Source organism: Pseudoxanthomonas sacheonensis (assembly GCF_031455975.1).
GTDB classification, from domain to species: Bacteria; Pseudomonadota; Gammaproteobacteria; order Xanthomonadales; family Xanthomonadaceae; genus Pseudoxanthomonas_A; species Pseudoxanthomonas_A sacheonensis_A.
Window position 1 is genome coordinate 169453 of record NZ_JAVDTT010000005.1, and the last position, 115343, is coordinate 284795.

At 64.4% G+C, this 115343-nt stretch carries 96 protein-coding genes, 1 other RNA gene, 2 pseudogenes and 1 riboswitch (2 of these 100 only partly in view); of the genes and pseudogenes, 25 read left to right on the top strand and 74 right to left on the bottom strand.

Annotated features, from left to right (window positions below; all coding sequences use genetic code 11):
• The 10 genes from tolQ to aspS form a co-directional block, all read right to left on the bottom strand.
• Nucleotides 1-486, bottom strand: partial view of a protein TolQ gene (tolQ, locus tag J2W94_RS16905; protein ID WP_310095921.1) — the 5' portion only. It extends 291 nt beyond the left edge of the window; 486 of the gene's 777 nt are visible here — the first part of the coding sequence; its start codon is at nucleotides 484-486; its stop codon lies off the left edge, out of view.
• Between the two features lie 75 nt (nucleotides 487-561).
• Nucleotides 562-1002: a tol-pal system-associated acyl-CoA thioesterase gene (gene ybgC / locus J2W94_RS16910; protein WP_310095923.1), complete on the bottom strand. Its 441-nt coding sequence runs from the start codon at nucleotides 1000-1002 to the stop codon at nucleotides 562-564.
• A complete protein-coding gene (ruvB, locus tag J2W94_RS16915; protein ID WP_310095925.1) occupies nucleotides 992-2032 on the bottom strand; it encodes a Holliday junction branch migration DNA helicase RuvB in 1041 nt (346 codons plus the stop codon). Before ruvB ends, ybgC begins: the two co-directional genes overlap by 11 nt.
• 161 nt (nucleotides 2033-2193) lie before the next feature.
• Nucleotides 2194-4116 (bottom strand): potassium transporter Kup, encoded by a 1923-nt coding sequence (locus tag J2W94_RS16920; RefSeq protein ID WP_310095927.1) that lies wholly within the window; start codon nucleotides 4114-4116, stop codon nucleotides 2194-2196.
• A 59-nt stretch (nucleotides 4117-4175) separates the two neighbouring features.
• Nucleotides 4176-4760 (bottom strand): Holliday junction branch migration protein RuvA, encoded by a 585-nt coding sequence (gene ruvA, locus J2W94_RS16925; RefSeq protein WP_093287062.1) that lies wholly within the window; start codon nucleotides 4758-4760, stop codon nucleotides 4176-4178.
• Entirely contained in the window at nucleotides 4760-5281 is a 522-nt protein-coding gene (gene ruvC / locus J2W94_RS16930) for a crossover junction endodeoxyribonuclease RuvC (RefSeq protein WP_310095930.1), read from the bottom strand. The genes ruvA and ruvC overlap by 1 nt, the downstream gene beginning before the upstream one ends.
• A gap of 98 nt (nucleotides 5282-5379) precedes the next feature.
• Nucleotides 5380-6111 carry a YebC/PmpR family DNA-binding transcriptional regulator gene (locus J2W94_RS16935; protein ID WP_310095932.1) on the bottom strand — a complete coding sequence of 244 codons (732 nt, stop codon included), beginning with the start codon at nucleotides 6109-6111 and terminating at the stop codon, nucleotides 5380-5382.
• A gap of 55 nt (nucleotides 6112-6166) precedes the next feature.
• On the bottom strand, nucleotides 6167-6787 hold the full coding sequence (locus tag J2W94_RS16940; protein WP_310095934.1) for an esterase/lipase family protein: 621 nt from the start codon (nucleotides 6785-6787) through the stop codon (nucleotides 6167-6169).
• A gap of 15 nt (nucleotides 6788-6802) precedes the next feature.
• On the bottom strand, nucleotides 6803-7330 hold the full coding sequence (locus J2W94_RS16945) for a GNAT family N-acetyltransferase (RefSeq protein ID WP_310095936.1): 528 nt from the start codon (nucleotides 7328-7330) through the stop codon (nucleotides 6803-6805).
• Nucleotides 7327-9078 carry an aspartate--tRNA ligase gene (gene aspS, locus J2W94_RS16950; RefSeq protein ID WP_310095938.1) on the bottom strand — a complete coding sequence of 584 codons (1752 nt, stop codon included), beginning with the start codon at nucleotides 9076-9078 and terminating at the stop codon, nucleotides 7327-7329. The genes J2W94_RS16945 and aspS overlap by 4 nt, the downstream gene beginning before the upstream one ends.
• Before the next feature lie 152 nt (nucleotides 9079-9230).
• Between aspS and J2W94_RS16955 the strand changes: the two genes are divergently transcribed.
• Nucleotides 9231-10142: a DUF3011 domain-containing protein gene (locus J2W94_RS16955; protein ID WP_310095940.1), complete on the top strand. Its 912-nt coding sequence runs from the start codon at nucleotides 9231-9233 to the stop codon at nucleotides 10140-10142.
• A 323-nt stretch (nucleotides 10143-10465) separates the two neighbouring features.
• Here J2W94_RS16955 and J2W94_RS16960 read toward each other — a convergent pair whose 3' ends face one another.
• Together J2W94_RS16960 and J2W94_RS16965 are read right to left on the bottom strand one after the other, a co-directional pair.
• Nucleotides 10466-10828, bottom strand: coding sequence for an FmdB family zinc ribbon protein (locus J2W94_RS16960; protein WP_310095942.1), 363 nt, complete (start codon nucleotides 10826-10828; stop codon nucleotides 10466-10468).
• A 77-nt stretch (nucleotides 10829-10905) separates the two neighbouring features.
• Nucleotides 10906-12762, bottom strand: a complete 1857-nt coding sequence (locus J2W94_RS16965; RefSeq protein WP_310095945.1) for an ABC-F family ATP-binding cassette domain-containing protein — start codon at nucleotides 12760-12762, stop codon at nucleotides 10906-10908.
• Nucleotides 12763-12970: 208 nt separating this feature from the next.
• Between J2W94_RS16965 and J2W94_RS16970 the strand changes: the two genes are divergently transcribed.
• Together J2W94_RS16970 and ybaL are read left to right on the top strand one after the other, a co-directional pair.
• A complete protein-coding gene (locus J2W94_RS16970; protein ID WP_310095947.1) occupies nucleotides 12971-15403 on the top strand; it encodes a TonB-dependent receptor plug domain-containing protein in 2433 nt (810 codons plus the stop codon).
• A 162-nt stretch (nucleotides 15404-15565) separates the two neighbouring features.
• Nucleotides 15566-17254, top strand: a complete 1689-nt coding sequence (ybaL, locus tag J2W94_RS16975; RefSeq protein WP_310095949.1) for a YbaL family putative K(+) efflux transporter — start codon at nucleotides 15566-15568, stop codon at nucleotides 17252-17254.
• A gap of 282 nt (nucleotides 17255-17536) precedes the next feature.
• On the opposite strand, the gene J2W94_RS16980 is transcribed toward ybaL, so the two are convergent.
• The 4 genes from J2W94_RS16980 to J2W94_RS16995 form a co-directional block, all read right to left on the bottom strand.
• Nucleotides 17537-17971, bottom strand: coding sequence for a hypothetical protein (locus J2W94_RS16980; RefSeq protein WP_310095951.1), 435 nt, complete (start codon nucleotides 17969-17971; stop codon nucleotides 17537-17539).
• Between the two features lie 114 nt (nucleotides 17972-18085).
• A complete protein-coding gene (gene clpB, locus J2W94_RS16985) occupies nucleotides 18086-20671 on the bottom strand; it encodes an ATP-dependent chaperone ClpB (RefSeq protein ID WP_310095953.1) in 2586 nt (861 codons plus the stop codon).
• Nucleotides 20672-20940: 269 nt separating this feature from the next.
• Nucleotides 20941-22539: a hypothetical protein gene (locus tag J2W94_RS16990; protein WP_310095954.1), complete on the bottom strand. Its 1599-nt coding sequence runs from the start codon at nucleotides 22537-22539 to the stop codon at nucleotides 20941-20943.
• 397 nt (nucleotides 22540-22936) lie between these two features.
• Nucleotides 22937-23413 carry a DUF3574 domain-containing protein gene (locus J2W94_RS16995; RefSeq protein ID WP_310096165.1) on the bottom strand — a complete coding sequence of 159 codons (477 nt, stop codon included), beginning with the start codon at nucleotides 23411-23413 and terminating at the stop codon, nucleotides 22937-22939.
• Nucleotides 23414-23708: 295 nt separating this feature from the next.
• On the opposite strand from J2W94_RS16995, the gene J2W94_RS17000 reads away from it, so the two are divergent.
• The gene (locus J2W94_RS17000) at nucleotides 23709-26150 is read left to right on the top strand and encodes a TonB-dependent receptor plug domain-containing protein (RefSeq protein WP_310095956.1); all 2442 of its coding nucleotides are present in this window, start codon (nucleotides 23709-23711) and stop codon (nucleotides 26148-26150) included.
• Between the two features lie 141 nt (nucleotides 26151-26291).
• On the opposite strand, the gene J2W94_RS17005 is transcribed toward J2W94_RS17000, so the two are convergent.
• Genes J2W94_RS17005 through rluD form a run of 3 tightly spaced genes read right to left on the bottom strand, consistent with a single transcriptional unit; the run spans nucleotide 26292 to nucleotide 28674 of the window.
• On the bottom strand, nucleotides 26292-26831 hold the full coding sequence (locus J2W94_RS17005; RefSeq protein WP_310095958.1) for a DUF4166 domain-containing protein: 540 nt from the start codon (nucleotides 26829-26831) through the stop codon (nucleotides 26292-26294).
• The gene (gene pgeF / locus J2W94_RS17010) at nucleotides 26828-27673 is read right to left on the bottom strand and encodes a peptidoglycan editing factor PgeF (RefSeq protein ID WP_310095960.1); all 846 of its coding nucleotides are present in this window, start codon (nucleotides 27671-27673) and stop codon (nucleotides 26828-26830) included. The genes J2W94_RS17005 and pgeF overlap by 4 nt, the downstream gene beginning before the upstream one ends.
• On the bottom strand, nucleotides 27670-28674 hold the full coding sequence (rluD, locus tag J2W94_RS17015; protein WP_310095961.1) for a 23S rRNA pseudouridine(1911/1915/1917) synthase RluD: 1005 nt from the start codon (nucleotides 28672-28674) through the stop codon (nucleotides 27670-27672). The genes pgeF and rluD overlap by 4 nt, the downstream gene beginning before the upstream one ends.
• 98 nt (nucleotides 28675-28772) lie before the next feature.
• On the opposite strand from rluD, the gene J2W94_RS17020 reads away from it, so the two are divergent.
• On the top strand, nucleotides 28773-29660 hold the full coding sequence (locus tag J2W94_RS17020; RefSeq protein ID WP_310095963.1) for an outer membrane protein assembly factor BamD: 888 nt from the start codon (nucleotides 28773-28775) through the stop codon (nucleotides 29658-29660).
• A 178-nt stretch (nucleotides 29661-29838) separates the two neighbouring features.
• On the opposite strand, the gene J2W94_RS17025 is transcribed toward J2W94_RS17020, so the two are convergent.
• The 3 genes from J2W94_RS17025 to sucC form a co-directional block, all read right to left on the bottom strand.
• Nucleotides 29839-31476, bottom strand: coding sequence for an NAD+ synthase (locus J2W94_RS17025; protein WP_310095965.1), 1638 nt, complete (start codon nucleotides 31474-31476; stop codon nucleotides 29839-29841).
• 65 nt (nucleotides 31477-31541) lie between these two features.
• Entirely contained in the window at nucleotides 31542-32417 is an 876-nt protein-coding gene (gene sucD, locus J2W94_RS17030; protein ID WP_093286949.1) for a succinate--CoA ligase subunit alpha, read from the bottom strand.
• A gap of 22 nt (nucleotides 32418-32439) precedes the next feature.
• Entirely contained in the window at nucleotides 32440-33603 is a 1164-nt protein-coding gene (gene sucC / locus J2W94_RS17035; protein ID WP_310095968.1) for an ADP-forming succinate--CoA ligase subunit beta, read from the bottom strand.
• A gap of 189 nt (nucleotides 33604-33792) precedes the next feature.
• Between sucC and J2W94_RS17040 the strand changes: the two genes are divergently transcribed.
• From J2W94_RS17040 to J2W94_RS17085, 10 genes and pseudogenes are all read left to right on the top strand, one after another.
• A complete protein-coding gene (locus J2W94_RS17040; RefSeq protein WP_310095970.1) occupies nucleotides 33793-35409 on the top strand; it encodes a sensor histidine kinase in 1617 nt (538 codons plus the stop codon).
• Between the two features lie 136 nt (nucleotides 35410-35545).
• Nucleotides 35546-36943 carry a sigma-54-dependent transcriptional regulator gene (locus J2W94_RS17045; RefSeq protein WP_310095972.1) on the top strand — a complete coding sequence of 466 codons (1398 nt, stop codon included), beginning with the start codon at nucleotides 35546-35548 and terminating at the stop codon, nucleotides 36941-36943.
• Between the two features lie 316 nt (nucleotides 36944-37259).
• Nucleotides 37260-37658 carry a prepilin-type N-terminal cleavage/methylation domain-containing protein gene (locus J2W94_RS17050; RefSeq protein ID WP_310095974.1) on the top strand — a complete coding sequence of 133 codons (399 nt, stop codon included), beginning with the start codon at nucleotides 37260-37262 and terminating at the stop codon, nucleotides 37656-37658.
• A 70-nt stretch (nucleotides 37659-37728) separates the two neighbouring features.
• Nucleotides 37729-39669: a hypothetical protein gene (locus J2W94_RS17055; RefSeq protein ID WP_310095976.1), complete on the top strand. Its 1941-nt coding sequence runs from the start codon at nucleotides 37729-37731 to the stop codon at nucleotides 39667-39669.
• Nucleotides 39670-39728: 59 nt separating this feature from the next.
• The gene (locus tag J2W94_RS17060; RefSeq protein ID WP_310095978.1) at nucleotides 39729-40916 is read left to right on the top strand and encodes a glycosyltransferase family 4 protein; all 1188 of its coding nucleotides are present in this window, start codon (nucleotides 39729-39731) and stop codon (nucleotides 40914-40916) included.
• Nucleotides 40913-41833: an NAD-dependent epimerase/dehydratase family protein gene (locus tag J2W94_RS17065; RefSeq protein WP_310095980.1), complete on the top strand. Its 921-nt coding sequence runs from the start codon at nucleotides 40913-40915 to the stop codon at nucleotides 41831-41833. The genes J2W94_RS17060 and J2W94_RS17065 overlap by 4 nt, the downstream gene beginning before the upstream one ends.
• Complete coding sequence (locus J2W94_RS17070; protein WP_310095983.1) at nucleotides 41830-42846, top strand: glycosyltransferase family 2 protein; 1017 nt, start codon at nucleotides 41830-41832, stop codon at nucleotides 42844-42846. Before J2W94_RS17065 ends, J2W94_RS17070 begins: the two co-directional genes overlap by 4 nt.
• An 11-nt stretch (nucleotides 42847-42857) precedes the next feature.
• On the top strand, nucleotides 42858-43769 hold the full coding sequence (locus J2W94_RS17075; protein ID WP_310095985.1) for a hypothetical protein: 912 nt from the start codon (nucleotides 42858-42860) through the stop codon (nucleotides 43767-43769).
• 7 nt (nucleotides 43770-43776) lie between these two features.
• Nucleotides 43777-44517 carry a class I SAM-dependent methyltransferase gene (locus J2W94_RS17080; protein WP_310095987.1) on the top strand — a complete coding sequence of 247 codons (741 nt, stop codon included), beginning with the start codon at nucleotides 43777-43779 and terminating at the stop codon, nucleotides 44515-44517.
• Between the two features lie 178 nt (nucleotides 44518-44695).
• A pseudogene (locus tag J2W94_RS17085) lies at nucleotides 44696-44963 on the top strand (transposase); the annotation flags it as partial.
• 22 nt (nucleotides 44964-44985) lie between these two features.
• Here J2W94_RS17085 and J2W94_RS17090 read toward each other — a convergent pair.
• Complete coding sequence (locus J2W94_RS17090) at nucleotides 44986-45840, bottom strand: glycosyltransferase family 2 protein (RefSeq protein WP_310095988.1); 855 nt, start codon at nucleotides 45838-45840, stop codon at nucleotides 44986-44988.
• A 327-nt stretch (nucleotides 45841-46167) separates the two neighbouring features.
• On the opposite strand from J2W94_RS17090, the gene pilB reads away from it, so the two are divergent.
• The 4 genes from pilB to coaE all read left to right on the top strand — a co-directional run bounded on the left by pilB (nucleotide 46168) and on the right by coaE (nucleotide 50927).
• Nucleotides 46168-47901 carry a type IV-A pilus assembly ATPase PilB gene (gene pilB, locus J2W94_RS17095; protein WP_310095990.1) on the top strand — a complete coding sequence of 578 codons (1734 nt, stop codon included), beginning with the start codon at nucleotides 46168-46170 and terminating at the stop codon, nucleotides 47899-47901.
• 238 nt (nucleotides 47902-48139) lie between these two features.
• Nucleotides 48140-49402, top strand: a complete 1263-nt coding sequence (locus J2W94_RS17100; RefSeq protein WP_310095992.1) for a type II secretion system F family protein — start codon at nucleotides 48140-48142, stop codon at nucleotides 49400-49402.
• Between the two features lie 4 nt (nucleotides 49403-49406).
• Complete coding sequence (locus tag J2W94_RS17105) at nucleotides 49407-50270, top strand: prepilin peptidase (RefSeq protein WP_310095994.1); 864 nt, start codon at nucleotides 49407-49409, stop codon at nucleotides 50268-50270.
• 42 nt (nucleotides 50271-50312) lie between these two features.
• Nucleotides 50313-50927 (top strand): dephospho-CoA kinase, encoded by a 615-nt coding sequence (gene coaE, locus J2W94_RS17110; RefSeq protein ID WP_310095997.1) that lies wholly within the window; start codon nucleotides 50313-50315, stop codon nucleotides 50925-50927.
• Between the two features lie 44 nt (nucleotides 50928-50971).
• Here coaE and J2W94_RS17115 read toward each other — a convergent pair whose 3' ends face one another.
• From J2W94_RS17115 to J2W94_RS17125, 3 genes are all read right to left on the bottom strand, one after another.
• Complete coding sequence (locus J2W94_RS17115) at nucleotides 50972-51934, bottom strand: Nudix family hydrolase (RefSeq protein WP_310096000.1); 963 nt, start codon at nucleotides 51932-51934, stop codon at nucleotides 50972-50974.
• 75 nt (nucleotides 51935-52009) lie between these two features.
• Nucleotides 52010-54742, bottom strand: a complete 2733-nt coding sequence (secA, locus tag J2W94_RS17120) for a preprotein translocase subunit SecA (RefSeq protein WP_310096002.1) — start codon at nucleotides 54740-54742, stop codon at nucleotides 52010-52012.
• 149 nt (nucleotides 54743-54891) lie between these two features.
• Nucleotides 54892-55842: a peptidoglycan DD-metalloendopeptidase family protein gene (locus tag J2W94_RS17125; RefSeq protein WP_430540645.1), complete on the bottom strand. Its 951-nt coding sequence runs from the start codon at nucleotides 55840-55842 to the stop codon at nucleotides 54892-54894.
• 8 nt (nucleotides 55843-55850) lie between these two features.
• Between J2W94_RS17125 and J2W94_RS17130 the strand changes: the two genes are divergently transcribed.
• Nucleotides 55851-56336 carry a DUF721 domain-containing protein gene (locus J2W94_RS17130; RefSeq protein ID WP_310096006.1) on the top strand — a complete coding sequence of 162 codons (486 nt, stop codon included), beginning with the start codon at nucleotides 55851-55853 and terminating at the stop codon, nucleotides 56334-56336.
• Between the two features lie 145 nt (nucleotides 56337-56481).
• Here the strand turns inward: J2W94_RS17130 and lpxC are convergent, their stop codons facing one another.
• The 15 genes from lpxC to mraZ form a co-directional block, all read right to left on the bottom strand.
• On the bottom strand, nucleotides 56482-57396 hold the full coding sequence (lpxC, locus tag J2W94_RS17135) for a UDP-3-O-acyl-N-acetylglucosamine deacetylase (protein WP_310096008.1): 915 nt from the start codon (nucleotides 57394-57396) through the stop codon (nucleotides 56482-56484).
• 245 nt (nucleotides 57397-57641) lie between these two features.
• The gene (gene ftsZ, locus J2W94_RS17140; protein WP_310096010.1) at nucleotides 57642-58874 is read right to left on the bottom strand and encodes a cell division protein FtsZ; all 1233 of its coding nucleotides are present in this window, start codon (nucleotides 58872-58874) and stop codon (nucleotides 57642-57644) included.
• 122 nt (nucleotides 58875-58996) lie between these two features.
• Entirely contained in the window at nucleotides 58997-60232 is a 1236-nt protein-coding gene (ftsA, locus tag J2W94_RS17145; RefSeq protein ID WP_310096012.1) for a cell division protein FtsA, read from the bottom strand.
• Complete coding sequence (locus J2W94_RS17150; RefSeq protein ID WP_310096014.1) at nucleotides 60229-61005, bottom strand: cell division protein FtsQ/DivIB; 777 nt, start codon at nucleotides 61003-61005, stop codon at nucleotides 60229-60231. The genes ftsA and J2W94_RS17150 overlap by 4 nt, the downstream gene beginning before the upstream one ends.
• Nucleotides 61002-61964, bottom strand: a complete 963-nt coding sequence (locus tag J2W94_RS17155; RefSeq protein WP_310096016.1) for a D-alanine--D-alanine ligase — start codon at nucleotides 61962-61964, stop codon at nucleotides 61002-61004. Before J2W94_RS17155 ends, J2W94_RS17150 begins: the two co-directional genes overlap by 4 nt.
• Complete coding sequence (murC, locus tag J2W94_RS17160; protein WP_310096166.1) at nucleotides 61961-63412, bottom strand: UDP-N-acetylmuramate--L-alanine ligase; 1452 nt, start codon at nucleotides 63410-63412, stop codon at nucleotides 61961-61963. The genes J2W94_RS17155 and murC overlap by 4 nt, the downstream gene beginning before the upstream one ends.
• Nucleotides 63412-64479 carry an undecaprenyldiphospho-muramoylpentapeptide beta-N-acetylglucosaminyltransferase gene (gene murG / locus J2W94_RS17165; RefSeq protein ID WP_310096168.1) on the bottom strand — a complete coding sequence of 356 codons (1068 nt, stop codon included), beginning with the start codon at nucleotides 64477-64479 and terminating at the stop codon, nucleotides 63412-63414. Before murG ends, murC begins: the two co-directional genes overlap by 1 nt.
• A 56-nt stretch (nucleotides 64480-64535) precedes the next feature.
• Nucleotides 64536-65813 carry a putative lipid II flippase FtsW gene (gene ftsW, locus J2W94_RS17170; RefSeq protein WP_310096018.1) on the bottom strand — a complete coding sequence of 426 codons (1278 nt, stop codon included), beginning with the start codon at nucleotides 65811-65813 and terminating at the stop codon, nucleotides 64536-64538.
• Nucleotides 65813-66904 carry a phospho-N-acetylmuramoyl-pentapeptide-transferase gene (gene mraY / locus J2W94_RS17175; protein ID WP_310096020.1) on the bottom strand — a complete coding sequence of 364 codons (1092 nt, stop codon included), beginning with the start codon at nucleotides 66902-66904 and terminating at the stop codon, nucleotides 65813-65815. Before mraY ends, ftsW begins: the two co-directional genes overlap by 1 nt.
• On the bottom strand, nucleotides 66894-68276 hold the full coding sequence (locus J2W94_RS17180) for a UDP-N-acetylmuramoyl-tripeptide--D-alanyl-D-alanine ligase (RefSeq protein ID WP_310096022.1): 1383 nt from the start codon (nucleotides 68274-68276) through the stop codon (nucleotides 66894-66896). The genes mraY and J2W94_RS17180 overlap by 11 nt, the downstream gene beginning before the upstream one ends.
• Entirely contained in the window at nucleotides 68273-69742 is a 1470-nt protein-coding gene (locus J2W94_RS17185) for a UDP-N-acetylmuramoyl-L-alanyl-D-glutamate--2,6-diaminopimelate ligase (RefSeq protein WP_310096024.1), read from the bottom strand. The genes J2W94_RS17180 and J2W94_RS17185 overlap by 4 nt, the downstream gene beginning before the upstream one ends.
• Nucleotides 69739-71556, bottom strand: a complete 1818-nt coding sequence (locus J2W94_RS17190; RefSeq protein WP_310096025.1) for a peptidoglycan D,D-transpeptidase FtsI family protein — start codon at nucleotides 71554-71556, stop codon at nucleotides 69739-69741. The genes J2W94_RS17185 and J2W94_RS17190 overlap by 4 nt, the downstream gene beginning before the upstream one ends.
• Complete coding sequence (ftsL, locus tag J2W94_RS17195; protein WP_310096028.1) at nucleotides 71553-71816, bottom strand: cell division protein FtsL; 264 nt, start codon at nucleotides 71814-71816, stop codon at nucleotides 71553-71555. Before ftsL ends, J2W94_RS17190 begins: the two co-directional genes overlap by 4 nt.
• Nucleotides 71813-72781 carry a 16S rRNA (cytosine(1402)-N(4))-methyltransferase RsmH gene (gene rsmH, locus J2W94_RS17200; protein WP_310096030.1) on the bottom strand — a complete coding sequence of 323 codons (969 nt, stop codon included), beginning with the start codon at nucleotides 72779-72781 and terminating at the stop codon, nucleotides 71813-71815. Before rsmH ends, ftsL begins: the two co-directional genes overlap by 4 nt.
• Before the next feature lie 14 nt (nucleotides 72782-72795).
• On the bottom strand, nucleotides 72796-73242 hold the full coding sequence (gene mraZ / locus J2W94_RS17205) for a division/cell wall cluster transcriptional repressor MraZ (protein WP_310096032.1): 447 nt from the start codon (nucleotides 73240-73242) through the stop codon (nucleotides 72796-72798).
• Between the two features lie 327 nt (nucleotides 73243-73569).
• Between mraZ and J2W94_RS17210 the strand changes: the two genes are divergently transcribed.
• On the top strand, nucleotides 73570-74334 hold the full coding sequence (locus J2W94_RS17210) for an NRDE family protein (protein ID WP_310096034.1): 765 nt from the start codon (nucleotides 73570-73572) through the stop codon (nucleotides 74332-74334).
• 170 nt (nucleotides 74335-74504) lie between these two features.
• Here J2W94_RS17210 and rnpB read toward each other — a convergent pair.
• Together rnpB and rsmI are read right to left on the bottom strand one after the other, a co-directional pair.
• An RNA gene (gene rnpB / locus J2W94_RS17215) (RNase P RNA component class A) lies at nucleotides 74505-74855 on the bottom strand.
• A 30-nt stretch (nucleotides 74856-74885) separates the two neighbouring features.
• A complete protein-coding gene (rsmI, locus tag J2W94_RS17220; RefSeq protein WP_310096037.1) occupies nucleotides 74886-75728 on the bottom strand; it encodes a 16S rRNA (cytidine(1402)-2'-O)-methyltransferase in 843 nt (280 codons plus the stop codon).
• Between the two features lie 54 nt (nucleotides 75729-75782).
• Here rsmI and J2W94_RS17225 point away from each other — a divergent pair.
• From J2W94_RS17225 to J2W94_RS17235, 3 genes and pseudogenes are all read left to right on the top strand, one after another.
• Nucleotides 75783-77213 (top strand): annotated as a pseudogene (locus J2W94_RS17225) (penicillin-binding protein activator); the annotation flags it as partial.
• Nucleotides 77206-77604 carry a YraN family protein gene (locus J2W94_RS17230; RefSeq protein ID WP_430540646.1) on the top strand — a complete coding sequence of 133 codons (399 nt, stop codon included), beginning with the start codon at nucleotides 77206-77208 and terminating at the stop codon, nucleotides 77602-77604. The pseudogene J2W94_RS17225 and the gene J2W94_RS17230, both read left to right, overlap by 8 nt.
• 11 nt (nucleotides 77605-77615) lie before the next feature.
• Complete coding sequence (locus J2W94_RS17235; protein ID WP_310096040.1) at nucleotides 77616-78161, top strand: metal-dependent hydrolase; 546 nt, start codon at nucleotides 77616-77618, stop codon at nucleotides 78159-78161.
• Here the strand turns inward: J2W94_RS17235 and thiL are convergent.
• The 10 genes from thiL to J2W94_RS17285 all read right to left on the bottom strand — a co-directional run bounded on the left by thiL (nucleotide 78158) and on the right by J2W94_RS17285 (nucleotide 86868).
• The gene (gene thiL / locus J2W94_RS17240) at nucleotides 78158-79108 is read right to left on the bottom strand and encodes a thiamine-phosphate kinase (protein WP_310096042.1); all 951 of its coding nucleotides are present in this window, start codon (nucleotides 79106-79108) and stop codon (nucleotides 78158-78160) included. The two genes, J2W94_RS17235 and thiL, sit on opposite strands and share 4 nt — an antisense overlap.
• A 58-nt stretch (nucleotides 79109-79166) precedes the next feature.
• Nucleotides 79167-79637, bottom strand: a complete 471-nt coding sequence (nusB, locus tag J2W94_RS17245; RefSeq protein WP_310096044.1) for a transcription antitermination factor NusB — start codon at nucleotides 79635-79637, stop codon at nucleotides 79167-79169.
• The gene (ribH, locus tag J2W94_RS17250) at nucleotides 79634-80101 is read right to left on the bottom strand and encodes a 6,7-dimethyl-8-ribityllumazine synthase (protein WP_310096046.1); all 468 of its coding nucleotides are present in this window, start codon (nucleotides 80099-80101) and stop codon (nucleotides 79634-79636) included. The genes nusB and ribH overlap by 4 nt, the downstream gene beginning before the upstream one ends.
• Before the next feature lie 95 nt (nucleotides 80102-80196).
• Complete coding sequence (gene ribB, locus J2W94_RS17255; protein ID WP_310096048.1) at nucleotides 80197-81315, bottom strand: 3,4-dihydroxy-2-butanone-4-phosphate synthase; 1119 nt, start codon at nucleotides 81313-81315, stop codon at nucleotides 80197-80199.
• Nucleotides 81312-81923 (bottom strand): riboflavin synthase, encoded by a 612-nt coding sequence (locus tag J2W94_RS17260; RefSeq protein WP_310096050.1) that lies wholly within the window; start codon nucleotides 81921-81923, stop codon nucleotides 81312-81314. Before J2W94_RS17260 ends, ribB begins: the two co-directional genes overlap by 4 nt.
• Before the next feature lie 144 nt (nucleotides 81924-82067).
• Nucleotides 82068-82242: riboswitch (FMN riboswitch) on the bottom strand.
• Between the two features lie 99 nt (nucleotides 82243-82341).
• On the bottom strand, nucleotides 82342-83103 hold the full coding sequence (locus tag J2W94_RS17265) for a class I SAM-dependent methyltransferase (protein WP_310096052.1): 762 nt from the start codon (nucleotides 83101-83103) through the stop codon (nucleotides 82342-82344).
• A gap of 101 nt (nucleotides 83104-83204) precedes the next feature.
• Nucleotides 83205-84311 carry a bifunctional diaminohydroxyphosphoribosylaminopyrimidine deaminase/5-amino-6-(5-phosphoribosylamino)uracil reductase RibD gene (gene ribD / locus J2W94_RS17270; RefSeq protein WP_310096054.1) on the bottom strand — a complete coding sequence of 369 codons (1107 nt, stop codon included), beginning with the start codon at nucleotides 84309-84311 and terminating at the stop codon, nucleotides 83205-83207.
• Nucleotides 84312-84469: 158 nt separating this feature from the next.
• Entirely contained in the window at nucleotides 84470-84994 is a 525-nt protein-coding gene (nrdR, locus tag J2W94_RS17275) for a transcriptional regulator NrdR (protein WP_310096056.1), read from the bottom strand.
• A 12-nt stretch (nucleotides 84995-85006) separates the two neighbouring features.
• On the bottom strand, nucleotides 85007-86260 hold the full coding sequence (gene glyA / locus J2W94_RS17280; protein ID WP_310096058.1) for a serine hydroxymethyltransferase: 1254 nt from the start codon (nucleotides 86258-86260) through the stop codon (nucleotides 85007-85009).
• 119 nt (nucleotides 86261-86379) lie between these two features.
• A complete protein-coding gene (locus J2W94_RS17285) occupies nucleotides 86380-86868 on the bottom strand; it encodes an RcnB family protein (protein ID WP_310096060.1) in 489 nt (162 codons plus the stop codon).
• 184 nt (nucleotides 86869-87052) lie between these two features.
• Between J2W94_RS17285 and ettA the strand changes: the two genes are divergently transcribed.
• Complete coding sequence (gene ettA, locus J2W94_RS17290; RefSeq protein ID WP_310096063.1) at nucleotides 87053-88717, top strand: energy-dependent translational throttle protein EttA; 1665 nt, start codon at nucleotides 87053-87055, stop codon at nucleotides 88715-88717.
• A 98-nt stretch (nucleotides 88718-88815) separates the two neighbouring features.
• Here the strand turns inward: ettA and J2W94_RS17295 are convergent, their stop codons facing one another.
• The 21 genes from J2W94_RS17295 to J2W94_RS17395 all read right to left on the bottom strand — a co-directional run.
• Nucleotides 88816-89514, bottom strand: coding sequence for a DUF6445 family protein (locus tag J2W94_RS17295; RefSeq protein ID WP_310096065.1), 699 nt, complete (start codon nucleotides 89512-89514; stop codon nucleotides 88816-88818).
• An 8-nt stretch (nucleotides 89515-89522) separates the two neighbouring features.
• Entirely contained in the window at nucleotides 89523-91043 is a 1521-nt protein-coding gene (locus tag J2W94_RS17300) for a tryptophan halogenase family protein (protein WP_310096170.1), read from the bottom strand.
• Nucleotides 91044-91102: 59 nt separating this feature from the next.
• Nucleotides 91103-92116 (bottom strand): cupin-like domain-containing protein, encoded by a 1014-nt coding sequence (locus J2W94_RS17305; RefSeq protein WP_310096067.1) that lies wholly within the window; start codon nucleotides 92114-92116, stop codon nucleotides 91103-91105.
• A gap of 14 nt (nucleotides 92117-92130) precedes the next feature.
• Nucleotides 92131-92889, bottom strand: a complete 759-nt coding sequence (locus tag J2W94_RS17310; RefSeq protein WP_310096070.1) for a SapC family protein — start codon at nucleotides 92887-92889, stop codon at nucleotides 92131-92133.
• A 167-nt stretch (nucleotides 92890-93056) separates the two neighbouring features.
• Nucleotides 93057-96179, bottom strand: a complete 3123-nt coding sequence (locus J2W94_RS17315; protein WP_310096172.1) for a TonB-dependent receptor — start codon at nucleotides 96177-96179, stop codon at nucleotides 93057-93059.
• A gap of 623 nt (nucleotides 96180-96802) precedes the next feature.
• The gene (locus tag J2W94_RS17320) at nucleotides 96803-97660 is read right to left on the bottom strand and encodes a glycosyltransferase family 2 protein (RefSeq protein WP_310096072.1); all 858 of its coding nucleotides are present in this window, start codon (nucleotides 97658-97660) and stop codon (nucleotides 96803-96805) included.
• Entirely contained in the window at nucleotides 97644-98492 is an 849-nt protein-coding gene (locus J2W94_RS17325) for a glycosyltransferase family 2 protein (protein ID WP_310096074.1), read from the bottom strand. Before J2W94_RS17325 ends, J2W94_RS17320 begins: the two co-directional genes overlap by 17 nt.
• Nucleotides 98489-100687, bottom strand: coding sequence for a type II secretion system secretin GspD (gene gspD / locus J2W94_RS17330; protein WP_310096076.1), 2199 nt, complete (start codon nucleotides 100685-100687; stop codon nucleotides 98489-98491). Before gspD ends, J2W94_RS17325 begins: the two co-directional genes overlap by 4 nt.
• Nucleotides 100688-100696: 9 nt before the next feature.
• Entirely contained in the window at nucleotides 100697-101506 is an 810-nt protein-coding gene (locus J2W94_RS17335; protein WP_310096078.1) for a hypothetical protein, read from the bottom strand.
• On the bottom strand, nucleotides 101496-102185 hold the full coding sequence (gene gspM / locus J2W94_RS17340) for a type II secretion system protein GspM (protein ID WP_310096080.1): 690 nt from the start codon (nucleotides 102183-102185) through the stop codon (nucleotides 101496-101498). The genes J2W94_RS17335 and gspM overlap by 11 nt, the downstream gene beginning before the upstream one ends.
• Nucleotides 102166-103308: a PilN domain-containing protein gene (locus J2W94_RS17345; protein WP_310096082.1), complete on the bottom strand. Its 1143-nt coding sequence runs from the start codon at nucleotides 103306-103308 to the stop codon at nucleotides 102166-102168. The genes gspM and J2W94_RS17345 overlap by 20 nt, the downstream gene beginning before the upstream one ends.
• On the bottom strand, nucleotides 103305-104159 hold the full coding sequence (locus J2W94_RS17350; RefSeq protein ID WP_310096084.1) for a general secretion pathway protein GspK: 855 nt from the start codon (nucleotides 104157-104159) through the stop codon (nucleotides 103305-103307). Before J2W94_RS17350 ends, J2W94_RS17345 begins: the two co-directional genes overlap by 4 nt.
• The gene (locus tag J2W94_RS17355; protein ID WP_310096086.1) at nucleotides 104156-104806 is read right to left on the bottom strand and encodes a prepilin-type N-terminal cleavage/methylation domain-containing protein; all 651 of its coding nucleotides are present in this window, start codon (nucleotides 104804-104806) and stop codon (nucleotides 104156-104158) included. Before J2W94_RS17355 ends, J2W94_RS17350 begins: the two co-directional genes overlap by 4 nt.
• On the bottom strand, nucleotides 104803-105240 hold the full coding sequence (xpsI, locus tag J2W94_RS17360) for a type II secretion system protein XpsI (protein ID WP_310096088.1): 438 nt from the start codon (nucleotides 105238-105240) through the stop codon (nucleotides 104803-104805). The genes J2W94_RS17355 and xpsI overlap by 4 nt, the downstream gene beginning before the upstream one ends.
• A gap of 10 nt (nucleotides 105241-105250) precedes the next feature.
• Complete coding sequence (gene xpsH / locus J2W94_RS17365) at nucleotides 105251-105766, bottom strand: type II secretion system protein XpsH (RefSeq protein ID WP_430540647.1); 516 nt, start codon at nucleotides 105764-105766, stop codon at nucleotides 105251-105253.
• Nucleotides 105767-105775: 9 nt separating this feature from the next.
• Nucleotides 105776-106210, bottom strand: a complete 435-nt coding sequence (gspG, locus tag J2W94_RS17370; protein WP_310096090.1) for a type II secretion system major pseudopilin GspG — start codon at nucleotides 106208-106210, stop codon at nucleotides 105776-105778.
• Between the two features lie 94 nt (nucleotides 106211-106304).
• Nucleotides 106305-107519: a type II secretion system protein XpsF gene (gene xpsF, locus J2W94_RS17375; protein ID WP_310096092.1), complete on the bottom strand. Its 1215-nt coding sequence runs from the start codon at nucleotides 107517-107519 to the stop codon at nucleotides 106305-106307.
• Nucleotides 107520-107617: 98 nt separating this feature from the next.
• On the bottom strand, nucleotides 107618-107911 hold the full coding sequence (locus J2W94_RS17380) for a GIY-YIG nuclease family protein (protein WP_310096094.1): 294 nt from the start codon (nucleotides 107909-107911) through the stop codon (nucleotides 107618-107620).
• Between the two features lie 74 nt (nucleotides 107912-107985).
• On the bottom strand, nucleotides 107986-109707 hold the full coding sequence (gene gspE / locus J2W94_RS17385) for a type II secretion system ATPase GspE (protein WP_310096176.1): 1722 nt from the start codon (nucleotides 109705-109707) through the stop codon (nucleotides 107986-107988).
• A 158-nt stretch (nucleotides 109708-109865) separates the two neighbouring features.
• Nucleotides 109866-111809 carry a S8 family peptidase gene (locus J2W94_RS17390; protein WP_310096097.1) on the bottom strand — a complete coding sequence of 648 codons (1944 nt, stop codon included), beginning with the start codon at nucleotides 111807-111809 and terminating at the stop codon, nucleotides 109866-109868.
• A gap of 170 nt (nucleotides 111810-111979) precedes the next feature.
• Nucleotides 111980-115343, bottom strand: partial view of an ESPR-type extended signal peptide-containing protein gene (locus J2W94_RS17395; protein ID WP_310096099.1) — the 3' portion only. The gene runs 2750 nt beyond the window's last position; the window shows 3364 of its 6114 coding nt (coding positions 2751-6114); its start codon lies beyond the right edge, outside the window — the gene reads right to left on this strand; the stop codon is at nucleotides 111980-111982.

The window sequence follows — 115343 nt, forward strand, 5'->3', positions numbered from 1 at the left end:
AAGCAGCTCCAGATTGCGTTCCAGCTTGTCGATTTCGCGGGTATAGGCCACACGCATGGCGCCCTGCGCGCCTTCGAGCTGCGCGCGGCTGTCGAGCTTGCGTTTGTCGCGCAAACGGGCGAATTCGCGGAATCCGGCCTCGAACACCGCTTCCAGCCCAGTCACCACGCGGTTGCGGTCGACCGCGGCCGAGTACAGCTTGTTGAGATCGGCGCCGGACCAGAACCGGCCTTCGAATTCGTCCGCATCGCGGTTGGCGCGACTGAAGATGCGCGCCTTGCGGAAGATGATGACCCAGCTGATCAGCGATCCGACCAGCAGCAGCAGCACGATCAGTTTCACCGGCAGGCTGGCTTTGATCATCAGGTCGAGGTAGTTGATGCTGCTGTGGGTGGCCTCGGCGGTCGCCTGCGCAGCGGCGCTGGCGACGTCTTCGGGCAGGGCTTCAACCACGGTTTCCTGCAGGGCCAGGAGCAGTGCAATCATCCGGTATTTCCTCAAATTTCCGATTCGGGGGTGGGTCTAGCTGGGCAACACGTTCGGCAAGTCAGGGGCGGCACATCAGGTGTTGGGCACTTCCAGCGCCTTGAATTCTTCGTACAACGCATCGGGTGCGGCTTTGGGTCTGAAACCGCTCGCGGTCAGCACCGCAACCCGCACTTCGGCGGTTAGCAGCACCTCATCGCCACGCAGGATGGATTGCGTGAACACAACGCTGGCCCGCTTGCAGGCGCGGATTTCTACGGTAACGGTCAGCAGATCGTCCAGCCGCGCCGGGCGCAGGAAGTCCAATTGCATCGCGCGGACCGCGAAGACCAGGTCGTGATCGTGGCGCAATTGTTCCTGACCGTGACCGCGGAAACGCAGCCATTCGGTGCGTGCGCGTTCCAGGAAAGCAACGTACTGCGCGTGGTAGACCACGCCACCTGCGTCGGTATCTTCCCAATACACGCGTGTCGGCCAACTGAACCGCAGGTCGCCGGCCTGCGAATCAGCCCGCATCGTCGTTCTCCACGAACAGATCCGGACCCGGCTTGAGGGGCTTCAAACCCAGATGCCGGTAGGCTTTGGGCGTAGCCATACGGCCACGTGCGGTGCGTACCAGGAAACCCTGCTGGATGAGGTAGGGCTCGATCACGTCTTCCAGCGTGCCCCGCTCTTCCGACAAGGCGGCCGCCACCGATTCCACCCCGACCGGGCCGCCGTCGAAGTTCTCGATGATCAACCGCAGCAGGCGGCGATCGAGTTCGTCGAAGCCTTCCGGATCGACGTTCAACATGACCATCGCCGCCTTGGCCACCTCGTGGTCGATATGGCCCTGCGCCCTGACCTGGGCGAAATCGCGCACACGGCGGAGCAGGCGGTTGGCGATGCGCGGAGTGCCCCGCGAACGGTTGGCGATCTCCGCCGCCCCTTCGGCCACGCAATCGATGTTGAGGATCTTCGCCGAGCGCCGCACGATCTGGGTCAGTTCCTGCACGTTGTAGAACTCCAGCCTCTGCACGATGCCGAAACGGTCGCGCAAGGGCGCGGTGAGCAGCCCCGCGCGGGTGGTGGCGCCGATCAGGGTGAACGGCGGCAGGTCCAGCTTGATCGAACGCGCAGCCGGACCGTCGCCGATCATGATGTCGATCTGGAAATCCTCCATCGCCGGATACAGCACTTCTTCCACCACCGGCGAGAGACGGTGGATCTCGTCGATGAAGAGCACGTCGTGCGGTTGCAGATTGGTCAGCAGCGCGGCCAGATCGCCGGCCTTCTCGATCACCGGGCCGGAAGTGACGCGCAGATTGACGCCCAATTCGTTGGCGATGACGTGGCTGAGCGTGGTCTTGCCCAGGCCCGGCGGCCCGAAGATCAGCACATGGTCCATGGCTTCGCCACGGCCCCGAGCGGCCTCGATGTAGATCGAAAGCTGGTCGCGGACTGGCTTCTGTCCCAGGTATTCGTCCAGCTTCCGGGGCCTGATGCTGGCTTCCAGTACGTCGTCTTCGCGGGTGGCCGCGGCGGTGAGGATGCGGTCTTCGGTCATGCGGGCATTATGCGGGAAGCGGGAAAGCTCAAGGCCTTTCGATCGTCATCCCAGCGAAAGCTGGGATCCATCTTGATTGTGCGGTTGCTTTTCGGCCCCTATCAAAGGCAGGGGCAAAATGGATCCCAGCTTTCGCTGGGATGACGGGCGGGGGTCTGTCCTCAAATCTCTACCTGCGCACCTAATTCCACCAGCCTGTTGCCGGGAATACGGAAGAACCCGGTCGCCGGCGCCGCATTCCGGTGCATGACCGCGAACAGCTTGTCGCGCCAGACCGGCATCCCGCGGTGGGCGCTGGCGACGATGGTTTCGCGGCTGGCGAAATAAGTGGTCTCCATCGGGTCGAAGTAGATGCCGCCCTTGTCGCAGGACCCCATCAGCGATTGCGGCACGTCCGGCGTCTCGGTGAAGCCATAGCTGATCACCACGCGATAGAAATCGTCGCCGATGGCGTACATCTTCAGGCGTTTTTCCTTGGGCGCATGCGGCACGTTGAGCGTTTCCACGGTCAGGAAAACATTGCGTTCGTGCAGCACCTTGTTGTGCTTGAGATTGTGCAGCAAGGCGTGCGGCACCACGCCCTGGTCGGCGGTCATGAAGATCGCGGTGCCGGGCACCCGGGTCGGCGGAGCCAGCATCAGACCGGGCAGGAAGCTGTCCAGCTTGATGCCCTCCTTCTGCACCTCGGCATGCAGCAGTTCGCGGCCGCGGCGCCAGGTGCGCATCAACAGGAACGCCACGATGCCGATGAACAGCGGCACCCAGGCGCCGATGCCCGAGAACAGCTTGGCCCCGTTGGCGATCAGGAACGCCAGGTCGATCAGCAGGAACAACGCGCACAGCGGCAAGACCCACTTGCGCGAATCCGGCCAGCGCGTATACGCCACCATGGCCAGTAGCAGGGTATCGATCAACATGGTGCCGGTGACCGACAGCCCGTAGGCCGTCGCCAACGCGGTGGAACTGCGGAACACCAGCACCAGCACGATCACCGCCAGCAGCAGCATCAGGTTGATCGAGGGCACATAGATCTGGCCGATGGTGTCCTTGGAGGTGTACTTGATCGACAGCCGCGGCAGGTAACCGAGCTGGATGGCCTGGCGGGTGACCGAGAACGCGCCGGTGATCACGGCTTGTGAGGCGATCGCCGCCGCGACGGTGGCCAGCACCGTCATCGGGATCCGCCCCCACTCGGGTATCGACATGAAGAACGGGTTTTCAACCGCTTCGGGATGTTCCAGCAGCACCGCCCCCTGCCCGAAATAGTTCAGCACCAATGCCGGCAGCACGAAGCCGAACCAGGCCCAGCGGATAGGCTTCTTGCCGAAATGGCCCATGTCGGCGTACAACGCCTCGCCGCCGGTCACGGTCAGCACCACCGCGCCCAGAATGAAAAGCGCGTGCCAGTCGTGGGTCATGAAGAATTCCCAGGCCCAGTACGGATTCAGCGCGCGCAGCACGCTGGGAAAACCGCTGATGTTGTGCGCGCCGATCACCGCCAGCACCACGAACCAGGTGATCATCACCGGGCCGAAGATCTTGCCCACCCTGGCCGTACCGAAACGCTGGAAGGCGAACAGGCCCACCAGGATCACCAAACTTATCGGAACCACCCACCGCGTCAGTCCGGCGGAAATCACGCTCAGGCCTTCCACCGCGCCGAGCACGGTGATGGGCGGAGTGATCATGCCGTCGCCGAAGAACAGCGAGGCGCCGAAAATGCCCAGGATGCCGACCGCATAACTCATGCGCGAGCCTTTTTTCAGGCTGCGCTGAGCCAGCGCGGTCAGGGCCATGATGCCGCCCTCGCCTTCGTTGTCGGCACGCATGATCACGATCACATACTTCAACGTCACGATCAGGATCAACGACCAGAAACCCAGCGAAAGCAGTCCCAGCACCGTGCTCGCGTCCGGCTTCAGGCCGAAATGCGGATGGAACATTTCCTTGATGGTGTAGAGCGGGCTGGTGCCGATGTCGCCGAACACCACGCCCACGGCCCCGGCCACCAACGCAACGAGGCCTGCCTTGCCATGACCGTGTTCCCCGGAATGACCGGCCTGTGGAGAAGAAGTAGCTGACATGGCTGCCTAAGCGTAGCGCGAGGAATGTGAGGAGAAGCTCTAGGAAACCGGACCGGCGTTCAGCGCAGTGCCGATTGCAAAGCCTTGCGGATGATCATGGCGGCATCGTCGCCGGGCGCTACGGCCTCGCGCGCCATGCGCACCGCCTCGGCCGGCTTGTAGCCCAGCTGCTGCAGGGCGATGGTGGCTTCGGACTGTGGATCGTTGGGCAGACTGGGCGAACCCAGTGGGTTGCTGCCCAAATCGACCACGCGGTCGCGCAATTCCACCACCATGCGCTCGGCGGTCTTCTTGCCGATGCCAGGGATACGCGTCAGCGCGGCGACGTCGCCGGTCTGCACCTGCCGCGCGAACTCGTCCACCGACACCCCCGAAAGCACCGCTAGCGCGATCTTGGCGCCGATGCCGCTGACTTTCTGCACGTCGCGGAACAGCCTGCGTTCGCTCTCGCGCAAGAAACCGTACAGCGACACGCTGTCTTCGCGCTGCGCATGGTGGGTGAACAGGATCACTTCACGGCCGACGTCGGGCAGATCGTAGAAGGTGCTCATGGGCGCTTCCAGCTCATAGCCCACCCCGCCCACATCGATCACCAGCCACGGCGGTTGCTTGTAGGCGAGGATGCCGCGCAGACGTCCGATCATTATTTCCTTCCCCAGGCTTCGCGAACATTGACGCCAAGTCTATTCGCCGTCGCGCGCACGTGCGCGTGGGTGATCGCCACGGCCAGGGCGTCGGCCGCGTCGGCCTGCAATTTGCCCTTGAGGTTGAGCATGATGCCGACCATGTGCTGGATCTGCACCTTGTCCGCGCTGCCCTTGCCCACCACCGCCAATTTCACTTCCTTGGCCGCGTACTCGTGCACGGGCAGGTCGCGCAAAACCACCGCGCAGATCGCCGCACCGCGCGCGTGGCCCAGCTTCAACGCCGAATCGGGATTGCGGGCCATGAACACCTGCTCGATGGCGACCTCGTCGGGACGATAGGTTTCCATCACTTCCGCCAATCCCATCAGCAGGCGCTTGAGGCGCTGGGCGAAATCGCCTTCGCCCAGCAGCAGCAGCGGCGCGTGGTAGACATGGGTGGTCTTGCCCGCCGCATCGACATCGATGATGCCGACGCCGGTGCGCTGGGAGCCGGGATCTATCCCCAATATGCGGGTCATGAAGCAATCCCGGAGGAAGGGCTTTCCGAACGCCCTGAGCGCAGGACGCGAAGCGGCCGAAGCCGAAGGGTGCCGAGGATGCGGGTCACTGCCGGAGTCTACGCGTAAGCGTCCTGGCCCAGGTCGGCGTTGGAATAGACGCTCTGCACGTCGTCCAGGTCTTCCAGCATGTCCAACAGCTTGACCACCTGCAGGGCGGTGTCGCCTTCCACGGCGATGTCGTTGTCGGCGCGCATCGTGATCTCCGCGTGGTCGGCGGCGATGCCCGCGGCCTCCATCGCTTCCTTCACCGCAAGGAATGCGTCCGGCGAAGTCAGCACGTCGATGGCGCCGTCCTCCGGATACACCACCACATCGTCGGCGCCGGCTTCGATGGCCGCTTCGGTGATCGCATCTTCATCGGCGCCGGCGGCGAAACTCAGCACGCCCAGCTTGCGGAACATGAAGGCGACCGAACCTTCGGCGCCCATGTTGCCGCCGCATTTGCCGAAAGCATGGCGCACCTCGGCCACGGTGCGCACGCGGTTGTCGGTCAGGCAGTCGACGATCACGGCGACGCCGCCGGGCGCATAGCCTTCATAGCGGATTTCCTCGAACTCCACGCCTTCCAGCTCGCCGGTGGCTTTTTTGATGGCGCGTTCGATCACGTCCTTGGACATGTTCGCCGACAGGCCTTTATCCACCGCCGTACGCAGGCGCGGATTGTTGGCCATGTCGCCGCCGCCGGCGCGCGCGGCCACGCCGATCTCGCGGATGATCTTGGTGAAGATCTTGCCGCGCTTGGCGTCGGTGGCGTTCTTGCGGCCTTCGATGGATGGTCCACGACCCATAGGTATTCCGGACTATTGCTTGGCTAAGCCGCGAATTATACCGGCGCGGCAACCCTCACGTCGGATGCTGGAATCGCCCTTCGCGCAGGAAATGCGCGGCCTGCAAGGCCGCGGCGGCGGAGAAGACCAGCCCGCTATGGCTGGAAGCCACCACACAGTGGTCGGTCAGCCCCGGAAGGCGGGTCTCCTCGAGGGCAACCGTTCCGTCGGACTGGTCCTCGAAACGGGCGAAATAGCGCCCCAAGCCATGCGGCACATTGCCCGCGACCATGCCCACTTGCTGCTTGCCTTCCCATCGCTCGAATCCGCGCTGCAGCAGGCCGGCGCTACGGCCCAGCGCCGGCGAAGTCCAGACCCGCCCCGCCAGTCCGCGCGCCGCATGGCTGCCGCGCAAAGGAGAACCCAGGCAGACCACCCGCGTCACCGGCAGGTTCGGCTCGCGATTGAGGGCTTCCAGTGCGATCAGCCCACCCAGGCTGTGGCCCAGCAACGCCACCGGCTCGCTGTCCCGCAATCGGGCGATCAAATGCGGAATCGCCACTTCCGGCCCACCGAACACGCTGGGATACCCGAATATCTCGACACCGAAGCCGACCGCGCGCAACCGCGCCGCCAATGGACCGAGCCAGGCCTTGGCGTTCCAGATGCCATGCAGGAGCAGGACGCGTTGGGTCATGGCGGTTCGCCCGGATCAGGCGATGGGCGTGCGCCGCAGGATGAATTCATCGTCCAGCGTATTACCTACCGGGAATTTGTATTCGCCGACACGATGGAAACCGTAGCGTCCGTAGAACCGTTGCGCACCCAGATTCTCCGACCACACGCCGATCCACAGCGTGCGCGGACCGTCCCGTTCCAGCCACTCCAGCGCGGTTTCGAACAGCTTCGATCCCCAGCCTCCGTTGTGGGCTTCGCGCAGCACATAGAGCCGCTTGAGCTCGCCATCTTCCGGCCGGACATCGGGATGCGGCAACCCGCAGCTGCCCGCGCAGGCATGCCCTACCGGCACGCCGTCACGCTCGAGCAACCACATCGCCACCGACTCCTTCTCCAGCATCTCCCGCTGCGCCGCCGGCGAGTAGGAGTTCAGCAGGAAATACGCAAGATCTTCGGGTGGATACAGCGCGCCGAAGGTCTCGACGAAGGTATCCGTGGCGATCCGCGACATCGCCTCCGCATCGTCCGGCGTAGCCCGGCGTATGGCGAAATCGTCGCTCACGGTTGCTTCGGACGCACGGAGATGTGCACTTCCGCCAGTTGCGCGTCCGGGATCGGCGACGGCGCGCCGGTCATCAGGCATTGCGCGGTCGTGGTCTTGGGGAAGGCGATGACGTCGCGGATCGATTCGGTGCCGGCCATCAAGGCGGCGATGCGATCGATACCGAAGGCGATGCCGCCGTGCGGCGGCGCGCCGTACTTCAGCGCGTCCAGCAGGAAGCCGAACTTGGCCTCGGCTTCTTCCGCGCCGATGCCCAGCAGTTCGAACACCGCGCTCTGCATGTCCGGGCGATGGATGCGGATCGAACCGCCGCCGATCTCGTTGCCGTTGAGCACCATGTCGTAGCCGCGCGACACGGCGGTCTTGGCATTGGCGCGCAAGTCAGTGATGTCATCCACCGCGGGCGCGGTAAAGGGATGGTGCAGGGCCACGTAACGCTGCGCTTCCTCGTCCCACTCGAACATCGGGAAGTCGGTGACCCACAATGGCGCCCAGCGGTCTTCCACCAGACCCAAATCTTTGCCGACCTTCAGGCGCAGCGCGCCCATGAAATCGCTGACCGTGTTGTATTTGCCGGCGCCGAAGAACACCAGGTCGCCATTCTTCAGACCCGTGGCCTCGATCAGCTCAGCAAACGGGCCTTGCGCGAAGAACTTGGCGATGGGCGAAGAGACTTCGCCGTTCTCGCCCAGCTTGATGTAGGCCAGCCCCTTGGCGCCGTACTTGGCCGCGTGCGCGCCCAGATCGTCGATCTGCTTGCGCGAAAGCACCGCGCCGCCCGGAATACGCAGCGCCGCGACGCGGCCTTCCGGGTTCGAGGCCCAGTCGGTGAAGACTTTGAACTCGCAGTCCTTCACCAACGACGCGACGTCGACCAATTCCAGCGGATTGCGCAGGTCGGGCTTGTCCGAACCGTAGCGGCGCATCGCTTCGGCATAAGTCATGCGCGGGAATTCGGCGGCCAGTTCGACCTGCATCACTTCGCGGAATACCGTGCGGATCATCTCTTCGGTGGTGTCCTGCACATCGCGTTCCTTGACGAAGGCGAACTCCATGTCCAGCTGGGTGAATTCCAACTGACGATCGGCGCGCAGCGCTTCGTCGCGGAAGCAGCGCGCGATCTGGTAGTAGCGGTCGAAGCCGGCCACCATCAGGATCTGCTTGAACAACTGCGGCGATTGCGGCAGCGCGTAGAACTCGCCCGGATGCATGCGTGCGGGCACCAGGAAGTCGCGCGCGCCCTCGGGAGTGGCCTTGGTCAGGATGGGAGTTTCGATGTCCTGGAAATCGCGCGCGTCCAGCCACTGCCGCAACGCCGCGACCAGCTTGGTGCGGGTGCGCATCATGCGCTGCATCTCGGGGCGGCGCAGGTCCAGATAGCGGTACTTCAGGCGGGTTTCCTCGCCGGCGTTCTCATGGGCGTGGAACGGCAGCGGCTGCGCCTTGTTGAGGACGGTGATGCGGGTGGCGACCACTTCCACTTGCCCGCTTTTGAGCTTGTCGTTGACGCTTTGGCGCGCGCGCACCACGCCTTCGACCTGCAGCACGTCCTCGTAGCCCAGGCTGGCGGCGACCTTGAACACTTCGACCTGCTCCGGCTCCACCAGCACCTGCACGATACCGTGGTGGTCGCGCAGGTCGATGAAGCAGACCCCGCCTAGGTTGCGGGCGACGTCGGTCCAGCCGCACAGAGTGACGGACTGGCCGGTCAGGGCCTCATCGATGAGGCCGCAGAAATGGGTACGCATGGAGGCTCCGGAAGACGGTTCCGGCAATCAGGGCCGGAAAGCCCGCTATTTTGAGGCCGTGGCCCGGCCCGGGCAAATCCGCGCCGTCATCGGGCCTGAATAAGCCAGGTGTATATTCCCGCGCACCATCCCTGCCGCCCTTGGAGACTGCCATGTTGCGCACGTTGTCAGCCATGCTCGTAGTGCTCGGTTTGCTCATCGCAGTCCCCTCCCCGGCCCAGGCGCAGATCCAGACCAAGGCCTACGCGCCGGAAAACCTGCGCAGCCTGTCGCGTCCGGACCAGGAAAGGGTCATCAGCATTGAATATTCGGAACAGTCGCGCGGCCGCCGCATCCCCGACGACCAGCTGCGTTTCTACCTGGACCAAGTCAACCGCTCCAACTGGACCTTCAGCCGGATCAAGCAGGACATCGCCACCTCGCTGGGCGGCGGCGGCTGGAACCCCGGACCGTCGCCAGGCGGCTCGGTTTTGTGCGAAAGCAAGGACAACCGCCGCAGCACTTGCAACACCGGTTTCCGCGGTCGCGCCGCGCTCAGCCAGAATCTCTCTAAGACTCGTTGCATCGAAGGCCAGAACTGGGGTAGCGGCAACGGCGTGGTCTGGGTCGACCGTGGCTGCCGTGGGCGCTTCGTCCAGGGCTCGATCGGCGGCGGCGTCGGAGGGACGGTGCGATGCGAGAGCGCCAACAACCGCTACCGCGAATGCCCGACCGGCTTCCGCGGCAATGCAGTGCTGACCCGCAAACTGTCGGACGCGCGGTGCACCGAGGGCGACACCTGGGGCCAGCGCAACGGCACGGTGTGGGTCGACCGCGGTTGCCGTGCCGAGTTCAGCGCCGGTGGCGGCAACTGGAATCCGGGAGGCGGCAACAGCGGCTACAACGTCACCTGCAGCAGCGAAGACAACCGTCGCAGGACCTGCGCGTGGAACAGCCGTTATGGCCGTCCGGTATTGATACAACAGCTGTCCTCCAACAGTTGTCGCGAAGGTTCTACCTGGGGCTATCAGGGCGACCAGATCTGGGTGGACCGCGGCTGCCGCGCGCGCTTCGGCGCTCGCTGATCCGCGCAAGCCGTTCTGAAAAACGCCGTCCATGGGGCGGCGTTTTTTCATCGGGGCGATGCGCCCCATGCCGGTGGTGGCGTCGGTTAGGCAAACCTTCCCTCAAGCCAAAAAAATTAATCGTCATTCCCGCGAAGGCGGGAACCCAGCGACTTTGCTCTTTTTCCACAGAGCTTGAAGTGGTCTGGTTTGAGCAAATGCGATTCTTTAATTACGTGCTGATAAGACTGCGATAGCGAGCTGGTCGCACAAGCGAAAGTCGCTGGGTTCCCGCCTTCGCGGGAATGACGATCTTTATTTCCCGTGCGCCGGAGAAATCTGCTCTACGTCGAAGAGGAAGTCGAAGGCGCAGCGGCTGGCGCAGCGGGCTTGGCTTCGGTCTTGCTCTCGATCTTCGGTACGCTCGCCGTTTCGGCGGCCGACGGCTTGGCGTCGCCGCCTGTTTTGGTCTCGGTCTTGCCGGCGCCTTCGCTGCCATCGACGAGGTTGCGCTTCTTGTCGCCGTCTTTCTTGAAATCGGTCTCGTACCAGCCGCTGCCGGACAGACGGAACGAAGGGGCGGTCAGCTGGCGCTTGACCTGGTGCGCACCGCAGGACGGGCAGGTTTCCGGGTCCGGATCGGACATTTTCTGCAGGCGGTCGAAACTGTGGCCGCATTCGGCGCACTGGAAAGCATAGATAGGCATGGACGACGTCGGTTGAGTGCGGTGGCTTGTTTCTGGGGGCAGGCGGCCGGCGAAGCAAGGGCGCCGGTCGGTTGAGTCTAGTCGTAAAGCGCCGACCACTCGGCCTCGGCGGTGGCGAGCGCGTCGCGCAGCTGGGTTTGCTGGCGGCCGATCTCGGCGATCCGGGCGCCACCCTGCGTATAAACCTTGGGATCGGCCAACTCGGTTTCCAACGCAGCCAGCTTGCCCTCCAGCTCGGCCACACGTGCCTCTACCTGGGCCAGCTTGTGCGGATTGACCTTTTTCGCCCCAGCCGCCGGTTTGGCCGCGGGTACCGAAGGCAGCGGAGTTTCGGGGATCTTGGGCGGCTTGTTGCCCTGCGCGGTGGCGCGGCTGCGCAACCAGGCGGCGTATTCGTCCAGATCGCCGGCGAAAGGCTCCACTACCCCGTCGGCGACGCGCCAATAGGTTTCGCAGACCAGACCGATCAAATGCCGATCGTGGGACACCATGACGATGGCGCCCTCGAACAGGCTCAGCGCTTCGGCCAAGGCCTCGCGCATCTCCAGGTCTAGATGGTTGGTGGGTTCGTCAAGCAACAGTACGTTCGGCTGGCGCCAGGCGATCAGCGCCAAGGCCAGGCGCGCGCGTTCGCCGCCGGAGAAACCATCGACGCTTTCGAAAGCGCGGTCGCCGGGGAAATTCCACTTACCAAGGAAATCGCGGAACGACTGGGTCGGCGCGTCCGGCGACAGGTCGCGCAGATGATCGATGGGCGATTGCGCGGGCTTCAGCGATTCCACCGTGTGCTGGGCGAAGTAGCCGATGCGCACATCGGGATGGCAGCTGCGGTCGCCATGGATCGGTTCCAGGTCGCCGACCAGCGTCTTAACCAGCGTCGACTTACCCGCGCCGTTGACGCCCAGCAGGCCGATGCGGTCGCCGGCTTCGAGACCGAAGGCGACGTCTTTCAGGATCACCGTGTCGCCATAACCGGCATCGACATGGTTGAGTCGGATCAACGAAAACGGCAGGCGCGCGGGCTGGGCGAATTCGATCACCAGTTCGCGCTCGGCACGCACGGCTTCGGTACCGGCCATCTTGGCTAGGCGCTTGACCCGCGATTGCGCCTGCTTGGCCTTGGCGGCGCTGGCGCTGAATCGGTCGATGAAGCTCTGCAGATGGGCGCGCTCGGCCATGCTCTTTTCATGGGTGATCTGCTGCAGGCGCAGTTGCTCGGAACGCTGGCGCTCGAACGCGGTGTAGTCGCCGGTGTAGAGCTTGGCCTTGCCGCCGTGCAGATGCAGGGTATGGGTGGTGACGTTGTCCAGGAACTCGCGGTCGTGCGAGATCAGCAGCAGGGTGCCGGGATATTTCAGCAGCCATTGCTCCAGCCACAGCACCGCATCCAGATCCAAGTGGTTGGTGGGTTCATCCAGCAGCAGCAGGTCGCTGGGAGTCATCAGCGCGCGGGCCAGGTTCAGGCGTACGCGCCAGCCGCCGGAGAACGACGACACCGCACGCTGGTGGGTATCGCCAGGAAACCCCAATCCATGCAGCAGCTTGCCGGCACGCGCCGAGGCGTCGTAGCCGTTGACCTCTTCCAGCCGATGGTGAGCCATTGCCACCGCTTCCCAGTCCTCGTCGGCCAGGGCCTTGGCTTCGGCACGCAGGGCGGCGGCCACTTCCACATCGCCGGACAGCACGAATTCGATGGCCGGGTCCGGCAGCGACGGGGTTTCCTGGGCGACGCTGGCGATGCGGACCTTGCCGGGCAGGTCGATATCGCCCTTGTCCGCTTCGATTTCGTTGCGGATCGCGGCGAACAGGCTGGACTTGCCGGTGCCGTTGCGGCCGACCACGCCCACCCGGTAACCGGCGTGCATGGTCAGGTCGACATCGGACAGGAGCAGGCGTTCGCCCCTGCGCAGGGCGAAATTACGTAAGGAAATCACGGGATGAGCCAGGGTTATTAACGGAATCGCGTCGCATAGTTTAACTATTACCGTCGGTCTCACGTTTGTTAAAAAATCATTGACATGGATGTCATATGCCTGTAATCCGGACTTTGATGCGTCGCAGCAGCTCCTGCGCGGCGGATCCAGCGACAAGAACGAGCCGCCCTAGAAGTCTCTTGAACCCTGAAAATCATTTGGAGTAGCCATGACCCACCGCAAGCCCTCTCCGCTCGCCGCCGCAATCTTTCTGGCGCTGGTCGCCTCTCCCGTCCTGGCCCAGGAGACTCCTGAAGAAGCCAAGACCCTGGACACTCTGATCGTCACCGGTACCCGCGTCGCGGACCGGACCGTGGCCGAATCGCAGGCGCCCATCGACATCATTACCTCCGAAGCGCTGCAAGCCACCGGCACCACTGAGTTGGCCACCGCTCTGTCGCGTGCCGTGCCTTCGCTCAACTTCCCACGCCCGGCCATCAGCGACGGTTCCGACGCGGTGCGTCCGGCGCAGCTGCGCGGCCTGTCCCCCGACCAGGTACTGGTGCTGGTCAATGGCAAGCGCTATCACAGCACCGCCCTGATCAACCTCAACGGCACCCAGGGTCGCGGCTCCTCGCCGGCGGATTTGAACTCGATCCCGGTTTCGGCCATCGAGCGGGTGGAAGTGCTGCGCGACGGCGCCTCGGCGCAATACGGTTCCGACGCCATCGCCGGCGTGATCAACATCGTCCTCAAAGGTAGCGGTGAAGGCGGCAGTATCGACGCCACCTTCGGTAAGTACAGCGCCGGCGACGGCGAGCAGTGGAACTTGGGCGGCGATGTCGGTTTCAAGCTGGGCGAGAACGGCGCCATCCATTTCGCCGTGCAAGGCGGCCATCAGGACCAGACCGACCGCGCGCGTCCTTACACGCTTTCGCCTGGCGTCACCGTCTGGCCGGTCACCGCACCGCCCATGGGCAAGGTCGTGCAGCGTCAGGGCGATCCCGAAGTGGATTCGGGTGCGTTCTCCTACAACGGCGAATACAGCCCTACCGATTATCTGACCTTCTATTCCCATGGCATCGTCAGCAAGCGCGAAGCCCTGTCCAACGGCTTCTTCCGTACCGCCGCCGACGCGCGCAACATCCCATCGGTATACCCGGATGGCTTCCTACCGGGCATATTCAACGTCAGCAAAGACGTGACTTGGGTGGGCGGCTTCAAGACCTCCACTGCCGGCGGCACCAATATCGACATCAGCTATAACTACGGCCAGAACCATCTGACCTTCGATGTGCGCAACAGCCTCAACCGCAGTCTTGGCACCACGATCACGCCGGTGCAGACCGAGTTCTATGCCGGTGCGCTGGAAGTCACCCAGAACGTGCTGAACCTGGATTTCAACAAGCAGTTGGATTGGGGCCTGGCCTATCCGGTCACCGCGTCCTGGGGCGCGGAATGGCGCGGCGAGAAGTTCAACGAATCGCCGGGCGAAGTGGCTTCATACATCAACGGTGGCGTAGTGGCGCCTGGCGCAGCGGCGCCGGTACCCGGCTCGCAGGTCTTCGCCGGCTTCAAGCCAAGCAATGCGGGCCAGTTCGATCGCCACAGCTATTCTTTCTACGCCGGCCTGGAAGCGGACATCACCGACAAGTTCTCCGCCGGCATCGCGGGTCGCCACGAAGATTACAGCGACTTCGGCACCACCACTTCCGGCAAGCTGTCGGCCCGTTACGCTTTTACCGACAAGGTGGCCCTGCGCGGCACAGTCTCGACCGGATTCCGCGCGCCTTCGCTGCAGCAACAGTATTTCCAGTCCACGGCCACCAATTTCATTGGCGGAAACCCCTTCGAGATTTTCACCTTCCGCGTCAATGATCCGGCCGCTATCGCACTGGGCGCCGAGCCGCTGAAAGCGGAGGAATCCACCAACTACAGCCTTGGCCTGGTGTTGCAGCCCGTGGACGGCCTGTACATCACCGTCGACGCCTACCGCATCGAGATCGACGACCGTGTCGTACTGTCGGAAAACCTGACTTCCGCTGCGGTGCGCAACTACCTGAACTCTCCGGCAGTAGGACTCACCGGCGTCGGTGGCGGCCGCTATTTCACCAACGCCATCGACACCACCACCGACGGCATCGATGTGGTGGGTACCTACAACTGGAAGCTCGACAACAGCAGTCTCGATCTGCTCCTGGGCTACAACTACAACAAGACCAAGGTTACCCGCATCGCGGAAAACCCGGCCAGCCTGACCCTTATCGACCCCACCGCATTGCGCTTCGGCCGCGTGGAACTGAACCGCTTCACCGATGGTTCGCCGCGCGACAAGATCCTGCTCGGCGGCACCTGGAACGTGAGCAACTGGGCCTTCAATGCCTTCGCGACCCGCTACGGCGAGTTCAGCGTGCTGTTCGGCAACGACCCGGCCGTCACCGCCCGCGATGAGTACTACGACGCGCAGTGGGTGCTCGATCTCTCGGCCACCTACAAACTCGCCAACTGGAACTTCACCCTGGGTGGCGACAACGTGCTGGACTCGTATCCGGACGAAGTGCTATTCGCCAATTCCACCAACGGCCAGATCGTCTACAGCGCCAGCTCGCCGAACGGGTTCAACGGCGCCTATATGTACGCCAAGATCGGCTACAAATGGTAGTCCGCTGACGCGCCTAACGGCATGCAACGCCCCGATGCCCCGGCCCTCGCCGGGGCATTTTTTTGTCTTGCGCTGTCGCGATGAACACCGCGGTCAGCTCCGGTTTGCCCCGAAACACCGCATCGGCGACACTGGTCCACTCAGACCGATGCTGGAATTTGGATGCCCCATGACACCGACCTGATCGACATCATTGCGGTGGGTCTGGCCGTCGCCTTCGTGCTCGGCGCCATCGCCAATAAGCTGCGCCTGTCGCCCTTGGTCGGCTATCTCATCGCGGGCATCTGCATCGGGCCTTTCAGCCCCGGTTTCGTAGCGGACCAGGCGCTCGCCACTCAGCTGTCCGAGATAGGCGTGATGCTGTTGATGTTCGGCGTGGGTCTGCATTTCTCGCTGGAAGACCTGCTGGAAGTGAAGGCCATCGCCATCCCCGGCGCACTGGCCCAGATCGTGTTCGTCACCTTGCTCGGCACCGCACTGGGCTACTACCTGCAATGGCCGTTGCTCAACAGCATGGTGTTCGGCCTGGCGCTCTCGGTGGCCAGCACGGTGGTGGTGCTGCGCGCGCTGGAAGAGCGGCGCCTGTTGGATACCCAACGCGGCAAGATCGCCATCGGTTGGCTGATCGTCGAGGATCTGGCCATGGTGTTGGCGTTGGTGCTGTTGCCGGCAATGGCCGCCGCACTGGCAGGCGAGCGCGAAGCCGGAGAGAGCGGCATAGGCACGCTGCTGGCGGCGCTGGGTTTGACCCTGCTGAAGGTCGGCGCGTTCGTGGCGGTGATGCTGGTGGTGGGACGCAGAGTGATCCCATGGACGCTGGAGCACATTGCGCGCACCGGGTCGCGCGAGCTGTTCACGCTGTCGGTGCTCGCAATCGCGCTGGGCGTCGCGTTCGGCGCGGCGTCGCTATTCGGCGTGTCATTCGCGCTGGGCGCGTTCTTCGCCGGCATGCTGTTGAACGAATCGGAGTTGAGCCACAAAGCGGCCGCCGACTCGTTGCCGTTGCGCGACGCCTTCGCGGTGCTGTTCTTCGTTTCGGTGGGCATGCTGTTCGATCCCACCATCCTGATCGATCGGCCCTGGCAGGTGCTGGCTACCTTCCTGATCATCATCGTGGGCAACGCGGCGGTGGCCTTCGCCATCGTGCGTCTTTACAAATATCCGATGCGCACCGCGCTGACCATCGCGATCAGCTTGGCGCAGATCGGCGAGTTCTCCTTCATCCTGGCGGGCCTGGGATTGCAGCTCAAGATCCTGCCCCAGGACGGGCACGACCTGATCCTGGCCGGCGCGTTGCTGTCGATCATCGCCAATCCTTTCATGTTCTCGTGGTTCGACAGATGGCAAGCCAAGACGGATGCCGTCGCGTCGGTGCCGCTGGAGCCGGAGCTGCCGCCCGGTCCCGCGCTGGACCCGACCGACCACGCCATCGTGATCGGCTATGGCCGCGTCGGCAGCATCCTGGCGCAGGTGCTGCGCGAACGCGGCGTGCCGCTGGTGGTCATCGACGACAACGGCCACAACATCGAACGCGCGCACGCCAACGGCATCCCGGGCATACGCGGCAGCGCCGCTTCCGACCGCGTGCTGGCCGAAGCGCAGCCCGACAAAGCCAAGATCGCGGTGCTGGCCATCCCGCAGCCGCTGGAAGCGGGCGAAGCCATCGCCAAGCTGCGCGCGATCAATCCGTCGTTGACCGTGCTGGCGCGCGCGCACAGCGATGCGGAGGTGAAACACCTGCTGGAACACGGCGCCGATGGCGCGATCATGGCCGAGCGCGAACTGGCCTATTCGCTGGCGGAGATGATCATGGCCACCCCGCCCTATCGCGCGCTGCGCAAGACCAGCTGACCAGCGCTGGATCGATCCATCTTCATCGGTCCTGGGAAATCTCAATTGCTTAGTCCCGTTCGTGGTGAGCCCGTCGAACCACGCCCTTGGCGAGACGCTTCAGTAAATAGCAAGCCCCCCGAAAAGCGTGGTTCGACAGGCTCACCACGAGCGGGATATTCGACGAAGAGCGTTCGACAAGGCCGACCCCGGACTCCGTATCGAATACGGGGCAGGCATTGATGAAAAAGAAAGGCCCGGTTGCCCGGGCCTTGGAACAAATGCGCGCAATCGGCAGAAGCGTCAGCGCGCGCTCAAGGTGAACTTGGTGAAGGCCACACCCAGGTCCCAACCCTCCCCTTTGCCGGCCAGCGCCAACGACACTTTGCCGTTAGTCATGGCCTGGGCGTGGGCGGACCTTTCCGTGCCGGCATGGGCCTCGGCTGCCGCGTAACTGCCCAGCACATCGTGTATCTCCCTGACTTCGGCGAATTCGCCGAAACCGTTGGTGATCTTGGATTTGCCGACGGTCAATCCACCACCCTTGGCGGAGATCTTGACCGCCAGCCTTTGCCCATTGCTGCAGGTCACCGTGCCGGTACCGGAAGTCGTTTTGTAGAAGATCGACCAGCTCGAGGAGCTGAAGGTGAGCTTGCAGGTCAGGTTCTGCGCGACGGCGGGCGACGCGACCAGAGCGAGAGCCAACGCCAGTACAACGCCGGAAATATTCTTGTGCATCGTGTTTCTCCAGGAGAACGCAGTTGACGGAATGGCCGCGAGAACTCGCGGCCATGTGCCTGCACTACCGCTACAGATCGCCGGCGATGCTAGCGCGATCGTGGCAGTCGTCGATTAATTGCGCGTGAAGGAAAGCCCGCCGCCACTGGCGCCCACCCGTATCGTGTCACCGCTGCTGAATTCGCCGGCCAGGATCTTCTGCGCCAGCGGATTTTCCAGCTGCTGCTGGATGGCGCGTTTGAGCGGACGCGCGCCGTACACCGGGTCGAAGCCCACATTGCCCAGCAACTGCAGGGCGCTGTCCTCCAACTCGATGCGCAGCCCGCGTTCGCCCAGCCGCTTCTCCAATCCTTTCAACTGGATCTTGGCGATCTCGCGGATCTGCGCCTTGTCGAGCGGATGGAACACAACGATGTCGTCCAGCCGGTTGATGAACTCAGGGCGGAAGTGGTTCTGCACCACGCCCATGATCGCGGCCTTCATCTGCGTATAGGACTCGGCCGAGTCGTCGCCTGACATCTCTTGGATCATCTGCGAACCGAGGTTGGAGGTCATCACGATGACCGTATTGCGGAAATCCACCGTACGACCCTGCCCGTCGGTCAGGCGGCCGTCGTCCAGCACCTGCAGCAGGATGTTGAACACATCGCCGTGCGCTTTCTCCACTTCGTCCAGCAGGATCAGCGAATACGGACGGCGGCGCACCGCCTCGGTCAGATAACCGCCTTCCTCGTAGCCGACATAACCCGGAGGCGCGCCGATCAGACGGGCCACCGAGTGTTTCTCCATGAACTCGCTCATGTCGATGCGGATCATGGCGTCGCTGCTGTCGAATAGGAATTCGGCCAGCGCCTTGCACAGCTCGGTCTTGCCCACGCCGGTCGGGCCGAGGAACAGGAACGAACCGGTCGGCCGGTTCGGATCGGACAGGCCGGCGCGGGAACGGCGCATCGCATCGGAGACGACCTTGATCGCCTCTTCCTGGCCCACAACCCGTGTATGCAGCTGGGACTCCATCTTCAGCAGCTTCTCGCGTTCGCCTTCCAGCATCTTGCTGACCGGAATGCCGGTCCAGCGCGACACGACTTCGGCGATCTCCTCGGCGGTCACGCGGTCCTGCACCAGCTTGAAGTCCTTCTGGTCCACTTCCTGCGCGGCCTTGAGCTGTTTCTCCAGTTCCGGCAGCAGGCCGTACTGGATCTCGCTCATGCGGGCGTAGTCCTGGTGGCGCTGGGCGGCCTCGAGTTCGAGCTTGGCTTGTTCGATCTGCTCCTTGATCTTGGTAGCTCCCTGCAGCGCCGCCTTCTCCGACTTCCATATTTCGTTGAGATCGGAGAATTCGCGCTCCAGCGATTCGATATCGGCTTCCAGATCGGCCAGGCGCTTCTTCGATTCGTCGTCCTTTTCCTTCTTCAGCATCTCGCGTTGGATCTTCAGCTGGATCAGGCGGCGCTCCTTGCGGTCCAGCTCTTCGGGCTTGGAGTCGATCTCCATGCGGATGCGAGACGCCGCTTCGTCCATCAGGTCGATGGCCTTGTCCGGCAGCTGGCGGTCGGCGATATAGCGGTGCGAGAGCGTGGCGGCGGCGACGATGGCCGGATCGGTGATCTCCACGCCGTGGTGCACGGCATAGCGTTCCTTCAATCCGCGCAGGATGGCGATGGTGTCCTCCACAGTCGGCTCGCCGACGAAGACTTTCTGGAAGCGCCGTTCCAGCGCCGCATCCTTTTCCACGTACTTGCGGTATTCGTCCAGGGTGGTCGCGCCGATGCAATGCAACTCGCCGCGCGCCAACGCCGGCTTGAGCATGTTGCCGGCGTCCATCGAGCCTTCTGCCTTGCCCGCGCCGACCATGGTGTGCAGTTCGTCGATGAACAGGATCACTTGCCCTTCGGTCTTGGACAGGTCGTTGAGGACCGCTTTCAGCCGTTCCTCGAACTCGCCGCGGAACTTGGCGCCGGCGATCAGCGCGCCCATGTCCAGCGACAGCACGCGGCGGTTCTTCAGGCCTTCGGGCACTTCGCCGTTGACGATGCGCTGGGCCAGGCCCTCCACTATCGCGGTCTTGCCCACGCCGGGTTCGCCGATCAGCACCGGGTTGTTCTTGGTGCGGCGCTGCAGGACTTGGATGGTGCGGCGGATCTCCTCGTCGCGGCCGATCACCGGATCCAGTTTGCCTTTTTCCGCCCTCTCGGTCAGGTCGATGGTGTATTTCTCCAGCGCCTGGCGTTGTTCCTCGGCGTTTTCGGACTGCACGCTCTCGCCGCCGCGGATCTTTTCGATCGCCGCCTCCAGCCTGGCCTTGTCCGCGCCCGCGGCGCGCAAGGCCATGCCCAAGGCGCCCTTGTCTTCGAGCGCGGCCAGCACGAACCACTCGCTGGCGATGAATTGATCCCCATGCTGCTGGGCCAGTTTGTCGGTGACGTTGAGCAGGCGGTTGAGGTCGTTGCCGATGGAGAGGTTGCCGGCCTGGCCGGAAACCTTGGGCAGCTTGTCCAGCGCCTCGGCCAGACGCTCGCGCAGCACCGGCACGTTGACGCCGGCCTGGGCCAGCAACGGCCGGGTACTGCCATCGGACTGATCCAGCAGCGCGGTAAGCACATGCACCGGTTCGATCATGTTGTGGTCGCGGCCTACGGCCAGCGATTGCGCATCGGCCAGCGCCTGCTGGAAGCGCGAAGTGAGCTTGTCCATCCGCATCGGGATTACCTCGGGAAAGGGGTGGCCGGCGTGCCGGCAATGCTATCCAGATGCGGTTGAAAGCCGAGTGATTCAAGCCGGCCGGCAAAACCCGTTAGGCCCTCAGCAAGTCAGACACAGGGAGCATTGACCCTCCCCCTTTGCAAAAAAGAGGCTGGAGGCGATCTACGTCGAGTCCTTGAAGCAAGCTCAAGCCACGTAGGGCGGGCATTGCCCGCCGCTCTTCGCGCCACGACAACAGAGCCGGCGGACAATGCCCCGCCCTACGCTTAGGGTGCGGCAGGCTCCACTTCCTTCTGCAGCGATAGCAGTCCCAACAGAACCGCCAACGCCACATAGGCCCCGAAGAACTGCCACATGATGACCTTCGGCAGATCCACCAGATCCCAAGGCAGATAGATTCCGCCGCGCGGATCCACCGAGTGGATGAAGCCGAACAAGGTCAGCGCCGCGCCGAACAGCAAGGCTAGCACCGCATGGCGCAGGCGCCCGTCGATCATCGCCACCAGCGCCGTGGTCCAGATCATGGCGGTGATGATGAAACCGTTGCCCAGGGTGACGATGGTGGCCAGGTCCGGCAGGCCATGCCCATCCGTGCCGTTGTAGAGCGCAGCGAATTTCTCCGGTGGAATCCACGCCGGGTTGCCGAATTTGATGTTGAGCAGATACGCGATCGAAGGCAGGAAGCCCAGCGCCACGGCAATGGCATGCTTGCGCGGGGTTTCGTTGAACGCCTGTACGGTGATGTCCAAACCCACATAAACGATGATCGGCGCCAACACCGCCAGGGGTAGCCACTGCACCAGTCCCGATACGTAGCCCAGGATGCCGCCCAGGCCGATGAACAAACCCGTCAGCAAGGTGTAGCCGCTGCGCGCACCCATGTGCTTGTACGCGGGCTGGCCGATATAGGGTGTGGTCTGCGCTACCCCGCCGCAGAAACCGGCGACCAGGGTAGAAACCGCTTCGGCGAGCAGCACATCGCGGGTGCGGTAGTCATCGCCGGCCGCACGCGCGCTTTCGCTGACGTTGATGCCGCCGACCACCATCAACAGGCCGAACGGCAACAACAAGGGCAGGTAAGGAACGGTGGCCGGAAGCCCATCGATGAAGCCGAGCGTGGGCAGCGGCAAGGTGAAGCTGAGCGGCACCGCTGCAGGCAACGCAAACCCGGGCGTACCGAGCCCTGCTAGACCCAGGCCGTAGTACAGCGACGTGCCAACGATGAAGGCGAGCAGCACGCCTGGAATTTTTACCGGCAGTCGCCCCTTAGCGACCAGCACGTACAGCAACAGGCCGAAGGTGACGAAGCCGACGATGGGCGAGCGCAGGGTTTCGATCAGCGGCAGGAAGCCGAGCAGGGTCAGCGCAGCACCACCAATGGAGCCCAGCAGACCGGCACGCGGCACGATGCGCGTCACCGCATCGCCGAAGAACGACAACACCAGCTTCAGCACGCCCATCACGATCAGCGACGCCATCCCCAACTGCCAGGTGGCGATGGCCGCCGCCTGCGGATCCAATCCCTGTTGCTTGAAGCCGACGAACGCCGGCCCCAGTACCAACAACGCCATGCCGATGCTGGTCGGCGCGTCCAAGCCCAAAGGCATCGCGGTGACGTCGTCGCGACCGGTCTTGGCTGCGAGCCTGCGCGCCATCCAGGTGTAGATCAGATTGCCCACCAACACTCCCAGCGCCGTGCCGGGGAACATGCGCTGGTACACCACCTCGGCCGGAAACCCGAAGATCCCGATCAATGCCATGGCGATGAACCCGAGGATCGACAGATTGTCGACCACCAGTCCGAAGAAGCCGTTGAGGTCGCCTGCTACGAACCAGCGGCGGGAGGGTGCGGTAATTGAGGACATTCTTGGCTCGCAGGTTGAATTCGGTTTCTGATTTTGCTCTTGGTTTTGCTCTTGCATCAAAGCCCCGTGAGTCGCGGCAAGTGGCGCAGGCAAACCCCGAAGGGGCGGCGCACAAGGATGTGCGCCGTTTCCGGAGGCGCAGGAGGCGCCTTACGGAAATTCCTGCGTCACTTGCGAACCCGGCGGCTTTATCGCCGGGCGCGACGTTAGGGCGGCTTTCTTTTGGTTACTTTTCTTTGCCGTTCAAAGAAAAGTGACTCGCGCGTCAGCGCGAAACGCCTTTGCTTTGATCGGATGGATCGCACCAAGAGCGCCCCCATCCGCCTTCGGCACCTTCCCCCGCAAGCGAGGGAAGGGTTCTTCAATCGGCACCTAGCAAGCTTTCAGCCATGCGTCTTCAAAAAGACACTTCCGCCGCCTGCTTCGACCACAACACCGACTGATGCTTCGTCGCCTGCTTCCACGCCAACCGGATCGCCTCGATATCCGCAGTCCGCTGCGGTGTGTCCTCGTGCAAGATCACCAGCACTTTGGTGCCAAGACGATTCGGCTCCTTGGCGCCACGGAACAGCCACTGGCCGTACGCATTGAACACGGTCAGGCCATCGGGAAAACGCGGCGTCACTTCCTTGTCCAGGAATGCGCGCCACTGCGCCTCGCTGATCGGCTCGGCTTGCGGACGGTCCGCCGGGCCGCTTTCCTCGCCTACGCCGAAGTACAGCTCGCTGCGCACCCAACCCTGCGCCTGCGCGGGCCGGGCCGCATCTCCCTCCAACGTGGCGGAGACGGCCGTCGCCGCAGGGCCTGCCGGCACATGGGTAGCGCAAGCGCCCAGCGTCGACAGCAGCCCGATCAAGGCGCCGCGTAACAACATGCCGCGTACAAACATTAGGGTCGCTCCAGGAAAACAGGCCGATACTCTGGTTTCATCTTACCCGCACCCGAAATAACCGTACGGCATGAGTTGATGCTCAACGCGCATGCCAGGGCCCTGCCGCGCACGCGCTTATGCAATTAAGGTATCTGCATTCCAAGATACTTGCGCCTGCGACGACTACCCGTGACGTTTTTCCCCCATTGCCCTACCGGCCACGACCCCTGTCGCTGCTGAGTATTTCGTCGCCCTGTCGCACCAGCCGCCCACTTTCGAAAAACCCCCAGGAGTCTCCATGTCCCACCCCTACGTGACGCCGCTTGGCGTCGCCATCGCCCTGGCACTCGCCGGCCCCGCCTTCGCGCAGGATGTCGCCGAAACCGCGGCAGAAGCCACCAACCTCGATACCGTCATCGTCACCGGCACCCGCGCCACCGACCGCACCGTGCTGGAATCCACTTCGCCCATCGACGTGCTGACGGCAGAAGACATCCGCAAGGCCGGCGTACTGAACGGCGAATTGGGCAGCGCGCTGCAGGCGTTGTTGCCTTCGTTCAATTTCCCGCGCCAGTCCAACTCCGGCGGCGCCGACCATATCCGCGCGGCGCAACTGCGCGGGCTGAGTCCCAACCAGATCCTGGTGCTGGTCAACGGCAAGCGCCGTCATACCAGCGCGCTGGTCAACACCGACAGCAAGATCGGCAAGGGCACCACACCGGTCGATTTCAACGCCATCCCGGTCAGTGCGATCAAGCGCATCGAAGTGCTGCGCGACGGCGCCGGCGCGCAATACGGTTCCGATGCGGTCGCGGGCGTCATCAACGTCATCCTCAACGACGCGCCCGAAGGCGGATCGTACGAAGCCAGCTTCGGCGCGCACCACACGGATGTCGAGCCGATCGGCCAAACCGTCACCGACGGCCAGACCAGCTTCGCCAGCGCGCAGGTCGGCAGCGGCATCGGCGATGGCGGTTTTTTCCGCGTGGGCTTGGAGTTGAAGAATCGCGAAGGCACCAATCGCGCCGGTTTCGACCAGATTCCATTTTTCGAGGAGCAGACGCCCGACAATCTGGCCCTGGCCGGCAAGCGCAACTATTACCTGGGCGATGGCGAATCCAAGGCGATCAACGCTTGGCTCAACAGCGCGGTGCCGGTGGGCGAGAACGCGGAGTTCTATGCCTTCGGCACTTATCACCAGAGCGATACGCGCGGCGCCAACTACTTCCGTTATCCCGATGGCGTGGCCAACTGGAAGGAAGTCTATCCGGACGGCTACCGGCCGATTTCCATCGGCGAGAACCTCGACGTGTCCGGCGTGGCCGGCCTGCGCGGTCAATGGGGCGATTGGGATTACGACGCCAGCCTCAACTACGGCCGCAATGCCTTCACCTATCGCCTCGAGAATTCCTTGAACGCCTCGCTGGGCCCGAGCAGCCCCACCCGGTTCAAGACCGGCGACTACGAGTTCCAGCAGACCCTGGCCAACTTCGACGTCAGCCGCGGCTTCGATGCCGGCGACAATCACCACACTTTCGCCACCGGGCTGGAATTCCGCCGCGAGCAATACGACACCGGCGCCGGCGATCCCGCCTCCTACGCGGCCGGTCCGTTTACCGACCGGCCGACCGGCTCGCAGGCAGGCGGCGGGTTGACCCCGCAGGACGTGGCGCACCTGTCGCGTGATGTGTCCAGCGTCTACGCCAGCCTGTCCAGCGAGTTCGGCGAGAAACTCACCACGGATATCGCGGCGCGCTACGAGCATTACGACGATTTCGGCGGCGAACTCACCGGCAAGCTGGCGGCGCGCTACGAGTTCGCGCCCGCCTTCGCCCTGCGTGGCTCGGTATCCAACAATTTCCGCGCACCGTCGTTGAGCCAGATCGGCTACGAAGCCACTTCCACCGGCTACGACGCCTCCGGCCAGTTGCTGCAGGGCCGTCTGCTATCGGTCAACAATCCCATCGCGCAGGCGCTGGGGGCCAGGCCGCTGGAACCGGAGAAGTCGGTGAACTTCAGCCTGGGCTTCACCAGCAGGATTGGCGAGCACTTCGACGTGTCGCTGGACGTGTTCCGCATCGACATCGACGACCGCGTGGCGTTGACCGAGCGCATCAGCGGCGACGCGCTGACCGAGTTCGTGCAAGACGAATTCGGAGTGCCCGGCGTGCAGAGCGTCAATTTCTTCATCAATGCGGCCGACACCCGCACCGAAGGCGCGGAACTGGTAGCCAACTGGCGCCAGAAACTGGGCAGCGGCGATCTGCTGCTCAGCGGCACCTACAGCTACGCCAAGACCGAGATCAAGCGCATCGCCGCGACACCGGCCGAACTGCAGGCGCTGGACCCGGATTACGTGTTGTTCGGCATCGAGGAAAGCAACACCTTGACCGATGCCGCGCCGCGTACCCGGGCCTTGCTGTCGGCCAACTGGAACAGCGACAAGTGGAGCCTGCTCGGCCGCGTCAGCCGTCACGGCAGCGCCACGCGCGTGTTCAACTTCGGCGGCGGTTTCGAGCCGAAGCAGACCTACGGCGCAGAATGGCAGCTGGATGCGGAAGTGGAGTACCGCATCACTCCGAAATGGAGTGTGGCACTGGGCGGGCAAAACCTGACCGACGAATACCCGGACCGTTCCATCGACGATATCGCCTACTTCGGCAATCTGCCCTACGACGTGCTGTCGCCGATCGGCAGCAATGGCGCGTACTACTATTCGCGGATCCGATATACCTTTTGACCATTGCGCTTCACCGGCCCGGAAACCATTCCGGGCCCGCCGAGCCACGTAGGCGCGCGTAGGAGCGACGTGAGTCGCGAAACCATCGGCTCGGGGATAGGCGTTCGCCGAATTCCTTTTCAATCGCGACTCACGTCGCTCCTACCTGGCTCCTACGCTTTCGATGTTCAACCAGCCCCGGTAGCGCACCAGCAGTCCAACGACAGGTAGTGCGGCAGCGACGTCGAAACGATAACGCCCGTCCAGTTCCAATTCGCGCGCCTGCACTTCGCCGAACCAGCGCGCAGGCAAAGGCAGGCCCAGCGCCGAGACGCGGGCCACCTGCCAGACGATGCCGCCCTCCCCCACCGTCAGCCGGAATCCGAAACGCGCTAGCCCGAGTTGCTCGAACAGCAGTCCGTCCTGTTCCCACAAGCGGGAGGGCATCGCATGACCGCCGATATGGCGCGTCCACTTCTCTTCTTCGCCGTTTGCGTCGATCTCCACCTCGACCTCGCCTCGACCCGCGGGCGGCAGGCGCGTGGCCCAGGCGAACAAACGCGCCAGCGGATTGCCGCCGCGCACGACTTCCACCTGGCCCTGGTAGCGGCGATGGCCGCTTGCCGTATGCAGGGTTCTGACGGCCAACGGTAATGTTTCGAATTCCGCCCCCAGCACGCGCTGGAATAGGGGCACGCTCACGCCTGCATCCACACCACGGTCGCCATGCGGCCGGTGCGTGCGTCGCGGCGATGCGAATAGAAGCGCTGCGGGTCCGAAATCGTGCAGAGGTCGCCGCCATGAACGCGGACGATGCCCAGCTTGGCCATGCGCTGGCGTGCAAGCGCGTACAGATCGACGCGCCAGTGGCCCAGGCGCGTGGCGACGAAGGCCGAAGCTACGTTTTCGTCCTGCGAAACGAACGCGTCGAACACTTCTGCGCCAATCTCGTAGGCCTGCGGCCCGGCGGCCGGGCCGAGCCAGGCGATCAGTTCCCGAGCAGGCGAATGCATCGCGGCTACGGTGTTTTCCAGAATGCCGTTGGCCAGTCCGCGCCAGCCGGCATGTGCAGCGCCGATCTCCGTGCCCTTTTCATTCGTGAATATCACCGGCAGGCAATCGGCGGTGAGGATGGCCAGGACGACGCCTGGCACAGAGGTCACGGAGGCGTCGGCGACAGGCTCTGCCCCCTCCTCTGCGAAAGCAGGGGAGGGCTGGGGAGGGGTGCCGTCAGGCTCAAGGGATGCTGACGCAACCCCCTCCCAACCTCCCCCTGCCTGCGCAGGGGGAGGGGCCGAAACACGCAGCACGTCCACGCCATGCACTTGTCGCAACCAGTGCGGTGCGGAAGGCAGGGCGAGATGCTCGATGAGTTCGGCCCGATTGCGCTCGACCGTCGCTGGATCATCTCCATCGGCCGCGTAACGATTGCCTAGATTGAAACTGTCGAACGGCGCCAGCGAAGCGCCAGCGCCGTGGCGGGTCGTGGTGAACGCGCGCACGCCTGGCGGCGCCGGCCACCCCGCGTAGACCACCGGCTTCATCTCCGCTTCTGCGCCTCGCCATCGGCGCGCAGCGCGGCGAGCAGGTTGAGCATGTCCTGCGGCACCGGCGCCGACACGCGCACGGGTTCGCCGCTGATCGGGTGCTTGAATTCCAGGACTTCGGCATGCAGCGCCTGGCGCTTGAAGCCGCGCAAGGCCGCGATGAGTTCTTCGGTGGCGTGCTTGGGCAGTTTCAGCGGACCGCCGTACAAGGGATCGCCCACGATCGGATATTTCAGATGGGTCATGTGCACGCGGATCTGGTGGGTGCGACCGGTTTCCAGCCTGCATTCCAGAGCCGTGTGCGCACGGAAGCGTTCGCGCAGACGGTAGTGGGTAACGGCATCACGCCCTTCCTCACGCACCGACATGCGGATGCGATCGCGCGAATGGCGGTCGATCGGCGCATTGACCGTGCCGCCCGACACCATCGATCCGACCACGATCGCCAGATACTGGCGATGCACTTCGCGCGAGGACAACTGCTCCACCAACGCGGTATGCGCCGGCAGGTTGCGCGCGACCACCATGACCCCGCTGGTATCCTTGTCCAGGCGGTGGACGATGCCCGCGCGCGGCACCAGCGACAGCGACGGGTCGCGGAACAGCAACGCGTTGACCAGGGTGCCGCTCGGGTTGCCGGCCCCTGGATGCACCACCAGCCCGGCCGGCTTGTTGAGCACGAACACATCGGCATCTTCGTACAGGATATCGAGCGGGATGTCCTCGGGCAGGGCGTGGGTCTGGGTGTCCAGCACCACTTCCAGTTGGGCGGTCTCGCCGCCGCGCACCGGGTCGCGGCCGCGCACCAGTTCGCCGTTGAGGCGGGCAGCGCCCGACTTGATCCATTCGGACAGGCGGGTGCGCGAATACTCGGGGAACAGCTCGGCCAGGACCGCGTCGAAGCGCCGCCCGCCTGCGCTGGCCGGGACCACGGCGGTTCGGGTGGAAACCTCGTCGGCGACGTCGTCCGTGGGTTCGATCTGGGTGGGTTCGGTCATGCTTTGCAGGCGGCACGTTGGCCGCACGTTCATGGCTTGGGCAGCGCCTAGGCTATCATCGCCGTTCCAAATTCCCTGCCGCGGCCTTCCGCCAGCCCATGACCCAGCGCCCCACGACCCGTTCCGTCCCCGCCCGCCCCGCCTTTCTGCGCATCGTCGCCCTAATGCTGGTGGTGGCCTTCACCGGTACCGGCTGCGGCAAGTTCTTCAAGAAGGACAAGGATACCGTCGAGGGCAAGCCGGTCGAGGAGATCTACGAAAAGGCGCACGGCTCCATGCTCAAGGGCAACTGGGACCGGGCCGAGATCACTTTCCGCCAGCTGATCGCGCAATATCCGTACGGTCCTTACACCGAGCAGGCGCTGATGGAAACGGCGTACGCCCAATTCAAGTCCGGCAAGATGGACGATACGGTTTCCACCGTGGACCGTTTCCTCCGCACCTATCCCACCCAGCGCAACGTGCCTTACATGTACTACCTGCGCGGCCTCGCCAATTCGGGGCGCGACACGGTGTTCCTGCAGAAAGTGTGGAAGCTCGACGCCAGCCGCCGCGATCTGGCCACGCCCTTGCAGGGCTACAACGACTTCAGCAAGCTGGCTGAGAACTATCCGAACAGCCGCTATGCCGCGGACGCGCGCCAGCGCATGATCGCGTTGCGCAACCTGTTCGCGCGCCATGAATTGGACACTGCGCTGTACTACCTGCGCCGCGACGCCTGGGTTTCGGCCGCCGCCCGTGCCAAGTACCTGCTGGAAACCTATCCGCAGAGCGAATACCAGAACGACGCCGTCGCCGTGCTTGGCGAGGCCTATACGCATCTGGGCAACGAAACCCTGGCCGCCGACGCCCGCCGCGTACTGCAGCAGAACGACCCGCAGCACCCCTGGCTGAGCGGCGACTGGCCGGACTACCCTTCCTCGATCCGCAAGCTCAACCCGTTCGCCGGCGAGAAATCGGCGGTGGACATGAAGAAGAAAGATTGAAGAAAAAAGGGGCCGCAAGGCCCTTTTTTTGCTCCCTTCTCCCTCTGGGAGAAGGTGGCGCGAAGCGACGGATGAGGGCGCGAGAAATCTGACCCCCGGAACCTATCCGTCAACCTGAAAGTGCATGCCCTCATCCGCCCCTTCGGGGCACCTTCTCCCGATGGAGAAGGAACACGATTCACCCCGGATACTTATTGCTGATCGGATAACGCCGCTCGCGTCCGAACGCGCGCCGCGATACCTTCGGTCCGGGCGCCGCCTGATGGCGTTTCCACTCGTTGATCCTCACCAGCCGCAGCATTCGATCGACCACGCCCGCCTCGAATCCCGCCGCGACGATCTCGTCTCGCGACTGCTCCTGGTCCACATAGCGCAGCAGGATCGCATCCAGCACGTCGTAGGGCGGCAAGGAATCCTGGTCGGTCTGGTTTTCGCGAAGCTCGGCCGAAGGCGGACGGGCGATGACCGCTTCGGGGATCACCGGCGTACCGCCTACCGTGTTGCGCCAGCGCGCGAGCGCGAACACCTCGGTTTTGTACAGATCCTTGATCGGCGCGTAACCACCGCACATGTCGCCGTAGATGGTGGCGTAGCCGACGGCGTATTCGCTTTTGTTGCCGGTGGTGAGCAGCAACCCACCCAGCTTGTTGGACAGCGCCATCATGATCACGCCGCGGCTGCGCGACTGCAGGTTCTCCTCGGCGGTGTCGGCCTCGCGGCCCGCGAAGATGGGCGCCAAAGCCTCGATGAAACCCTTGAAAGGCGCCTCTATCGGAATCGTCTCCAGCTTCACGCCCATCGTCGCGCACTGTTCGGCCGCCAGGTCGTTGGAAAGATCGGCCGTGTAGCGCGAAGGCAGCCGCACCGCGGTGACGTTGTCCGCACCCAGCGCGTCCACCGCGATCGCCAGCACGAGCGCCGAATCGATGCCGCCGGAGAGTCCCAGCCACGCCTTCGAGAAACCGTTCTTCAGGCAATAATCGCGTGTGCCGCGCACCACCGCACGCCAGGCCAGTCCGTCGCGGCCTTCGTCTCCTTCGCACGGCCATTCCCGCGCCGTGAACTTGCGCGTGTCGGCATCGTAGTCGGCGACCAGCCAGTGATCCTCGAACGCGCGCGCGGCCGAATGCACCAAGCCATCGCCATCGGCCAGCACCGAGGCGCCGTCGAACACCAGCGCGTCCTGCCCGCCGACCACGTTGAGGTAAGCCAGCGCCACGCCGGTCTCGCTGACCCGCTGCGCCAGCAATGCGTCGCGCTGCGCGTGCTTGTCGCGCTCGAACGGCGAAGCGTTCGGCACCATCACCAACTGCGCGCCGGCGTCGCGGGTTTCGCCCAGCGGCTCGGCGAACCACAGGTCCTCGCAGATCACCAGCCCGACCGGCACCCCGGCCACCTCGAATACGCAGGCGCCGCCATCCGGATCGACATCGAAGTAGCGTCGTTCGTCGAACACCGCGTAGTTGGGCAGCTCGCGTTTGCGATAAGTGGTTTCCACTCCGCCGTCGCGCAATACACTGGCCGCGTTGTAGACCACGCTGCCCGCCGATTGCGGCCAGCCGACCACGGCGACGATCCCCTGCGTGGAAGCGGCCACCTGCTGCAACGCAGCCTCGCAATCGCGCAGGAATCCGGGACGCATCAACAGGTCTTCCGGCGGATAGCCGCTGATCGCCAGCTCGGGAAACAGCACCAGGTCCGCGCCATGCGCATCGCGCGCCTCAGCGATCATCGCCGAGATGCGTTCGGCGTTCTGGTAGACGGCGCCGACCGGGAAATCGAACTGGGCCAGTGCGATGCGTAGCTTCTTGCTCATGCGGACTCCGGATAAACGAAAGGCCGCACGCGGCGGCCTTTCGTAAGCGCGTACTGGACGCGATTCTACTTCTTCACCAGCTTGGCTATCGCCGCGCCCAAGTCGCCCGGCGAACGCACCGTCACGACGCCGGCCGCTTCCATTGCCGCGAACTTGCCCTCGGCCGTGCCCTTGCCGCCAGACGCGATCGCACCGGCGTGGCCCATGCGCTTACCGGCCGGGGCCGAGGCGCCGGCGATGAAGCCGACCACCGGCTTCTTGACATACTTGGCGATGTATTCGGCGCCTTCTTCCTCGGCCGAACCGCCGATCTCGCCGACCATGATGATGCCTTCGGTCTGCGGATCTTCGTTGAACAGCTTCAGCGCGTCGACGAAGTTGACGCCGTTGATCGGGTCGCCGCCGATGCCGATGCAGGTGCTCTGGCCCAGGCCCACGTCGGTGGTCTGCTTGACCGCTTCATAGGTCAGCGTGCCCGAACGCGAGACGATGCCGATCTTGCCAGGCAAGTGGATGTGGCCCGGCATGATGCCGATCTTGCACTCGCCCGGAGTGATGATGCCGGGGCAGTTGGGGCCGATCAGGGTGGTGTTCGGGTAGCCCTTCAGCGTGTTCTTGACCCGCAGCATGTCCAGCACCGGGATGCCTTCGGTGATGCAGACGATCACCCGGATGCCGGCGTCGGCCGCTTCCAGGATCGCGTCGGCCGCGAACGGCGGCGGCACGTAGATCACCGACGCGTCGGCGCCAGTGGAAGCCACCGCTTCGCGCACGGTGTTGAACACCGGCAGTTCGATATGGGTGGTGCCGCCCTTGCCCGGGGTCACGCCGCCCACGACCTGGGTGCCGTATTCGACCATCTGGGTGGCGTGGAAGGTGCCCTGCTGGCCGGTGAAGCCTTGCACGATGACCTTGGTGTTCTTGTTGACCAAAACGCTCATGGATTATTCCTAGTCTCGTGGCTCAGGCAGCGACGGCCGCAACGGCCTTCTTGGCGCCATCGTTGATGTCATCGGCGGTGATGATGGCCAGGCCGGATTCGCGCAGCAGCGCCTTGCCGGCTTCGACATTCGTGCCTTCCAAACGGACGATTACCGGCACTTTGACGCCAACGTCCTTGACCGCGGCGATGATGCCTTCGGCGATCATGTCGCAGCGGACGATGCCGCCGAAGATGTTGACGAAGATCGCCTTCACCTTGTCGCTGGATAGGATCAGCTTGAACGCGGTGGTCACGCGTTCCTTGGTGGCGCCGCCGCCGACATCCAGGAAGTTGGCCGGTTCGCCGCCGCTGAGCTTGATCACGTCCATGGTGGCCATGGCAAGGCCCGCGCCGTTGACCATGCAGCCGATGTTGCCGTCCATGGTCACGTAGTTCAGATCGTTCTCGCTGGCCAGCACTTCGGTCTCGTCTTCCTGCGACTTGTCGCGCATGGCCACCAGATCGGCGTGGCGGAAGCTGGCGTTGTCGTCGGAATTGACCTTGCCGTCGAGCACGGCCAGGTTGCCGTTGGTGAGGATGGCCAGCGGGTTGAGTTCCACCAACGCCAAGTCTTTCTCGTTGAACAGCTTGTACAGGCCCAGCATGATCTTGCTCAGCTGGTTCACCTGCTTGGCGTCCAGGCCCAGGGCGAAGCCGACTTCGCGGGTCTGGTAGGGCTGCAGGCCCTGCACGAAGTTCACGTCCAGGGTCTGGATCTTCTCGGGGGTTTCCCTGGCGACGGTCTCGATGTCGACGCCGCCCTCGCTGGAAGTGATGAAGGTGATGGCCTGGCTGGCGCGGTCGACCAGCACCGAGAGGTAGAGTTCCTTGGCGATGTCGGTACCTTCGGAGATCAGCACGGTGTCGATGGGCAGGGCCACGCCGCCGGACTGGTAGGTCTCCATCTTCGTGCCCAGCATGGCCGCGGCGTACTGCTTCACTTCGTCCAGGGTCTTGGCGAGTTTGACGCCGCCGGCCTTGCCGCGGCCGCCCGCGTGGATCTGGGCCTTGACCACCCAGAGGTCGCCGGGAATGGCTTTCGCGGCCTCGACCGCTTCATCCGGCGCGCGCGCGATGCGCCCTGCCGGCACTGCAATGCCGTATTCGGCAAACAACTGCTTCGCCTGGTATTCGTGGAAGTTCATGCATCACCTTGAGGGAGGAACAGAACGCATCGCGCGCAGGGGTCCGGGCTGGCCGGAGGGCGCGGATGGGCCGCCTATTGTCTCCCACCCCGTGCTGCGGTGCAAAACCGACCTTAGCCGTAGAGTCCGGCCTCCTGCGGAGAACCGCCACTCCCTATACTGTCCTCTTCGCCGTCGGGAATCCCCCGCTTGACGCAGCGCCCTTCGATCATCGCCCACTTCGAGTCCGCCCCCGGGCGCGATCTGTACTACTTCGCCCTCTATCGCGTGCTGGAGGCCGGCATCCTGGCCGGACTGCTGTTCAGCCCGTTGTCCGGCATGCTCGGCGAGCAGCGAGACCCCCTGCTGGGTACCGTGGTCACCATCGGCTACCTGGTGTTCGCCATGTTCATGCTGTTCCTGGGCCGCCGGGAACAGTGGCTGGTGCCGCTGGTGCTGACTGGCGTGGTGGTGGACATCGCCGTGGCCTCGCTGGCGACTTATGCGGTACCCAACGCGACTGCCGGGATCGCCATGCTGTTGCTGTTCAACGTGGCCGCGGCCGCGCTGCTGTTGCCGCGCAGACTGGGACTGGGCGTGGCCCTGCTCGCGACTCTGGCTATGGGTGTCGAGTTCGTGGTCGAGACTGTGGGTTCTACGCCGACCGACCGACCGGTGGCCGAGATCATCATGTTCGCTGTCACCTACCTGGCCGTAGGGCTGCTGGCTAGCCAGGCCGGGCAGCGCGCGCGTTCCAGCCAGGCCCTGGCCGACCAGCGCGGCGTGGAAGTTGCCAACCTGTTCGAAGTCAACGAACTGATCATTCGCCGCATGCGCACCGGCGTATTGGTGGTGGACGCCGACAACCGCATCAAACTGGCCAACGAAGCCGCTTCGCTGTTGCTGGGCGACGGCAGCGAAGGCGAGAACGACAGTCACGGCATCCATCTGCCGCAAGTCGCCCCGGAATTGGCCCGCCGCCTGCAGCAATGGCGCAACGGCTGGAAGAACGACGAGACTCCACTGCAGCTCTCGCCCGACCAGCCGGAGGTACAGCCGCGCTTCGCCCGTCTGCTGGCCGGCAGCGAGTTGTCGCTGGTGTTCCTGGACGATGCCAGCGTGGTCTCGCGGCGCGCCGAGTCGCTGACCCTCAGCGCCCTGGGACGGTTCTCGGCCAGCCTGGCCCACGAAATCCGCAATCCGCTGGCGGCGATCAACTACGCGGTCCAGTTGCTGGAGGAATCCAAGAGCATCATCGACGGCGACCGCCGCCTGCTGCAGATCATCCATCAGCAATGCCAGCGCACCAACGGCATCGTGGAAAGCGTACTGGGCCTGGCCCGCCGCGAACGCGCCAGTCCCGAGCATGTGGACCTCAACGGCTACGTGCGCCGTTTCGTCGACGAATACCAGCAGAACATGTCCATCGAGACCGACAGTCTGGAGACGGTGATAGGTGCGCGTGCCGTACCCGCTTTGGTCGACCTGCGCCACCTGCAGCAGATCCTGACCGTGCTGGTGCACAACGCCCTGAACTACGGCCGCTTGCCCGGCGAGCCCGCCCGGGTGCGGCTGCGGGTGTTCCAGGCGGACAACCGGCCCATAATCGATGTGCTGGATCGCGGCCCAGGCATCCCGGAAGCCGTGGCGGCCCAGTTGTTCCGCCCGTTCTTCACCACCTCCGAACACGGCACCGGGCTGGGCCTGTATATCGCCCGCGAGCTGTGCCGCGCCAACCAGGCCTCGCTGGAATTCGTGGCGGTGCCCGGCGGCGGCAGCTGCTTCCGCGTCACCTTGCCCGGCCCGCATTCGCTGCTGCCCGCGTGAGCAGCAACGTAGGAGTGTCCTATGGGCGCGAGCCCTCGTTTGATCCGCCATCCCGCCGGAAGCTCGCGCCCATGGGCGCTCCTACCTGGGCATTGAACAGTTACACTTCTCACACAGGGAATCGTGAGGGATACGAATGAGCGAAAACCGCAGCGCCCTGATCGTCGATGACGAGCGCGACATCCGCGAACTGTTGACACTGACTCTGGGCCGCATGGGCCTGCGCATCGACACCGCCGCCAACCTGGGCGAGGCGCGCGAGCACCTGTCCCGCAATACCTACGACCTCTGCTTCACCGACATGAACCTGCCCGACGGCAACGGCATCGAGCTGGTCGGCGACATCAGCCGCCTGTACCCGCGCACCCCGGTCGCCATGATCACCGCCTTCGGCAACGTCGAGCTGGCGGTGGAGGCGCTCAAGGCCGGCGCCTTCGATTTCGTCAGCAAGCCGGTGGATATCAGCGTACTGCGCGGCCTGGTCAAGCACGCGCTGGAACTCAACAACACCGAACGCGCGCCCGCACCGCCCCCGCCGCCGGAACAGGCCAGCCGCCTGCTCGGCAATTCGGCGCCGATGGGCGTGCTCCGCGACACCATCGCCAAGGTGGCCCGCAGCCAGGCGCCGGTCTACATACTAGGTGAATCGGGCGTGGGTAAAGAGCTGGTCGCCCGCACCATCCACGAGCAGGGCGCACGCGCCGCCGGTCCGTTCGTGCCGGTCAATTGCGGCGCCATTCCGGCCGAGCTGATGGAAAGCGAGTTCTTCGGCCACAAGAAAGGCAGCTTCACCGGCGCCCATGCCGACAAGCCCGGCCTGTTCCAGGCGGCCAACGGCGGCACCTTGTTCCTCGACGAGGTAGCAGAGCTGCCCCTGCCCATGCAGGTGAAACTGCTGCGCGCGATCCAGGAAAAGTCGGTGCGTCCGGTCGGCGCCTCCACTGAAGTGCCGGTCGACGTGCGCATCCTCTCGGCCACCCACAAGGATCTGGGCGACCTGGCCAACGATGGCCGCTTCCGTCACGACCTCTATTACCGCATCAATGTGATCGAGCTGCGCGTGCCGCCCCTGCGCGAACGGACCGGCGACCTGCCGCAACTGACCGCCGCCATCCTGGCACGGCTGGCCGGCACTCATGGCCGCAGCGCCCCGCAGCCGACCGCCGGGGCTATCGAAGCCCTGGCGGCCTATGGCTTTCCCGGTAACGTGCGCGAACTGGAAAACATCCTGGAACGCGCCATGGCCATGGCCGACGGCGACCGGATCGACGCTGTCGACCTGCATCTGCCACAGGGGAACGGTCATGGCAGCCGCGGCGCGCCGGTCGAAGTGCCTGCCCTGGCCGACGAGGCGCCGCTGGCCGGCATCGATCCGGGTGCGGGCGCGCTGCCCTCTTATATCGAGCAGTTGGAGCGCGCGGCGATCCAGAAAGCGCTGGAGGACAACCGCTGGAACAAGACCAAGGCGGCTGCGCAGCTGGGCATCACCTTCCGGGCGCTGCGCTACAAGTTGAAGAAACTGGGGATGGAATGAAGTCGGCGGATCGCATCGAAGAATGTGACCGTCGTCGGAAATGGCCTGTTACCGGCCGGTAAAAGCGACCTTCCGGGTCACTAACTGACGCAGGGAGTCACTGCATCAGTGTTTTGGAAGCCTGTTTCGGGGGAGAACGGAACCGGCGGCTCTTTTTGGATGTGCCAGCGGTCAGAACCTATGGTTGGCACGTTTCCTGCGTTATTCCCCAAGCACGTGGCACGTTTCACCACGGCGCCCACGGTCCATATCACTATGGGACACTGGGCTTGTGTCCCATACCAATCAAGCCAAACCTTACCAAGGGGATTTATCCATGAAGAAGAACATGCAGGGCTTCACCCTCATCGAACTGATGATCGTTGTCGCTATCATCGCCATCCTGGCCGCCATCGCGCTGCCGGCTTACCGCGACTACACCATCAAGGCCAAAATCACCAACGCCATCGGCTCGGTGGCGGGCGAGAAGATCAAGGTCGGCGAAAACTACGGCGCGAGCGAAGCGGACGTGTGCACCGGCACCCTCGCCACGATCTGCTCCGGCAGCGGCATTCTGTCGGGCTCTTACCAGGACGCCACCATCACCCTGCAGCCGGTATTCCCGCAGAACGATGGTGGCCGCATCATTTGGCACTGCACCGCTACCTACGATGGTACGACGGCGACCGCCGCCCAGAAGCCTGCCGCGTGCAATACCACTCAGGCTGGCGAATAAGCTCCACTGCATTTGCAATCAGGAACCCCGGGGGCGACCCCGGGGTTTTTTTATGCGACGGTACGTACCCATGATCAAATTCGAACCTGCCCCCTTTAAGTTGCTCGCACTGGTCGCCGCCACCGCTGTACTGGCGTACTGGGTCGGGCTGGGCGGCCCCTTCGTCTTCGACGATTACGCCAATTTCCGCTCCATCCCCGATTGGCTGCAGGGCAGGCTGGGCTTGTCCACGCTGTTGTTCGAACGCGGCGGCGGCGCCTTTGGCCGGCCGGTCTCGATGGCCAGTTTCGCGCTCAATGCCAAGCTTCTGGGCTACACGCCGTTTGCGTTCAAGCTGGTCAACCTGGCGCTGCACCTCGTCATTGGCGCAACGATTTTCGCGCTGCTTCGCCGCCTGCTGCTGCTCGACGCCCTATTGCGCCCGCGCGCCGCCTGGCTGGCAGCCACGATAACGGCCCTCTGGCTGCTGCACCCGCTGCACGCCAGCACAGTGCTATATGCGGTCCAGCGCATGGCGCAGTGGTCGGCGCTGATCGTGCTGCTGGGCTTGTGGCTTTACCTGACACTACGGCAGAAGATTGCCGAATCGCCCGGCAGCCGTGCCGCCATCGCGGGCCTGTTTCTGGGCATTCCGGCACTAACCGCGCTGGCCTTCCTGGCCAAGGAGAACGGTGCGTTGCTGCCACTGCTTTGCTGCATCGTGGAACTGGCGTATTTCCAGCGCGGCCAACGCCCCAAGCCCGTCAAGGGCTTCCTGTGGGTCTTTGGCGTGGCGCCCTTCTTCGCCGGCGCGGTTCTGTTGTCCGCGAAATCCGAACGTTTCCTAGGTGCGTATGCCGGGCGCGATTTCGATATGTACCAGCGCCTGCTCAGCCAGGGCCGGGCGCTGTGCGATTACGTGTTCCAGCTGCTGTTGCCCAACCCCACGCGGATGGGCGTGTTCACCGACGACTTCGCCATCTCCACCGGCTGGCTGTCGCCGCCGACCACCGCGCTGGCGTTCGCGGCCCTGGCGGCCGCCAGCGTGCTGGCATGGCGCCTGCGCCGGCGCTCGCCCAGCATCGCCTTCGGCTGGGCGTTCTTCCTCGGCGCCCACGCGATGGAAGCCTCCTTCGTTCCGCTGGAGTTGTACTACGAGCATCGCAACTACCTGCCATCGGTGGGCCTGCTGACTGCCGTGGTCGCGCTGTTCGTTCTACTCGCCAGATGCCTGCAGGAACGGGACGTCAACGGGGGCCGTATCGCCAAGGTCGCGCTGGCCGGCACGCTGCTGGTGTTCGCCATCGTCACGCATGGCCGCGCCAAGGTCTGGAAAAGCCCGATCACCATCGCGGCCTCCAGCCTGCTGTCCCATCCGGAATCGATCAACGCCACGTCATACGTGCTGGCCAACACCATTGCCGTCAACGACGCCGAAGCCGCCGACCGCATCGTCGCCGGCATGATCGCTTCCCAGCGCCCACGCAATCGCTCGCTGGGCTATCTGTACCGTGCCTACGCTGGCTGCGTCCTGCATGGCCGTGCCAACCATGACGATCTGGAAAGCTTCCTGGAGACGACGCCGATGCCCGTCACCATTCCGGGAACCCAACCGTTCTTCAAGCTCTACATGCTCATGGGCGCCGGCAAGTGCAGCGGATTGCAGGACGATGGCGTCGGCTCCGTGCTGCGCCGCCTGGCCGACCGCGCGGAGAACGAGGCCGGTCAGAAAGGTACCCACTTGATCCGGTACCAGTCCGCCGCCTTCTTCGCGCGTGCGCGGGATTGGGCCGCGGCCCGGGAACAGGGGAAACTTGCCTGGATACCGGGCGCGCCATCCTTCTTTGCCGCCCCCCTGGTGCAGAGTTATCTTTCGACGGGCCAAGTCGAACAGGCCAGGCAAGTGCTGGCTGAGGCGGAACGGCGCGCAGATACATCGAACGCATCGGAAAAGAACGGCCTTGAACAACTAAGGGATCAAATCGACGCCGCATATTCCGCGGACGAAAGCCGGCAACGGCATAATCCCTGACTGCGCGACCCGATCATGTCCCAGAGAGAATCCGAACCGCAGGCAGGGAAAGAACGAAGATGACCACCGATGCCATCGTGGATTCGACTGATCACGCGGGGCCTTTCGCCGCCGCCCCGGCCCTGTCTCCGATCCCTGTCATGCTCGTCGGCACGTCCTACCCCACTACCCACGGCGACTGGAAGGGGATCTTCATCCGGCAGATGGTGGAATCCCTCGCTCGTCGCGAGGATATACGCCTGCATACATGGTGCCCGCCCGGGCCAATGCCCGCGAACGTACGCACGGCATGGATCGATGACGATGCACGCTGGCTGCTGCGCCTGATGGAACGTGGCGGCATTGCCCATCTGCTTCGCAAGAATCCGTTACTGGGGCTGAAGACGGCCCTTGGCCTGATGTGGCGACTTCGCCGCTCATACGCATCCAGCGACGCTTCGCTATTTCATCTGAACTGGCTGCAGAATGTGCTCACGCTGCCAAACGACCGGCGCCCGCTGCTTGTTACTGCACTAGGCACCGACATGCAATTGCTGCGGCTGCCACTGATGCGAAGTCTGCTGCTTCGCAAATTTGCCGCACGCCGCACCGTACTTTGCCCGAATGCCGCTTGGATGGTGGCGCCGCTGGCCAATGCATTCGGCGACGTAGCAGATATCCGCTACGTGCCTTTGGGCATAGATTCCGCATGGTTCCGGATTGAACGATCACCCGCCCCCGATGGCATTCATCGGTGGATCTGCGTGAGCAGGCTTACATCTGGGAAGCTGGGGCCGTTGTTCGAATGGTGTGCGCCTCACTTCTCCGGCCGCGAGCGAGAACTGCACCTGTTCGGCCCGATGCAGGAACAGATCACGGTGCCTGATTGGGTGCACTACCACGGAGCGGCCACTCCGGAACAGCTTCGCGAAGAATGGTTCCCGCGCGCGACCGGATTGATCACGCTCAGCCGCCATGCCGAAGGACGGCCGCAAGTAATGCTGGAAGCGATGGCGGCCGGCTTGCCGATCCTGGCATCCCGTCTGCCCGCGCACGAAGACATCGTTTCGCACTCCATCACAGGTTGGCTGTGTGACGATTCGACAACCGTATCCTCCTGCCTGGATGCAGGGGAAGACCTGGCATACAACTCGATGATAGGTTCCCGCGCTCGCGAGTGGTGTCGCAGCGAGACAGGAGACTGGGACGACTGCGCCGCGCGCTATTGCGCCTTGTATCGCACGCTGCTGACTGGAGAAGAGCAGTGAGCGATGCCGTACTGATCCTGGGGGCGGGTGGTTTCATCGGCCGCCATTTGGCTGAAAGCCTTGCGTCCGATGGACGGAGGGTCATAGCAGCGACACGCCGTCCTGAAGGTTTCGCAAACCCACTGATAGCCAATGTCGTTTCCGCCTTCTCCACACGTAACGACTTTGCGGAACTGCTTGAAGACTGCACGCATATTATCCATGCGGCTTCTTCCAGTACCCCAGGCAGCAGTGCCACCCAGCCCCAACTGGACGGCAACTTGAGGACAACGCTTGCCTTGATAGAGGCATTGCAGAAATTCCCGTCACGCCGCCTGCTGTTTTTGTCTTCTGGCGGCACGCTTTATGGCGATCGCGAGAAGCCAGTCATCGAAAGCGATCAGTTGCTGCCTCGCTCCTACCACGGAGCCGGCAAGGCCGCTTCCGAACATTTCATACACGCGTGGACGTCGCAGTATGATGGCACCGCGATCGTCCTGAGACCTTCGAACGTCTACGGCCCAGGCCAGGTTGCCCGCGCCGGATTCGGCATCATTCCCGCAGCTTTCGATTGCGCCCTGAACAGGACCACCCTGACGATCTGGGGCGACGGCGCATCCGTTCGCGACTATTTGTATATCGATGACCTGCTGCATGCGTGCAGGCTGGCGCTGGTCAAATCGATAGGAACAGGCACGCATACATTCAATGTGGCCAACGGGGAGCCCATAACCCTGAATGCGCTTTTGGACAACATAGACGCAATCACCGGAACACCCGTGCCGCGCAGCTACAACGCGATGCGAAGTTCCGACATACGCAGCATTTCCCTTGATATCAGTGCCGCTCGCGACAGCATGGATTGGAGGCCAACAACTCCTCTCGCAACAGGGCTGGAGCGTACTTGGCGCTGGCATGCCATGCAGGCGAGAGAATGACCCACCGTCCTCGCATTTCGGTATGCATCGCCAATTACAATGGTGCAGAGGTCATCCACTCCTGCATCGATTCGGTCTTGCGGCAAGAATGCGAGGCCGACGTGGAAGTCATCGTCCACGATGACGCTTCTACGGATGGCTCCGCCAAGGCGCTGGCTGACACCCATCCAGATATTCGAATCATCTTCAGCGATGAGAACGTCGGATTCTGCATAAGCAACAACCGCATGGCCGCCATTGCCGAGGGCGAGTACCTGCTCCTCCTGAACAACGACGCCATGCTGCGCAACGGCGCTCTGCAGGCGATGTGCGATGCGGCCACTTCCGGTTCCGATGGCATCCTAAGCGTTCCGCAATATCAGGCCTCCACGGGTCAATTGCTGGATCGCGGGTGCCGACTGGACTGCTTGCTGATGCCGATTCCAGTTACGGCTTCCGACCCGCATCGTCCGGTCACCGTAATGGGGTCGTGCTTGTGGATTCCGAAACGCCTTTGGGAACGAATCGGCGGCTTCCCGGAATGGATCGCCTCCATCGGCGAAGATACGTTCCTCTGCCTTGGCGCGTGGCAGGCGGGCGTCAGGGTCCACGTCATCGATGGTACAGGCTACGACCACGTGGTCGGCCTCAGCTTCGGCGGCGGCAAGGCCGTTGCTGGAAAGTTGAGCACCACCACGCGCCGCCGCTTCCTGAGCGAACGCAATCGGATTTGCGTGCTTGCCATATTCTGTCCGCCCTTGTTGCTACCGCTGGCACTGCTGATCCAGACTAGTGAACTAATCGTCGAAGGCATCGCCATGTCGCTGGTGAAACGAGATACTCGGTTCCTGCGCGAAGTTGTGTTGGCGGCGATCGCTTCCGCGTGGAAATTGCGCAGGGTCGTTTGCGGTGAGCGCCGCAGGATGCAAGCGTCATTCGGCGCTTTCCCCATCCGACGCTGGCTGGGCCTGATCACGCCGCTCCCGCAAAAGCTGCGCGCCGTATGGCGGCATGGCATCCCCGACGTGCAATGAGCATTACCCGCATGACTGAGCGCCACAGGATCCTTCTGCGCAAGATGCTGCCGTTCTGGAAGCTGGCGTTCGAATTGCTTCTGATCGCCGCCTTCGTCTTCTACGGCATCCGACATTGGGAGGATATGCGGACCGTTGTGCAGCGAATATCGCCATCGACGCTGTGCCTGTCCATCGGCATCTACACGTGCAGTCATTTCCTTGCGGCCGCCATGGCCCAATTGCTTTTCTCTGCCAACGGGTACCCCCTACACTATGCGACATTCTTGCGCATTCACCTGCAGCGCCTGCCGGCCAAATACCTGCCCGGCGGCATCTGGCAAAGCATCGGGCGCGGCGCCGATCTTGTAGGAATCGGAATTCCAACGCGTACCGTGATACAAACGCTGCTCGTCGAACAATTGCTGGCTATATGGTGGGCCGGATTCTTGGGCTTCCTGCTTGCCGGTCTGGCCTTCAACGGGAAGGTCCCGATCGCGGCAATCGCTGCAGCGTGCGCGTTGCTGGCCGGAGGCATCGTTGCGACAGTGCTGGCTCGCATGTTCAAGCCAGACCTCGTGCGGCTGATCAACGCAGCGCGCTCGTCCAGGGTTTGCGCCGTGTATGTCATCGGCTGGAGCCTTCTGGCCAGCGCATTCACCTGCTATCTGTGGCTGGGCGGATTGACGCAAGCCGGTCCGTTACGAATCGCGTCAAGCTACCTGGTCTCGTGGATGCTCGGAGCGATGGCATTCTTCGCGCCGCAAGGCATGGGCGTGTTCGAACTCGCAATGCAATACGCGATCTTCCCGTTGCAGAACAAGGCTGAAGCGCTCTGGCTGATCGGAAGCTATCGGCCGGTCGTGCTGGTCGCCGACATGTTGGCATGGCTCGCGTCGTGGCACTGGCGCCGCATGGCATCATCCTCTAACGGCATTTCATGAGGGCACAATGGGAATCCGCAAACACATAATCAAGTTCCTTTATGCCAATCTATGGCTGAAGAAGCTCGCCTTCAACCCGCTGACCGAATACCACCAGTGGCGCCTGCTCAAGTTCGTTCGCCGAACGGCCGCCGGGATACAGGCGGACCAGAGCATCATCGACGTAGGTGCCGGGGAGCTTAAATACAAGCCGCATTTCGCGCACTGCCACTACATCAGCAACGATTTGTGTATCGGAGACGGTGACTGGAACTACGCGGGCATCGACATCGTTTCTTCGGCCTATGATATTCCGGTAGAAACCGGCAGTTTCGATGCCGCACTCTGCATACAGGTACTGGAACATCTGGATTCACCTGACCGTGCATTTCAGGAATTCAGCCGCATACTGAAACCACATGGCCGGATCTATCTTTCCGCCCCTTTGCTTGCCGGCGAGCACCAGCAACCTCACGATTTCTTACGATATACGCGTTACGGTTACGCGTTATTGGGCGAAAAGCATGGTTTTCGCCTCGTTTCTATCGAGCCGCATGGCGGCAGCGTCATTGCAGTCGAAACACTGGCATGGGCTGCACTCTGGGAGATGCTTCCGTTCCGAAGGCAAACCGCGCCACGCTACGTGATCTACCTGCTGCTTTATCCGATCAAACTACTCACTGGCGCATTGGCATTGCTTTTCGATCAGTTGGATCGCAAGAATTCCATGACCATCAACTACGACGTCACATACGAAAAATCCGAATAGCGGCGCAGCATTGCCTGCACGACGACCCCCATCGCCGGATCGGAAGGTCAGCGAGCCACGCGAACGCCGTTGAACCCGCACTGGAGCAAATCACGCGCCAGCCGATTTAGGGCAACGCTGATCAAGTCCTCCGATTCTGAGAAAATACATGCGTGATCGGACTATCAGGTGTGGATCGATGAAGCAGCAGAGCTTGGCAGTGGCGGCGGATCAGGAAGCGGGTTTCGAACAGTACCGTCGTCCGACGCGTCGGGATGTGTTTCTTTCGACGATGGAGCAGCTCGTGCCCTTGGCAGCGTTGTGCGCGGTGGATCGAGCCGCACTACCCGAAGGCGGGGAACGGTCGCCCTCCGGTGGGTCTGAAGCGGATGCTGCGGATGTACTTTGTGCAGCACTGGTTCAATCTCGCCGACCAGGCCTGCGAGGAAGCCTTGCTCGACAGCCCCGCGTTATCAGCGATGCCTTAGATCAGGCATCGCGCCTGTACGTCAGCGACGTGATCTGTTCGGAAATCAACCCGATCAGGAACACGATCACTGCGGCACTAAACAGCAGGACGCTCATGTTGGTGAAGCGGCCTTGAGTGACGAAAGTGTAGGCGTAGTAACCCAGACCGATCAGAAAAAACAGGATGGCCGTCGGCGCAAACAGCTTCAACGGCGAATACAGCGTGGCGATCTTGAAGATGATCAGCAGGAAGCGCACGCCGTCGCGCAACGGACGGATATGGCTCTTACCAATGCGCTTGGCCACCGGGATCGGCTCGTAGGCCACCGCGTAGGCGCTGCGAAAGAACGCCATGGTGCTGGTGGTCGGATACGAGAACCCGTTCGGCAGCAAGTGCAGGAACTCGCGGAACTTGTCTGCACGCACCACCCGGAACCCCGAGGTCAGATCCTTCACCTCGAACCCGGTCATGCGTGTGGCCAGCCAGTTGTAGAAGGCGTTGGCGGCGCCGCGGTGCATGCCGGCTTGGCCCGACCAGTTGCGCGCACCGACCACCATGTCGTAGCCCTGCTCCAGCCGCGCCAGCAACTGCGGGATGCAGGCCGGGTCGTGCTGGCCGTCGGCGTCCATGAACACGATCACCTGGCCCGAGGCCGCGCGCGCGCCGCGCTTGATCGCCGCGCCGTTGCCCATCGAGTACGGCGCAACCAGCACCGTGGCGCCATATTCTGCGGCAACGGCGGCGGTTTCATCGGTGGAGCCATCGTCCACGACGATGATCTGGGCATCGGGCACTTGTTGGCGTAAAGCGGGCAAGGTACGGCGCAGTCCCTCGGCCTCGTTCTTGGCAGGCAGGACAATGCTGAGACTGGACAATGCTTTTCCCCGGAGCACCCTGTGAGGGAACATGGTAGCCGCTAACCGGCCACGGGTTCACCCCGCAGCCGAAGGCCCTGGAACGAATACATGCACCTCCAATGTTGGCAACGGCCAGAAGACGGCTGTCCGATCCAGTTCAATTTGGACCCAATGCGTCAGTTCGATAGCTTCGCAGGTGCGAAGCGGGGTGAGGGTCGCGAAAGCGAACTGCCGTGGACCCTACACTTCAGCCACCCCCGAAAACATGTTAAACGTGGCATGGTTCTTGCTCGCGCTCACCCCATGGTGCGAGCGCGCCAAAATAGGCTCTAGACAGGAAGATTCATGAACGCTGTAGTCGCCAACAACGTCAATCTGGTCGGTATCACCGGCATCGCCCGACGTCTGGTGCAGGACGGCTCGATGGACGAAGCCACGGCCCGCAACGCCATGGCCGAGGCCGCCAGCGCCAAGCTGCCTTTGGCCCAGTGGATATCCAATAAACGACTGGTGACCTCCCCGCAGTTGGCCGCGGCCAATGCCATCGAGTTCGGCATGCCGCTGCTCGATGTCACCGCTTTCGACCCGAACCAGAGTGCGATCAAGCTGGTCAGCGACGAATTGCTGCAGAAACACCAGGTGCTGCCGCTGTTCAAGCGCGGCAACCGCCTGTTCGTGGGCGTGTCCGACCCGACCAAGACCCACGCGCTGGACGAAATCAAGTTCCACACCAACCTGGTGGTCGAACCGATCCTGGTGGATGACGAGTCCTTGCGCCGTGCGCTGGAGCAATGGGGCAGCGCATCGGACACGATGACCGGATTCGGCGAGGACGACGAAGGTCTGGACAACCTGGAGATCGGCACCGACGAGGACATGAACCAGTCCGATAGCGGTATCGACGCCAAGGGCGACGATACCCCGGTGGTCAAGTTCGTCAACAAGGTGCTGATCGACGCGATCAAGAAGGGCGCGTCGGACATCCATTTCGAACCCTACGAGAACGACTACCGCGTACGCCTGCGCATCGACGGCATCCTCAAGCAGGTGGCCAAGGCGCCGGTGAAGCTGAACCCGCGCATCGCTGCGCGCCTGAAGGTGATGGCCCAGCTGGACATCGCCGAAAAGCGCGTGCCGCAGGACGGCCGCATCAAGCTCAACCTCAGCAAGACCAAGCAGATCGACTTCCGCATGAGCACGCTGCCCACGCTGTTCGGCGAGAAGATCGTGCTGCGTATCCTGGACGGTAGCGCGGCCAAGCTGGGCATCGAGAAACTGGGCTACGAGGACGACCAGCGCGACCTGTTCGTGAATGCGGTGCAGAAGCCCTACGGCATGGTCCTGGTCACCGGCCCGACCGGCAGCGGCAAGACTGTGTCGTTGTACACGGCCCTGAATATCCTCAACGACGACGTGCGCAACATCAGCACGGTCGAGGACCCGGTGGAAATCCGCGTACCCGGCATCAACCAGGTGCAGATGAACGTGAAGCGCGGCATGACCTTCGCCGCCGCCCTGCGCAGCTTCCTGCGCCAGGACCCGGATGTGATCATGGTCGGCGAAATCCGCGACCTGGAAACCGCCGAGATCGGCATCAAGGCCGCGCAGACCGGCCACATGGTGCTCAGCACCCTGCACACCAACGACGCGCCGCAGACCATCGCCCGCCTGATGAACATGGGCATCGCCCCGTACAACATCACCAGCTCGGTAACCCTGGTCATCGCTCAGCGCCTGGCCCGTCGCCTGTGCAACAACTGCAAGCGCAAGGTCGAACTGCCCGAACACGCCTTGCTGGCCGAGGGTTTCACCGAAGAAGAGGTCAAGACCGGCTTCACCGTGTACGAAGCCGTGGGCTGCGATGAATGTACGAGCGGCTACAAGGGCCGCACCGGCATCTACCAGGTCATGCCGATGAGCGATGCGATCGCCGCCATCGTGCTGGAGGGCGGCAACGCGATGCAGATCGCGGAAGCCGCCAAGAAGGCCGGCGTGCGCGACCTGCGCCAGTCCGCCCTGATGAAGGTGCGCCACGGCGTGACCAGTCTGGCCGAGATCAACCGCGTCACCAAGGACTGACCCTCTGTAGGAGCGGGCCCTGCCCGCGACGCTTTTCACATGTGTCCGGCAAGAGCGTCGCGGGCAGGGCCCGCTCCTACAGAGGACGTCCCACATCAAAGGGTCGCGGAAAAGCCGCGCCTACGGGTTTTGTAAACCCGGCAAGCCGTCACAGTGGCAAATACCCCTGAACGCCGGAAAACGCTACCATGCGGTCATCATTGCCCGGCGTGGGGATGCCGGATATAGGGGATAAGAGATGGCCGTAACCCGTAGCGCTGCAAAGAAGTCCGTCGTCGTGGACCGCGGCACCAGCCAGATGTCGGTGTTCGTCTGGGAAGGCAACGACAAGCGCGGCGTCAAGATGAAGGGCGAGCAGCAGTCCAAGAGCGCCAATCTGCTCCGCGCCGAACTGCGCAAGCTCGGCATTACCCCGACAGTGGTCAAGCCCAAGCCCAAGCCGCTGTTCGGTGCTGCGGGCAAAACCATCACCGCGAAGGAAATCGCGTTCTTCAGCCGTCAGATGGCGACGATGATGAAATCCGGCGTGCCGATCGTGCAATCGCTGGAGATCATTGGCGACGGCCACAAGAACGCGCGCATGAAGAAAATGGTGGGCGAACTGCGCGCCGATATCGAAGGCGGCTCCTCGCTTTACGAAGCGATCCTGAAGCATCCGGTGCAGTTCGATGAGCTGTATCGCAACCTGGTACGCGCCGGCGAAGGCGCAGGTGTACTGGAAGAAGTACTGGCGACCATCGCCGACTACAAGGAAAACCTGGAGACCCTGAAGGGAAAAATAAAGAAGGCCTTGTTCTACCCCGCCATGACCATCGCGGTGGCGATCATCGTCAGTGGCATCCTGCTGGTGTTCGTGGTGCCGCAGTTCGAGGAAACCTTCAAGAGCTTCGGCGCGGACTTGCCCGCTTTCACACAACTGATCGTCAATGCCTCGCGTTTCCTAGTTTCGTGGTGGCTGCCGATTCTTATCGCAATCATCGGCGCGATCTCGGCATTCATCTTTTTCAAGAAGCGCTCCTTGGCGCTGCAGCACTTCCTCGACCGCATGATCCTGAAAGTGCCGGTAGTAGGCGAAATCATGCACAACTCGGCCATCGCGCGTTTCGCGCGTACGCTGGCGGTGACCTTCAAGGCCGGCGTACCGCTGGTGGAAGCGCTGGAGACTGTTGCCGGTGCCACCGGCAACACGGTGTACGAGAAGGCCGTGTTCCGCGTGCGCGAAGACGTGGCCGTGGGTTACCCGGTCAACGTGGCGCTGAAGCAGACCAACCTGTTCCCGCACATGGTCATCCAGATGACCGCCATCGGCGAAGAGGCCGGCGCGCTTGACGCCATGTTGTTCAAAGTGGCCGAATACTACGAGCAGGAAGTGAACAACGCGGTGGACGCGCTAGCCAGCCTGATCGAACCGATGATCATGGTGGTGATCGGCATCCTGGTCGGCGGCATGGTGATCGGCATGTACCTGCCCATCTTCAAGCTGGCGATGACGATCAGCTGACTGCATGGCATTCCTCGACCAGAACCCCGCGCTGGGGTATCCCCTCGCGGCCGGTCTGGGCCTGCTGGTGGGCAGTTTCCTCAACGTGGTGATTCTGCGCCTGCCGCGGCGGCTGGAATGGCAGTGGAAGCGCGACGCGACCGAGATCCTGGAGCAGCCGGAGATCTACGATCCGCCGCCGCCGGGCATCGTGATCGAACCCTCCCACTGCCCCCACTGCAAGCACAAGCTGTCGTGGTACGAGAACATTCCGGTGTTCAGCTGGCTGGCGCTGCGCGGCAAGTGCCGCCATTGCCATGCGCCGATCTCGGTTCAGTACCCGGCGGTCGAATTGCTGACCGCGATACTGGCATTGGTATCGGTCTGGCACTTCGGTTTCGGCTGGCAGGGTTTCGGTGCGATTCTGCTGAGCTGCTTCCTGATTGCGCTGTCCGGCATCGACCTGCGCACCCAGCTGCTGCCCGACCAGCTGACCCTGCCGCTGATGTGGCTAGGGCTGATCGCCAGCCTGGACAACCTGTACATGCCGGCCAAGCCGGCGGTGCTGGGCGCCATCGCCGGCTACGTTTCGCTATGGACGGTGTGGTGGCTGTTCAAGCAACTGACCGGCAAGGAAGGCATGGGCCACGGCGATTTCAAGCTGCTGGCAGCGCTGGGCGCCTGGGTGGGCTTGAAAGGCATCCTTCCCATCATCCTGCTTTCCTCCGTCGTGGGCGCCGTCATCGGCTCGGTGTGGCTGGCCATGAAAGGCCGCGACCGCGCCACGCCCATTCCCTTCGGCCCGTACCTGGCCATCGCCGGCTGGATCGTGTTCTTCTGGGGCAAACAGATGGTCGACGCCTACATGAAGGTCTCCGGCCTCGCCTGAGCCCTCTGCGGGATCCGCAGCGCGCTCCTACATAATGGGCGCATGAGCGACTATCTCATCGGACTCACCGGCGGCATCGCCTCGGGCAAAAGCGCGCTGGAGCGGGAATTCGTCGCGCGCGGGATATTCGTTGCCGATGCCGATCTGATCGCGCGCCAGATCGTGGAGCCGGGCCAAGCGGCGCTGGGCGCGGTAGTGGATCATTTCGGCGCATCCGTGCTGACAACGGACGGGCGGCTGGACCGCGCGGGTTTGCGTGCGCTTGTGTTCGACGACGAGCCGGCACGGCGCGCGCTGGAAGCGATCCTGCATCCGATCATCCGCGCGCAGTTGCATCAGCAATGCCGCGCCGCCGCCAGCACGTACGCGATCGCCGCGATCCCGCTGCTGACCGAAGGCGGCGGCCGCAACGCCTACCCGTGGCTGGATCGGATCCTGGTGGTGGACGCCCTGCCCGCCACGCAGAAAGCGCGCCTGAGACAGCGCGACGGCATCGACGACGTCCTGGCCGAAAAGATGATCGCCGCCCAAGCGACGCGCGCCCAGCGGCTGGCCATCGCCGACGATATCGTGGTCAACGATGGCGACCTTTCGCATCTGCGCGCGGCCGTCGCAGAACTCGACACCCGCTATCGCGCGCTGTCCACAAGGCTGTAATTCCGACCTCGATCTTCGGGCAGCGGCCTACCCGGTCCACTTCCCTACGAAGACAAGGGGGACCAGAGGGAACGGATGGCCGCGATGCCCTGGGCGCCGTGCTGGCGCGCTTCCGGCAAATCGGCCGGCGAGAGGCCGCCGATGGCGTAGATCGGCAGCGAGACCGATTCACGGAGCTTGGCGAAGCCTTCCCAACCCAAAGGACTCGCCTCCGGATGGGTAGCGGTCGGCAGCACGCTGCCGAGCACGGCGAAGTCGCAGCCCAGGGCCTGGGCGAGCTGCAGAGATTCGGCAGTATGGCAGGAGGCGGCGACAGGCAGGCTTTCCGGCAAGGGGCGCGAAGAAAGACCGGCCAGCTGCGACGAGCGCAGATGCACACCGATGCCCAACTCCAGCGCAAGGTCGATGTCGCCGTTGACTAGAGCCTCGGCGCCGGCCTTACGGCAGAGCGCCGCCCCGGCGGCAGCGAGTTCCCGCCAACGCGGTTGCAGATCGATCGCGCGCGCGCGCAGCTGCACGCGCCGAAGGCCTGAGGCCAACGCGGCGGAGAGAGAGGCGAGCCAAACGGCATCGTCATCGCCAGGCTCGGGCGTGACCAGATAGCGATCCGGTTGCAGCAGCGCGGCCACCACCGGCCGGTCGGCGGGCGGCATGGGGTAGCGGGGGAGCTTTTCCGGCGCGACCCAGGCCAGCGCCTGTCCTTCGACGCCTCGCGGAATGCCCTGCCACGCGGTCACCTGGCGCACGTCCAGGCGCAGGCGTTTGTCGGGATACTGCTGCGGCACGCTGATCAGCGCTGCGCCCACCTGCACGGTGATGCCGAGCTCTTCCTGCAATTCGCGGATCAGCGCGTGCTCCAGCGATTCGCCCGGTTCGCGCTTGCCGCCCGGGAACTCCCACAGGCCGGCCAGGTCGCGGCCGTCGGTACGGCGCGCAAGCAGGATGCGGCCGCGCACATCGGTGATGACCGCGGCGGCGACATGGATGAAGCGCAAAGAAGAAGGCATGACCCGGAGCTTGCCGGGAATCGTGCGGGGAACGCAAATGACAAGGGCGCCTTCCGGCGCCCCTGTTGTACTGCTTCAGCTCAACTGGCCGTGGCAGTGCTTGAACTTCTTGCCGCTGCCGCACGGGCAGGGATCGTTGCGGCCGACCTTGGGGCCGTCGCGGGTAATGGGCGAGAAACCCAGCTGCGCGGCCTCAACGTCGGCGGCTTCCTCGTCGGCGCCGTAGCCGCCCGCTTCCTGATGCTGGAACTGCAGCTGCTGCTCGCGGGCGGCGGCCACGCGGCGTTCCTCGGCTTCCAATGCGGCGACTTCCTCTTCGCTGCGGATGCGCACGCGCGCCAGGATGGTGACGACTTCGCGCTTGACCTTCTCCAGCATGTCGGAGAAAAGCTCGAACGCTTCCTTCTTGTATTCCTGCTTCGGCTGCTTCTGCGCGTAGCCGCGCAGATGGATGCCCTGGCGCAGGTAATCCATGCTGGCCAGATGCTCCTTCCAGTTCTTGTCGAGCACGGTCAGCATGATGTGCTTCTCGAGCGAGCGCATGGTTTCAGGACCCAATTGCGCTTCTTTCTCCTCGAAGTGCGCGGCCATGGCCTCCTGCACGCGCTGGGCGATGCGTTCGGCGTCCAGTTCTTCGGCTTCCTGCGGCCAGCGCGTGACCGGCAGCGGCAGGCCGGCTTCCACCGCCAGCTCCTGCTCCAGACCTTGCAGGTCCCATTGCTCGTCCACCGAATTGGGCGGCACGAACTTGGCGACCATGTCCTCGACCACGTCGCCGCGGATGCCTTCGATGTTTTCCTTCACCGACTCGGCGTCCAGCAGTTCGTCGCGCTGGTTGTAGATCACCTTGCGCTGGTCGTTGTTGACGTCGTCGAAGTCCAGCAGGTTCTTGCGGATGTCGAAGTTGTGCGCTTCCACCTTGCGCTGCGCCTTCTCGATCTGGCGGCTGACCAGACGATCCTCGATGACGTCGTCCTCCTTCATGCCGATCAGCTTCATCGCCTTCTGCACCCAGTCGGAGGCGAAGATACGCATCAGATTGTCTTCGAGCGACAGGTAGAAACGCGAGGAACCCGGGTCGCCTTGACGGCCGGAACGGCCGCGCAGCTGGTTGTCGATGCGGCGCGATTCGTGGCGTTCGGTGCCGACGATATGCAGGCCGCCGGCGGCCTTCACTTCGTCATGGCGCTTCTGCCACTCGGCCTTGACCCGTGCGCGGTCGGCATCGGTGGCGTCTTCGGGCAGTTGCTCGTATTCGGCTTCCAGCGAACCGCCCAGCACGATGTCGGTACCGCGGCCGGCCATATTGGTGGCGATGGTGATGGCTTTGGGACGGCCCGCCTGGGCGACGATCTGCGCTTCGCGTTCGTGCTGCTTGGCGTTGAGCACTTCGTGCGGCACGCCGGCCTTGCGCAGGTGCTCGGACAGCAGCTCCGAGGTCTCGATCGAGGTGGTGCCCACCAGCGCCGGCTGGCCGCGCGCGTAGCAATCCTGGATGTCGACCAGCACCGCGTTGAACTTGCCGTTGCGGTTGAGGAACACCTGGTCGGACGAATCCTTGCGCACGGTCGGGCGGTTGGTCGGAATGACGATCACTTCCAGACCGTAGATGCTCTGGAATTCGTAGGCTTCGGTATCGGCCGTGCCGGTCATGCCGGACAGCTTCTTGTACATGCGGAACAGATTCTGGAAGGTGATGCTGGCCAGGGTCTGGTTCTCGCGTTGGACCGGCACGCCTTCCTTCGCCTCGACCGCCTGGTGCAGGCCGTCGGACCAGCGACGGCCGGTCAGCGTGCGGCCGGTGAATTCGTCGACGATCACCACTTCGCCGTCGCGCACGATGTAATCCACGTCGCGCTGGTAGATGGCGTTGGCGCGCATCGCCGCGTTGAGGTGATGCACGACGCTGAGGTTGTTGGCGCCGTACAGGCTGTCTTCTTCGTCCTTCAGGATGCCGGCTTCGCGCAGCAGCTCTTCGGCGTGCTGCATGCCCGCCTCGGACAGGTGCACTTGCTTGCCTTTCTCGTCGACCCAGAAGTCGCCCTCGCCTTCCTCGGTTTCCTGCTTGATCAGCTTGGGCACGATGCGGTTGACGCGGATGTACAGCTCCGGCGATTCGTCGGCGGGACCGGAAATGATCAGCGGGGTGCGCGCTTCGTCGATCAGGATCGAGTCCACCTCGTCGACGATGGCGTAGTGCAGGCCGCGCTGGTAGCGGTCGTCGCGCGACATCGCCATGTTGTCGCGCAGGTAGTCGAAGCCGAATTCGTTGTTGGTGCCGTAGGTGATGTCGCTCGCGTACGCTTCGCGCTTGTCCGAATGCGGCATGCCGGGATAGACCACGCCCACGGTCAAGCCCAACCAGCCGTACAGCTTGCCCATCCACGCCGCGTCGCGGCGCGCCAGGTAATCGTTCACGGTGATGACGTGGACGCCCTTGCCTTCCAGCGCGTTCAAGTACACGGGCAGCGTGGCGACCAGGGTCTTGCCTTCGCCGGTACGCATCTCGGCGATCTTGCCCAGATGCAACACCATGCCGCCGATCAGCTGCACGTCGTAATGGCGCATGCCCAACACGCGGCGCGAGGCTTCGCGGCAGACGGCGAAGGCTTCGGGCAGAACCTTGTCCAGCGATTCGCCGTCGGCGATGCGTTTCTGGAACTCCGGGGTCTTGGCCTTCAGGGCTTCGTCGGAGAGCTTTTCCAGCTCCGGCTCCAGCGCATTGATCTTGGTGACGCTACGTTGGAGTTGCTTGAGCAGGCGTTCGTTGCGACTACCAAAGACACGGGTAAGCAGGCTGTTGATCATGTAGGGAACCGGAGTTGAAAGGAGCGTCGGGCGCAATCGGCGGCTCGGAGCCCGCTTCCTGCCGCCCAAAACGAAACAGGGCGCAATGCGCCCTGTTGGCAACACACCATTGTAGCTTGGGGCGGACCCTGGGGAATCAAGCAGCGGATTCAGCCGCGCTTGACCTGCCCTACCGGGGTCGGGCCTTCGCCCAGGAACTTGCGCGGATTGACGACTCGGCCGTTTTCCCAGACTTCGAAATGCACGTGCGCGCCGGTGGAACGGCCGGTGGAGCCGGCCTTGGCGATCTCCTGGCCTACGCGCACCAGGTCGCCCACCCGCACTACCAGCCGCGAGTTATGCGCATAACGGGTCACGTAGCCGTTGCCGTGGTCCACGTCGACCACGTTGCCGTAGCCGCTCTTGACGCCGGCGAAGCTGACCACGCCGTCGGCCACGCTCAGCACCGGATCGCCCACGTCGGCTTCGAAATCGATGCCCTTGTGATACTGGCTGCCACCGCCCAAGGGGTCCGCACGGCCACCGAAACCGGAGGTGATGTAGCTGTTGGCGATCGGCATGCGCGAAGGCATGGCGTTCTTGTCCAGCTCGCGGTTGAACAGCAGCGCTTCCAACACCGACAGCTGCTTGCCGGAAGCGGCGAACTGGCGTTCCAGCTGGGTCACGCCGACGTTCAGCGCCTTGGGCTCCATGTCGAAGGTCTGGTCGTTGCCGCCGACACCGACCGGCTTGTCGAAGTCGAATTCGCCATCCTGCAGCTGGCCGACGCGGGTCAGGCGTTCGCCCAGCGCATTGAGGCGGTTGGCCTGGGCCTGCAGCTCGCCCAGGCGCGCGGCCATGGCGTTGACTTCCTGCTGGGCGCCGCGGCGGACCTGCTCCAACTCGGCCTGCTGCTTGTCGGCCTTGGCCTGCAGCAGCGAGACCTGGGCCATGCCGGCGGCGCTACGGCCGCCGAAACCCAGCAAAAGGCCTGCGGCGAGCAGAATGCCGACGCTGGCGAGTGGGCGGGAGTACATGAAGACACGGGCCTGATGGGACTTGCTGGCCAAGAGATGGGCCATGCCGACGCGTGAATTGTTTACGATGGATTGAAAGGTCATAGATACCGATGTCTGATTCGAAGTCCCAACCGCGTCGCGCTTCATCCCCACAGCCTGCTTTGCAGGCTGCGATGTCGGATGCCGCCACCGACCCGGTGCGCAGAGCCTTGTGGCTCGACGCGCTGGAACAGCAACTTCGCCCCTGTCTACCGCCTGCCCTCGCCCCACACTGCAAACTGGGGAACGTGGCCGGCGGAAAACTCGTTTTTATTGTCGATTCCCCCGTGTGGCACGCCAAACTGCGACTTGCCGCACCCGAATTGATCAACTTGGCCCGATCCATCGGGTTTGCAGCCACCGAAGTGGTTGCGAAAACTACGACTGCGCCCTTCCAGCGGCCTGAGCCGGCCGGACTTGCGGTCAAACCCATGTCGGAAGCTTCGCGCAGTGCGCTCAAAGCCGCCTTGGCATCCCTGGACGATCCGGACTCCGCCGGATCCAATGAGGGCAAGGACCCCATTCCTGAACACCGGGGCGGCCGGGCCAAACGTTGAATCCGGCGCGCACAGGCCGAAGCATGGTACCCAGCAAAGGCAATGCGTTCGTTATCGAATAGTTAAATTATTGTGAATTCACGGCCAGGGAACGTTGCCGGTTCACAGTTCCGGCCAAATCGGGCCGTCCGCCGGGGGCGGTTGTTCAGACAGCGAGCGCGGGGCTGCCGTAGGCCACGGGCGCAGGGCTGGCCGGGACCTCGAAAGTCACTTCTTCCCAGGCCGAGCGTTCGGCCATCAGCGCCCGCACCAGCTTATTGTTGAGCGCATGACCGGACTTGAAGCCTTCGTATGCGCCCAGGATGGGGTGTCCGGCCAGGTACAGATCGCCGATGGCGTCCAGAATCTTGTGGCGCACGAATTCGTCGGCGTAGCGCAGGCCGTCGTCGTTGAGCACGCGGAATTCGTCCAGCACGATGGCGTTGTCCATCGAGCCGCCCAGGCCCAGGTTGCGCTCACGCATGTATTCCAGGTCGCGCATGAAACCGAAGGTGCGCGCGCGCGCGACTTCCTTGGTATAGGCGGCGGTGGAGAAATCGATCTCCGCGCGCGACTGCGAAGCGGGGATCATCGGATGATCGAACTCCACGGTGAAGCCGACCTTGAAGCCGTCGTAGGGCACGAAGCGCGCGATCTTGTCGCCGTCGCGCACTTCCACCGGATGCAGGATGCGCAGGAAACGTTTGGCCGCGTTCTGCTCGACCACGCCGGCGGACTGCAACAGGAACACGAACGGACCGGCGGAGCCGTCCATGATCGGCAACTCGGCCGAAGACAGTTCCACATAGGCGTTGTCGACGCCCAGGCCGGCCATTGCCGACATCAGGTGCTCGACGGTCATGACCTTGGCGCCATCGCGGCTCAGGCCCGTGCACAGGGTGGTCTCGCTGACCAGCTCGGCGTTGGCGGGAATCTCCACCACCGGGTCCAGATCCACGCGGCGAAACACGATGCCGTTGTCGACCGGAGCAGGACGCAGGGTCATGTAGACCTTTTCCCCGCTATGCAACCCCACGCCTGTGGCGCGGATCACATTCTTGAGGGTGCGCTGCTGGGTCATAAGGGCGAGGCTGAAGCGAGTGTCGAACAGTCGGCGAGAATAGCACGCAGGTGCCTGAATCCTAACGGAAGAATCGATCTGTCCCACGCCTGAAACGATGCCAAGCGGCGGGGGCTCAGGGGGAAAAAGCTGCCGGGCCGGACAAGCCCGGCAGCGAAGGGGACAGGACAGTCTTCCATCGCGGACGCCCTAGGGTATCCGCGACCCACTCCTTGCTTCCCTCTCCCATCCGGAGAGGGCTTGAATCAATCCGCCTGGCGGCGCAGGAACGCCGGGATATCCAGGTAATCGCCCGGCAGGTCGGCGGTCGCCGGAGCGGCGGCCGGCAGGGAAGCCGGTTCGGCGCTGCCGCGGCGCAGGCCCAGCCCGCTGACCGCATTGGCCACCGGATCCATCATGGCGTTGGCGTCGTAAGCCATGCCCGTGGTGGCGTCGCGGACCAGCTTGATCGGCGCGCGCATCGGTTCGCGCAGGCTGTTGCTTTCGCCACGGCCCAGCGGCTGGCGCACGGCGGCGGTGCGATTGAGGCCGGTAGCGACCACGGTGACGCGGACTTCGTCCTGCATGTCCGGGTCCAGCACGGTGCCCAGGACCACGGTGGCGTCCTCGGCGGCGAAGCCTTCGATGGTGCGGCCCACTTCGTCGAACTCGGCCATGGTGAAATCCGGGCCGGCGGTGATATTGACCAGGATGCCGTTGGCGCCGGACAGGTTGACGTCGTCCAGTAGCGGATTCTGGATCGCCGCCTCAGCCGCCGCCTGCGCGCGGTCGTCGCCGCGTGCCGAACCGGTGCCCATCATGGCCAGGCCCATTTCGCTCATCACGGTACGCACGTCGGCGAAGTCGACGTTGATCAGGCCCGGGCGCACGATCAGGTCGGCGATGCCCTGCACGGCGCCCAGCAGCACGTCGTTGGCGGCACGGAACGCCTGGATCATGGTCGCGTTGCGGCCCAGCACGGTGATCAGCTTTTCGTTGGGAATGGTGATCAGCGAATCGCAGTGGTGGCTGAGTTCTTCGATGCCCTTCAACGCGACCTGCATGCGGCGGCGGCCTTCGAACGGGAAAGGCTTGGTGACCACGGCAACGGTCAGGATGCCCATCTCCTTGGCGAGTTGCGCCACGACCGGCGCTGCGCCGGTGCCGGTACCGCCGCCCATGCCGGCGGTGATGAACACCATGTCGGCGCCTTCCAGCGCGGCGATGATGCGTTCGCGATCCTCGAGCGCGGCCTGGCGGCCGACTTCGGGATTGGCGCCCGCACCCAGACCCTTGGTGACGTTGCCGCCCAGCTGCAGCTGGGTCTTGGCGCCGCAGTTGTTGATGGCCTGCGAGTCGGTGTTGGCGGTGACGAATTCAACGCCTTCCACGCTGCTGCTGACCATGTGCGCGACCGCGTTGCCGCCGCCGCCGCCGACGCCGATGACTTTAATCACCGCATTCGGTGCCATTCTTTCAACCAGTTCGAAATGTGCCATGTCCATGTCCTCGTAATAGTTATGTTGTGTATCGAATCAATCGGGTTGTTGCTCAATTCCCGTTTTTCCTTCCCGCCTCACGCCTCCGCGCCCTCGCGGTTGCGCCAAACTCCTGCGCGGCCTCAGAACTCGCCGCGGTACCAGTTCTTCAATTTGTTGAATAGGCTTCCGGTCTTGCCCAGGGGCAAGGACGGACGCCGCGGATGCTCGATCTGGCTGCCCATCAGCAGCAGGCCCACGCCGGTGGCGTGCACCGGGTTGCCGACCACTTCGCCCAGACCGGTGACGTGCTGCGGAATGCCGATGCGCACCGGCATCTGCAGCATTTCCTCGGCCAGTTCGACCACGCCTTCCATCTTCGAAGCGCCGCCGGTCAGCACCATGCCGGCCCGCACCAGCTCTTCGAATCCGGAGCGGCGCAGTTCGGCCTGCACCATTTCGAAGATTTCCTCGTAACGGCCCTGCACCGCCTGCGCCAGCGAATGGCGCGGCAGGCGGCGCGGCGGGCGGTCGCCGACGCTGGGCACCTGGATGCTTTCCTCGGCGGTGGCCAGTTGCGCCAGTGCGCAGGCGTAACGCACCTTGATCTGCTCGGCTTCAGGCGTGGGCGTGCGCAACATGTGCGCGATGTCGTTGGTGACGTGGTCGCCAGCGATGGGCAAAGAAGCGGTGTGGCAGATCGCGCCCTGCACGAACACGGCCAGATCGGTAGTACCCGCGCCCATGTCGACCAGCACCACGCCGAGCTCGCGCTCGTCGCTGGTCAGCACGGCGACACTGGAGGCCAACGAAGAAAGAATCAGATCGTCGATCTGCAGACCGCAGCGCTGCACGCACTTGCTGATGTTGGCCGCGGCCGACTGCGCGCACACCACCAAGTGCGCGTGTACTTCCAGGCGCACGCCGGTCATGCCGACCGGATTACGGATGCCTTCCTGCGAATCGTCCAGTACGTATTCGCGCGGGATAGCGTGCAGGATCTTCTGGTCGGCGGGGATGGCCACGGCCTTGGCGGCCTCCAGCACGCGATCCAGGTCGCCCCAGGTCACTTCGCCATCGCGGATCGGCACGATGCCGGGCGAATTCTTGCACTGCACGTGCGCGCCGGAGATGGAGGCGTAGACCGAACGGATTTCGCAGCCCGCCATCAGTTCGGCTTCTTCCACCGCGCGCTGGATCGACTGCACGGTGGACTCGATGTCCACCACCACGCCGCGCTTGAGTCCGCGCGATTCGTGCGAACCGATGCCGATCACTTCGATGGGATTGCCCGGCGAATATTCGCCGACCAACGCGGTGACCTTGGAAGTGCCGATGTCGAGACCGACGATCAGCGATTTGTCGCCCTTGCGATTCATGTGCTTGCCTGCTGGGTAATGCCCCCTGTCCCGTTCGCGGGAGAGGGTTGGGGTGAGAGCGTTTCCGCGGTAGCGGGCTTGTCGGCCCAGCTCAAAGCGAAACCATTGGTGTAGCGAAGGTCGGCGCGCTGCAGCGGCAACGCATTGCGCGCCAGCAATTGCGGCAACATGCGCGCGAACCGGCCCAGGCGCGGGCGCGCATCGGCGCGGCCCACCACGACCTGTGTGCCGTTGCTCAGGGCCAGCGACCAGCTGCCGCGACGGTCCATCACCAGGCTGTCGACCTTGAAGCCGATCGGAGCGAACAGTTCGCGCGATTCGTTGTAGAGCTTCACCACTTCCTGCACCTGCGAATCGGGACCGCCGAGCTGCGGCAGCGCATCCGACCGCATGTCCTTCGGCACCGGGAACAGCCGCCCCTGCTCCGACAGCAGTCGATCCTTGCCCCAGCGCGCGAACGGCTTGTGTTCGACGACCTCGATCTCCAACACGTCCGGCCAGCGTTTGCGTACTTCGGCACGTTCGACCCAGGGCAGCTTTTCCACCGCATCCTGCGCGCCCTGCAAACGCGCGGCGAAGAAGCCGGGCTTGGCGTAAGGCAGGACCACCGCCCGCAACTGGACAGGATCGACACGCTCGAACTCGCCATGCACGCGCAGTTTGGTCAGCGGCCAGCGCTCGGCGCCGATCCAGCCGTTCATGACCGCGACCACCGGCAGCACGACCAGCGCCAATGCCAGCAGCCAGGTGAAGATGCGCAGCGCGGCGTTCATCGGCCGGCCACCTCCGGCAGCGTGGCTTCCAGGATCCGCCAGCACAGCTCTTCGAAACCGATACCGGCCTGCTGCGCTGCCTTGGGCACCAGCGAATGACTGGTCATGCCCGGCGCGGTGTTCACCTCCAGCAGATAGAAGTTGCCGCTGGCGCGGTCGCGCATCACATCGACGCGGCCCCAGCCACGGCAGTCCACTGCGTTGAATGCTTCGACCGCGATCCGTCCGATCTCGGTTTCATCGGCGCCTTCCAGGCCCGGACACAGATACTGCGTATCGTCGGCGACGTACTTGGCGTGGTAGTCGTACCAAAGCCCTTTCGGCACGATGCGGATGGAAGGCAATGCCACGCCGCCGAGAATCGGCACAGTGAGCTCGTCGCCGATGACCATCTGCTCCATCAGCAGTTCGCCCGGATAGCGCGCCGCCAGATCCAATGCCGCCTGCAGGTCGGCTTCATCGACCACGCGCGAAATGCCGACGCTGGAACCTTCGCACGAGGGTTTGACGATCAACGGCAGGCCGATGGCGCTGGCGGCGACATGCACGTCGTCGCCTTTCGCCAACCGACGATAGGCGGGCGTGGGCAAACCGACCGACATCCACACCTGCTTGCAACGGATCTTGTCGAGCGCCAGCGCGGAGCCCAGTACGCCGGAACCGGTGTACGGAACGCCCAGCGCTTCCAGCAGGCCCTGCAGCACGCCATTCTCGCCTTCGCCGCCATGCAGGATGTTGAAGACGCGGTCGAACTTCTTCTGCGACAGCGCTTCGGTCAGCGCAGACACGCCGTCGACGGCGGTCGCGTCGACGCCGCGCGCGAGCAGCGCCTCGAGCACGTTGCGGCCGGAGTCCAGCGACACTTCGCGCTCGCTGGAGGTGCCGCCCAGCAGCACGGCGACCCGACCGAATGCCTTCGGGTCGGTGACGGTCTGCGCGGGGATTGCGTACTTGCTCATTCTGACTTGCTTCCTCCAAAACCCTGGGCAGCGATGTCCTGGGCGACATGGCCGATATCGCCCGCGCCCATCAGCAGCAGCAGATCGCCGTCCTGCAGCACGTCGGGCAACACGCCGGCGAGTTCGGACACCTGGCTGACCACCACCGGCTCGTTGCGGCCGCGCGCACGGATGGCGCGGGCCAGCGATTTGGCGTCCGCACCGGCGATCGGAGCTTCGCCTGCGGGATAAACTTCGCTCAAGACCAGCGCGTCCACTTCGGACAGCACCGCGGCGAAGGCGTCGAACTGGTCGCGCGTACGGCTGTAGCGATGCGGCTGGAAGGCGACGACAAGACGCTTGTCCGGCCATCCGCCACGCGCTGCGGCGAAGACCGCGGCGAGTTCGCGCGGATGGTGGCCGTAGTCGTCGACCAGCCTTACCCGCGCGCCATTGGGCGTGGTGATTTCGCCCAGGTCGTTGAAGCGTCGGCCGATGCCCGAGAATTTCTCCAACGCATTGGCGATGTCCTGCGGCGTCACGCCCAGCTGCCAACCTATGCACGCTGCGGCGAGCGCGTTCTGCACGTTGTGGCGGCCCGGCAAGGCGAGCTTGACCTGCACCTGGCTGTCTTCGGGCAGGCGCAGGGTGAAGCGCATGCAGCCGGCTTCCTGGGTCACGTTCTCGGCGCGTACGTCGGCGTTCTCGGCGAAGCCGTAGCTCATCACGTGACGCGGCGTGTCGGCCGCCAGGGCGGCCACTTCGGGGTCGTCGATGCACAGCACCGCCAGCCCATAGAACGGCAGGCGTTGCAGAAATTCGGCGAACGCGGCCTGGACTTTCGAGAAATCGTTGTCGTAGTTTTCCAGATGGTCCGAATCGATGTTGGTGATCACCGCCATCAGCGGATTCAGGCGCAGGAAACTGCCGTCGCTTTCGTCCGCCTCCGCGACCAGCCACTGGCCATCGCCGAGCTTGGCGTTGGCGCCCGCCGCGAGCAGTTGGCCGCCGATGACGAAGGTCGGATCCAGTCCGCCTTCGCTCAACACCGCTGCCGTCAAACTCGTAGTGGTGGTCTTGCCGTGGGTACCGGCCACCGCGATGCCGCGGCGGAAACGCATCAGCTCGGCCAGCATCGCCGCGCGCGGCACGATCGGAATGCGCTGCGAACGCGCTTCCATCAGTTCCGGGTTGTCGTGCTTGATCGCGCTGGACACCACCACGCAGTCCGTACCTAGCACGTTGGACGCGTTGTGCCCGCGCATCACCCGCGCGCCCAGCGACACCAAACGGCGCGTGGCGGCGTTGTCGGCGTTGTCCGAACCGGAGACTTCGTAGCCGAGCGTGCACAGCACCTCCGCTATTCCGCTCATGCCGGAGCCGCCTATGCCCACGAAATGCACGCGGCGGAATTCCTGGGCCAGGTTGCCCGTGTGTTGCAAGCGGCGTTCGCGTGCGGCGGCCATCATCATGCGGCGCGTTCCAGTTCGGATTCTTCAAGAATGATGTCGGCGATGCGTTCGGCCGCATCGGGCTTGGCCAGCGAGCGAGCGGCGTCGGCCATCGCCAGGCGGCGGACCGGATCGGCGGCGAGCTCGCCCAGGACCTGCTGCAGGCGCGACGCTAGCTGGTCGTCCTGCTTCAGCAATACCGCGGCGCCGTGTTCGACCAGGTACATCGCGTTCTTGGTCTGGTGGTCGTCGACGGCAGCGGCGAAGGGAACCAGCACGCTGCCGATGCCGGCGGCGCACAGCTCGGCGAGCGTGGACGCGCCCGCGCGGCAGACCACCAGATCGGCCCAGGCATAGGCTTCGGCCATGTCGACGATGAAGCTCTCCACGCTGGCGATCACATTGGTCTCGGCATAGGCGCGCATCGCTTCCTCGCGCATCTTTTCGCCGCACTGATGGCGCACTTCGATGCGGAAGCCGGACAACGCCGAGAGCGCTTGCGGCAGCGCGAGATTCAAGGCGCGCGCGCCCTGGCTGCCGCCCAGCACCAGCAATCGCAACGGCTCCGCCCGTCCGGCGAAACGTTGCGCGGGCGTCGGCAACCCAGCGATCTCGTCGCGCACCGGATTGCCCACCGCTTCTTCGCGGGCCGGGAAGCTGCCGGGAAAACCGGCGAGGATGCGTCGCGCGAACTTCGCCAGCACGCGGTTGGTGAAGCCGGGCGCGCGATTCTGTTCGTGCACCAGTAATGGACGGCCCTGCAGACGCGCGGCCATGCCGCCGGGGCCTGCGGCGAAACCACCGAAGCTGACCACCGCACGCGGCGAGCGCTGGCGCAATACCGAACCCGCACGGCGGATCGCCTTGAAGACGCGCAATGGCGCGCCCAGCAAGGCGAGCCCGCCTTTGCCGCGCACGCCGGAAATGGCGATGGTGTCCAACGGAATGCCGTGCTGGGGCACCAGCCGGGTTTCCATTGCGCCTTCGGCGCCCAGCCAGGTCACCGGCACGCCGCGCGCGCGCAGCACCTTGGCCACCGCCAGCGCCGGGAAGATGTGGCCGCCGGTGCCTCCCGCAAGGATCATTACCGGAGCCGCATCGCCAAGGCGAAGCGGCGTGACCGGCGCGTCGCTGCGTGCGCTCATGCGATCCTCTCGAAGGTGGGTTCGACCCGCGAGTTCAGGCGGCTGGTGCCGCGCATCGGCGCTTGCGGCGCGGCGGCGGGCGCAGCCGTTGCCGGCGCCTCCGCGACCGGTGCCGCTTCGCCGCGCAGCAAAGCGACCTGGCGCTCGGCGCGATTCAGCTCGTAGGAAACCCGCAACAGCAATCCCATCGCCACGCAGGTCATCATCACGCTGGAGCCGCCGGAAGAAATCAGCGGCAGGGTCAGGCCCTTGGTCGGCAGCAGACCCAGATTGACCCCGATCGAAACGAAGCTCTGCATGCTGATCCACAGCGCGATGCCGAACGCACAGTAGCCGGCGAAGTGCCGACGCATTTCCACGCAGCGCAGACCGAGATGGAAAGCGCGGCCGGCCAGCACCGCGTACAACGCGATCACGGCGCAGACCCCGACGAAACCGAGCTCTTCGCCGATGACGGAGAAGATGAAGTCGGTATGCGCCTCGGGCAGATAGTTCAACTTCTGCACGGAGCCGCCCAGCCCCACCCCCCACCACTCGCCGCGGCCGACCGCCATCAATGCGTTGCTCAGCTGATAGCCGGAGCCGAGCTGGTCTTCCCACGGATTCATGAAGGACGTGATGCGCCGCATGCGGTACGGCTCGAGGATCGCGATGAAGGCGAAAATGGGCAGGCCGATCACGATCGGCGCGGACATGCGCGGCAGGTTCACGCCGCCGAGCACCAGCATGCCGGCGGTGATCGCCAGCAGCAGCGTGGAAGAACCGAAGTCGGGCTGCAGCAGCAGCATGCCGACCAAGGCCACCGCCACGCCGAGCGGCTTGAGCATCGCCGGCCAAGTGGCGTTGACTTCGTCGCGGAAGCGCACCAGGTAGCTGGACAGCCACACGATGTAGAGCACCTTCACCGCTTCCACGACCTGGAACCTGGAAATGCCCAGGTTGATCCAGCGTTTGGCGCCGTTGACGCTGCTGCCCAGGCCCGGAACGAATACGGCGGCGAGCAGCACGAAGCACGCGAGCAGCAACCATTGGTTGTAGTGTTCGACGGCCTTGAGTTCGGTGCGCATCGCCACGTACGCCAGGCCGATGCCCAGGCCCAGGAAGATCACATGACGGGTGAGGTAATAGAACGGATTGCTGTCCATGGCGATCGAGCTGGACGCGACCATCACCACGCCCAACGCCGCCAGCGCCAGCACCACCGCGAGCAACCACGGATCGTAGCGGCCGCCGATCGCTTCGAGTCGCGTCGCTTGGCGTGGGGTGTCGTTCATCAGCGCACCTTCAACGTGGCCAGACCAACGAGGACCAGCACCACCGAGATGATCCAGAAACGCACGATCACGCGCGGCTCGGGCCAGCCCTTTAGTTCGAAGTGGTGATGGATGGGCGCCATGCGGAACACGCGCTTGCCGGTCAGCTTGAACGACGCCACCTGGATCATCACCGACAAGGTCTCGATGACAAAGATGCCGCCCATGATCACCAGCACCAGCTCCTGGCGCACAATCACCGCGACCGTTCCCAGCACCGCGCCCAGCGCCAACGCGCCGATATCGCCCATGAACACCATGGCCGGATAGGTGTTGAACCACAGGAACCCGAGTCCCGCGCCGGCGATGGCCGCGCAGATGATCACCAGTTCGCCGGCGCCGGGCACCTGCGGGATCTGCAAGTAGGCGGAAAACACCGCATTGCCCGAAGCGTAGGCGAACACGCCGAGCGCGCAGGCGACCAGGACCGTGGGCATGATCGCCAGGCCGTCGAGGCCGTCGGTCAGGTTCACCGCATTGGAGAAGCCGACGATCCAGAAGTAGGCGATGGCGATGAAGCCGATGCCCGCCAGCGGCAAGGCGACGCTTTTGATCATCGGGATGTAGAACGTGGTCGACGCGGGAACCGACGGGTCGGCGGTCATGAACAGGAAAATGCCCGCGGCCAGCCCGAAGATCGACTGCAGCAGGTACTTCCAGCGGGACTTCAAACCGTTGGGATCGCGTTTGACGATCTTGATCCAGTCGTCGTACCAGCCGATCGCACCGAAGGCCAGCATCACCAGCAGCACCACCCAGACGTAGCGGTTGCGCAGATCGCCCCACAGCAACACCGATAGCAGCACGGTCATCAGGATGAGCGCACCGCCCATGGTCGGCGTACCGGCCTTGGTGAAATGGGTCTGCGGACCGTCCTGGCGGATCGGCTGACCGCCCTTGAACTGCGCGAGGCGACGGATTACCGCCGGGCCCAGCCATAGCGACAGGAATAGCGACGTCAGCGCCGCCAGGATTCCGCGGAAAGTCAGATAACCGAACAGCCCGAACAGGCTTTCCAGTTGCTGCAGCCAGCGTGTCAATTCAAGCAGCATGCGATGCGCCCTCCCCGGTGGACAGCAATGCGGTCACGATGCGATCCATCGCGCTTCCCCTCGATCCCTTCACCAGGCAGCGCAATGTCTGCGGCTGCGCGAACTGCTGCAGATCGGCGCGCAATGCGTCGGTCAAGGCGGCGTGCGATTCGAAACTGCGCGCACCTTCGCCGAAAGCCAAGGCCGCGGCCGCGCTCAGCGGGCCCAGCGTGTACAAGCGTCGGATCCCCGCGGACTTGGCCTTGCGACCGACGTCGGCATGCAGCGCCTCGCCTTCGGCGCCGAGTTCGCGCATGTCGCCCAGCACCAGCCACGCCTCGCCGCCCGCGGCGGCCAAGGTATCGATAGCGGCGACCAGCGAACCCGGATTGGCGTTGTAGCTGTCGTCGATCAGCACCGCGCCGTTCGGCAGCGTGCGCGCGACCTGCCGTCCAGGCACCGGCTTGCTGTCCGCCAGGCCTTCGGCGATCGTCGTCGGTGCGACCCCGCAGGCCAGCGCCAGCGCGGCGGCGGCCAGGGCGTTGAGCACGTTGTGGCGACCGGGCAAGGACAGATCGACCGTAGCCTCGCCCTGCGGCGTGACCAGCACGAACTGCGAACCTTCCGCACTGGCGCTGATGTCGCGCGCGGTGACCTCCGCGCTGGCGTCCAGCCCGAAGCGGAGGATGCGCTTGCCCGCCGCAAGGCCTGCGAAGTATTCGGCGAAGGCGTCGTCGGCGTTGATCACCGCCACGCCATCGGCGGGCAGCGCGGAATAGATCGCGCCCTTGGTCTCGGCCACGCCCAGCAGGCTGCCCATGCGTTCCAGGTGCGCCGAAGCGACGTTGTTCACCAGCGCCACGTCGGGCGTGACGATGTCGGTCAGGTAGGCGATGTCGCCCAGCTTGCCCGCACCCATTTCGTAGATGGCGAAATCCGCGTCGTCCGGCGCATCGATCACCGCCAGCGGCAGGCCGATCTCGTTGTTGCGGTTGCCGGGATTGAAATAGCTGTTGCCGGCGCGCCGCAGGATCGCCTGGGTCAGGGTCTTGACGCTGGTCTTGCCGTTGCTGCCGGTGATTGCGACCACCTTGCCGCCGCGATCCAGCTGCAAATTGGCGGCGATGCGCCCCAGGGCGACTTGCGTATCGGCCACGACGATCTGCGGAAGATCCACTTCCACCGCGTGATCCACCAACAGCGCGTTTGCGCTGCGCATGGCCGCGTCGTAGGCGAAATCGTGGCCGTCGAAGCGTTCGCCGCGAATCGCCACATACAGGCTGCCCGGCATCAGGCTGCGGGTATCGTTGGTTAGCGTGTCGACCAGGAGGTCCTCGCCGCGCAGTTCGCCACTGGCCCAGTGCGCTAGCAATGAAAGCGGGAGACGCTTCATGCTCGCTCCTCCAGGTACTGGCGCGCGACGGTCGTATCGTCGAATGGGTGCCTGACGCCGGCGACTTCCTGGTAAGGCTCGTGACCCTTGCCGGCGATCAGCACGATATCGTTCGGGCCGGCCTCGCCGATCGCGCGGGCGATGGCTTTGGCGCGGTCGCGCTGTACGACGACGGAGTCGGGCTTGGCGAAACCGGCGACGATGTCGGCGACGATGGCATCGCCGTTCTCCGCGCGCGGATTGTCGTCGGTGACTATCACCACGTCGGCCAGGCGTTCGGCGCTCGCCGCCATCTGCGGCCGCTTGCCGGCATCGCGTTCGCCGCCGCAACCGAATACGCAGATCAACCGTGCCGGCGCGTGGTCGCGCAGACTGGTCAGCGCCTGTTCCAGCGCATCGGGCGTGTGCGCGTAGTCGATGACGACCAGCGGACGTTCGCCGTCGCCGCCGAGACGGTTCATGCGTCCGTGGATCGGCTGCAGCCGGGAAAGCGTGCGCGCGATATCGGTCGGCGCATCCCCGAGCGCATGCAGCGCGCCGGCCACCGCTAGCAGGTTGTCCACGTTGAAGCGCCCCAGCAGCTTGGATTGCACGCCATAGGCATGGCCTTCGATCAGCAGGTCGAAGGCGATGCCGCTGCCGTCGAGGTTCAGGTTTTCCGCGCGTAACGCCGCGTTTTCCTCGCCCCGCGAACTCAGGCCGATGCCTCGCACTTCCTGCGACAACCGGCCGGACAGCTCGCGACCGAAGGCGTCGTCCAGGTTGATCACCGCCGCCTTCAACTCCGGCCACGCGAACAGGCGCGCCTTCGCTGCGCCGTAACCGGCCATGTCGCCGTGATAGTCGAGATGGTCGCGGGTGAGATTGGTGAACACCGCGACGTCGAAATGCACGTTATCGACGCGGCCCTGGTCGAGCGCGTGCGAACTCACTTCCATCGCCACCGCCTTGGCGCCGGCGTCGCGCAACTGCGCGAGCAAGGCATGCATCTGCAGTACCAGCGGCGTGGTGAAGCCGGTCGCCACCACCTCGCCGTACAGGCCCGCGCCCAAGGTGCCGATGCTGCCTGCGCGGATGCCGCGCAAATGCCAGGCCTGAGCCAACAGCTGCACCGTGGACGTTTTGCCGTTGGTGCCGGTCACCCCCACCATCGACATATCGCGCGAAGGACGCGCGTGGAAACGATCCGCCATGTCGCCCATCCGCGCACGCAGTCCGGGAACGGCGATCGCATCGGCCGGAACCTGGAACTCGATCGGCGCCGGCGGTTCGAACAGGATTGCGCTGGCGCCCGCGGCCTGCGCCTGCTCGACGAAACCCAATCCGTGCGCGCCGAAGCCGGCGATGGCGACGAATGCGTCGCCCGGCTCGATATGGCGGCTGTCGAGCACCAGTCCGCGGATCACGATGTCGCGCGGAATCTCAACGTCCGGCAGCAAGTCCGCCAGGGCCATGGCGCGCCTCATTGCACATCGCCCGGCAGCGACACGGGTAGCGCGGCATGTACGTCGACCGGAACGGCAGCCACCGGCAAAGCCGCCGGCGCGCGCTTGCCGTCGGCCTTTTCCTGAGCCGCGATCCAGGTCTCGATATCGTCCGGCGCCACATCCATCAGGCGCAGTGCGCCTTCCATGACGTTGTGGAACACCGGTCCGGCGACCAGGCCGCCGTAGTACGAGCCATTGGTCGGATCATTCACGACCACGGCCATCGCGAAACGAGGATTGTCCACCGGCACCACACCGGCGAAGAACGACAGGTACTTGCGCGAATAACCGCCGCCGGACGCCTTGCGCGAAGTGCCGGTCTTGCCAGCGACGTGGTAACCGAGGATCGCGGCCTGGGTCGCGGTACCGCCGGGCTCGGTCACGGTCTGCATCATCTTCATCACCTCGGCCGCGATGGCCGGGTCGAGGACCTGCTTCGGCTCGTTGCGTTCGCCTTTGACGAAGGTCGGCTGAATCGCGCGCCCGCCGTTGGCCAGCGTGGCGTAGGCGTGCGCGACCTGGAGCGGCGTGACCGCAAGGCCATAGCCGTAAGACATGGTCTGCTTGCTGGTGCCGCTCCATTGGCTGGGCGCCGGGAACAGCCCGGCGGCTTCGCCGGGAAAGCCGCTTCGCGTGCTCTGGCCGTAGCCCATCTTGCGGAAGAAATCGTAGAACTGCCGGTTATCCAATCGGCTCGCGATCTTGGCGGCGCCCACATTGGAGCTCTTGCGGATCACACCCGTAGTGTCGAGAACGCCATAGTTGTGCGTGTCGGTGGTGCGGTACCTGCCGTTAGGCATCCAGCCGGGATTGGTGTTGAACAGCGTCGCCGGGGTGATCACGCCGTTCTCGAGCCCTGCGGCGACGGTGAGGGGCTTGGCGGTCGAGCCGGGTTCGAACAGGTCGGTCACTGCGCGGTTTCGGTGCGCATCCGGCTTGCCCAGCGACGCCGCATTGGGATTGAAAGTGGGCAGGTTGACCATGGCCAGCACTTCGCCGGTGGCCACGTCCAGCACCACCGCCGAACCGCTGCTCGCGCCGTTGGAGATCAGCGCGTTGCGCAGTTCGCGATAAGCCAGGAACTGGATGCGGCGATCGATGCTCAGGGTCAGGTCCTTGCCCGGTTGCGCCTGCTTGACCAGATCCACGTTCTCGACGATGCGGCCACGGTTGTCGCGGATGACTTTTTTGGCCCCCGGGCTGCCGCGCAGCCACTCGTCGAACGCCAGTTCGACGCCTTCCTGTCCACGGTCGTCTATGTTGGTGAAGCCCAGCACGTGGGCCATGGCTTCGCCCTGCGGGTAGAAGCGGCGGAACTCGCGCTTCGAATACACGCCAGGCACGCCATGGGCCAGGATCTTCTTGGCCTCGTCCGGGTTGATTCGGCGCTTGAGGTAATAGAACTCTTTTTCCGCGCGCTGGCTGATGCGGCTGGTGAGCGTGTCCAGCGGCTCGCCCAGGGCCTTGGCCAACTCAGGCAAACGGTCAGGCGCTTTCAGCAGCTCCTTGGGGTCGCACCAGATCGACTCGACCGGAGAAGATACCGCCACCGGCTCGCCGTTGCGGTCGGTGATCATGCCGCGTGAGGTCGGTATCTCGATGTCGCGCACGAAGCGCTCGTTGCCTTCGCGCTGGTAGAAGTCGCGGTTGACCAGCTGCACGTAGGCCGCGCGGCCGATCAGGCTGACCGAGCACAATCCCAATGCGCTAACGACGAGCAGTACGCGACCGCGCAGATTGAAACGCGCGCGGTTGCGGCCGCGCGGCGCGGGATTCTTGTCCCTGCCCTTCATGGACGCACCACCACGACATCGCCCGCTTCCGGGAATTTCATGCCCAGACGCAGGCGCGCGATCTGGTCGATACGGTTGCTTTCGGCCACGGTGGCCTGCTCCAGCTGCAGGCGGCCGAATTCGATGTTGAGTTCGTCGCGCACCTTTTCCAACTGCGCCAACTCGACGAACAGCAGGCGGTGACGATGGCGCGCATACACCACGCCGATCGCGGAAGCGATGCCGCCCAGGATAAGCACTACCATCAGGAAGCGGCTCATGCGGCGGCTCCGAGTTTCTCGGCCACGCGCAGCACCGCGCTGCGGGCGCGCGGATTGGCGGAGGTCTCCGCGGCGTCGGCGCGCTGGGCGTCGCCGATGGCCTTGAGCGTGGGCACGAATACGTCCAGCTCCGGCAAGCGGCGATTGGCCGGCGGCGCCTTGGCATGCCGCGCGATGAAACGCTTGACGATGCGGTCTTCCAGCGAGTGGAAACTGATCACGGCCAGGCGGCCGCCGACCTTCAGACGCTCCAGCGCGCCGTCCAGCCCGGTTTCCAGATCGGCCAGTTCGCGATTGATGTGGATGCGGATGGCCTGGAAGCTGCGCGTGGCCGGATGGAGTTCTTTTTTACCGCTAGCATGCTTCCCACGACCGACCACGGCGCCCAGCAGATCGGCCAGGTCGGCGGTGCGGGTGAACGGCTTCTCGGCGCGGCGCGCGACGATCGCCTTGGCGATGCGGCGGCTCAGGCGCTCCTCGCCGTAGGTCCAGAGCACGTCGGCGATTTCCGCCTCGTCCGCGCGCGCGATCCACTGCGCGGCGCTCTCGCCGCTGTCCGGGTCCATGCGCATGTCCAGGGGACCGTCCTTGCCGAAGCTGAAACCGCGTTCGGCCACGTCCAGCTGCGGCGAGGAAACGCCAAGGTCGAGCAGGACTCCGTCGAGGCCGGCGGCGGTCGCGTTCCAATCGGCGAGCGTTGCGAAACTGCCGCGATGAATCTCGACGCGCGCATCGCCGGCGAACGACTGTTCGGCGTGGGCGATCGCTTCGGGATCCTTGTCCATCAGCAGCAGCCGGCCTCCCGGGCCGAGTCTTTGCAGCACGCCGCGCGCATGTCCGCCGCGCCCGAAGGTGCCATCCAGGTAGGTTCCGTTCTCTCGCACCTGCAGCCCTTCCATGACCTGCACAAACATCACTGGCAGATGCCGCGCGGGAAGGTGGCCGGCCTGCGCTTCGCCGCGCATCCGGGCACCGTCCGTCACAGCTTCAGGTCGAGCATGTGCTCGCTCAGATCGTCGTCGGACAAGGTCTGACGGATCTGCGCGTGATGCGCCTGCTCGCTCCACAATTCGAATTTGTCGCCCATGCCCAGCAGCACGGCCTTTTTCTCGATACCCACCGCGCTGCGATGGCTGGCCGGAATGCTGATGCGCCCGTTGCCGTCCAGCTCCACCGGAGTCGCGGCGCCCACCAGCTTCAACTGCAGGTTGCGGTGCGCACGCTGGGTGCTGGGCAAGGCATTGACCGAGTCGCGGACGCGCTGCCATTCCTTCTCGGGATACAGGTATAGGCAGCCCAGCTCGAAGGGGTTGTAGGCGATCACCAGCCGGTTGGCGCATTCGCGCGCGACAAGCTCGCGATAGGCGGTGGGCACCGCCAATCGGCCCTTGTCGTCAACTGTGATGGCGGTCTCACCTTGGAACACGACCCCTGCACCCACGAAATCCGCTGGAAGGCGGCAATTGAACCACGAAAAACCACTAATAACCCGGTTTTCCCTCTGGTGCCCACCTTAGCACCGGCCGGAAGGTTGTCAACAGGGAAGACAGGAATGAATCGTCTTTTACTTCAATAGCTTGCGAGACACTTCACAAACTTGTTCAAGGGTTATCCACAAGCTGCTGTTTAGTCTCAAATTTTGAGATTAGGCCTGGATTCAGTGGCGTGGAGAGGATGTGAATAAGATGAATCTCTCTGGCTCTTGAGACTTCTTCACTGGCAGTTGATTGCGCGGACACCGAAAATCGCAGGCATGTGCCTGGTCGCCGTCGCCTGGAAGATCCACCCCCGCTGGCGGCTGCTGATGGCCGGCAATCGCGATGAATTTCATGCCCGTCCCACTGCCGGACTGGCGGCGTGGCCGGAGCCGTCCGGCCTCCGGGCCGGTCGCGACCTCCAATCCGGCGGCACCTGGGTAGGTATCGAGGGACGCGGACGCGCTGCGGTAGTGACCAATGTGCGCGACCCGTTGGCGCAGACGCTTTCGGGTCCCTCGCGGGGAGAGCTGCCGGTGGGTTTTCTGCAGGGCACGGACGATGCCGCCCGCCATGGCCGCGACTCGATGGCGAACGCAGGCAATTACTCGCCTTTCAATCTGCTGATCGCCGATGCGGATTCGTGCGAATACATCGGCAATCATCCCGTAGCCGAACATCGCACCATCGCGCCGGGCATCCACGGCATGTCCAATGGCGGCTTCGATATTCCCTGGCCGAAGACGCGGCGCCTTTGCGAAGCCATGCGCAAATGGTCGGAGACCGACGCGATCGATCCGGCACCGTTATGGCATGCGCTTGCCGACGAGCGAACCGCCGACGATGCGGAGTTGCCCGACACCGGCGTCGGCCTCGAACTGGAACGCACGCTCTCCCCCGCCTTCATCCGCGGCCCTCTCTACGGCACCCGCGCCAGCACCATCATCGCCCTCGATTACCAGGGGCGCGGCTACATCAGCGAACGCAGATTCGGCCCCAATGGCGTTTTCGAAGGCGAAACCACGCTATTCAACGACGCGTGACGCACAAGCCACACGCACGCAAGAGCGCGTAGGAGCGGCCTCCGACAAAGTCGTTAGCCCCCTTTAGTAAAGGGGGCGCCGCGACAGCGGCGGGGAATTGGGTGCACAAGCCGGGGCCCATAGTTGCAAAGCAACTATGGGGCTTCTATTGACGCAAGCGTCAATAGAAGCGGCGGAGCCGGCCGATAAGCCGGGTTCTGTCGTGGACAGTCATTCCTCTAGGCGCAACGTCGCCGTTACGCTCAAGCAACCTACCCGGACCCGACGCGGGCCGCGTCATGAGGTCCCTATTTGGTCTTGCTCCCGGTGGGGTTTGCCGTACCGGTCTGTTGCCAGACTCGCGGTGCGCTCTTACCGCACCATTTCACCCTTACCACGCGTTCCGAAGAACCGTTCGGCGGTATCTTTCTGTTGCACTATCCGTCGGCTCGCGCCGCCCAGGCGTTACCTGGCACCGTGCCCTGTGGAGCCCGGACTTTCCTCGGCACTCTTGCGAGTGACGCGACTGTCTGGCCGACTCCGCCATGCGTATTGTCGCACAGCGCATACGCTTACTCCGTTCCGCCCTGCCCATACAGCGCCTTGCGCGGCGCGCCGCTGATCTCCGCCGCCAGTTTGGCCGCTGTCGAAGGCGGCAGGTGCTCGCTCAACTTCGCATACAGGCGCCGGCCTTCGATCAGCTGCGCTTCCTCGTCGTCGCCCGCGCCCTGCACCATCACCACGAACTCGCCCTTGCGCTGGTTGTCGTCGGCTTCCACTTGCGCGTGCAGCTCGGCGAGGGTGCCGTCGAGCACCGTCTCGAACATCTTGGTCAGCTCGCGCGCGATCACCGCGATGCGGTCGTCGCCGAACACGCTACGCATATCGGCCAGGGATTCGGCGATGCGATGCGAGGATTCGTAGAAGACCAGCGTGCGGGTTTCGCTGGCCAAGCGGCCCATGCGTTCGCGGCGCGCGGAAGATTTGGCCGGCAGGAAGCCCTCGAAGGTGAAGCGGTCGCTGGGCAACCCGGCCACGCTGAGCGCGGCGATCGCCGCGCATGCGCCGGGAATGGGGCTGACCCGCAAGCCCGCTGCGCGCGCGGCGCGGACCACGCGATAACCGGGATCGCTGACCAGCGGCGTGCCCGCATCGCTGACCAGCGCCAGCGAATCGCCGCCGGAGAGGCGTTCGACGATGCGCTCGGACATCGCTTCCTCGTTGTGCTCGTGCAGGGCCAGCAAAGGTCGATCGATGCCGAAATGGGACAGCAGTTGACGGGTGTGGCGCGTGTCTTCGGCGCAGATCGCGGCGACCGTCTTCAACGTCTCCAGCGCCCGTGGCGAAAGGTCGGCCAGGTTGCCGATCGGCGTGGCGACGATGAATAGTGTTCCAGCGGGTGTTCCGACGGCCATGGGCAGGCATTCCTGAAGGCGGTGGACTGAACGCAGTCCCGCGCCGCCGAAGGTACAATCCTAGCCGGTTCCCACGTACGGCCGCTGAGCAAGCCCATGGATAAGCGATTCGGAAGGATGCGTCTCCTCGATACTGCCGCCCTGTTGATGTTGGCGGCGCTGTTCGCCGGCTGCGCCACCACCAACGTGAGCGGCCCAGCCGCGTCGCGCGAGGCCATCAGCGCGCTGAAGGAAGCCGCGGCCCTGGCCCGCAACGACGCCGCCCTGACCGGCCAGGCCAAGATCGACAATGCCCGTCAGATCGAGCGTCTGTTGTCCGGTATCGACAACGCCACTCTCGCCCGCGATGCGGCGGCGCTGCCCGTGGGCGATCCGCTGTATCCCTTCGCAGGTCGCGCACTGCTGAATCGCGGCCTGCCGCTGCCGCGTCCGTTCGATCGCGGCGCGCAGTGGCGTTTCGACCTGAACAATCGTCCGGCCGCCGAACGCGACGGCTACCGCCCGCCGGTCAAATTGGCGGTGCTGTTGCCGCTTTCGGGACAGCTGGCCACGGCTTCGGCGCCGGTTCGCGACGGCCTTCTGGCCGGTTACTACGGCGAATCCCGCCGTCGGCCGGAAATAAATTTCTACGACACCGCCGGTACGGCCACGGGCGCGGTGGATGCCTATGGCAAGGCTGCCGCGGGCGGCGCGGATTTCGTCATCGGGCCGCTGGGTCGCGATGAAGTCAGCGCCGTGTTTGGTCAGTCCAACCTGCCGGTGCCGGTACTGGCCTTGAACCGCGGCACAGGCGCGCCTCCCTCAGGCAACGCAGGCTTCTCGTTGGCGCCGGAGGACGACGGCATCATCGCCGCCGAATACCTGCTCAGCCGCGAACGCAAGACCGCGCTGATCATCAACGGCAGCGACGACAACGGCAGGCGCGCGGCCAATGCGTTCCGCGAGCGTTTCACCCAGCGCGGCGGTACGGTCGCCGAGGCGATCAGCGTGGCCGACGCTCCGGGCAATATTTCCGCGAATCTGGCCAGCGCTTCGCAGCGCGGCGTCGATGCGGTGTTCCTCGCCTTGAAAGGCGGTGCCGCACGCGCGATCGCACCGCAACTGGCCATGGCCGGTCTGGGCGGCAAGAGCCGCGTCGCCACCTCGCAGCTGATTTCCGGCACCGGCAAGCCGGAACAGGACAGCGCGCTGGATGGCATCGTCTATCCGACCGAAGTGTGGACCGCGCGCGGCATCGGCGGCCTGCCTGCGGCCGGCAGCGTCGGCCTGCCGACCGCACGTGGACCCGCGGCGCGCCTTTTCGCCTTCGGCTACGACGCGTGGTTGCTGACCGCGTATCTGGAAAAACTCGCGACCGGCAACAACGCCGAAGTGAAAGGCGCCACCGGCGTGCTCAGGCTCGATGGTTTCGGCAACGTGATCCGCACGCCGGCCTGGTCCACCTTCAATGGCGGACGCGCGGCGCCGATCGCCGGTAGTGACTGAACGCGCAACGCTCGATCGCAGGGCGCGCGGCAACCTGGCCGAATCGGCCGCGCGCGATGCCTTGCTGCGCGCCGGTCTGCGTGAAGTAGCCTCGAATGCGAACTATCGCGGCGGCGAACTCGACTTGGTCATGCTGGATCGCGGACGCGACGGCGACACGCTGGTATTCGTCGAGGTGAGATACCGCAGTTCTGCGGCATTCGGCGGCGGCGCGGCTTCGGTGGATGTCGGCAAGCGCCGCAAGCTGGTGCATGCCGCGCAAAGCTTCCTCGGCCAGCATCGGCAATACAGCAATCTGCCGTGCCGGTTCGATGTAGTCGAAGCCGATGGCGATCCACAGGCGCCGCGCATCAACTGGCTGCGCGATGCGTTCCGCGCGGACGACATCTAGGACGTTTTCCCATGCCCAGCATCATCACTCACGCCGCGGTTCCGCTGGCCCTGTGGTATGCGGCCGATCGCGGGCGAATTTCAACCAGACTGCTCGTTGCGGGCGTCGCGGCCTCGATCTTGCCGGACCTGGACGTGGTCGCGTTCGCGCTGGAAATTCCCTACGCCGATGCCCTGGGCCATCGCGGCGCCAGCCATTCCCTGTTGTTCGCCGGCTCGATTGCCCTGCTCGGTGCCGCTCTGCACAGGCCGCTGCGCGCCGGATCATTGCAGGCTGCCGTGTGGCTGTTCGTCTGCACCGCCTCGCACCCGCTGCTCGACGCCATTACCTCGGGCGGATTGGGCGTGGCATTGCTATGGCCGTGGAACGATCAGCGTTTCTTCGCGCCGTGGCGCCCGATCCTGGTGTCGCCGTTCGCCAATGGCTTCTTCAGTGCGCGTGGCATAGCGACATTGCTGTCGGAGCTTCGCTGGGTATGGCTGCCGTTGTTCGCGGGAGCCACGTTGTGGAAGCTGATCCAGCGCGGGAGCGCGCGCGGTCCGCAGGAACGCTTCTAGAGGAAATGTTCGTAGCCGCGGCTGGGCGGCCGCCACTCCTGCGCGTCCGCATCGAAGGCGCGAACGCCCTGTTCTGAGACGATACGACCGATACGCGTCGCGGATACGTCGGTGAAATCCAAAGCCTGGACGATCAGGTCGCGGTTATGCGGCGAGGCGGTGAAGCACAGCTCGTAGTCGTCACCGCCGCAGGCCTGCCAGCCCCAGCGCCTGTTCGATTCCACCGATGCCAAGTCTGCCGATGCCGGCAACTCCACGAGGTTTATCTCCGCGCCTACGCCGCTGCTTTCGCAGATATGCGTCAAATCGGCGAGCAAACCGTCGGAAATATCGATGCACGCATGCGCCAAACCGGACAACCGCCGTCCCGCAGCCACGCGCGGCATGGGCCGGTCCAGACGCTGGCGCAACGACTTGGGAGCTTCGCGCCCTTGCTGCAGCGCTTCCAACGCCGCCGCTGCGTCGCCCGGCGTCCCCGTTACCCACACATCGTCGCCCACTCGTGCCCGATCGCGACGCAGTGCGCCTCCTGATTCGACCAGACCCATCGCGGTGACCGAGATCGAAAGCGGTCCGCGCGTGGTGTCGCCGCCCACTAGCCCGATTGCGTGTTGATCGGCAAGGTCGAGGAATCCGTCCAGAAAAGCGTCGACCCAGCTTGGGTCGGCTTGCGGAAGCGACAACGACAAGGTGCACCAGGCTGGCACCGCGCCCATCGCGGCAAGATCGGAAAGATTGACCGCGAGCGATTTCCAGCCGATGTCAGCCGGCGCGGTGGCGTCAGGAAAATGCACGCCGGCATTGAGCGTATCGGCCGTCACCACCAGTTGCCGGTCGGGCGGCACCTGCAGCAATGCGGCATCGTCGCCGATGCCAAGCACCACACCGCCCCGTTGGCCCGCGCGTGCGCGGATGCGGGCAATCAGGTCGAATTCGGCTGCGCTCATGCGCGCAGCATAAAGCTGTATCCGCCTTTATTCACGCTAATAGAGGCAGCCCGCGGATTTATCTAGCCGCGTTGAATTCCGCGGGACGCCAGTCCGCCGCGGCCTTGTCCAACACGCCGTTGACATAGGTGTGTCCATGCTCGGAACCGAAACGCTTGGCGATCTCGATCGCCTCGTTCAGGACCACGCGATACGGAACATCGGGACGATGGATCAGTTCGTAGGCCGACAGGCGCAGTACGGCGCGCTCGATCGGATCGACTTCCTCGACCGGGCGGTCGAGATAACCGACCAGCGCTTCGTCCAAGCTGGCGCGATGCTTGACCACGCCGCGGACCAGGTCATCGAAATATTCCAGGTCGGCGATCTCATGCGCCTGTTCGTGCGCGAACTGCGCGATCACCTGTTCCACCAAGCCGCCCGACATCTGCCAGGCATACACCGCCTGCAGCGCCCGACGCCGCGCGCGTGCGCGGGTGACCGGGTCGACGCCATCGCGGCGGCCCTCCTTGCGCGGGTGACGGTTCATGCCAATTGCTCCAGCAGCTGCGCCATTTCGATGGCGGCCAGCGCGGCTTCCTCGCCCTTGTTGCCGTGGCTGCCGCCCGCGCGCACTTCCGCGTCCTCGATGCGTTCGACCGCCAATACGCCGTTCATCACCGGAATGCCGAAGTCCAGCGACACCCGCATCAGCCCTTCGGCGCAACGGTCGGCGACGTGTTCGTAATGGCGCGTGTCGCCTCGGATCACGCAACCCAGCGCAATGATGGCCGCGTGCTGGCTGCCTGCGGCGATACGCGCCGCCGCCACGGGAATTTCCCAGGCGCCCGGCACGCGGATCACGTCCACCGCGGTATCGGCCACGCCGTTGCCGGCCAGGCTCTGGCGCGCACCGGTGACCAGCGCATCGGTGATGCGCGGATTCCAGCGGCTGGCGATGATCGCGAAACGTGCGGCTTCGGGAGCGCGCAGCTCGCCTTCGTAATGGGGCATGGGAGGCAGGTACCGGATGGGGCGGCAAGTTTAGCAGCCAGGGAAAAGCGACGCTTTAGGCCTCCCTCTTTGAAAAAGAGGGCAAGCACCAAGCATCAGTACGACACGTATTCCACGACATCCAGTCCGTAGCCCGCCAAACCCACCTGCCGGCGCGGCGTGCCCAGCACCCGCAGCTTGCCCAAGCCCAGGTCGGCCAGAATCTGGGCGCCAGCGCCATTGCGCCGCCACTCGGCCAGGGCAGCGCCCGGCGCTGCTTCCGGTTCGTGCCCGCTTTCTGCGCGGATCGCTCCTGCGCGAATCCGCTCCAGCATCGATTCGGCGGTGCTGGATTCGCTTAACAAGACCAGCGCGCCGCAGCCTTCGCGGACGATCGCAGCCAGCACCTCGCCGACCGCAGGACCGAAGTCCGCGCGGCGCCAGTGCAACGCATCGGCCAGCGGGTTCTGCATATGCACGCGGACCAGGGTGGGCACAGTGGCGTCGGCCTCGCCGCGCAGCAGCGCGAAGTGCAGCCCGTGGCTGAGGCGGTCGCGATAGGTGTGCAGCTTGAAGGGGCCGTGTTCGGTTTCGATGTCGCGCACGTCCACGCGTTCGATGGTGTGCTCGGTGCTCAGGCGGTAGCGGATGAGCTCTTCGATGGAGCCGATCTTCAGGCCGTGCTCGCGCGCGAATTCCTCCAGCTGCGGGCGCCGGGCCATGCTGCCGTCGGCATTGAGGATCTCGACCAGCACGCCGGCCGGCTCCAATCCTGCGAGCAGGGCGAGATCGCTGGCCGCTTCGGTGTGGCCGGAACGGTTGAGCACGCCGCCCGGCTGCGAAGTCAGCGGAAAGATGTGCCCGGGCTGCGACAGGTCCTGCGGTTTCACGTCCGGACGTACGGCGGTGCGGATGGTGTGCGCGCGATCGTAGGCGGAGATGCCGGTGGTGACCCCTTCGGCCGCTTCGATGCTGACGGTGAAGTTGGTGTGGTGCTGCGAAGTGTTGTCCTGGACCATCGGCGGCAGACCGAGCTGGCGGCAGCGCTCGCGGGTCAACGACAGGCAGACCAGGCCGCGCGCATGGGTGACCATGAAGTTGATGTCGGACGGCTTGACCATTTCCGCGGCCATGATCAAGTCGCCTTCGTTCTCGCGATCCTCATCGTCGACGATGACGACCATGCGGCCGTTGCGGATTTCTTCCAGCAGCTCGGGGATAGGCGCGAAACTCATGCGGCGGCTCCTGCGGAGCCCATTCCAAGCAGGCGCTCGACGTAGCGCGCCACCAGGTCGATCTCCAGGTTCACCGCGTGGCCGACCGTCGTTTGCGCGAAGGCGGTGTGCGACACGGTGTGCGGGATCAAGGCTACTTCGAACCCGCCTTCATCCACTTCATTGACGGTGAGGCTGACCCCATCCACACAGATCGAACCTTTCTTGGCGATATAGCGCAGCAGGGCCGGCGACGCCGCGAAGCGCCAGCGCTGGGCGCGCGCGTCCTGTTGGATGTCGAGAACCTTGCCGACGCCGTCGACATGGCCGCTGACCAGATGGCCGCCGAGACGGTCGGTGGGACGCATGGCGCGTTCCAGGTTCAGCATGGCGCCCACAGGCAGGCCGCCGAGCGTGGTCAGCGAAAGCGTTTCGTTGGAAGCGTCGGCTTCGAAGGAGTGCGCGTCGAACGCCACCACGGTCAGGCACACGCCATTGACGGAGACGCTTTCGCCCAACTGCGCATCGGCGAAGGGAAGGCTGCCGACCTCGATGGTCAGGCGGGCGTCGCCGCCGCGGTTTTCGGAGGCGGCCAGGCGGCCCGTGCCTTCGATGATTCCGGTGAACATCAGCGTCCGCTCCTGGTCTGGAGGGCGGCATGCGAGCATTTGATTGCTGTGGACATGATTACAGTGGGCATGAGCCGTTTCCCGCGAAATGAATGCGAAAAACGCCCACAGGGCACGAGGCGACGCGACCGCAAGGCCGCGCGCGACTGTCTTCTTTCATCCGGACTATGACCGTCGGCTCCGGCATCGGACCGGATCTGCTGACCCTCCCGCATCCGCTCGAAGGCGACGACTGGAGGCGCTCGCGGGCTCGTCTTCGGCGCGTGCGCGCCTGGGACCTACCGCCGGTGGGGAATCGCACCCCGCCCTGAAGACGTTACGTTTGCCGGCGAGCCGGCGCGCGAATTCTAGCATTCGGGCCACGCACGGGCGGCCGGACGATGCGTTCCAGTCGCGGCAGCAGCCCTATCCTGCCCGCCTACAGGGGCTTTCGGCGCAGGTGCAGGATTAGCGGCCAGCGCATGGTGCGTTCGCGCAGGGGTTCGCCCCAGGCCGAAGCCAGCGCATCGGCATGGTCTTGGACCGGATCGCGCCCGCTGGCGGTACGGCAGCGCGCGGTGGCGGAAAGGCTGCCCAGATAGCCGAGCAGCTGCGACAGGTTCCATTCGGCGGTCAGCCATAGCGCGGGCGCGGGCAAAGCAGGGAACGGCCAGTCGTAGCCCGCGTAACCGGTGTCCACCTGCGTGCGTTCCGACGGCCAGTAGGATTCGATCTGCGCACGGAAAGCATCGGCTGCCGGCGTGAGGTCGTCGGAAAACACCATGTCCTGGTAGGTCCAAGCAGCCAGTACGCCCCCTGGCCGCAACACACGATCGCATTCGGGGAAGAAGCGGGTGCGATCGAACCAGTGCAGGGCCTGGGCGACGGCGATGAGTCCGACGCTGCGGTCGGCCAGCGACGTCGCTTCGCCCGGCTCCACCGCTACCCGGACGTGGGCGGCTTTCGTCTCGTTCGCCCAGTGCTGCTCGATCTGTGCGGCGCTAGGGTCGGTGGCGAATACCTGGGCGAAGCGCGCGGCCAGTCCGTGGGTGGCCTGGCCGCTGCCGCAACCGGGTTCCCACACTTCGGCACTGCCAGGCACGACTGCGGTGATGGCGTCGAACAGGGCATCAGGATAGGTGGGGCGCCAGCTCGCATAAGCGCCGGCGACTTGGGAGAAGTGGTCTTTGAAGGTTGTCATCGAGACCCCTGGTACTCGCGGCGACATTACGTCTTATCGACGTCATCCCAGCGAAAGCTGGGATGACGTCATGAATGATGACGCCACGGAAATGTCGGAGACTACGGGCTCTCGGCCCTGACAGGCACAAGCAGCAAACGCTGGTCCTCGCCGATGGCCCGCGCATCCACGACCTTGAGTTGCGCGCGCTGAGCCATGGCGTCGATGCCCAGACCGGAGAATAGCGGACGCGCGCGTTCGCCCAGCAACACAGGTGCGACATACAGCAGCAGCTCGTCGGCCAGCCCCGCAGCGACGAAAGCGCCAGCCAGAGTCGCACCCGTTTCCACCTGAACTTCGTTGATTCCGCGTGCCGCCAGCAACTTGAGCACGGCCTCCAGATCGAAGTAGCCACCCTGCACCGGCACCGTGGCCCGTTCGACATGAAGATCACGCGGAGGCTTGACGTCCGGCGCATGGATATACAGGGTGGGCGCCGAATCGTCGCGCACCTTGCCGCGCGCGACCGTGGCCAAGCCCGGATCCAGCACCACCCGCAGCGGCGCCACGAAGGGCGTGTCGTCGCCGAGACGCACGGTCAAGGAAGGGTCGTCGATCAGCACAGTATTGGCGCCGGTGATCAGTGCGCCCGCGCGTGCGCGCCACTTCTGCACGTCCAGGCGCGAGGCCTCGCCGGTGATCCATTTGGATTCGCCGCTGGCCATCGCCGTGCGCCCATCCAGACTGGTGCCCAACTTGATGCGTACCCAGGGCCGGCCGCGCTCGACACGCGACAGAAATCCGCGATTGAGCTGCCGCGCCTGGGCTTCCATCAATCCCCATTCGACCACGATGCCAGCGGCGCGCAGCTTGTCGAAACCTACGCCGTCCACTTGCGGGAACGGATCGCGCATGGCGGCGATCACGCGCGCCACCCCGGCTGCGATCAATGCGTCCGCGCACGGACCGGTGCGGCCGGTATGGGCGCAGGGCTCCAGGCTGACGTAGACCGTCGCACCCTTGGCGCGCGCGCCCGCGGTCTGCAACGCGATCACTTCGGCGTGCGCTTCACCAGCGCGCTGATGGAAACCTTCGCCAACGATCTCGTCGCCTTGGGCGATGACGCAGCCCACCATGGGATTGGGTTTGGTGGTGTAGGCGCCGCGTTCGGCCAGGCGCAGGGCGCGGGCCATCAGGAGGTGGTCGGTGGCGGTGAATGTCGTACTCATGCAGCTTCGCCTTTGAAGCCCCTCTCCCATCGGGAGAGGGGTTGGGGTGAGGGTACGGCGGAGCCGGGAAAGTGCTGGCATCTGGACTCCGCCACACCCTCATCCGCCCTTCAAGCACCTTCTCCCGCATGCAGGAGAAGGGTTGCAGTTGTAATCAGTCAGCGCTTCTTGTTCTTATCGATCGGCACCACATCCGCCCCCAGCAACGGCAACTGGCCGCTGGCGGTGGGCAGGTCGCGCTCCAGCTTCTCGATTTCCTCGCGGAAGTCGGCCACGTCCTCGAAGCTGCGGTAGACCGAAGCGAAACGCACGTAGCCCACGTGGTCCAGCTTGCGCATTTCCGCCATCACGAAGTCGCCGATCTTGCGCGAAGGAAGCTCGCGCTCGCCGCTCATGCGCACCTGGTGCACCACGGCGCGCACGGAGGCCTCGACCTGTTCTTCCGACACCGGGCGCTTGTGCAGCGCGCGGTCCATGCTGAGGCGCAGCTTGCGCGTATCGAAAGCTTCCCGCCGGCCATCGCCCTTGATGATCACCGGCAACTTGAGTTCGACCGTCTCCAGCGTACTGAAACGTTCCCCACAGGCTTCGCATTCGCGACGACGGCGGATCGTCGCGCCGTCTTCGGAAACGCGCGAGTCGATGACGCGGGTGTCTGTGTGCTGGCAGAAGGGACAATGCATGCTAAGAAGGCATTACCCGTAAACCGGGAACTGCGCGCACTGCTTGGTCACGTTCTCACGCACGCCCGCAATGACCTTTTCGTCGGCTGGATTGTCCAGCACATCGCAGATCCAGTTCGCCAGCGCCACGCAATCGGGCTCCAGGTAGCCGCGGGTGGTGACGGCCGGCGTGCCGATGCGCAGGCCGGAGGTCACGAACGGCTTCTGCGGGTCGTTGGGCACCGCGTTCTTGTTGACCGTGATATGGGCCTTGCCCAGCGCTTCCTCGGCGGCCTTGCCGGTCACGCTCTTGCCGATCATGTCGACCAGCATCAGATGGTTCTCGGTGCCGCCGGACACGATCTTGTAGCCGCGCGCGATGATGGTCTTGGCCATCGCCTGCGCGTTCTTCACCACCTGCGTCTGGTAGGCCTTGAATTCCGGCTCCAGCGCTTCCTTGAAGGCAACCGCCTTGGCCGCGATCACGTGCATCAGCGGCCCGCCCTGGATGCCGGGGAAGACGATGCTCTGCAGCTTCTTCTCGATCTCTTCCCCCGCGCCCTTGGCGACGATGATGCCGCCGCGCGGACCACGCAGGGTTTTGTGGGTGGTGGAGGTGACCACGTGCGCATGCGGCAGCGGATTGGGGTACACGCCCGCGGCAACCAGACCGGCGACGTGCGCCATGTCCACGAACAGATACGCACCGACCTTGTCGGCGATGGCGCGGAAACGCGCCCAGTCGATCTTCTGCGAGTAGGCGCTGAAACCGGCGACGACCATCTTCGGTTTGTGTTCCAGCGCCAGGCGCTCGACTTCGTCGTAATCGATCAGGCCCTGGTCGTCGACCCCATACTGCATGGCGTCGAACAACTTGCCGCTGATGTTGACCTTGGCGCCGTGGGTCAGGTGGCCGCCGTGGGCCAGCGACATGCCCAGGATCTTGTCGCCCGGACTCAGCAGCGCCAAGTACACCGCTTGGTTGGCCTGCGAACCCGAATGCGGTTGCACGTTGGCGTAATCGGCGCCGAACAGCTCCTTCACCCGGTCGATGGCCAGCTTCTCGGCGATATCCACGTATTCGCAGCCGCCGTAATAGCGCTTGCCGGGGTAGCCCTCGGCGTATTTGTTGGTCAGCTGGCTGCCCTGCGCTTCCATTACCCGCGGGCTGCAGTAGTTCTCCGACGCGATCAGCTCGACGTGGTCTTCCTGGCGGCGGTTCTCGGACGCGATGGCCGCGGCCAGTTCAGGGTCGTAACCTTCGATACGGGCGTTGCGCGGGAACATCGGTGCTCCGGAGGGGGACTGGGCCGCCGATTGTAGCCCCCTGCCCCCATGGCCACAAAAAAGCGCGCCTTTCGGCGCGCTTCCGGTCATTCCGGCGGGTTCACGGAGCCGCCCAACCCTCAATGCCCCAGGATCAGGTCCGCGATGATGCCGGTGGTGATGGCGACCAGCAGGAAATCGCCGGCATCGCTACGCCGCCAGTAATACCCGCGCGGCGGCTCGCGCAGGCCGTAATCGTAGTAATCGCGCACTACATAGGTGGGGCCGTAGCCGCGGTCGTAGTAGCGCACGCCCCTGGCCCAGCGCGGAGGGCCATAGCCGGGGTGATACGCAGGCCGGTAGACCGGGCGATAGACGACGCGGGGCGCCGGACGGTAATAGCGGTCGTCGCGGTAATAACCGTAGTCGCGGTCACGACGGTGCTTGCGGTAATCGTAGCGGTCATGGTCGCGGTGACGGTCATAGTCGCGGTCGCCGCGATCCTGGTAGCCGTAGCGATCATCGTCGCGATCATGGCCACGGCCGTGATCCTTCGCCATGGCGGGGAGGGCGGCCAAGGCCGTCATGACGAACAAAAGCGACAGGCCTGACTTGATAGCGTGGCGCATGGTGCATACCTCTGGTGCCTGGGAACTTGAGGCGAATATCGGCCCACTGCACTGAATGGAATCTTGCCGAAATCGGCGCCGTAGAAAACCGTTAAGACGCCAGCCAGCCGGTATAATTCGCCCATTCCCTATTTCCCCCACCGTGCAGCCCTGTGCGGGCACGGCAGCGTCACCCGGAGACTCCATGTCGCAATACATCTACACCATGAACGGCGTCAGCAAGACCGTGCCGCCGAAACGCCAGATCATCAAGGACATCTCCCTGTCCTTTTTCCCCGGCGCCAAGATCGGCCTGCTGGGCCTGAACGGCGCCGGCAAGTCCACCGTGCTGAAGATCATGGCCGGCGTGGACAAGGACTTCGTCGGCGAAGCGCGGCCCCAGCCGGGCATCAAGGTCGGCTACCTGGCCCAGGAGCCGCAACTCAACCCCGAGCACACCGTGCGCGAGGCCGTGGAGGAAGGCGTGGGCGAAGTGCTGAAGGCCCAGGCCGCGCTGGACAAGGTTTACGAGGCCTATGCCGAGGAAGGCGCCGATTTCGACAAGCTGGCCGCCGAGCAGCAGCGCCTGGAAGCCATCCTGGCCAACAACGACGCCCACACCCTGGAACACCAGCTGGACGTGGCCGCCGACGCGCTGCGCCTGCCGCCGTGGGACGCCATCATCGGCAAGCTCTCCGGTGGCGAAAAGCGCCGCGTGGCCCTATGCCAGCTGCTGCTGCAGAAGCCGGACATGCTGCTGCTGGACGAACCGACCAACCACCTGGACGCCGAATCGGTGGAATGGCTGGAGCAGTTCCTGACCCGCTACACCGGCACCGTGGTGGCGGTGACCCATGACCGCTATTTCCTCGAGAACGCGGCCGAATGGATCCTGGAACTGGACCGCGGCAAGGGCATTCCGTGGAAAGGCAATTACACCGCCTGGCTGGAACAGAAGAGCGAGCGCCTGAAGCAAGAAGAAAACCAGGAGAAGTCGCGCCAGAAGGCGCTGGCCAAGGAACTGGAGTGGGTGCGCAGCAACGCCAAGGGCGGCCGCAGCAAGGGCAAGGCGCGCCTGGCGCGCTTCGAGGAGCTGAACTCGGTCGAATACCAGAAGCGCAACGAGACCAACGAGATCTTCATCCCGCCGGGCGAGCGTCTGGGCCAGTCGGTGATCGAGTTCAAGAACGTGTCCAAGAGCTTCGGCGACCGCCTGCTGATCGACGACCTGAGCTTCATCATTCCGCCCGGCGCCATCGTCGGCATCATCGGTCCCAACGGCGCGGGCAAGTCCACGCTGTTCAAGATGATCACCGGCCAGGAAGTGCCGGACAAGGGCGAGATCGTCAAAGGTCCCAGCACCAAGATCGCCTATGTCGACCAGAGCCGCGACGCGCTCACCGGCAACCACAACGTATTCCAGGAAGTCAGCGGCGGCGCCGATATCCTCAACATCAACGGCATCGAGATCCAGTCGCGCGCCTACATCGGCCGCTTCAACTTCAAAGGCCAAGACCAGCAGAAGATGGTGGGCACGCTGTCAGGCGGCGAGCGCGGCCGCCTGCATCTGGCCAAGACCCTGCTGCAGGGCGGCAACGTGCTGTTGCTGGACGAACCGTCCAACGACCTGGACGTGGAAACCCTGCGCGCGCTGGAAGACGCGTTGCTGGAATACCCGGGCTGCGCGGTGGTCATTTCCCATGACCGCTGGTTCCTGGACCGCATCGCCACCCACATCCTGGCCTTCGAAGGCGACTCGCACGTGGAATATTTCCAGGGCAACTACCGCGAGTACGAGGACGACAAGAAGCGCCGCATGGGTGCCGAAGGCGCACAGCCGAAACGTTTGCGCTTTAAGGCTCTGAAGTAACAGGCCGGCCCACGCTCTAACTCTCCGATCAAACCAAAGCCCCTCCCCGCGAGGGGCTTTGTGAATACGCGATCCGCCGAACGAAGCCAGGATGCGCTTCAGCGCACCACGTCGATGAAAGTATTGATGGATAGCCGGCCCGTCAGCGGATCGGCGGGCGGGATACGGGCATTGTCGATGCGCCCCGAATGCAGCGAGTTGCGCCGGTAGACCACCATCCGGTTGAACACGCCATCCACATGGGCAAGCCTTTCGAAGAGCGCCGTGTCCTCGTCGATGTAGCCTTCGCCCGTAACCTCGCTGTGGCGGCTTTCCTGTTCCAGGCAGCGAAAATACGAATTCCGCCGTTGCTCGTCGACGTACTCGAAACCGGTGCGGCGATGGCGGTAGAAGGCCGTTCCTCCCCAGTTACCCTGGAACAGGTAGTGCACGGTCGCCAGGCCATCGCTGCGGGTCGAGTCCACGTGCGGGATGCGTTGCAGGAATGAAAGCTTCTCCGGAGGCAGCGTCACCAGGGAGTAGTGGCACATCGGATACACGAACCTCCCCGGTTCCATCGCGAAGCATTCGGCCAGCAATGGGTTGAGCGTTTCCTGCAAAAAGTATTCGTACGACAGCGGCGCGCGCGCACGGATGCCGGGGAACATCGAAGCCTGTTCGACGAAATGGCTACGTGCGGCTTTCCGCACCAGCCGGTCGGGATCGGACACCAGGTTGTCGATGACCAACAGCGGCGCGTTCTCCGCACCGATGGAGAGCTTGTTGATGCGCAGATCGGAATGGCGGTGCAGGAGCATCGATCTTCCTAGGCCGTCGCCGCCGGCATTCTCGTCCCCCACACCTCGGGCGCGGCCTTGCAATAGCGCTCTATGAATTCCTGCTGCGGCGGCATCTGCGCCACCGTCCGCTCGATCGGCTGCCTGATCGAATCCAATAGCTTGCGCATGTCCTGATAGGGTAGCGCGCGCGCCAGCGGGTGATGCTGCTCCGGCTTGATGCCCTGCCCCAACAGCACGTGCGTCCACGAGTCCACCCGGAAGAGTTCGTCCGCGCCCTGCCACGCGTGCGCACGCTCGCGCCAGGCGCGCAAGCGCATCGCCAGCGATTCGGGCAGTTCCATCTCGCGGCATTCTTTCCACATCGGTTCGTCGCGCTGGTTGGCGTGGTAATGCAGGATGATGAAGTCGCGCACGTGTTCCATTTCGGCGCGGCTGACATCGTTGTAGAGGTCGACCAGCGACGATGGGATGCCATCGAAGGGAAATAGTTGGATCAGGCGCACCACGGCGCTGATGGTCAGATGGATGCTGGTCGATTCCAGCGGCTCGATGAAACCGCTGGCCAGGCCCAGCGACACCACGTTCTTGTTCCACGCTTTTAGCCTGCGGCCAGTGCGGAACGGCACCAGCCACGGCTCCTTGATCGGTTTCGCGCCCACCTCGCGCAGCAGCTTGGCCCGCGCCTCGTCGTCGGACATGTGGCGGCTGGAGAACACCAACCCGCAACCGACGCGGTGCTGCAGCGCGATGTGCCAGCGCCAGCCGGCTTCGTGCGCGATGGCGCGCGTATACGGCACCGGCGGGCCGATCGATTCGGTCTGCACCGCCACGGCGCGATCGCTGGGAAGCCAGTGGTTCCAGTCTTCGTAACCGCTCTTCAAGGTCTGCTCGATCAGCAGGCCACGGAATCCGGTGCAATCGACGAACAGATCGCCTTCGATGACCTGTCCGTCTTCCAGCACCAGCGCTTCGACGAAGCCATCTTCCGCGCGTTGCCTGACTTCGTGGATCTTGCCCTCGATGCGCTTAACCCCGTAGCCCTCCGAAATGCGGCGCAGGAAACGCGCATACAGACTCGCATCGAAATGGTAGGCGTAGTTGACCTGTGGTTGTGTTTGAAGCGAGAACTGATCGCCACGCGAGGCTACCGTTTCCAGGCAGAAATCGCCCAGTTCCGACTGCATGCCGCGGCGCAAGCTATCGAGCCAAAAGTGATGGAAGCCGCAGGCCAGCGTGCTCTGCCCGGTGATGCCGAACGGATGGATGTAGCGCTCGCCCGGCCGGCGCCAGTTCTCGAAAGAGATGGAAAGCTTGAAGGTGCCGGCGACGGCGCGCAGGAACTCCTGCTCGTCGATCTGCAGGAAACGGTGGAAGGTACGGATAGGCGGCACGGTCGATTCGCCGACGCCGACGGTGCCGATCTGTTCCGACTCGACCAGGGTGATTTCCAGCCGGCCCCGGAACTGGTGCGACAGCGCGCACGCCGCAATCCAGCCCGCGGTGCCGCCGCCGGCGATCACCACCTTGCGTATCTGGCCTTTATCCAACTTGTCCAACTCGCTTTCTCCCCTTTGCGACGGATGCGGCACGAGAGCTGTTCACACCCTCAGCGGTTCAGTTTTCCAATCAACATGGCGCGGATCTGCCGCGCGAGCGTTTCGTCCATGGGTCCCAACACGTTGCGCGCCGCCTCCGGCAAGTGCTCGCCCGCCCGCTCTCCCGGTCCGAAGACGTAGTGCTCGAATACATTCCGCCAAGCCTGCTTTTCCCTTTCCGGCCGGTCGCGAATCGTCCACAGCGCGTGGTAAACCGCGTGCATCGGGGTGGGGATGTAAGCGGGCGAACTGCTCCACCAGTAATTGACCAGCACATTGAACGCATCCAGCGCCTGCACATGGTGCCACCACATGCTGGGAATGAAGACGGCATCGCCCGGCTCCAGGAGCGCGCTTTGCCCGCATGCCAGCGCTTCGCGGAAGCGCGGATAACGTTCGAAGTCGGGAGCGGCGAAATCGACCACGCTGACCGCCTGACCGCCCGGCGTCGGTTCCAACGGACCGGGATAGAGATTGGCGATCTGTTCCGGCGGAAACAAGGTGAAACGCCGTCGTCCGACGGTGCAGCAGGCGATGTTGTCCGGCGCGTCGTAATGGCAGGAGGCGGTGACGCGGTTGCCGATCCAGATGCTCGGCGGCGCCTGCACGCCGTGCGCGGCGAAATCGAGATCGTTCGCGGCGCGGAAACCAGGCAGACAGCCATCGATCGGCAGCGACGCCATGTAGTAAGTGGGCGGATGGGCGTCGCCCGCATGCGCAGCGATTTCATCCAGCACCTGGTCGAGCCCGCCGCGCCGTACTTCGCAATTCAAGTCGGTGAAATCGTCGTTGTAGAACGGACGCCCGGCCACTTCCGGACCACCGTAGGAATACTGCACCGGCCTGCCGTTGTAGAAACCGCGCAAATAGGCCATCGCCGTCTGCATGGATTCCAGCCCGCCCTGCACCAATCCCCAACCGCGTGCGATGCCTTTCAGCACTGCCGGCTGCCCCGACGCCAGCAATTCGTCCAGCGGCAGTGCGTCGGGCAGGCAGTCTTCGATCACGCGTATGTTGCCCGCCACCTCGACCCTCCCGCTCACGCCGCGCGTTCGGGCGCCGCAGCGTCGTGCAAGCGCAAGCGGCGCTGCTTTTCCGCCATCAGCCGGCGCATGTTGTGCAGCGACGCCAGCACCAGATAGGCGCCTTCGAGGAAGCCGGCCTGGTTCAGGCGCAACAGCGATTCGGCGTCGAGCGCGGCCAGCTTTTCGCGGTCGATGCCGTACAGGCCGTTGACGTTGACGCGGTGCCTGTCGTCGAGTTGCACGTCGAGGTTGACCGGCTGGATCAGACCCATCGCATCGAACGCGGCGAACATGGCAGTGCCGAACTCCGCTCCGTCGCGAATGCCGCGCAGCACGCCGGCGATGTGCTGCAGGTAGGGACTGTTGCCGCCGTGCGGCAGGAATACCGGCTCGCCGTCGCTGAAACTGACGCGCGGATGCTCCAGGTCGACATGGATCACCGGCTCCTTGCGCAACTCACCATCGATGCGTTGTTCCTGGAAGCCGATCAGGAACGGCCCCTTGGCGACGGCCCCCGGCAGATAGGCGGCATTCCAGCGGCCGTCTTGCAGGAACAGATTCTCATGCTGTTCGAACCCAAGCAGCGCCACCGATTGCCATTGGCCGTCGTCGCCGTCCTTGCGGAAGAAAATCGGATATTCCCTTTGCAGCTCGGCGTATTCGCTTGGGAATGCCGGCACCATGCCGATCTCGTCGCCGAATTGGCGGCCGAATCCGGCGATCACGCGCAGGTCCTTATGCGTCACGTTGTTGAGCAGTTCGTAGCGCGCCATCTCGGTTCCAGCAATTAAACGGATGCGATTTGAGCCACGGCGACCATTGCAGAAAAACCTCGCGCCGGCAAGCGGGAACCTCTCGCGCCGCATGCCTCAATAAAAGGGACCGCTGCTTTCGCAGCGGTCCCGCTTTGGCGACGTCGGGAGAGGAGATGTCGCTGAACTCAGAACTTGTAGCGCACTCCGAGCATGTACCGCGGGCTCTGGTCGGCCAGTTTGACGATCTGTTCCGTGGTTCGCGCGTGCCAGCGCACGTCCTCGCCGGTCAGGTTGATCCCTTCCAAGCCGAACGACCAGTGATCGTTGAGCGCGTAGTTCACGCTCAGATCCCACTGTTCGTACTCTTCGACGTAGTAAGGGTTGCGGCTGCCGCCCTGGTTGGCCAGGATCAAATACTCGTCGCGCCAGTTCCAGGCCAGGCGCACGGACCAGCCGTATTTCTCGTACATGAATATGGCGTTGGCAGTATCGCTCAGTCCTGTCAGCGAGAACTGGTCGATGGCCGGATCGCCCCCGTTGTCGAAGCCCACGTCACCCATGACGCTGGTGTAGTTGGCGAGGACGCCAAAACCGCTGTCGCCGAAGAAGTACTGGCCGCCCAGTTCCAAGCCGTGCAGCTTGGCCTGATTCTGGTTGACCGGACGGTTGACGTTGAACATGTACAGCGGATCATCGGCTTCGCCAACCAGGTTGTACGCGTTTTCCGTCGCCAGTTGCTGCGCACCGGTACCGTTGAAGGCCGCCAACCCGGCGGGATCGTTGCGCAATAGCGCCAGCGCGGTGAACAACGAAGTGTCGTTGGCTGAACAGGCCGCGGCGTTGGCCGCACCGACCTGGGTGACGCAGGCCGCGCTTGTCAGGAAGGCCAAAGCCGTCTGCGCATCCGGGCCACTGGTCGGATCGGTCAGTCCGTACAGCGGTTCCTGGACCACGGTATTGCCGATGAAGTTGGCCACCGACTTGTTCCAATAAGTCAGCGAGACATAACTGGCATCGGCGAAGTACCACTCCAAAGCCAAGTCGAGGTTGTCCGATTCCAGCGGTTTCAAGCCCGGATTCTGCGCGTTGCCGCTGGCGCGGGTGGACGGGTCGATCAGCACCGAACCGCTCGGTTGCTGCGCGCCAGGACCGGCGTACAGATTGCCGAAAGGTGCGCGGGCGATGGTCTTGCCGAACGAGGCGCGGCCTTTCAGTTGGTCGGTGAAGTCGATGCTGAAGTCCAAGTTGGGCAGGATGTAGCTGTAGCTGGACTTTTCGCTGAACGGCTGCTGCTCATCGGACAGGACGATACGGAAATCGTTGTTGGCTTGCCACTCGATGGCTTCGGGGATGGCAATGACCGACGTCGAAACCACCTTGGTCGTTTCATAGCGCACGCCTATGCGGGTATTGGTCCGCATGCCACCCAGTTCACCGTCCAGTTGCACCTGCATGTACGCCGATTTGGTGTTTTCCTCGACGCGGTTGTCGGCCGCGTTCTGCGCACTCACGCCGATGCCGGCACCGTAGTGGTCGGCGGCCCATTGCGCCAACTCGCCAGCATCACCGCGCCACGCGCCATTGCTGCTGCTGACGTTGTAATCATTGAACAGACCCGCGATGTTGTACGGCTCGATCAGATCCATCAGGCCATTGGCAACGTCGCTATCCACGTTGGCAACGCTCCAGTCGCCCAGGGTCGAGTAGTTCTCCGCAGCCTGCAGCCGGTGAGTCGAAGACTTCGAGCTGTCGACGCCGAACTGGAAACGGCCACTGTCGAAAGTCCATTCGCCGTCGATACGGCCCTGCTTGATCTCGCTGACCTGAGTCTGTGCGTTGATTCGCAGCACCTGCGAGCCGATTTCGCCCTCGACAAAGCCAGGGTTCACGACGCCGTTGGTACCGGCCACCGCGTCCGCGGTGCTCGGATACCAGGTCTGCGAGCCCCGTGGCAGTCCGTCGTTGAAGAACAGCTCCTGTACCCATGACCCACCGCAGTGCGGGCCGGTGGTGCAATTGTTGGTGCCCGCGATACTCGCGAAGATCGAGCCGCCGCCGGTCAACGGGTCGTTCGGCCGGCTCTCGTTCTTGGAGTTGTGCGCGTCGAAACTCAGGCGAAAGTCGTCGCTGACATCCCACACCGCATTGAAGCCCAGCGAGCCCAGCTTGTACTTCTGCATGCTGCGTTGCTGTTCCAGGCCGAAGTCCTTGGTGCCGGCGACTTCGCGGATGTAGACCGGGGTGGCCACCGCGCCGCTGGTGTCGAACTCTATGTCGGTGTACTGGCTGTTCTGCAACCACATACTTTGCTCACCGCGATTCTCGGTGATTTCGTTGGTCGAGTAGGTGTAGTCCAGGGTCAGGGTCAGGCTGTCGGTCGGCGCGAACTGCACCACCGCCTGCCCGTTGACCCGCTCGCGCTCGAACTCGGAGAAGGCGTAACGCAAATCGTTGGGACGGGCGTAGAGGTCGCCGACGGCGGGCGCGTTCACTACGTTCGGGTTGCCGGGCATGGTCCCGGTCCACGGCTGGACGTTCCAGTAGTTCTCGGTCGCCTGCACCGAGCCGCCCTTGCGCTTCTGCGAACTGGCGCTGACGCCGATGCCGAAGGTCTTGTCGGCATTGGTGAAACTGAAGATACCGGACACTTCCGGGGTGATGTCGTTCTCGAACGGTTGCGAACGATCGGAGACCGCCTTGACGCCAGCACTGGCGACAATGCCCTCATGGTTGAAGGGCTTGTCGGTCAGGATGTTGATGGTCGCGCCGATGCCGCCGCTCGGAACCTGCGCCTGGCCGGTCTTGTAGACCTCGATGCCGCTGATCGCCTCGGCCGCAAGCTGGGCGAAGTTGAACGCGCGGGTACCGCCGTCCACGCCGCCGATCGCCACCTGGCCGGCCGCACCGAAGGCGTCTGCGCCGGGCATCTGGCGGCCGTTGAGGGTGACCATGTTGAACTGCGGGCCGAAACCACGCGCGGTGACCTGCGCGCCTTCGCCATCGCGGCGCTCGATCGAGATGCCGGTGATGCGCTGCAAAGACTCGGCCAGGTTGGTGTCCGGGAACTTGCCGATGTCCTCGGCGCTGATCGCATCGACCACGCCGGCGGAGTCGCGCTTGATTCCCATCGCCTGGTTGAGGCTGCTGCGGATGCCGGTGACCACGATCGTATCGAGCGTGGTCGCCTCGTCCGGTGCTTGCTGCTGAGTTTCCTGCGCCGGCGCGCTTTGCGCCGATGCGTCTTGCGCGGACTTGTCCTGGGCGAAAGCTGGGTTGATGATCAACACGCCGCCAACGAAGGTGAACATGGCCTTCGACTTGAATCGCTTCGACTTCATGAATTATGTCCTCAGCACTGTAGTGGAGCGGCCAAATGGCAAGTCTTTCACGGCATGTGATGCGGCTTTGGCCTTTACCGCGGTTGTCGTCAGCGCGAGGCACCGACACTGCAATTTCCGATCTGAGTACCCTTCCCTATTGCTTCAGTCGATGGATGTCATCGCTCCCCTCGAGCACATGCAGGCCACAGCCTGTTTCTTCCGAACCGGTTCATGCAACGCCCGTTCCAGTCGTACCGATTACGAATCTATCCCCTTGCGAATCGATTAAGCCCGTGCGACTACGGCGCTGCTAGCGACCTTCCACACCGTCGACGCAGTGGATGGCTCGTGTCGTTGCGACGCAAAGTGATAGCGCTAACATATCGCGGCGTCAGAGATAACATGGTCGTTCTAACGTGTCACCGTGCAGTGCAGCACGAAAATTTAACCTTCGCCGCTTCGGTCGTACGCGCTGTTTTGTGGAATCGTTTTCAGGCGCGCAGCTACTGCGATTCCCACCTGTTCTGATGGTGGTCAACGATTACTTGCAGCTGTAACGGCTTCGGCTTACCACGCTTAGGCGGTCGCCAAACTGCGCTTGGCGAGGAACTTCAGCTCGAGGCGATCAGTTTTCTGCAAAGCGCGATCGGAAAATGCATCCAGATCGCGCACCACACGCCGAGGCGTGTCAGTACGCTTCGTTGCGGCGACTCGAATTTGCGGAAGTAGCGCCATAGGCCACGATGTTTATGCCATTCGACGAAGATCGGACGCGAGCGGCTGGAGACGCCGCGCACATGCACTACGCGGATATCGTTGGCCACCGCGACGACTGCGCCGGCTGCGCGCGCGCGGCGACAGAGATCGAGATCTTCGGCATGCAGACGATAAGCTGCGTCGAATCCACCGAGCAGGTCGAACAGAACGCGCGGCATCAGCATCAACGCACCCGATACGGCATCCACTGGCTGCAGGCTTAGCGCTTCGTCGCGCGGCACGCCGAGTTTTGCCGCTTGTGCGGGCGAGGACAGCATCGCTCCGAAATCCGGATCGCGCCGCCGCGCCGCTTCGTCGTGGACTCCGGCTTCGTCCACCAGGTCCACGCCGAGCAGCGAATCGCCGCCTACCGCTTCGGCATGCGCACGCAGACGCAAGAGCGTGTCCGATTCCACCAGCAGATCGGGATTGACGAAGGCCAGCCAGGACGCGGACGATTCCTTTGCGCCTTGATTGCAGCCAACCGCGAATCCGGGATTGTCGGGATTGCCGACAAAGCGCACGCGCGCGTCCTTCGCCGCATGGCGCTGGATGATGTCCAGCGTACCGTCGAGCGAGGCATTGTCGATCACCCGGATTTCCACCACGCCTCGTGCGGCGCGCAAGCGCAGCAAGCAGTCTTCAAGGGTGCTCGCGCTTTCGTGGCTGACCACGATGGCCGCGATGCCGTCGCGGTCAGGAGAAGAGTTCACGTTGCGGCTCCGCCGATCCGGTTTCTGCGTACAACGCGGCCAGTCGTTCGCGCGGTTCGCGCAACGGATCCTGCATCAGGAAGTTCGCCAGCCTTGCGTGCCAGGCCGGCCAGCGCGCGTTGAGCGCGTCCATATCGCCATCGGCGGGCAAGCCTTCGCCGCCGCGGGCGACGAAGGCGGTTTCGCACAGGGCGTTGCGCCAGCCCAGTCCGGACATGCGCAGGGAAAGGTCGATCAACGCCGCGTACCAGGAGGCATAGCTGCTCTTGTCCAGGCCGCCGGCGCGTTGACGCGCGCTTCCGCGCAGCGCGACCGCGTGATTGACCGCAGAGGGGAGTTCGGGGTGCAACGGCGGCATGGCGGCGCAAGCGGCGGCGGTGCGTTCGAAATCGTGCGGCGCCTCGGTGATCTCGCCCAGGCGCGGCCACGACGCGGCTTCGCCCGCATTGCACCAGGGAGTGGCGCTGGCGATGGACGCGTCGCGGGAAAAACAGGCCGACAACCGCTGCAACCAACCGGGCAACGGTTGCGCATCGGGCGCTAGCACCACTACGTCCGCGCCGGCGCAGACGTTGAGCATTTCATCCAGATGCGCGACTTCGCCGATCATGCTCTGGCGGCGCGTGTAATCGGCCTGCAGCGGTGTCCGTTTCAACCAGCGTTCGATGATGGCGCTGGCGCGTGGACCGGCCTGCGCGTCGTCGGCCAGCCAGATGCGGGCGCCGGGGGGCGTGCCGGCATCCAGCGCGCCCAGACAGGCGTCCAGCGCATCGTCGTCGACGCCGACCGGCAACAGGATGACGGGCAGCGCGGCGGCGGGCGATTGGCTCACTTTTTCTTGGGCTGGTGCAGAGGTTCCAGGGCGCGGAACTTCTGTCCGTACTCGTCGGTGAGATCGCGTGCTTCCTGCGGATTGCGCACGATGGTGGGCGTCAGCAAGATGATCACTTCGTTGCGAGTGGAGTTCTGCGTTTTCTTGCCGAACAACGAACCAATGAAGGGAATGCGGCTGAGCCCCGGCACGCCGGAGGAACCGTTCGATGCCGAGTCGCTGATAAGGCCCGCCAGCATCACCGTATCTCCGGCCTGTACGGCGGCTTCGGTCTTGAGGCGACGCGTATTGATGCGAACGTTGCCGTTATCGTCGGGGATATCGCCCGGCGTGCTTACTTCCTGGACGATGTCCAGGAAGACCATGCCGTCCTTGGTAACGCGCGGCCTCACCTTCAGGATGATGCCGGTATCCAGGTACTGCACTTGGCTGTAAGTACTGTCCCCACCCACCCCCGGATTCACCGTCACCGATGAAATCGGAATCCGACTGCCCACGTTGAGCGTGGCTTCGGCATTGTTGCGGACGAAGACGGAGGGCGTCTGCAACAGTCGCACATCGGTGATCTCGTCGAGTGCGGTGATCACGGCCGCCGCGTTCTTGCCCAGGAAAGTCCAGCCCAGACCGGCGCTACCGGTGATGCTGCCGGAAATGTCGCCCCAAATGCCACGACCCAGCGCACTCGGAAGACCTGCGCCGCCTGCAGTTGTTGCTGCATTGACGGCATTCTCGAAATACCAGTTGACGCCATAGCTGAGGTCGCCAGTCAGATTGACTTCCGCTATCTGTGCTTCGATGTGCACCTGCATGGGCATGATGTCGAGCTTCTCGATCACGTCCTTGATCGACTTCCAGGCGGTAGCGCTGGAGCGCACCAACAAGGTATTGCTTTCCTCGACCGCAGAAACACCTACACGGTCGCCTTCCACCTCCAGAGTCACACTGCCATTGCCCCCGGTGCGCTGGTTGAGCGCCAGCGAGCCGCTTCCCAGGCCACCACCCGATGAGGAGGAGGCATCGCCACTGGAGCTGTTGTTACCGCCAAAATCGACACTGCCGCCATCGGCGCCGTCCTTGATTTGCACCGGATCGGTGCCGGGCATCAGCGACGCGGGCGAGTTGCCGCCGGTTTCCTGACCGTTGCCGCTACGACCGGCGCCGAACACTTCAGCCAAACGATCGGCCAGGTCTTTGGCCTTGATGTACTTCAGTTCATACGAGAACAGGCGCGAGCCCTCCCCGGCGCCATCGATGCGTTCCAACCAGTCCTGGATCTGGTCCAGATAAGCGGCCTGCGGAGTAATGACCAGCACCGCGTTGGCGCCTTCCAGCGGCATGAAGCGGAACATCCCGGCGCTGGGCGTCTTGCTGCTTTCGCCGAACACCTTCTCGAGATCTGCGACCACTTTGGTGGCGCGCCCGGATTCGAGCGGGAACACGCCCACCGACATGCCCGACAGCCAGTCGACGTCGAAGATCTCGACCGTGCGCAGGTAGTTTTCCAGTTCGCTGCGCGTGCCCGACAGGGTGATGACGTTGCGGGTGGAATCGATGCCGACGATGGCGTTGGGACGCGCGTAGGGTTCCAGCACCTTCTTCATTTCGCTGGCGGAGATGAAACGCAGCGGCACCACGCGCACTTCGAAACCGCGCGCGTTGGAAGCGGGGCCGGTTCGCGGCGCCAGCGTACCGGCCAAAGCCTGATCGGCCGGCATGATGTTGTAGCGGCCGTCGCTGTAGACCATGCGCGCGTTGTTCTGCGCCAGCACTTGCTCCAGCAAGGTCATCGCCTGCGCGGGGGAAACCGGTTTGGGCGTGCCGAGGGTGACCGTGCCCTGCACACCGGGCGCGATCACGTAGTTCTGGCCCAACATGTCGCCCAGGATGGCCTTGACCACCGCGTGCACGGACTCGCCTTCGAAATTGAAGCTGGCCCCGCCGCCGCTCATCCCCGCCAGCGAAGGCGGCGGCGCGGACGCAGCGCTGCGGTTGATCATCTGGCCGTTGCCGCGACGGATCACCGCCTGCGGGCCGGTCTCGGGTTCTTCGACCGAGTTCAAGGGCGAGGTCTGCGCCTCCCCGGCGCCGGCGGCACGGTTGAGATCGGCCTGCCGCCGCACATCGGGAGTGGGCACGCTGGCGCATGCCGCCAACAGGCCGGTCAAAACGGATACCAGGATCAAACGTGACTTCATGCCGGCACTCTACTTGGTCTTGTTCGGGGGAGGCGGGGCTTGGCCCTGCTGGCGCAGCTGCGCGCGCCGCGCTTCGATGCGCTTGCGGATCGCTTCCATCTGCTGTTCGGTGGTCATCGGAGCTTCGGCCTGGGGTACAGGCTCATTGCCCGGCGGGGGTACTGGACCGGCGTTGGTCGCAGGCGATACCGGCATGGGCCGCGAGGGCGTGGTCATGACCGGCGAGCCTGGCGGCGCCGCCGCCGTCCCTGGCCCAGGAGGCTGAATCGGTGCGCCCGATCCGGCCGAAGCGGGCGTCGCGCTGGGCGGTTGGCCGCTGAGTCCGTCGAAAACCCGCAGTTCCAACGTGCGCGGTCCCTCCGGCCCTTCGATCACCACGCTACGCGGATGAATCTCCGACACGCGCCAGCCTTGCGCGCTTTCAGGCGCGTCTCCGACCTTCAGGCGCACGCCTTCTCCGCCGCCTGTTGGCTGCAGGATCGCCATCTGCAGCTGCGGCGTAATCAACACGCTGGTCAAGACGAAATCGAAGGTCTGCGGCTGTTCGCCGCCTTCTTGTCCAGAGATGAAAAAAGCTTGCGGCTTGCGGTTCTGGGAAAGCAAAGGACGCGCGGCGATCTCGGAATATTGCGCCAGCGGTCCGAGACGTTCCGGCACCTGCTGCGGAAGCTTCGGCAACGCGCTGACCAGGCTTGGATCATCCGGCAGCGGACGAATCTGTCCGCCCAGACCGAACAGGGCCAGCACCCACACCAACAGCGCCCAGCCGGCCAGTGCGGCCAGCAACCAGCTGCGCGGTCCGAAGGAGTCAATTCGCATCGATCGCTCCCGGCATGGCGGGCGCGGGCGCACTGGCCGGTGCTGCGGGTGGCGGCGGCGACAGAGGCGATGCCCACGCGCCGGGCGGACGCAGGTAGCCGTACAAGTCGAAACTGACATCCAAGCCGGCGCTGGACTGCCCCGGCATGAACGAATAGCCCATGCTCAGTACATTCAGATTTTCCACGAACAGGCGCGGCGTTCCGCTTTCCAGCGCATACAGGACGGAGGCCAGCTCCGGCGTGCCGCAACTCAGACGGACCTGCACCACCACTGCCGCGAAGCGCTCGCTACCGGGTTGGGCGAGCGGAGAACGATTGGTGATCGCGCAGCTGCGATTGCCGGGGCTGGCTTCCAGCACCACTGTTTCCAAGCGTTTCACCAATCCTGCGGTGGCCAGTTCCGAAGTGGCTTCGGGCAGAAAGCCCGGTCGCTGCGACTGCTGAGCCCTCGCCGCGTCCAACCCCTTCTTTATCTCCGGCGCTTGCTGCAATTGGGTGCGCACGCGCAGCTCGCGTTCGCGCGCGCTGTCGATGCGGTCCTGGACTTCCAGCATCGGCGCGGTCCACAGCGGATGGACGAGCAGCAGATAGGCGAGCAGAAACGCCGCTAGCAGCAATCCCAGCGCCAGCCAGCGGTCGCGATCAGGGCGGCTGCGATCAGGGCTGACGAGCGCCATTGGCGGCTCCCGTGCTGGCAGCCGGCTTCGGTGCGGTGGCAAGGTCGGCAGTCAGGCTGAAACGGTCGAGCCGAGTCCGCGGATCGGGCTGCAGGGCGCCGCTGAGCGCGGGCGCGCGCCACAACCGAGACCCTTCCATACGCCCAACCAACGCCGAGGCCTCAGGGCTCAGGCCGATCAGAAGCAGGCGGTCGCCTTCTATTCCGACTTTCTCCAGATAGGTATTGTCCGGCAGCCGGCGGCTGAGTTCGTCCAGGATCTCCACGGTGGTGGGACGCGCGGCGCGCGCGCGGTCCAGGAAGGCGGCGCCTTCCACGATATCGACCAGCTGCTGGCGCTCGGCGGCCACGGCCCTGGCCTGGGCGGCGCGGATTTCGACCTGTTTGGCGAAAGCTTCCGCGGCATCCCGCCGGTTATCCAGAACCTGCCAGAACGCAGTGGCTATCCCAAGCAGCGCGATCGCTCCTAGCGCCCAGTTCCATCCCCGCATCGCATCGTGGCTGTCGCGGCGTATTTCCGTCGGAAGCAGGTTGACGCCCAGGGGTCGGCCGCTCGCGTCGCTGGCATCCACGCCCGCCAGCGATCCGGCCAAGCCGCCCAGTCCCGCCAGCGCCGCGTCGAAACGGGCGCGTGGAACGGCTACCAGTTCGGTATCCAGCTGACCGTCGGCGCGGCGTTCCAGCACGCGCGCGTCGAAACGCACGCTATCGGCGGTAAACGGAGTCTGGCGGTCGACCTCGAAGCCGACCACATCGCGCAAGCGCTCGGCCGCTGCGGCGGGCAACAACAGGCGGCGTTGCAGGGCGCTAGCCGCCGGCAGCAACAGCCAACGCGGCAGTTTGCCGGTGCGGTTGCCGAGCACCGCATCCAGCTCCGCCGGTGCCAGCGGCAACGGCAGCCAGGCGATCTCATGCAGGCCTTCGGCATCCTGGACCTGCAGGCGCAGCTGGTCGCCGACCTGGGAAAACAGCAAGCGGTTGCTGGCCAGTCCGAACAGCACCCGCCAGCGCAAAGGCAGCCACGACAGCAGCGCCTGCTTCCACCAGCGGAAAAAGCCGCCCGCTCCGGCGCCGTAACGACGGACGCCCTGCATCAGCGACGGATTTTCCTGAGTGGTCGTCATTGGGGTGCCGTTCCTTCCTGCCAGCGCAACGCGGTGTACACCGAACCCGGTACCGAGCCGCTACCCGCACGCACCACTGTCCGTAATACCGCAACCCGGCCATCGTCCAGCCGTGCGCGGCTGTCGATACTATACGTGCCGCTGCCTCCGCCCACGAGCTGCGCTGCGCCAGCGCCGGGCGTCGGGGCCTTGCGTTGCGCCAAATAGGCGGCCGGATCCAGCCCCATCGCCGTCAGCACCGGCGCCTGCGCGTAAGTGGGATCGGGTTCGCCGCGACCGCTGTAAAGGGTCAGAGAAGGCTCCAGCCGGGCATACAGTTCGGGAGTCATGCCCAAGACCTGCTCGACCTCGGCCACGGTTTCGAACGGCGCGTCCTTCGCCCCATAAGGGCGCCCCGCCGCCGCATAGTCCGGATCTTCCGCGCCGCCATTGACCTGGGTAAGCGGATCGGGATCGCGCCAGTCGAGAATGGCGGCGGCGATACGCTCGGCCTGTTCGCGATCGGTGCCCACTGCCTGCATCAGCGCGGTGAGCAAGGGCGCCCCAGCCTGGTTGAGATCCACCTTGCCGGTTTCATCGACAATCTGAAGTTCGACCTCGCCGCCCGCATAACCCCACCGATAGCTGCGTCCGTCCGGCAGCCAGCGGGTAGTAGGTTCGCTGTCGGCCAGCCGCACCAACGAATACTCCACTCCGGCCCGCGCCAGCTCCTGGGCCCTGGCGCCACCGCTCAATATCTTTCCCTGCAGGGCCTCCACCCGGGCGGTCAGGGCGAACGCGCCGATCAACGCCGTAAGCAAGGCGATCAGCCACAACACCAGCAACAAGGCCGCGCCGCGTTCGCGTTTCATGGCGGCGGCTCCAAGCCCTGGCCGAGTCCGTTGTCCTGGCCGGTGCCCTGGGCGAGCGAGACGACCAGGCCGGGCCAGTGCTGGCCATCGGCGGATTCGATATCGATCGACACCTGCAGCGGCAGGGATTCGGCGGCAGTCCAGCGGTCCTGCCATTCGCCCAGCTTGCCTTCCTGGTCGAGCCCGCGATAACGGAAGCGCGTGGCGCGCAGGTTGTCGGCCAGGATTTCCGGTGGCCGCGGCTGCGCCTCGCGCACCGCCTGCCCGGCTTGGACCATGGCGAATGAAGCCAGCAACTGGCTCCCCCCATCGGCCGCGACCAGATCGTGCAGATAGGGTCCGCCACGACCCAAATAGTCCGGCAGATCGGCCACGAAACGCATGCGCTGCGCTTCGCCGACGAAGCGGTATTGCCTCTGGGTATTGGGATCGATGGCGAAGGCGATGGCCTGCGCCGACGAGATGCGCCGGCGCAGGAAACCTTCGACCGCGCGGATGCGTTCGTTGCGCTGGGCGATGGTTTCGCCACGCTGCACCATGGCCGTGGCCGAACGCAAGGTGGCGAAAGCCAGCGCCAGTCCCGCCGCGAGCAGCACCGTCGCCAGCAGTACTTCGATCAAGGTGAAGCCGCGGACATTGCGGTTCATGGCACGAGCGCCGAGGCATTGATGTCGGCAGGCGTCAGGCGCAGGGTCTGCCACCGCAGCCGCTGGCCCGGGGCATCGCCCCATTCCACTTCCAACTGCACCTGCAGCAAACGCGGCGCTGAAGCGACGCCCTGCGGGGAGCGCCGCTTCACGGGATCGATATAAGGCTCCATTTCCAGCGTCCAGCGATAGCGTCCCTCCTCGAAAACACCTTGCTTCCGGCCCGGTTGCAGGATTTCGCCGACGCCCAACTGGGCCAACAGCGATTGCGCATGCAAGGTCGCACGCCCGCTATCGTCGGCCGCGCGTATCTGCCGCGCCGCGCCTGACAGCGAACCGAGCAGCAAAGTCAGCGCCAGCGCCAGCAAAGCGAAGGCGATGATCACCTCGATCAAGGTGAAGCCGCGCTGGCGACGGGAACGCGCGGATTTCATAGCGGCGATTTCATGGCGGCGACCCGGCGCCCGGCGCGCGCGCAAGCCTGACTTCGCCGGTCAACCAGGCCACGTCGATGCGCCATGCCGCCTTCTTCGCGCTCAACTGCAGCCGGCCGCCAGTGGAGGCGCCATCCGGAAAGAACAGGATGCCGCCTTCGCCCGCGCGCGCCTGGGCTTCGCGCGCTCCGGTGAATTCCACGCCCAGCGATGGCGGAATATTTCCGTGCCTCTGGTTCGACCCTTGCCACTGATGCCGGGCCGGATCGATCACGAAACGCTGCGGCTGGCCGGTGGCGATGGCCTGCGCACGCGCGTAGCGCAGTTGCGCGGCGATTTCCTTGGAACTCGAACGCAGGCGCATGCCGTCCAGGCCGCCGGTCAGCACCATGGCCGCCAGCATGCCGGCGATGGCGATCAACGCCACCACCAGCAACATCTCCAATAAGGAAACGCCCCGCGGTTTGCGCAGGCTGCCGACCGGAGGTTGGCGCAGGCAGGTGCGCTTGATGCGGCCCCGCTCCATATAGGCGTTTTATTCGAACTTGATGTCGGCGTTGTAGCTATCGCCGCCGACTTGGCCGTCCTTGCCCAGGCTGATCAGGTCGAATGGCTGCGCCTCACCCGGCGCTCGATACTCGATGGGGTGGCCCCACGGATCCTTGAGTTCGGCCGCCTTGGCGTACGGACCCAGCCAGCCGTTCGCGTTGCCCGGCTGGGTGACCAGATCTTCCAGCCGCGAAGGCAAGCTGCCGGTATCCAGCTGATAGTTCTCCACCTTGCCGGCCAGGGTCTGGATCTGCGACTTGGCCAGGTTGGCCTTGCCGCGATCGGCGCCGCCCAACACACGACTGCCGACCAGGGTGAGCACCGCGCCGATCAGCACGATGACGATGATGATTTCCAACAGGCTCATGCCGCTCTGCGCGGCTGGCGAGGGAGAACGGGTGATCGAGCGTGAAACTCGCATTACAAAATCCTTGTAATCATGAGGCGGGTAGTGTGGGCGTGAATCTCTGAACGGGTCGTTTCCTGAATCGCTTGCCGCTCCTCAATCGATCTCCTCAGCCGATCGAATTGGTCAGATCGTACAACGGCACCAGCACGGCGATGATGACCATGCCGACCACCGCCGCCAATACCAACGTGATCACCGGCACCAGTGCGGCCAGCATGCGATCCATGGCCTGCGCGGTTTCCAGTTCGAAAGTGTCGGCGGTCTTCAACAACATGCCGTCCAGCGCGCCGGATTCCTCGCCCACTTGGATCATCTGCAGCGCCAGCCGCGGGAAGCGCTTGCCTTTGGCCAGCGAAGCGGAGAGGCCATGGCCATTCTTCACGTCCTCGGCGGCTTGCTCGACATCGGCGGACAGGGCGCGGTTGCCGAGCACGTTGCGGGAGATGCCGAGCGCGGCGAGCAGCGGCACGCCGTTCTTCAGCAGGGTGCCCAGGGTGCGCGCCAGGCGCGCGGTTTCCATCTTCGCCACCAGCGGACCGACCAGTTTCTTCTGTAGCAACCAGGCATCGAAACGATCCCGGAACACCGGATCGCGACGCTTGCGGTCGAACCACCACAGCAAGGTCGCCGGCACCGCGACCAGCACGAACCACCAGTCGCGCACGAACAGGCCGACGGCCAGTACGCCGCGCGTGAACCACGGCAGGGTCACGTCCAGGCTTTCGTACATCAGCGCGAACTGCGGCACCACATAACCCATCAGGAACAGCAATGCGAAGCCCACCACCACCACCAGGATCGCCGGATAGATCATCGCATTGACCACGCGGCCGCGCATGGCTCGGCTGCGCTCCAGATAGTCGGCCAGGCGTTGCAGGGTCTCGTGCATGCTGCCGCCGGCCTCGCCGGCGCGCACCATGTTGATGTACAGGCGTGAGAACGTGCCGTGCTGCCGTTCCAGCGCCGTGGACAAGGGCGCGCCGCCGCGCACCGCATCGCGGATGTCGGCGATGGTGCGGCGCGCTTTGTCGTCTTCCGGCAGTTCCAGCAGGATGGTCAGCGAACGGTCCAGCGGCTGCCCCGCGCCCAGCAGCGTCGCCAGTTGCTGGGTGAATTGCACCAGGCGGTCGCCAGCGAACGGCTTGGCCTGCAACAACGAACGCAACGAGGTGCCACTGCCTTCGGAGGCGAGCTTGGCCTCGACCGGCAAATGCCCCTGTTCCTGCAGGCGCGCCACCACCTCGCCGTCGTTGGCGGCTTCCATCTGGCCGTCGAGGACTTCGCCGCGGGTGTTCAGGGCTTTGTAGCGATAGAGAGGCATCGGATTGCGGGCGGGCCGTCAGTTGTGGGTGTGGGGTGTTGCTCGAACTCTTGGAATCGTCATTCCCGCGAAGGCGGGAACCCAGCGACTTTATCGCTTTAACCGATGATCTCGTCCCAAAGATCGTTCCAGTAGGGATTTCGCTCTTCTATTAACCTTATCTTCCAGCTTCGATTCCATTTCTTGAGGCGCTTTTCCCGTGTAATCGCGTCCTCCATGGCCCCATGCAATTCATACCAAACCAGCTGGGTTACATTATGCTTGCTGGTAAATCCCTTCACGATATGTTCGCGATGCTGCCAAGCCCTCGCAATCAGATCGCTGGTGACCCCGATGTAGAGCGTTCCATTGCGCCCGCTTGCGAGAATATAGGTGGCTGGCTGCTTGTCCATAAGCATTCCAAGGCAAAGTCACTGGGTTCCCGCCTTCGCGGGAATGACGATCGGAGGGGTAGCGCTGGTTCTAGCTATGCGTCCTCCGTCACCCGCAATACTTCTTCTATCGTCGTCTCGCCGCTCAATGCCTTGACGATGCCGTCCTCGTACATCGTGCGCATTCCCGCATCGCGCGCGAGCTGCTCCAGTTCTCCCATTCCCGCGTGGCGCATGACCGCACGCCGCAGCTCGTCGTTCATGACCAGGAATTCCATGATGGTGGTGCGGCCGAGGTAGCCGGTCGGCGCGATAGCGGAGCCACGCGGGCGATAGAGGAATATGTCGCCGTGCGGCTGATAGCGGCGCAGGGCGAATTTTTCGATTTCCTCGGGCGACGCCGGGTATTTCTCCGCATGCGCCGGTTCCAGGCGCCGCACCAACCGCTGGGCCAGGATGCCGTTGATGGTGGAAGTCAGCAGGTAATCCTCCACGCCCATGTCCAGCATGCGGGTGATGCCGCCGGCGGCATTGTTGGTATGCAGCGTGGACAGCACCAAGTGGCCGGTGAGCGCCGACTGGATGGCGATGCGCGCGGTTTCCAGGTCGCGCATTTCGCCGATCATGATGATGTCCGGATCCTGGCGCACGATGCTGCGCAGCGCGTGCGCGAAATCCAGGCCGATCTGCGGTTTGGCCTGGATCTGGTTGATGCCCTCGATCTGGTATTCGACCGGATCTTCGACGGTGATGATCTTCACGTCGGCGGTGTTGAGTTTGCTCAGCGCGGTATACAGCGTGGTGGTCTTGCCCGAACCGGTGGGGCCGGTGACCAGCAGGATGCCGTGCGGTTGTTCCAGCACTTTCTGGAACTGCGGCAGGAAGTGGTCGGTGAAGCCGAGCTTGTGGAAATCGAACACCACCGTCTCGCGATCCAGCAGGCGCATCACCACCGATTCGCCGTGCGCGGTGGGCACGGTGCTCACACGCAGATCAAGTTCCTTGCCCTGCACGCGCAGCATGATGCGGCCGTCCTGCGGCAGGCGGCGTTCGGCGATGTTGAGCTTGGCCATGATCTTGACGCGACTGATCACCGCCGCGGTCAGGTTGGCCGGCGGGCTTTCGCCTTCCTCCAGCACACCATCGACGCGGTAACGCACCTTCAGGCGATTCTCGAAAGGCTCGATATGGATGTCGGAGGCGCGCAGCTCGACCGCGCGCTGGATGACCAGATTCACCAGCCGGATTACTGGAGCTTCGGAAGCCAGATCGCGCAGGTGCTCCACATCGTCGAGATTGCCGGTGCTCTCGCCGTCGGCATCTTCCACTATCGTTCCCATCGCGCTGCGGCCCTGCCCGTGCCAGCGTTCGATCAGATCGTCGATTTCCGAACGCAGGCCGACCCATGGCCGCACCGGATACCCGGTCGCCAACTGCACCGCTTCCAGAGCGTAGGACTCGTACGGGTCGGCCATCCACAGGTCCAGCCGGCCCTCGTTCTCGCCCAGCGGGCAGACATGGAACTGGCGCAGGAAGCGCGGCGACAGCGGCTGGGTGTCGGTTGCGGATTCGGGCGGCAGTTCGGGCACCTGCTTCAGGTTGAGCAGCGGCAGGTCCAGCACTTCGGCGCAGGTTTCGGCATGGTCGCGTTCGGACACCAGGCCCAGCCGGGTCAGCAACGACAGCAGACTGCCGCCGGTTTCTTCCTGCAGGCGCCGCGCCCGCGCCAGATCCGCATCCTTCAGCCGGCCTTTCTCAAGCAAGGCCGCGACGATCCGTTCGTCGGCGCCGACCGTGCCTGGATTCGCCTGCTGCATGTCGGGGGAAAGCGCTGCGTTCACGCGGTACTCCATAAGCAACCGGGGCACACTCTAGCAGCCTCCACGTTGCGGAATGGTCTCCGGTCGGCGGTTCCGCAGACGGAAACCCCGGCAAACGCCGGGGCTCCTGTGTTGCGCGTAGCGGACGAAAACGCTTACTGGCGCGCCACCAGGGTGACGCCGCTGTAGGCGGCCACACCGACCAGTTTTACGTAGTACGTGCCGGCCTGCGTTTGCGGAGCGTTGATGCGCACGGTTTCGCTGTTGCCCGGGCGCGTGGACTTGTAGTCGTAGCTGGTCGCGCTGGGCTCTTCCTCGAAGCTCACGTACAAGGACACGTTACCGCTGCCGCCCAAGGTCATGAAGCTGAGCACGCTACCGGCCGTGGCCTCGAAGCTGTAAAGCTTCTCGCTTCCCGCCGCCCCCGACAGACCGGTGACGTTGACCTTGTTGACCAAAGGCGTGGCCACCGGACCACAGACCTCGGTCGCCGGATCGCAGGGCTCCTCCAACGCCTTGTCCAACGCGGCCTTGGCATCGACGATGCCAGTGCCGATAGGTGTGCTGGCCGGAATGGTGACCGGGAACGTCCGCGCCGTGGTCTTCAGCAGCGTTTCCAATGCCGTAGGAGTCAGCGGATCCTTGTCGTTTGCGATCAACGCGCTTTGCACCAGCGCGGCCACCGCCGTCACGTGCGGCGCCGACATCGAGGTGCCGGCCATGCCCGTGTAGATGAACTCACCCGCGCCGGATTCGGGCGTAGTCGCGCCGTCCCAACCGGTGGAGAAGACATAGCCGTCCCAACCGCCGTTGCCCGTGTCCTGGCCGCCGCCACCGCCGGGTGCGGCGATATCGACGTTGGCACCATAGTTGGAATAGCTGGCGCGTCCGCCAGTGATGCGCGTGGCGCCCACGGTGACGACGTTCTGGCAGTTGCCGGGCGAATAGCCGGAGCTGTTGGCGTTCTGGTTGCCGGCGGAAATGACTACCAGGCTGCCGTTGGCTACGGCTGTGTTGATGGCGGCCTGTTCGTAGGCTTCGCAGGCGCCCCCGCCGCCCAGACTCAGATTGATGACTTCGGCGGGATTGGTGTTGTTGGGAACGCCTGCAATGGGGGCGCCTGAAGCCCAAGCGATGGCGTCGGCGATGTCGGAGGTGTAGCCGCCGCAGCGACCGAGCACTCGCACCGGCAGCACCTGCGCGTTGTAGGCGACGCCTGCGCCACCGCTGCCGTTGTTGGTCAATTCACCCACCGTACCGGCGGTGTGGGTGCCGTGCCAGGAACTCTCCTGTACCGGCGATCCGGCATAACATTCGCCCGCGACCGGGTTCCAGTCGCCTTGATCCAGCGCGCCGGGGACGCGATCGTCGGTGGGACGGCGCGACACGAACGCATCGGTGATGAAGTCGTAGCCCGGCAGAATGTGCGTGCCACTGCCCAGGTCCGGATGCGTGGGCAGGATGCCGGTGTCCAACACTGCGACCACCGTGCCGGCGCCGGTAGACAGATCCCACGCAGCCGGCGTGTTGATACCGCCGTTGGGATCGTCGTAATGCCACTGGTAGACAGAGAAGTAGGGGTCGTCCGGGATCGCCTGCGGCGTGACCCGGCCGCTGGCCGCCGCCAGTACCGAGGTCATGGAAACCGGCGCGCTGAAGTCTTCGACCGCCCGCATCATGCGATCCACCTGAGCATATTCCACCGACGCATCGGCGCGCAGCGCGGCCACCAGTGCATTGGTTTCGCTTGCGGACAGACTGCGCGACAGCTTGATCGCATCGGCGCCCAACGCCAGTTTGCGCACATGGCTGGCATTCAGCGGCACGGCGGCCTTGGCGCCGGTGGCGGCACTCTGGCGCAAGCCGATGCGAGCGGCGGCCTGGCGCACGGTGGTCAGCTTGCCCGCCACTGTGCCGGAACTGGCGCTACCGTTCTTGTACTTGACGATCAGACGCGTGGCGCCGACATAGTCGGGCGCGGCTTGCGCCCTAGAAACGATGCGGCCTTGTGCGGGGCCGGCGGCAAGAGCCGGAACTATCGCTGCTGAAGACAGCATCACTACTGTCGCTACGGCCAATCCGAGTTTGTTCTTCTTCATCACGGTGCAATCCTCTTGAAAGTTGAAACAGGGTTGAGCGGCCTTGTTAGAAGCTTGGTGTTGCGGACCCAGTCCATTGGCCGGCCCAGCCAGTTTCCTGCCGGATCCACGGGGGCGGATCCGAAACCATCGCTTGCCGCCCGCAACCGGCGGCAAGCCCTTTGCTCATCTCACCAACCGAAACCTGCGCCCACGCCCACCGACTTCTCGTCGCCGCTGAACGCGCCGCCGATAGTGATGGTGGCGCGATCGCTCAACGCACGCTGATAGCCGACCGAGAGTGCCTTTTCCCCACCCTGGAAACCGACGCCCACGCCCACTCGGTTGTCGGTGCGGATGCCGGCGGCACTGGTGGCCATGTTGAGCATCGCCGAGCCCATCGCGCCCTGCCGATCGATGCGGCGATCCTGGTCGAGGAAACGACGATCGGTTTCGGTACGGAAGTTTTGGAAGTCATCGTCCAGCGCCTTGAACTGCATGTCGGTGTAACTCTTGGCTGAAGTCAGCGTTTCGGTGGCCACGTTGTTGGTATAGGCATTTGCCGAGCTCAGTGTGGCCGTATCGCCCGCCTGCACTTGCGCCACATTGGTCGCATCCGTCGCCTGGGTGCCGGCGGCGACGTTGGTCACCGCACGTTCGTTGCCGTCGCTTCCCACAGACACCGTACCGGCACGGTCCGCGACCGAACCCTGGCTCAGTGCGACCGAACTTTCGCTGTTTGCCACTGCGCTGGTAGTAGTGGCGGCACTGGAGCTTTGGGTGACAGGCGCTGCACCGCTTACGGGAGTTGCCGCCTGCGTCGATGCGGGGCCCGCTCCGCTGACTGCAGCGCTGGCGTCCTCCACACGCGGATTGGCCAGGCTGGCGGCGGTCGCGCTCGGGTTCTCCAGCGTGGAAACGCGGCCGTCAAGGGAAGTGACCGCCGTATCCAGCGCGGACAAAGCGTCGCCCACATTGAAATAGCTGCCGCCTTGGATAACGAAGTTGGTGCCGATCAATCCGCCCGTCGCGCTCACCGTGGTGCCCCCGCCCAACGCTGTGGCGATGCTGTCCAACGAACCGAACAACTGCCCTCCGTTCACTGCGTCCCTGCTGCCGGTGGCGATCGCACCATCGGCCACGTTGGCGACGGTGGTGCCATCGGCGCCTTCGAGCGTCAATGTGTCTTTGCTTTCGTCGTCGTAGCCGACCGCAGTGGCTTGCAGATCGGTCAAGTCGCCGGTGACTTCATTCAACTGCGCGACGTTCACCGCATCCGTATCTTCGGTACCGGCCGCCACGTTGGTGATCTGGCGTTCGGCGCCGACATCGCCTACCGAGACGGTGTTGGCGCGATCGGCGAAGGAACCCTGGCCTATCGCCACGCTGCCTTCAGCCACCGCCACTGAATCGGCGCCTACCGCCACGCTGTTGTCGCCCGACGAACTGGCCGCCGAACCCAGCGCCGTGCTGTTGTATCCCTCCGCGGAAGTCAGCCAACCCAAGGCCGAGCTGAAATCGCCTGCCGCATACGAACCCGCACCCAAGGCCACGCCGCCATAGCCGCTGGCCTCGGCGCTGAGCAAGCCGAAAGCGGTGCCGCCCAAGGCCACGCTTTCGTCGCCCGAAGCGATGCTGAATTCGCCCAGCGCCGTGCTGCTGGCGCCGCTGGCGTCGGATCCATAACCGAACGCGGAGGCGAAATCTCCGCCCGCGCTGCTGAATCCACCATTGGCGGTAGCCGCCAAGCCCGCTGCATTGCTGCTGTAACCAGTAGCGGTGGCCTGCGTGTTGCTGGCGACCGAGTTGGTGCCGGTGGCGGTGCTGTAAGCGCCGCTGGCTTCGGCGTTCGACCCCAGCGCCAGGCTGCCATCGCCCGATGCGGCACTACCCGTGCCGAATGCCGAGGAATTCACGCCCTGCGCCAAAGCGTTGGAGCCGACGGCCACGCTGCTGGCTCCCACGGCCTGCGCGTTGTAGCCGAACGCGGCACTGTCCTGTGCCTGGGCGAGCGCGTTAAAACCAATCGCCGTGGCATTGCCCGCCACCGCGTTGGCGCCACTGCCGAAGGCCGAGGCGCCATCGCCAATCGCGTTGGCCGCTTCGCCTGCTGCCGTGGCGTTGTCGCCTTCCACGTAGGCGCCCGCGTCGCTGTCTTCGCTGCCCGAAGCCTGGAAGTATTTGCTGGTGGTGTTGGCCGTGTCCGCCACTTCGTTCAACTGGGCCACGTTCACCGCATCGGTATCTTCGGTGCCGGCAGCCACGTTGGTGATCTGGCGTTCGGCGCCGACATCGCCTACTGAAACCGAGTTTTCGCGATCAGCGAAGGAGCCCTGGCCAATCGCCACACTGCCTTCGGCGGCCGCTTCGGAATCTGCGCCGACCGCAACGCTGTTGTCGCCCGACGAACTGGCCGCCGAACCCAAGGCCGTGCTGTTGAAACCCGTGGCTGTGGTCAACCAACCCAACGCCGAACTGAAATCGCCTGCCGCGTACGAACCCGCGCCCAGAGCCACACCGCCATAACCGCTGGCTTCGGCGCTGAACAACCCGAACGCGGTGCCACCCAGCGCGACGCTTTCATCGCCCGAGGCGATGCTGTACTCGCCCAGCGCCGTGCTGCTTACGCCCGACGCTGATGAAGCCAGGCCCACTGCGGTTGCGTAATCGCCTGCGGCGGCACTTTCGGCGCCCAGCGCAGTTGAGCCATCTCCGGAGGCCGTACTCAGGAAACCGGTAGCGGTCGATTCGATACCCGAAGCGGTGCTCTCCGCACCTAAGGCAGTGGAGGCGTCGCCCGAAGCCGTACTGAAGAAACCGTTGGCGGTCGATTCCTCGCCCGATGCTTCGCTCAGCGAACCGGTCGCCACGCTGCCATCGCCGCTGGCAACGCTAGCGGAGCCTGTCGCGGTGGAGAGGAAACCGCTCGCTTCGCTCTCGGCGCCCACCGCTGTGGCGTATTCGCCTGTGGCTTGGCTGTTGGCGCCTGCTGCGAACGCGTTTTCTCCGACGGCCAACGCATTGAAACCAACCGCCGTAGCATTACCCGCTACCGCATTGGCGCCGCTGCCGAAAGCCGATGCGCCATCGCCGATGGCATTGGTCGCTTCACCGGCAGCGGTGGCGTAGTCGCCCTCCACATAGGCGCCCGCATCGCTGTCTTCACTGCCGCTGGCCTTGAAGTATTTGTCGGTGTTCTCGGCTACCGCCGCCACTTCGTCCAACTGCGCCACATTCACCGCATCGGTGTTCTCTGTGCCGGCGGCCACGTTGGTGATCTGGCGTTCGGCGCCAACATCGCCGATTGACACGGAATTTTCGCGATCGGCAAACGATCCTTGTCCAATCGCCACGCTGCCTTCCGCAGCCGCCACCGAATCTGCCCCCACCGCCACGCTGTTGTCGCCCGAAGAACTGGCCGCCGAACCCAAGGCCGTGCTGTTGAAACCGGTGGCCGTGGTCAACCAACCTAATGCCGAGCTGAAATCACCTGCGGCAAACGAACCCGCCCCCAAGGCCACGCCACCGAATCCACTGGCTTCAGCGCTGAAAAAT

Coding starts and splice junctions, on each gene's coding strand:
- ybgC (WP_310095923.1), bottom strand. CDS start 1,002: ATGCGGGCTGATTCGCAGGCCGGCGACCTGCGGTTCAGTTGGCCGACA.
- ruvB (WP_310095925.1), bottom strand. CDS start 2,032: ATGACCGAAGACCGCATCCTCACCGCCGCGGCCACCCGCGAAGACGAC.
- J2W94_RS16920 (WP_310095927.1), bottom strand. CDS start 4,116: ATGTCAGCTACTTCTTCTCCACAGGCCGGTCATTCCGGGGAACACGGT.
- ruvA (WP_093287062.1), bottom strand. CDS start 4,760: ATGATCGGACGTCTGCGCGGCATCCTCGCCTACAAGCAACCGCCGTGG.
- ruvC (WP_310095930.1), bottom strand. CDS start 5,281: ATGACCCGCATATTGGGGATAGATCCCGGCTCCCAGCGCACCGGCGTC.
- J2W94_RS16935 (WP_310095932.1), bottom strand. CDS start 6,111: ATGGGTCGTGGACCATCCATCGAAGGCCGCAAGAACGCCACCGACGCC.
- J2W94_RS16940 (WP_310095934.1), bottom strand. CDS start 6,787: ATGACCCAACGCGTCCTGCTCCTGCATGGCATCTGGAACGCCAAGGCC.
- aspS (WP_310095938.1), bottom strand. CDS start 9,078: ATGCGTACCCATTTCTGCGGCCTCATCGATGAGGCCCTGACCGGCCAG.
- J2W94_RS16955 (WP_310095940.1), top strand. CDS start 9,231: ATGTTGCGCACGTTGTCAGCCATGCTCGTAGTGCTCGGTTTGCTCATC.
- J2W94_RS16960 (WP_310095942.1), bottom strand. CDS start 10,828: ATGCCTATCTATGCTTTCCAGTGCGCCGAATGCGGCCACAGTTTCGAC.
- J2W94_RS16970 (WP_310095947.1), top strand. CDS start 12,971: ATGACCCACCGCAAGCCCTCTCCGCTCGCCGCCGCAATCTTTCTGGCG.
- ybaL (WP_310095949.1), top strand. CDS start 15,566: ATGCCCCATGACACCGACCTGATCGACATCATTGCGGTGGGTCTGGCC.
- J2W94_RS16980 (WP_310095951.1), bottom strand. CDS start 17,971: ATGCACAAGAATATTTCCGGCGTTGTACTGGCGTTGGCTCTCGCTCTG.
- clpB (WP_310095953.1), bottom strand. CDS start 20,671: ATGCGGATGGACAAGCTCACTTCGCGCTTCCAGCAGGCGCTGGCCGAT.
- J2W94_RS16990 (WP_310095954.1), bottom strand. CDS start 22,539: ATGTCCTCAATTACCGCACCCTCCCGCCGCTGGTTCGTAGCAGGCGAC.
- J2W94_RS16995 (WP_310096165.1), bottom strand. CDS start 23,413: ATGTTGTTACGCGGCGCCTTGATCGGGCTGCTGTCGACGCTGGGCGCT.
- J2W94_RS17000 (WP_310095956.1), top strand. CDS start 23,709: ATGTCCCACCCCTACGTGACGCCGCTTGGCGTCGCCATCGCCCTGGCA.
- pgeF (WP_310095960.1), bottom strand. CDS start 27,673: ATGAAGCCGGTGGTCTACGCGGGGTGGCCGGCGCCGCCAGGCGTGCGC.
- rluD (WP_310095961.1), bottom strand. CDS start 28,674: ATGACCGAACCCACCCAGATCGAACCCACGGACGACGTCGCCGACGAG.
- J2W94_RS17020 (WP_310095963.1), top strand. CDS start 28,773: ATGACCCAGCGCCCCACGACCCGTTCCGTCCCCGCCCGCCCCGCCTTT.
- J2W94_RS17025 (WP_310095965.1), bottom strand. CDS start 31,476: ATGAGCAAGAAGCTACGCATCGCACTGGCCCAGTTCGATTTCCCGGTC.
- sucD (WP_093286949.1), bottom strand. CDS start 32,417: ATGAGCGTTTTGGTCAACAAGAACACCAAGGTCATCGTGCAAGGCTTC.
- sucC (WP_310095968.1), bottom strand. CDS start 33,603: ATGAACTTCCACGAATACCAGGCGAAGCAGTTGTTTGCCGAATACGGC.
- J2W94_RS17045 (WP_310095972.1), top strand. CDS start 35,546: ATGAGCGAAAACCGCAGCGCCCTGATCGTCGATGACGAGCGCGACATC.
- J2W94_RS17050 (WP_310095974.1), top strand. CDS start 37,260: ATGAAGAAGAACATGCAGGGCTTCACCCTCATCGAACTGATGATCGTT.
- J2W94_RS17055 (WP_310095976.1), top strand. CDS start 37,729: ATGATCAAATTCGAACCTGCCCCCTTTAAGTTGCTCGCACTGGTCGCC.
- J2W94_RS17060 (WP_310095978.1), top strand. CDS start 39,729: ATGACCACCGATGCCATCGTGGATTCGACTGATCACGCGGGGCCTTTC.
- J2W94_RS17070 (WP_310095983.1), top strand. CDS start 41,830: ATGACCCACCGTCCTCGCATTTCGGTATGCATCGCCAATTACAATGGT.
- J2W94_RS17075 (WP_310095985.1), top strand. CDS start 42,858: ATGACTGAGCGCCACAGGATCCTTCTGCGCAAGATGCTGCCGTTCTGG.
- J2W94_RS17080 (WP_310095987.1), top strand. CDS start 43,777: ATGGGAATCCGCAAACACATAATCAAGTTCCTTTATGCCAATCTATGG.
- pilB (WP_310095990.1), top strand. CDS start 46,168: ATGAACGCTGTAGTCGCCAACAACGTCAATCTGGTCGGTATCACCGGC.
- J2W94_RS17100 (WP_310095992.1), top strand. CDS start 48,140: ATGGCCGTAACCCGTAGCGCTGCAAAGAAGTCCGTCGTCGTGGACCGC.
- J2W94_RS17105 (WP_310095994.1), top strand. CDS start 49,407: ATGGCATTCCTCGACCAGAACCCCGCGCTGGGGTATCCCCTCGCGGCC.
- coaE (WP_310095997.1), top strand. CDS start 50,313: ATGAGCGACTATCTCATCGGACTCACCGGCGGCATCGCCTCGGGCAAA.
- J2W94_RS17115 (WP_310096000.1), bottom strand. CDS start 51,934: ATGCCTTCTTCTTTGCGCTTCATCCATGTCGCCGCCGCGGTCATCACC.
- secA (WP_310096002.1), bottom strand. CDS start 54,742: ATGATCAACAGCCTGCTTACCCGTGTCTTTGGTAGTCGCAACGAACGC.
- J2W94_RS17125 (WP_430540645.1), bottom strand. CDS start 55,842: ATGACCTTTCAATCCATCGTAAACAATTCACGCGTCGGCATGGCCCAT.
- J2W94_RS17130 (WP_310096006.1), top strand. CDS start 55,851: ATGTCTGATTCGAAGTCCCAACCGCGTCGCGCTTCATCCCCACAGCCT.
- lpxC (WP_310096008.1), bottom strand. CDS start 57,396: ATGACCCAGCAGCGCACCCTCAAGAATGTGATCCGCGCCACAGGCGTG.
- ftsZ (WP_310096010.1), bottom strand. CDS start 58,874: ATGGCACATTTCGAACTGGTTGAAAGAATGGCACCGAATGCGGTGATT.
- ftsA (WP_310096012.1), bottom strand. CDS start 60,232: ATGAATCGCAAGGGCGACAAATCGCTGATCGTCGGTCTCGACATCGGC.
- J2W94_RS17150 (WP_310096014.1), bottom strand. CDS start 61,005: ATGAACGCCGCGCTGCGCATCTTCACCTGGCTGCTGGCATTGGCGCTG.
- J2W94_RS17155 (WP_310096016.1), bottom strand. CDS start 61,964: ATGAGCAAGTACGCAATCCCCGCGCAGACCGTCACCGACCCGAAGGCA.
- murC (WP_310096166.1), bottom strand. CDS start 63,412: ATGATGGCCGCCGCACGCGAACGCCGCTTGCAACACACGGGCAACCTG.
- murG (WP_310096168.1), bottom strand. CDS start 64,479: ATGATCCTTGCGGGAGGCACCGGCGGCCACATCTTCCCGGCGCTGGCG.
- ftsW (WP_310096018.1), bottom strand. CDS start 65,813: ATGAACGACACCCCACGCCAAGCGACGCGACTCGAAGCGATCGGCGGC.
- mraY (WP_310096020.1), bottom strand. CDS start 66,904: ATGCTGCTTGAATTGACACGCTGGCTGCAGCAACTGGAAAGCCTGTTC.
- J2W94_RS17180 (WP_310096022.1), bottom strand. CDS start 68,276: ATGAAGCGTCTCCCGCTTTCATTGCTAGCGCACTGGGCCAGTGGCGAA.
- J2W94_RS17185 (WP_310096024.1), bottom strand. CDS start 69,742: ATGAGGCGCGCCATGGCCCTGGCGGACTTGCTGCCGGACGTTGAGATT.
- J2W94_RS17190 (WP_310096025.1), bottom strand. CDS start 71,556: ATGAAGGGCAGGGACAAGAATCCCGCGCCGCGCGGCCGCAACCGCGCG.
- ftsL (WP_310096028.1), bottom strand. CDS start 71,816: ATGAGCCGCTTCCTGATGGTAGTGCTTATCCTGGGCGGCATCGCTTCC.
- rsmH (WP_310096030.1), bottom strand. CDS start 72,781: ATGCGCGGCGAAGCGCAGGCCGGCCACCTTCCCGCGCGGCATCTGCCA.
- J2W94_RS17210 (WP_310096034.1), top strand. CDS start 73,570: ATGTGCCTGGTCGCCGTCGCCTGGAAGATCCACCCCCGCTGGCGGCTG.
- rsmI (WP_310096037.1), bottom strand. CDS start 75,728: ATGGCCGTCGGAACACCCGCTGGAACACTATTCATCGTCGCCACGCCG.
- J2W94_RS17235 (WP_310096040.1), top strand. CDS start 77,616: ATGCCCAGCATCATCACTCACGCCGCGGTTCCGCTGGCCCTGTGGTAT.
- thiL (WP_310096042.1), bottom strand. CDS start 79,108: ATGAGCGCAGCCGAATTCGACCTGATTGCCCGCATCCGCGCACGCGCG.
- nusB (WP_310096044.1), bottom strand. CDS start 79,637: ATGAACCGTCACCCGCGCAAGGAGGGCCGCCGCGATGGCGTCGACCCG.
- ribH (WP_310096046.1), bottom strand. CDS start 80,101: ATGCCCCATTACGAAGGCGAGCTGCGCGCTCCCGAAGCCGCACGTTTC.
- ribB (WP_310096048.1), bottom strand. CDS start 81,315: ATGAGTTTCGCGCCTATCCCCGAGCTGCTGGAAGAAATCCGCAACGGC.
- J2W94_RS17260 (WP_310096050.1), bottom strand. CDS start 81,923: ATGTTCACCGGAATCATCGAAGGCACGGGCCGCCTGGCCGCCTCCGAA.
- J2W94_RS17265 (WP_310096052.1), bottom strand. CDS start 83,103: ATGACAACCTTCAAAGACCACTTCTCCCAAGTCGCCGGCGCTTATGCG.
- ribD (WP_310096054.1), bottom strand. CDS start 84,311: ATGAGTACGACATTCACCGCCACCGACCACCTCCTGATGGCCCGCGCC.
- nrdR (WP_310096056.1), bottom strand. CDS start 84,994: ATGCATTGTCCCTTCTGCCAGCACACAGACACCCGCGTCATCGACTCG.
- glyA (WP_310096058.1), bottom strand. CDS start 86,260: ATGTTCCCGCGCAACGCCCGTATCGAAGGTTACGACCCTGAACTGGCC.
- J2W94_RS17285 (WP_310096060.1), bottom strand. CDS start 86,868: ATGCGCCACGCTATCAAGTCAGGCCTGTCGCTTTTGTTCGTCATGACG.
- ettA (WP_310096063.1), top strand. CDS start 87,053: ATGTCGCAATACATCTACACCATGAACGGCGTCAGCAAGACCGTGCCG.
- J2W94_RS17295 (WP_310096065.1), bottom strand. CDS start 89,514: ATGCTCCTGCACCGCCATTCCGATCTGCGCATCAACAAGCTCTCCATC.
- J2W94_RS17310 (WP_310096070.1), bottom strand. CDS start 92,889: ATGGCGCGCTACGAACTGCTCAACAACGTGACGCATAAGGACCTGCGC.
- J2W94_RS17315 (WP_310096172.1), bottom strand. CDS start 96,179: ATGTTCACCTTCGTTGGCGGCGTGTTGATCATCAACCCAGCTTTCGCC.
- gspD (WP_310096076.1), bottom strand. CDS start 100,687: ATGAAGTCACGTTTGATCCTGGTATCCGTTTTGACCGGCCTGTTGGCG.
- J2W94_RS17335 (WP_310096078.1), bottom strand. CDS start 101,506: ATGCGAATTGACTCCTTCGGACCGCGCAGCTGGTTGCTGGCCGCACTG.
- gspM (WP_310096080.1), bottom strand. CDS start 102,185: ATGGCGCTCGTCAGCCCTGATCGCAGCCGCCCTGATCGCGACCGCTGG.
- J2W94_RS17345 (WP_310096082.1), bottom strand. CDS start 103,308: ATGACGACCACTCAGGAAAATCCGTCGCTGATGCAGGGCGTCCGTCGT.
- J2W94_RS17350 (WP_310096084.1), bottom strand. CDS start 104,159: ATGAAACGCGAACGCGGCGCGGCCTTGTTGCTGGTGTTGTGGCTGATC.
- J2W94_RS17355 (WP_310096086.1), bottom strand. CDS start 104,806: ATGAACCGCAATGTCCGCGGCTTCACCTTGATCGAAGTACTGCTGGCG.
- xpsI (WP_310096088.1), bottom strand. CDS start 105,240: ATGAAATCCGCGCGTTCCCGTCGCCAGCGCGGCTTCACCTTGATCGAG.
- xpsH (WP_430540647.1), bottom strand. CDS start 105,766: ATGGAGCGGGGCCGCATCAAGCGCACCTGCCTGCGCCAACCTCCGGTC.
- gspG (WP_310096090.1), bottom strand. CDS start 106,210: ATGCGAGTTTCACGCTCGATCACCCGTTCTCCCTCGCCAGCCGCGCAG.
- xpsF (WP_310096092.1), bottom strand. CDS start 107,519: ATGCCTCTCTATCGCTACAAAGCCCTGAACACCCGCGGCGAAGTCCTC.
- J2W94_RS17380 (WP_310096094.1), bottom strand. CDS start 107,911: ATGGACAAGCAGCCAGCCACCTATATTCTCGCAAGCGGGCGCAATGGA.
- gspE (WP_310096176.1), bottom strand. CDS start 109,707: ATGCAGCAGGCGAATCCAGGCACGGTCGGCGCCGACGAACGGATCGTC.
- J2W94_RS17390 (WP_310096097.1), bottom strand. CDS start 111,809: ATGAAGAAGAACAAACTCGGATTGGCCGTAGCGACAGTAGTGATGCTG.